This window comes from Brachyspira murdochii DSM 12563, from assembly GCF_000092845.1.
In the GTDB taxonomy this organism is placed as follows: domain Bacteria; phylum Spirochaetota; class Brachyspiria; order Brachyspirales; family Brachyspiraceae; genus Brachyspira; species Brachyspira murdochii.
In genome coordinates, this window is sequence record NC_014150.1 from 1 (window position 1) to 115,343 (window position 115,343).

Annotated in this window: 95 protein-coding genes, 3 tRNA genes and 1 riboswitch (1 of these 99 running past the window's edge); of the genes, 53 read left to right on the plus strand and 45 right to left on the minus strand. The window is 28.1% G+C overall.

The features are described from left to right. Positions 1-131: 131 nt before the first annotated feature. From dnaA to BMUR_RS00055, 10 genes are all read left to right on the plus strand, one after another. Positions 132-1,511 (plus strand): chromosomal replication initiator protein DnaA, encoded by a 1,380-nt coding sequence (gene dnaA / locus BMUR_RS00010; protein WP_013112543.1) that lies wholly within the window; start codon positions 132-134, stop codon positions 1,509-1,511. A 539-nt stretch (positions 1,512-2,050) separates the two neighbouring features. Then, positions 2,051-2,671, plus strand: coding sequence for a nucleotide exchange factor GrpE (locus BMUR_RS00015; RefSeq protein ID WP_013112544.1), 621 nt, complete (start codon positions 2,051-2,053; stop codon positions 2,669-2,671). A 21-nt stretch (positions 2,672-2,692) separates the two neighbouring features. Continuing rightward, positions 2,693-2,902 (plus strand): hypothetical protein, encoded by a 210-nt coding sequence (locus BMUR_RS00020; protein ID WP_013112545.1) that lies wholly within the window; start codon positions 2,693-2,695, stop codon positions 2,900-2,902. An 89-nt stretch (positions 2,903-2,991) separates the two neighbouring features. After that, positions 2,992-4,908, plus strand: a complete 1,917-nt coding sequence (dnaK, locus tag BMUR_RS00025; RefSeq protein WP_013112546.1) for a molecular chaperone DnaK — start codon at positions 2,992-2,994, stop codon at positions 4,906-4,908. A 190-nt stretch (positions 4,909-5,098) separates the two neighbouring features. Beyond that, the gene (locus BMUR_RS00030; protein WP_407636426.1) at positions 5,099-5,455 is read left to right on the plus strand and encodes an ankyrin repeat domain-containing protein; all 357 of its coding nucleotides are present in this window, start codon (positions 5,099-5,101) and stop codon (positions 5,453-5,455) included. 9 nt (positions 5,456-5,464) lie between these two features. Beyond that, positions 5,465-6,406, plus strand: coding sequence for an Rpn family recombination-promoting nuclease/putative transposase (locus tag BMUR_RS00035; protein WP_013112548.1), 942 nt, complete (start codon positions 5,465-5,467; stop codon positions 6,404-6,406). 149 nt (positions 6,407-6,555) lie between these two features. Continuing rightward, entirely contained in the window at positions 6,556-7,248 is a 693-nt protein-coding gene (locus tag BMUR_RS00040) for a YoaK family protein (protein WP_013112549.1), read from the plus strand. Between the two features lie 25 nt (positions 7,249-7,273). Further along, positions 7,274-7,564 (plus strand): DnaJ domain-containing protein, encoded by a 291-nt coding sequence (locus BMUR_RS00045; RefSeq protein ID WP_013112550.1) that lies wholly within the window; start codon positions 7,274-7,276, stop codon positions 7,562-7,564. Positions 7,565-7,603: 39 nt separating this feature from the next. Then, on the plus strand, positions 7,604-8,734 hold the full coding sequence (gene dnaJ, locus BMUR_RS00050) for a molecular chaperone DnaJ (RefSeq protein ID WP_013112551.1): 1,131 nt from the start codon (positions 7,604-7,606) through the stop codon (positions 8,732-8,734). Positions 8,735-8,858: 124 nt separating this feature from the next. Next, positions 8,859-9,899 (plus strand): alcohol dehydrogenase, encoded by a 1,041-nt coding sequence (locus BMUR_RS00055; protein WP_013112552.1) that lies wholly within the window; start codon positions 8,859-8,861, stop codon positions 9,897-9,899. 388 nt (positions 9,900-10,287) lie between these two features. On the opposite strand, the gene uvrB is transcribed toward BMUR_RS00055, so the two are convergent. The 6 genes from uvrB to BMUR_RS00085 all read right to left on the minus strand — a co-directional run bounded on the left by uvrB (position 10,288) and on the right by BMUR_RS00085 (position 17,521). Then, positions 10,288-12,336: an excinuclease ABC subunit UvrB gene (gene uvrB, locus BMUR_RS00060; protein WP_041749957.1), complete on the minus strand. Its 2,049-nt coding sequence runs from the start codon at positions 12,334-12,336 to the stop codon at positions 10,288-10,290. Between the two features lie 36 nt (positions 12,337-12,372). Further along, a complete protein-coding gene (locus tag BMUR_RS00065) occupies positions 12,373-13,278 on the minus strand; it encodes a hypothetical protein (protein WP_013112554.1) in 906 nt (301 codons plus the stop codon). Positions 13,279-13,509: 231 nt separating this feature from the next. Beyond that, on the minus strand, positions 13,510-14,364 hold the full coding sequence (locus BMUR_RS00070; protein ID WP_013112555.1) for a M23 family metallopeptidase: 855 nt from the start codon (positions 14,362-14,364) through the stop codon (positions 13,510-13,512). Then, positions 14,361-15,536: a hypothetical protein gene (locus BMUR_RS00075; protein WP_013112556.1), complete on the minus strand. Its 1,176-nt coding sequence runs from the start codon at positions 15,534-15,536 to the stop codon at positions 14,361-14,363. Before BMUR_RS00075 ends, BMUR_RS00070 begins: the two co-directional genes overlap by 4 nt. A 56-nt stretch (positions 15,537-15,592) precedes the next feature. Continuing rightward, positions 15,593-16,780, minus strand: coding sequence for a M23 family metallopeptidase (locus tag BMUR_RS00080; protein ID WP_013112557.1), 1,188 nt, complete (start codon positions 16,778-16,780; stop codon positions 15,593-15,595). Positions 16,781-16,831: 51 nt separating this feature from the next. After that, a complete protein-coding gene (locus BMUR_RS00085; protein WP_013112558.1) occupies positions 16,832-17,521 on the minus strand; it encodes a tetratricopeptide repeat protein in 690 nt (229 codons plus the stop codon). A 270-nt stretch (positions 17,522-17,791) separates the two neighbouring features. Between BMUR_RS00085 and BMUR_RS00090 the strand changes: the two genes are divergently transcribed. From BMUR_RS00090 to BMUR_RS00100, 3 genes are all read left to right on the plus strand, one after another. Then, a tRNA-Cys gene (locus BMUR_RS00090) sits at positions 17,792-17,862 on the plus strand. A 12-nt stretch (positions 17,863-17,874) separates the two neighbouring features. Further along, on the plus strand, positions 17,875-19,782 hold the full coding sequence (locus tag BMUR_RS00095; RefSeq protein WP_013112559.1) for a penicillin-binding protein: 1,908 nt from the start codon (positions 17,875-17,877) through the stop codon (positions 19,780-19,782). Positions 19,783-19,803: 21 nt separating this feature from the next. Next, positions 19,804-20,706: a carbohydrate kinase family protein gene (locus BMUR_RS00100; RefSeq protein WP_013112560.1), complete on the plus strand. Its 903-nt coding sequence runs from the start codon at positions 19,804-19,806 to the stop codon at positions 20,704-20,706. A gap of 4 nt (positions 20,707-20,710) precedes the next feature. Here BMUR_RS00100 and BMUR_RS00105 read toward each other — a convergent pair whose 3' ends face one another. Genes BMUR_RS00105 through BMUR_RS00115 form a run of 3 tightly spaced genes read right to left on the minus strand, consistent with a single transcriptional unit; the run spans position 20,711 to position 23,142 of the window. Further along, a complete protein-coding gene (locus tag BMUR_RS00105) occupies positions 20,711-21,265 on the minus strand; it encodes a hypothetical protein (RefSeq protein ID WP_013112561.1) in 555 nt (184 codons plus the stop codon). A 27-nt stretch (positions 21,266-21,292) separates the two neighbouring features. Further along, positions 21,293-22,465 (minus strand): tetratricopeptide repeat protein, encoded by a 1,173-nt coding sequence (locus BMUR_RS00110; protein WP_013112562.1) that lies wholly within the window; start codon positions 22,463-22,465, stop codon positions 21,293-21,295. Between the two features lie 26 nt (positions 22,466-22,491). Further along, positions 22,492-23,142: a bifunctional nuclease family protein gene (locus BMUR_RS00115; protein WP_013112563.1), complete on the minus strand. Its 651-nt coding sequence runs from the start codon at positions 23,140-23,142 to the stop codon at positions 22,492-22,494. 205 nt (positions 23,143-23,347) lie between these two features. On the opposite strand from BMUR_RS00115, the gene BMUR_RS00120 reads away from it, so the two are divergent. Next, positions 23,348-25,096: a SpoIVB peptidase S55 domain-containing protein gene (locus BMUR_RS00120; RefSeq protein WP_407636416.1), complete on the plus strand. Its 1,749-nt coding sequence runs from the start codon at positions 23,348-23,350 to the stop codon at positions 25,094-25,096. Beyond that, complete coding sequence (locus BMUR_RS00125) at positions 25,083-27,134, plus strand: ligand-binding sensor domain-containing protein (RefSeq protein WP_013112565.1); 2,052 nt, start codon at positions 25,083-25,085, stop codon at positions 27,132-27,134. The genes BMUR_RS00120 and BMUR_RS00125 overlap by 14 nt, the downstream gene beginning before the upstream one ends. A 179-nt stretch (positions 27,135-27,313) precedes the next feature. Here BMUR_RS00125 and BMUR_RS00130 read toward each other — a convergent pair whose 3' ends face one another. Then, positions 27,314-29,854, minus strand: coding sequence for a helicase C-terminal domain-containing protein (locus tag BMUR_RS00130; RefSeq protein ID WP_013112566.1), 2,541 nt, complete (start codon positions 29,852-29,854; stop codon positions 27,314-27,316). 428 nt (positions 29,855-30,282) lie between these two features. On the opposite strand from BMUR_RS00130, the gene BMUR_RS14280 reads away from it, so the two are divergent. Genes BMUR_RS14280 through BMUR_RS00165 form a run of 7 tightly spaced genes read left to right on the plus strand, consistent with a single transcriptional unit; the run spans position 30,283 to position 34,120 of the window. Next, a complete protein-coding gene (locus BMUR_RS14280; RefSeq protein WP_013112567.1) occupies positions 30,283-31,614 on the plus strand; it encodes an ATP-binding protein in 1,332 nt (443 codons plus the stop codon). A gap of 42 nt (positions 31,615-31,656) precedes the next feature. After that, positions 31,657-32,154 carry a hypothetical protein gene (locus BMUR_RS00140; RefSeq protein ID WP_013112568.1) on the plus strand — a complete coding sequence of 166 codons (498 nt, stop codon included), beginning with the start codon at positions 31,657-31,659 and terminating at the stop codon, positions 32,152-32,154. Positions 32,155-32,170: 16 nt separating this feature from the next. Beyond that, positions 32,171-32,500, plus strand: coding sequence for a hypothetical protein (locus BMUR_RS00145; RefSeq protein WP_013112569.1), 330 nt, complete (start codon positions 32,171-32,173; stop codon positions 32,498-32,500). A 12-nt stretch (positions 32,501-32,512) separates the two neighbouring features. Continuing rightward, positions 32,513-32,899: a hypothetical protein gene (locus tag BMUR_RS00150; protein WP_013112570.1), complete on the plus strand. Its 387-nt coding sequence runs from the start codon at positions 32,513-32,515 to the stop codon at positions 32,897-32,899. Between the two features lie 2 nt (positions 32,900-32,901). After that, complete coding sequence (locus BMUR_RS00155) at positions 32,902-33,447, plus strand: hypothetical protein (RefSeq protein WP_013112571.1); 546 nt, start codon at positions 32,902-32,904, stop codon at positions 33,445-33,447. A 9-nt stretch (positions 33,448-33,456) separates the two neighbouring features. Continuing rightward, entirely contained in the window at positions 33,457-33,870 is a 414-nt protein-coding gene (locus BMUR_RS00160; protein ID WP_013112572.1) for a hypothetical protein, read from the plus strand. A gap of 19 nt (positions 33,871-33,889) precedes the next feature. Then, positions 33,890-34,120, plus strand: coding sequence for a hypothetical protein (locus tag BMUR_RS00165; protein ID WP_013112573.1), 231 nt, complete (start codon positions 33,890-33,892; stop codon positions 34,118-34,120). Between the two features lie 35 nt (positions 34,121-34,155). Here BMUR_RS00165 and BMUR_RS00170 read toward each other — a convergent pair whose 3' ends face one another. The 4 genes from BMUR_RS00170 to BMUR_RS00185 are packed head-to-tail and all read right to left on the minus strand — an operon-like array spanning position 34,156 to position 38,014. Continuing rightward, positions 34,156-35,343, minus strand: a complete 1,188-nt coding sequence (locus BMUR_RS00170; RefSeq protein ID WP_013112574.1) for a CapA family protein — start codon at positions 35,341-35,343, stop codon at positions 34,156-34,158. 50 nt (positions 35,344-35,393) lie between these two features. Then, entirely contained in the window at positions 35,394-36,797 is a 1,404-nt protein-coding gene (locus BMUR_RS00175; protein WP_013112575.1) for a hemolysin family protein, read from the minus strand. Positions 36,798-36,815: 18 nt separating this feature from the next. Further along, positions 36,816-37,502 (minus strand): peptidoglycan recognition protein family protein, encoded by a 687-nt coding sequence (locus BMUR_RS00180; protein ID WP_013112576.1) that lies wholly within the window; start codon positions 37,500-37,502, stop codon positions 36,816-36,818. 11 nt (positions 37,503-37,513) lie between these two features. Next, positions 37,514-38,014 carry a chemotaxis protein CheX gene (locus BMUR_RS00185; protein ID WP_008726787.1) on the minus strand — a complete coding sequence of 167 codons (501 nt, stop codon included), beginning with the start codon at positions 38,012-38,014 and terminating at the stop codon, positions 37,514-37,516. 379 nt (positions 38,015-38,393) lie between these two features. Here BMUR_RS00185 and dnaE point away from each other — a divergent pair, with 379 nt between their 5' ends. After that, positions 38,394-42,116, plus strand: a complete 3,723-nt coding sequence (gene dnaE / locus BMUR_RS00190) for a DNA polymerase III subunit alpha (RefSeq protein ID WP_013112578.1) — start codon at positions 38,394-38,396, stop codon at positions 42,114-42,116. A 368-nt stretch (positions 42,117-42,484) separates the two neighbouring features. Here the strand turns inward: dnaE and trpS are convergent, their stop codons facing one another. Continuing rightward, entirely contained in the window at positions 42,485-43,477 is a 993-nt protein-coding gene (trpS, locus tag BMUR_RS00195; protein ID WP_013112579.1) for a tryptophan--tRNA ligase, read from the minus strand. A gap of 76 nt (positions 43,478-43,553) precedes the next feature. Next, positions 43,554-44,540, minus strand: coding sequence for a PSP1 domain-containing protein (locus BMUR_RS00200; protein WP_013112580.1), 987 nt, complete (start codon positions 44,538-44,540; stop codon positions 43,554-43,556). A 168-nt stretch (positions 44,541-44,708) separates the two neighbouring features. Between BMUR_RS00200 and BMUR_RS00205 the strand changes: the two genes are divergently transcribed. After that, entirely contained in the window at positions 44,709-45,326 is a 618-nt protein-coding gene (locus BMUR_RS00205) for a hypothetical protein (protein WP_013112581.1), read from the plus strand. Here BMUR_RS00205 and BMUR_RS00210 read toward each other — a convergent pair. Together BMUR_RS00210 and BMUR_RS00215 are read right to left on the minus strand one after the other, a co-directional pair. Beyond that, entirely contained in the window at positions 45,323-48,019 is a 2,697-nt protein-coding gene (locus tag BMUR_RS00210) for a BspA family leucine-rich repeat surface protein (RefSeq protein WP_013112582.1), read from the minus strand. The two genes, BMUR_RS00205 and BMUR_RS00210, sit on opposite strands and share 4 nt — an antisense overlap. A gap of 162 nt (positions 48,020-48,181) precedes the next feature. Continuing rightward, a complete protein-coding gene (locus tag BMUR_RS00215) occupies positions 48,182-49,216 on the minus strand; it encodes a DUF3089 domain-containing protein (protein ID WP_013112583.1) in 1,035 nt (344 codons plus the stop codon). A gap of 520 nt (positions 49,217-49,736) precedes the next feature. On the opposite strand from BMUR_RS00215, the gene trhA reads away from it, so the two are divergent. The 3 genes from trhA to uvrC all read left to right on the plus strand — a co-directional run bounded on the left by trhA (position 49,737) and on the right by uvrC (position 53,417). Further along, positions 49,737-50,429, plus strand: coding sequence for a PAQR family membrane homeostasis protein TrhA (trhA, locus tag BMUR_RS00220; protein ID WP_013112584.1), 693 nt, complete (start codon positions 49,737-49,739; stop codon positions 50,427-50,429). A gap of 81 nt (positions 50,430-50,510) precedes the next feature. Next, positions 50,511-51,551 (plus strand): tRNA 2-selenouridine(34) synthase MnmH, encoded by a 1,041-nt coding sequence (gene mnmH, locus BMUR_RS00225; RefSeq protein WP_013112585.1) that lies wholly within the window; start codon positions 50,511-50,513, stop codon positions 51,549-51,551. A gap of 24 nt (positions 51,552-51,575) precedes the next feature. Next, positions 51,576-53,417, plus strand: a complete 1,842-nt coding sequence (uvrC, locus tag BMUR_RS00230) for an excinuclease ABC subunit UvrC (RefSeq protein WP_013112586.1) — start codon at positions 51,576-51,578, stop codon at positions 53,415-53,417. A gap of 15 nt (positions 53,418-53,432) precedes the next feature. Here uvrC and BMUR_RS00235 read toward each other — a convergent pair whose 3' ends face one another. Beyond that, complete coding sequence (locus tag BMUR_RS00235) at positions 53,433-54,557, minus strand: radical SAM/SPASM domain-containing protein (protein WP_013112587.1); 1,125 nt, start codon at positions 54,555-54,557, stop codon at positions 53,433-53,435. A gap of 177 nt (positions 54,558-54,734) precedes the next feature. On the opposite strand from BMUR_RS00235, the gene BMUR_RS00240 reads away from it, so the two are divergent. From BMUR_RS00240 to thiM, 4 genes are all read left to right on the plus strand, one after another. Beyond that, on the plus strand, positions 54,735-55,670 hold the full coding sequence (locus tag BMUR_RS00240; protein WP_013112588.1) for a helix-turn-helix domain-containing protein: 936 nt from the start codon (positions 54,735-54,737) through the stop codon (positions 55,668-55,670). Between the two features lie 67 nt (positions 55,671-55,737). Beyond that, positions 55,738-55,860, plus strand: a riboswitch (TPP riboswitch). Between the two features lie 94 nt (positions 55,861-55,954). After that, positions 55,955-57,307, plus strand: coding sequence for a YjiH family protein (locus BMUR_RS00245; protein WP_013112589.1), 1,353 nt, complete (start codon positions 55,955-55,957; stop codon positions 57,305-57,307). 24 nt (positions 57,308-57,331) lie between these two features. Further along, entirely contained in the window at positions 57,332-58,126 is a 795-nt protein-coding gene (locus tag BMUR_RS00250) for a PhzF family phenazine biosynthesis protein (RefSeq protein WP_013112590.1), read from the plus strand. Between the two features lie 73 nt (positions 58,127-58,199). Then, the gene (gene thiM, locus BMUR_RS00255) at positions 58,200-58,994 is read left to right on the plus strand and encodes a hydroxyethylthiazole kinase (protein WP_013112591.1); all 795 of its coding nucleotides are present in this window, start codon (positions 58,200-58,202) and stop codon (positions 58,992-58,994) included. Positions 58,995-59,122: 128 nt separating this feature from the next. On the opposite strand, the gene BMUR_RS00260 is transcribed toward thiM, so the two are convergent. The 3 genes from BMUR_RS00260 to ilvD form a co-directional block, all read right to left on the minus strand. Further along, complete coding sequence (locus tag BMUR_RS00260) at positions 59,123-60,061, minus strand: bile acid:sodium symporter family protein (RefSeq protein WP_013112592.1); 939 nt, start codon at positions 60,059-60,061, stop codon at positions 59,123-59,125. Between the two features lie 29 nt (positions 60,062-60,090). Continuing rightward, positions 60,091-61,176, minus strand: coding sequence for an iron-containing alcohol dehydrogenase family protein (locus BMUR_RS00265; RefSeq protein ID WP_013112593.1), 1,086 nt, complete (start codon positions 61,174-61,176; stop codon positions 60,091-60,093). A gap of 322 nt (positions 61,177-61,498) precedes the next feature. Beyond that, the gene (gene ilvD, locus BMUR_RS00270; RefSeq protein WP_013112594.1) at positions 61,499-63,181 is read right to left on the minus strand and encodes a dihydroxy-acid dehydratase; all 1,683 of its coding nucleotides are present in this window, start codon (positions 63,179-63,181) and stop codon (positions 61,499-61,501) included. 301 nt (positions 63,182-63,482) lie between these two features. On the opposite strand from ilvD, the gene BMUR_RS00275 reads away from it, so the two are divergent. After that, positions 63,483-65,420, plus strand: coding sequence for a methyl-accepting chemotaxis protein (locus tag BMUR_RS00275; RefSeq protein WP_013112595.1), 1,938 nt, complete (start codon positions 63,483-63,485; stop codon positions 65,418-65,420). Between the two features lie 66 nt (positions 65,421-65,486). On the opposite strand, the gene BMUR_RS00280 is transcribed toward BMUR_RS00275, so the two are convergent. Together BMUR_RS00280 and BMUR_RS00285 are read right to left on the minus strand one after the other, a co-directional pair. Further along, positions 65,487-67,364: an AMP-dependent synthetase/ligase gene (locus BMUR_RS00280; protein WP_013112596.1), complete on the minus strand. Its 1,878-nt coding sequence runs from the start codon at positions 67,362-67,364 to the stop codon at positions 65,487-65,489. 74 nt (positions 67,365-67,438) lie between these two features. Beyond that, positions 67,439-68,569 carry a glycosyltransferase family 4 protein gene (locus tag BMUR_RS00285; protein WP_013112597.1) on the minus strand — a complete coding sequence of 377 codons (1,131 nt, stop codon included), beginning with the start codon at positions 68,567-68,569 and terminating at the stop codon, positions 67,439-67,441. A 118-nt stretch (positions 68,570-68,687) separates the two neighbouring features. On the opposite strand from BMUR_RS00285, the gene BMUR_RS00290 reads away from it, so the two are divergent. Together BMUR_RS00290 and BMUR_RS00295 are read left to right on the plus strand one after the other, a co-directional pair. Beyond that, on the plus strand, positions 68,688-69,641 hold the full coding sequence (locus BMUR_RS00290) for an alpha/beta hydrolase (protein WP_013112598.1): 954 nt from the start codon (positions 68,688-68,690) through the stop codon (positions 69,639-69,641). A 473-nt stretch (positions 69,642-70,114) separates the two neighbouring features. Then, positions 70,115-71,041, plus strand: coding sequence for a hypothetical protein (locus BMUR_RS00295; RefSeq protein ID WP_013112599.1), 927 nt, complete (start codon positions 70,115-70,117; stop codon positions 71,039-71,041). A 4-nt stretch (positions 71,042-71,045) separates the two neighbouring features. Here the strand turns inward: BMUR_RS00295 and BMUR_RS00300 are convergent, their stop codons facing one another. Beyond that, positions 71,046-71,657: an HAD family hydrolase gene (locus BMUR_RS00300; protein WP_013112600.1), complete on the minus strand. Its 612-nt coding sequence runs from the start codon at positions 71,655-71,657 to the stop codon at positions 71,046-71,048. 469 nt (positions 71,658-72,126) lie between these two features. Between BMUR_RS00300 and BMUR_RS00305 the strand changes: the two genes are divergently transcribed. Then, positions 72,127-73,713, plus strand: coding sequence for an AAA family ATPase (locus BMUR_RS00305; protein ID WP_013112601.1), 1,587 nt, complete (start codon positions 72,127-72,129; stop codon positions 73,711-73,713). After that, positions 73,700-75,136: a VWA domain-containing protein gene (locus tag BMUR_RS00310; RefSeq protein ID WP_013112602.1), complete on the plus strand. Its 1,437-nt coding sequence runs from the start codon at positions 73,700-73,702 to the stop codon at positions 75,134-75,136. The genes BMUR_RS00305 and BMUR_RS00310 overlap by 14 nt, the downstream gene beginning before the upstream one ends. Before the next feature lie 4 nt (positions 75,137-75,140). On the opposite strand, the gene murI is transcribed toward BMUR_RS00310, so the two are convergent. Further along, on the minus strand, positions 75,141-75,968 hold the full coding sequence (murI, locus tag BMUR_RS00315) for a glutamate racemase (protein ID WP_013112603.1): 828 nt from the start codon (positions 75,966-75,968) through the stop codon (positions 75,141-75,143). A 176-nt stretch (positions 75,969-76,144) separates the two neighbouring features. On the opposite strand from murI, the gene BMUR_RS00320 reads away from it, so the two are divergent. The 5 genes from BMUR_RS00320 (at position 76,145) to BMUR_RS00340 (ending at position 82,399) form a co-directional block, all read left to right on the plus strand. Beyond that, positions 76,145-76,393 carry an OadG family protein gene (locus tag BMUR_RS00320; RefSeq protein WP_013112604.1) on the plus strand — a complete coding sequence of 83 codons (249 nt, stop codon included), beginning with the start codon at positions 76,145-76,147 and terminating at the stop codon, positions 76,391-76,393. 27 nt (positions 76,394-76,420) lie between these two features. Next, the gene (locus tag BMUR_RS00325) at positions 76,421-78,232 is read left to right on the plus strand and encodes a biotin/lipoyl-containing protein (protein WP_013112605.1); all 1,812 of its coding nucleotides are present in this window, start codon (positions 76,421-76,423) and stop codon (positions 78,230-78,232) included. A gap of 31 nt (positions 78,233-78,263) precedes the next feature. Next, complete coding sequence (locus BMUR_RS00330) at positions 78,264-79,640, plus strand: sodium ion-translocating decarboxylase subunit beta (protein WP_013112606.1); 1,377 nt, start codon at positions 78,264-78,266, stop codon at positions 79,638-79,640. Between the two features lie 292 nt (positions 79,641-79,932). Next, complete coding sequence (locus BMUR_RS00335; protein ID WP_013112607.1) at positions 79,933-80,871, plus strand: glycosyltransferase family 2 protein; 939 nt, start codon at positions 79,933-79,935, stop codon at positions 80,869-80,871. Continuing rightward, on the plus strand, positions 80,861-82,399 hold the full coding sequence (locus BMUR_RS00340) for a glycosyltransferase family 39 protein (protein ID WP_013112608.1): 1,539 nt from the start codon (positions 80,861-80,863) through the stop codon (positions 82,397-82,399). The genes BMUR_RS00335 and BMUR_RS00340 overlap by 11 nt, the downstream gene beginning before the upstream one ends. A 52-nt stretch (positions 82,400-82,451) precedes the next feature. Here the strand turns inward: BMUR_RS00340 and BMUR_RS00345 are convergent, their stop codons facing one another. The 3 genes from BMUR_RS00345 to BMUR_RS14850 all read right to left on the minus strand — a co-directional run bounded on the left by BMUR_RS00345 (position 82,452) and on the right by BMUR_RS14850 (position 84,028). Beyond that, positions 82,452-83,408 carry a DUF2156 domain-containing protein gene (locus BMUR_RS00345; protein ID WP_013112609.1) on the minus strand — a complete coding sequence of 319 codons (957 nt, stop codon included), beginning with the start codon at positions 83,406-83,408 and terminating at the stop codon, positions 82,452-82,454. A 68-nt stretch (positions 83,409-83,476) separates the two neighbouring features. Then, positions 83,477-83,659, minus strand: a complete 183-nt coding sequence (locus BMUR_RS14845; protein WP_244833470.1) for a hypothetical protein — start codon at positions 83,657-83,659, stop codon at positions 83,477-83,479. 39 nt (positions 83,660-83,698) lie between these two features. After that, the gene (locus BMUR_RS14850; protein WP_244833472.1) at positions 83,699-84,028 is read right to left on the minus strand and encodes a flavodoxin family protein; all 330 of its coding nucleotides are present in this window, start codon (positions 84,026-84,028) and stop codon (positions 83,699-83,701) included. Between the two features lie 120 nt (positions 84,029-84,148). On the opposite strand from BMUR_RS14850, the gene BMUR_RS00355 reads away from it, so the two are divergent. Beyond that, positions 84,149-84,481: a winged helix-turn-helix transcriptional regulator gene (locus tag BMUR_RS00355; protein ID WP_013112610.1), complete on the plus strand. Its 333-nt coding sequence runs from the start codon at positions 84,149-84,151 to the stop codon at positions 84,479-84,481. Here the strand turns inward: BMUR_RS00355 and BMUR_RS00360 are convergent, their stop codons facing one another. Next, entirely contained in the window at positions 84,482-85,015 is a 534-nt protein-coding gene (locus BMUR_RS00360) for an SRPBCC family protein (protein WP_013112611.1), read from the minus strand. Beyond that, the gene (locus tag BMUR_RS00365; RefSeq protein WP_013112612.1) at positions 85,015-86,322 is read right to left on the minus strand and encodes an AI-2E family transporter; all 1,308 of its coding nucleotides are present in this window, start codon (positions 86,320-86,322) and stop codon (positions 85,015-85,017) included. The genes BMUR_RS00360 and BMUR_RS00365 overlap by 1 nt, the downstream gene beginning before the upstream one ends. Before the next feature lie 153 nt (positions 86,323-86,475). Here BMUR_RS00365 and BMUR_RS00370 point away from each other — a divergent pair. The 3 genes from BMUR_RS00370 (at position 86,476) to BMUR_RS00380 (ending at position 87,104) form a co-directional block, all read left to right on the plus strand. After that, positions 86,476-86,549, plus strand: a tRNA-Ile gene (locus tag BMUR_RS00370). A gap of 29 nt (positions 86,550-86,578) precedes the next feature. Beyond that, positions 86,579-86,652 (plus strand) — tRNA-Ala (locus BMUR_RS00375). Between the two features lie 98 nt (positions 86,653-86,750). Continuing rightward, positions 86,751-87,104, plus strand: coding sequence for an ankyrin repeat domain-containing protein (locus BMUR_RS00380; protein ID WP_013112613.1), 354 nt, complete (start codon positions 86,751-86,753; stop codon positions 87,102-87,104). 2 nt (positions 87,105-87,106) lie between these two features. On the opposite strand, the gene BMUR_RS00385 is transcribed toward BMUR_RS00380, so the two are convergent. The 3 genes from BMUR_RS00385 to BMUR_RS00395 all read right to left on the minus strand — a co-directional run bounded on the left by BMUR_RS00385 (position 87,107) and on the right by BMUR_RS00395 (position 94,036). Then, entirely contained in the window at positions 87,107-88,867 is a 1,761-nt protein-coding gene (locus BMUR_RS00385; protein WP_013112614.1) for a CASTOR/POLLUX-related putative ion channel, read from the minus strand. 419 nt (positions 88,868-89,286) lie between these two features. After that, a complete protein-coding gene (locus tag BMUR_RS00390; protein ID WP_013112615.1) occupies positions 89,287-92,457 on the minus strand; it encodes an efflux RND transporter permease subunit in 3,171 nt (1,056 codons plus the stop codon). 73 nt (positions 92,458-92,530) lie between these two features. Continuing rightward, on the minus strand, positions 92,531-94,036 hold the full coding sequence (locus tag BMUR_RS00395; RefSeq protein WP_013112616.1) for a TolC family protein: 1,506 nt from the start codon (positions 94,034-94,036) through the stop codon (positions 92,531-92,533). A gap of 222 nt (positions 94,037-94,258) precedes the next feature. Between BMUR_RS00395 and treR the strand changes: the two genes are divergently transcribed. The 5 genes from treR (at position 94,259) to BMUR_RS00420 (ending at position 100,723) form a co-directional block, all read left to right on the plus strand. Then, positions 94,259-94,966: a trehalose operon repressor gene (treR, locus tag BMUR_RS00400; RefSeq protein ID WP_013112617.1), complete on the plus strand. Its 708-nt coding sequence runs from the start codon at positions 94,259-94,261 to the stop codon at positions 94,964-94,966. 193 nt (positions 94,967-95,159) lie between these two features. Next, entirely contained in the window at positions 95,160-97,091 is a 1,932-nt protein-coding gene (gene treP / locus BMUR_RS00405; RefSeq protein ID WP_013112618.1) for a PTS system trehalose-specific EIIBC component, read from the plus strand. 116 nt (positions 97,092-97,207) lie between these two features. After that, positions 97,208-98,878, plus strand: coding sequence for an alpha,alpha-phosphotrehalase (gene treC, locus BMUR_RS00410; RefSeq protein ID WP_013112619.1), 1,671 nt, complete (start codon positions 97,208-97,210; stop codon positions 98,876-98,878). Between the two features lie 173 nt (positions 98,879-99,051). Then, complete coding sequence (locus BMUR_RS00415; protein ID WP_013112620.1) at positions 99,052-99,618, plus strand: TetR/AcrR family transcriptional regulator; 567 nt, start codon at positions 99,052-99,054, stop codon at positions 99,616-99,618. A 103-nt stretch (positions 99,619-99,721) separates the two neighbouring features. Beyond that, positions 99,722-100,723, plus strand: a complete 1,002-nt coding sequence (locus BMUR_RS00420; RefSeq protein WP_013112621.1) for an NAD(P)H-dependent glycerol-3-phosphate dehydrogenase — start codon at positions 99,722-99,724, stop codon at positions 100,721-100,723. On the opposite strand, the gene BMUR_RS00425 is transcribed toward BMUR_RS00420, so the two are convergent. Continuing rightward, positions 100,724-101,131: a hypothetical protein gene (locus tag BMUR_RS00425; RefSeq protein ID WP_013112622.1), complete on the minus strand. Its 408-nt coding sequence runs from the start codon at positions 101,129-101,131 to the stop codon at positions 100,724-100,726. 118 nt (positions 101,132-101,249) lie between these two features. Here BMUR_RS00425 and BMUR_RS00430 point away from each other — a divergent pair, with 118 nt between their 5' ends. Genes BMUR_RS00430 through BMUR_RS00440 form a run of 3 tightly spaced genes read left to right on the plus strand, consistent with a single transcriptional unit; the run spans position 101,250 to position 104,454 of the window. After that, on the plus strand, positions 101,250-102,308 hold the full coding sequence (locus BMUR_RS00430; RefSeq protein ID WP_013112623.1) for a DUF1385 domain-containing protein: 1,059 nt from the start codon (positions 101,250-101,252) through the stop codon (positions 102,306-102,308). After that, positions 102,299-103,426 carry a hypothetical protein gene (locus BMUR_RS00435; RefSeq protein ID WP_013112624.1) on the plus strand — a complete coding sequence of 376 codons (1,128 nt, stop codon included), beginning with the start codon at positions 102,299-102,301 and terminating at the stop codon, positions 103,424-103,426. The genes BMUR_RS00430 and BMUR_RS00435 overlap by 10 nt, the downstream gene beginning before the upstream one ends. A gap of 11 nt (positions 103,427-103,437) precedes the next feature. After that, positions 103,438-104,454, plus strand: coding sequence for a WYL domain-containing protein (locus BMUR_RS00440; protein ID WP_041749959.1), 1,017 nt, complete (start codon positions 103,438-103,440; stop codon positions 104,452-104,454). 77 nt (positions 104,455-104,531) lie between these two features. Here BMUR_RS00440 and BMUR_RS00445 read toward each other — a convergent pair whose 3' ends face one another. From BMUR_RS00445 to BMUR_RS00490, 10 genes are all read right to left on the minus strand, one after another. Continuing rightward, the gene (locus tag BMUR_RS00445; RefSeq protein ID WP_013112626.1) at positions 104,532-106,619 is read right to left on the minus strand and encodes a glutamine synthetase III family protein; all 2,088 of its coding nucleotides are present in this window, start codon (positions 106,617-106,619) and stop codon (positions 104,532-104,534) included. A 133-nt stretch (positions 106,620-106,752) separates the two neighbouring features. After that, positions 106,753-107,571, minus strand: a complete 819-nt coding sequence (locus tag BMUR_RS00450) for a hypothetical protein (protein ID WP_013112627.1) — start codon at positions 107,569-107,571, stop codon at positions 106,753-106,755. Between the two features lie 4 nt (positions 107,572-107,575). Further along, entirely contained in the window at positions 107,576-108,709 is a 1,134-nt protein-coding gene (locus BMUR_RS00455) for a protein-glutamate methylesterase/protein-glutamine glutaminase (protein ID WP_013112628.1), read from the minus strand. Positions 108,710-108,736: 27 nt separating this feature from the next. Further along, positions 108,737-109,330, minus strand: a complete 594-nt coding sequence (locus BMUR_RS00460) for a chemotaxis protein CheD (RefSeq protein WP_013112629.1) — start codon at positions 109,328-109,330, stop codon at positions 108,737-108,739. Between the two features lie 15 nt (positions 109,331-109,345). Further along, the gene (locus BMUR_RS00465; protein ID WP_013112630.1) at positions 109,346-110,197 is read right to left on the minus strand and encodes a CheR family methyltransferase; all 852 of its coding nucleotides are present in this window, start codon (positions 110,195-110,197) and stop codon (positions 109,346-109,348) included. A gap of 22 nt (positions 110,198-110,219) precedes the next feature. Next, positions 110,220-110,750, minus strand: coding sequence for a chemotaxis protein CheW (locus BMUR_RS00470; protein ID WP_013112631.1), 531 nt, complete (start codon positions 110,748-110,750; stop codon positions 110,220-110,222). An 11-nt stretch (positions 110,751-110,761) separates the two neighbouring features. After that, positions 110,762-112,870 (minus strand): chemotaxis protein CheA, encoded by a 2,109-nt coding sequence (locus tag BMUR_RS00475; RefSeq protein WP_013112632.1) that lies wholly within the window; start codon positions 112,868-112,870, stop codon positions 110,762-110,764. A gap of 59 nt (positions 112,871-112,929) precedes the next feature. Continuing rightward, positions 112,930-113,298 carry a response regulator gene (locus BMUR_RS00480; protein ID WP_013112633.1) on the minus strand — a complete coding sequence of 123 codons (369 nt, stop codon included), beginning with the start codon at positions 113,296-113,298 and terminating at the stop codon, positions 112,930-112,932. A 19-nt stretch (positions 113,299-113,317) separates the two neighbouring features. Next, entirely contained in the window at positions 113,318-113,581 is a 264-nt protein-coding gene (locus BMUR_RS00485; RefSeq protein ID WP_013112634.1) for a hypothetical protein, read from the minus strand. Between the two features lie 24 nt (positions 113,582-113,605). Then, positions 113,606-115,343: the 3' portion of a methyl-accepting chemotaxis protein gene (locus tag BMUR_RS00490; RefSeq protein ID WP_013112635.1), read on the minus strand. Its footprint extends 194 nt past the window's final position; only the last 1,738 of its 1,932 coding nucleotides appear in the window; its start codon lies off the right edge, out of view; it ends in the stop codon at positions 113,606-113,608.

Consider the following 115,343-nt stretch of genomic DNA (forward strand, 5'->3'; position numbering starts at 1 on the left):
AAATAATTTTACTGTATAAAATAATATTAGGTATAATATGTAAAATTATAATAAAAATGAAACTTCTATACTTTCGCTGATAAATACCGATGATAAAATTGTTAGAATATAGTTATAAAGATAGTTGAATTATGGAAGATATTAAACAGTATTGGAATGAATTTTTAAACATTATTAGCGAAGATGATGAGTTTACAGCTGTAGCTTTACTTAAAGGCAGTGTATTTGTTGCTGAAGAGGATAATAAGGCTGCTATTGTATGCTCAGGAGATTTTGCTGCTACTCATATAAAAAAAGACTTTTTGGGTAGAATAAAAAAATTTTTTAATGATAAATGCTCAAATAATATAGATATAGATGTAAGAGTTGATGCCGACTTTGTCAATGAACATTTAATGCCTGAAGAAGAATATCATGAAAAATCAGAAAAAACTGATAATAATGCAGAAGTATCTAACACTGTAAAAAAAGAAGTTTCTAATAATAAATCGAATTTAAATGATTATTTCAGATTTGATAACTTTATACAAGGCAATAATAACAGATATGTATTTGAAGCAGCTAAGTATGTATCATCTAATCCGGGAAAGGAGTACAATCCTTTTTATGTATACGGAAGTGTAGGCATAGGAAAAACACATTTACTTCAGGCTATAGGAAACAGCTATCTTGAAGCTAATCCTAATGCTAAAGTGCTCTATATAGACGGAAGCGGATTCAGAGATGAATATGTATCATGCCTTCAGAATAAAAAACCAGAAGTTTTTAAAAGAAAATATAAATCATTGGACATGCTTTTATTAGATGATTTACAGCTTCTTGAAAGTGCTCAGGAAACATCTAAGGAATTATTTGAAATTTTTCAGGCATTGGATAGTGCAGCAAAACAGATGGTATTTGTAAGTGATAAACCTCCTAAAGAATTGAGAAATATAGAATCAAGATTAAAAAACAGGTTTGAAAAAAGCCTTATTCTTTCAATAGAGCCTCCTCAATATGAAACAAGACTTGCTATTATAGAAAGGAAATTATTTGATTTGCATACTTCTATAGATGAGGAAGTAATGAAATATATGGCTGAAAATATTACTACAGATGTAAGAAAGATAGAGGGTGCTATAAGGGCGTATTTATCCGTTAGAGATTTGATGAAGATTACTCCAGACGTAGAGCAGTGCGAGAAAATGGGTATATTTAAAGATTATTTTACCAATAAGCCTAAATTAAAAAATGCCACTGTTAAAGAAATTAAAAAAATGGTTGCAGATTATTACGGTATAGAAATGTCTTCTTTTGAGAGCAAAGACAGAACCAAATTTATAGCGAAAGCAAGACATGTTGCTATATATTTATCATGCGAATACTCAAAAAAATCAGTTACAGAGATAGGTTTGGAGTTTAATAGAGATCATGCTTCCATAATACATGGAAGAGATAAAGTAAAAGATGAATTAAGAAGCGGTTCTCATTTATTTTCAGAAATTAATGAAATTATATCGAATATTTCATAATTTTATAGCATATTTTTAGAAAAAAATCGAAAAAATAGATTGACATTTGTCATATATTGTATATAATAAAGGAGTATTGTTAAATTAATACAATTTTTCATAAACCTCCTTATCACCCTGCTCTTTTTTATCAGGGTGATACTTTTTTAACCCTTTTTCTTTTATTCTTATAATCTATATACACAATTACATATAATATTTATACATTCTTTTTTTATAATAGTGTTAAAATAATACAGTATTTATTATATAAAATGTATTAAAACTATACATCATTTTACATAAATGTATAATATTTTAATATCTAGTTTTTTATATATAATATTTCGCTTTTAATAAGCATAACTTTTCAATAATATTATAAAAATATATAGTTTTATAATACATATTATACATTTGTTTGAGTTATTTGATGTTTTTTACAATCTTTTTATTTATAAAAAAATAACTAATATTGGCACATTTTTTGCATATATATTGACGTATGCCTGATTAAAGATTTTAGGCAGTAATAATAAATATCCATTAAAGGAGATTAAATGGAAGAAGAAATAAAAGAAACGAATGAAAGCGGTGATAAAGAGGATATTAATAAAGAGAATAATGAAGAATTGGAAAATAATAATGAAGAGAATAAAGAAAGTAGCAATGAAGAAGCTGCTAATGATGAAGTATCAGAATTAAAGAAAAAAGTAGAGGAGCTGCAGCAGGAAGCTTCTGATATGAAAAATAAATATATGTACGCTATGGCAGAAGCAGAGAATATCAGAAAGAGAACAGCTAAAGAAAAAACAGATGCAATAAAAAGAGCAAATAAAGGATTATTATTATCGCTTTTAACTTTCATGGATAATTTTGAAAGAGCTTTAAAAGCTGGTGAAAAAGATGAGAATATACAAGGCACTGAATACTATAAAGGTATAGAGTTGATACATAAACAGTTTATAGACTTTATGCATGACAATGGAGTTTCTGAAATAGAGTCTTTAGGAGAAGAGTTTGACCCTAATATACATGAAGCATTAACTATGATAGAAGTTCCAGATCTTGATAAAGAAAAAGTTGTTGAAGTTTATGCTAAAGGATATAAATTGAATGATGAACTTTTGAGAACAGCTAAGGTAGTAGTGGGAAAACCTCCTGCGGCACCTAAAGAGTAAATAAATTAATTAGGAGATTTTATGGCACATATTCAACTTTTTAGAGCTTATTACGAGCCGAAAGCAGACAAAAAAGAAAGTATACAGCATATAAACAGAGTTCTTCAGGATTTGACTGATGCGATTAACAATCACATCAAAGATAAAGAAGTAATCAATGTAGACCTTACTACTTCGCATTTGGGTAATGGTCATACTGAATATGTTGTTAGTGTTCTGACGAAAGACTGACAATAAAATATATAACAAACAATCTTTATACTAATATTAATTTACAATATTAAAAAATATTAATTAAATAATTAAAAGGAGAAATTTATATGAGTAAAATAATTGGAATAGATTTAGGAACAACAAATTCATGTGTATCAGTAATGGAAGGCGGAAAACCTGTAGTAATAACAAACAGTGAAGGAAATAGAACAACACCTTCTATAGTAGCATTCACAAATAAAGGTGAAGTATTAGTAGGTCAGCCTGCTAAAAACCAAATGGTAACTAACCCAGAAAATACAATATTTTCTATTAAACGTTTTATGGGAAACACTTATGCTGAAGTATCAGAAGAACGTTCAAGAATGCCTTATACAGTTATAGAAGATGGCGGAAAAGTAAAAATCAAAACTTTGGAAGGAAATTTCACTCCTCAAGAGATAAGTGCTAGAATACTTCAAAAGATGAAACAAACAGCAGAAGAGTATTTAGGCGAAACAGTAACTGACGCTATTATTACAGTACCTGCATACTTTAATGACAGTCAAAGACAATCTACTAAAGATGCTGGACGTATTGCTGGACTTAATGTATTAAGAATAATAAACGAACCTACAGCAGCAGCATTAGCTTATGGTATGGAGAAAAAGAAAGATGAAAAAATCGCAGTTTATGACTTGGGCGGTGGTACTTTCGATATATCTATACTTGAATTGGCTGACGGAGTATTTGAAGTAAAAAGTACAAATGGTGATACTCACTTGGGCGGTGATGACTTTGACCAAGCTATAATTAATTGGCTTATAGATGAGTTCAAAAAAGATACAGGCGTTGATTTGAATAATGATAAAATGGCTTTACAAAGATTAAAAGAAGCAGGCGAGAAAGCTAAAAAAGAACTTTCAAGCTCATTACAAACAGATATTAACTTGCCTTATCTTACAGCAGATGCATCAGGTCCTAAACACTTGAATGTATCTTTGACAAGAGCTAAATTTGAAGATTTAATCAGAGATTTGGTAGAAAAAACACGCATCCCATGTGAAAAAGCATTGAAAGATGCAGGACTTTCTATAGGCGATATAGATGAGGTAATACTTGTAGGAGGTTCTACAAGAATACCTATGGTTCAGGAAACTGTTAAAAACATATTTAATAAAGAACCAAACAAAAGCGTAAACCCAGATGAAGCAGTAGCAATGGGAGCAGCTGTACAAGGCGGTATTATTAAAGGTGATGTTAAAGATGTACTTCTTCTTGACGTTACTCCGCTTTCACTTGGTATTGAAACAGAAGGTTCAGTAATGACTGTTTTAATCAACAGAAACACTACTATACCTACAAACAAAAAACAAGTATTCTCTACAGCAGCAGACAATCAATCATCTGTAACTATCAGAGTATTACAAGGTGAAAGAAAAATGGCTAATGACAACAGAGAGCTTGGAAGATTTGACTTGGTAGGCATACCGCCTGCTCCAAGAGGAGTTCCTCAAATAGAAGTATCATTTGATATAGACGCAAACGGTATAGTACATGTTACAGCTAAAGATTTGGGTACTGGTAAAGAACAAAAAATAAGAATAGAATCTTCAAGCGGATTAAGCGAAGATGAAATAAACAGAATGGTTCAGGATGCTGAAAAACATGCTGAAGAAGATAAAAAGAAAAAAGAAGAAGTAGAAGCTAAAAACAATGCTGACCATATGATTTATCAGACAGAAAAATTATTAAAAGAAAACGGCGACAAATTACCTGCTTCTGACAAATCAGAAATTGAGTCAAAAATGAATGCTTTGAAATCAGCAGTAGAATCTAATAATACAGATAATATTAAAAGAGCTACAGACGATTTACAAGCAGCATGGAGCAAAGCTTCAGAAGCACTTTATAAACAAGCAGGTGCACAGCAAGGTCAGGCAGATGGAGGACAACAAGCACAGCAAAATAACAGCCAAGATTCAGGCAGAAAAGATGACGGCGTAGTTGATGCTGATTATGAGATAGTTGATGATAATAAATAATAAAATAGATAAAAAGTAAAAGTTGAATATATAAAGTCTAATGGGCGATTGGAAGTTAATTTTTTGAAAGTGTTGATTTTCAATCGCCTATATTTTTATGGAGTATATAAAATGATTGAATTATTAGAAGCCTCTAAAAATAATGATTTATAAACATTAAAAGCCTTAATAGAAAAAGGAGCTGATGTAAATTAATTATAATGTTACAGCTTTGATGTTGGCTTTAGAGAATGGGCATTTAGAAGTAGTAAAATATTTATTAGAAAACGGAGCCAATGTTAATTTAAAAAATATAACAGACGTTAGTGCTTTAATATTAGCTTCAATGGATAATCATTTAGAAATAGTAAAATATTTGCTAGATAAAGGAGCTGATATAAATGCCAAAGATAATTATGGTAAAACAGCTTTGATGTATGCTTCAGAAAAAGGTCATTCAGAAGTAGCTAAATTTTTAAAATCAAAAGGGGCTAAAAAATATATTTACAATTTTTGTTCTTTGACAATTTACCATAATACTAGTATAATAAACATACAATCATTTTAAAAGGCTAGTATGGAATATTCAGAGTATCTTGAAAAACTTAAAAAAGAAATTATCACTGTTGATAATATGAACAGAATAAATGACTGCTATATAAGGTATTTATTTTCAGAGAAAGGTAATGAGAGAATAATACTTAGTTTTATAAATTCTGTTATGAAAAATATGCATTTTAGAACTTTTGTAAAAGCTGAGATTCTTAATCCCTTTAACCTAAGCAAATATTTAGAATCTAAAGAGTCTGTGATGGATATAAGGTGTACCACTGACAGCGGAGAAGTTGTTATTATAGAGATACAGTCTCAGGGCAATATTGAGTTTATTTACAGAAGTTTATTTTATTGGGCTAATGGTTATGCTGTGATGTTAAATAAGGGCGATAATTATAATAATTTATGTCCAGTAATAAGCATTAATATTTTGAATTTTAATTTGATGTATGATATAAAGGATATTCATACATGTTATGTTTTGAAAGAGATTAAACATAATAGAATACTTACTAATCATTGTCAGCTTCATTATATAGAGCTTCCTAAATTTAATTTTAATTCAAGTTATGATGAAGCGGAGAAGAAATTTTTATCTTGGTTAAAATTTTTTAAGGGGGATAAAATGGAAAATTTATTGAAAGAAGATACTATATTTGAAGAGGTAAAATTAAAATCCGAATCATTTGTGCATACTAATCCTTTAATAGACAGCTATAGAAGAAAAGAGGCTGATGAATATTTTAATAAAAGAATGCTTGATTATGAATTAGCAGAGGCTGAGAGAAAAGGTATATCAAAGGGTATAGAGAAAGGTATAGAGAAAGGTATTGAAAAAGGTATTGAAAAAGGTATTGAAAAAGAAAAATATGTGTTAGCTAAAAATATGAAGAATGAAAATCTTGATATAAATTTAATAAGCAAAATAACTGGTTTAAGTACTGAAGAAATTTTAAAATTGTGATTTAATAATTATATATTTTTTATATGAACGAAATATTTGTAGAAGTATTTTGCAATAATGAGGAATCTTTTGATTATAGATATTATAAAAATGTTTCTAAAAATATTTTTTTGTGATATAATATTTGACAATAAAATTGAGGCGGTAAAGTGAAAAATAGTTTTATAGCTTTTATAAAAAGAAAAAATGAATCAATACACACAACAGAAACTATATATATAGCTTCTATACTTACTTTGGTAGGCGGATTTGTAGATGCTTATACATATATCACCAGAGACGGAGTATTTGCTTATGCTCAGACTGGTAATATGATATTTTTTGCTATGCATTTGGCTAAAAAAGAGTTTGCTATTACCATGCATTATTTGATACCTATTTTGGTTTTTATTATTGGAATCTGGACTGCTTTATATATAAAAAAAGTTTTAAATAAAAAAAAGTTAATGGAATTGGAGTACGTTATTATATTAATGGCGGCTGTTATACTTTTTATAGTTGGTTTTCTGCATAAAGGTATTTCAAACATTATAGTTGTAAGTGTTATATCATTTATGTCGGCTGCTTTAATGATAACTTTTAATAAGGTTGAAGGGCTTGCTTATGTTACTAATATGTGTACTGGTAATTTAAAATCAGCTTCAGATAATTTATTTAGATTTTTATTTAATAGAGATAGAGTAGGATTAAAGAACGGACTTATATATTTAACTATTCTTTTTTCATTTACTTTGGGAGCTTTTTTGGGAAGTTTTTTTACTAATATGTTTGGTATTAAATCTATATGGATTGCTTCAGGTTTATTATTTATTGTTGAGAGTTTAATGTTTTTTGATAATTAGACAATAATATAAGGATATATTTATTATGGATAAAGATTATTATGCAATACTTAATGTTAATATGTTTTCCAGTAATGAAAAAATAAAGAAATCTTATAGAGAATTAGCTATGAAATATCACCCAGACAGAAATGCTGGAGATGAAAAAGCTAATCGTATGTTTATAGATATAACAGAGGCCTATGAGGTTTTATCAGATAAAGAGAAGCGTATGCAGTATAATATTTTATATGTGGGTTCTAATAAATATGTTGTTGGGGCTTTAGCTGCAGCAGGGTTTGGACTAGGTCTGATATTAAGCAGAAGAAAAAAATGATTTTTATATTAATGATAATTTTAATAGAGGATATAATAAATGGCAGAAAAAAGAGATTATTATGAAGTATTAGGAGTGGCAAAGACTGCTACTAATGATGAAATAAAAAAAGCATACAGAAAATTGGCTATGCAGTATCACCCGGATAGAAATCCGGGAAATAAAGAGGCTGAAGATAAGTTTAAAGAAGCTACTGAAGCCTATGAAATATTATCTGATGAGAAAAAGCGTGCTCAATATGATCAGTTTGGTTTTCAGGGTGTCCATAGTGATTTTGCTGATGCTTATGGCAGAGGTGGTTTTGATTTCTCTCAGATGTTTGGAGGTTCCGGCGGATTCGGAGATTTAGATGATATATTTAGTTCATTTTTTGGAGGAGGATTTTCTGGAAGATCTTCAAGGTCTCAGAGAAGAGGAAATGATTTAAGGCATGATATTACCCTTTCTTTGGAGGATGCAGTTTTCGGTAAGAAAATGGAAATAAAACTTGACAAAAATGATATATGTGATGTTTGTCATGGTACAGGAGCAGAACCCGGAACTAAAACTCAGACTTGTCCTACCTGCGGAGGAAGCGGGGAAGTAAGAATGGCTCAGGGATTTTTTAGCGTAAGAAGAACCTGCAGTAAATGTAATGGCAGCGGTTCTATAGTAACTACTCCTTGTAAGAAATGCCGAGGAACTGGAACAGTTAAGAAAAATAAAACTATATCAGTTAATATACCAAAAGGAATAGAAGATAATACTCAGCTTAGAGTAAGCGGAGAGGGTGAAGCAATAGGAGGAGGAGTGGCAGGAGATTTATATTTATATATACATGTAGCTCCTCATCAATATTTTGTTAGAGACGGTATAGATTTAATAACTGAAGTAGGAATTAATATAGTACAGGCTGCACTTGGAGCGGATATTTATATACAGACTTTGGATAAAAAGAAAGTTAAAATTAAAATACCAGCAGGTACTAACAGCGGTCAGGTATTCAAATTAAAAGGAAGCGGTGCTGCTCATATAAATAGATCTGGAAGAGGAGATTTATTTGTAATAGTAAATATAGATGTTTCTTCAAAATTATCTTCAGAAGAAAAAAGATTATTTAATGAGCTTAAAAAAGTTATGCCGAATAATGATGAACCTGTTTTAAGAAAACCTAGCAGAAATAATTGGTAAAAATATTATATTTAGGGGCTTTAAAAAGTCCCTTTTTTATTTGCATATTTTTAATGAATTAAATATTTTAAATATATTAATTTTAATGTTATAATTAATATATTTAAAATAGGAAGTAACTATTATGAAAGGTTTGGTTTATTTAGGTAATAAAAAAATAGATTTAAAAAAAATAGAAAATCCTAAAATATTAGATTCAAAAGATGCAGTAGTAAAAGTAACATTATCAAGCATATGCACAAGTGATTTGCATATAATTAATGGTGCTGTTCCTAGAGCAAAAGAGAATATTGTTCTTGGGCATGAATTTGTAGGGGAGGTTATAGAAGTAGGCAAGGATGTAAAAAAAATAGAAATAGGTGATAGAGTATCATGTAATTGCATTACTTTCTGCGGAGAATGCTATTACTGCAAAAATGGTTTTATAAATAATTGTGAAATAGGCGGCTGGGAAATAGGATGCCGTATTGATGGCTGTCAGGCTCAATATGTGAGAGTACCTTTTGCTGATACTGCATTAAATACCATTCCAGAAAATGTAACTTATGATAGGGCTTTGTTTGTAGGAGATATTTTAGCAAGCGGATATTTTGGAGCAGAGCTTTCAGAAGTAAAAAATAATGATACTGCTGCTGTAATCGGAGCTGGACCTGTAGGGCTTTGTTCTATGATATGTGCTAGAATATTTGGGGCAAAAAATATAATAGCTATAGATATAGATGAAAATAGATTAAATATTGCAAAAGAAAAAGGATTAGCAGACTTCTTTATAAATCCAAATAAAACAGAAAATATTGAAGAGTTTATAAAGGATATAAATAAAGGCAGACTTGCTGATAATGTTATAGAGGCTGCCGGAGGAGATAATACATTTGAATTAGCTTGGAAAATAGCACGTCCTAATTCATCAGTTGCTTTAGTTGCTATGTATGAGAAGCCTCAGATACTTCCGCTTAATATAATGTATGGAAAAAATTTAATATTTAAAACTGGCGGGGTTGATGCTGTTCATAGTGATGAAATATTAAACCTTATATCCGAAGATAAAATAAATACTGATTTTATTATAACTCATAGAATAAAATTAGATAATATTATAAAAGGCTATGATATATTTAAAAGTAAAAAAGATAACTGCATGAAAATAGCTGTAGAATATGATTGATTTATATTGAAACAATTTTTTGTCAAATTTTTGATATATAGAAATTTTTATCCTCGTATATACTTCTCAAGAACTCAACCACTGATGCTTTATATGTTGGTAATATGATAATGCATATATTTTAGTTAAAAATGCAGTCTTTTTTCCTCAGTGGTATTTCGTATGAGTTGCTGCCAAAGGCACGCTTCGCGAAAGTGCAAATTATAAAAATAATCATACATTGTACTAAATATGTTTTATATGTAAGATAAATTTAGTCAGAAATATAGTCTTTTTGCTTCTTTGTGGCACAGCGTCCAAAAGAAGTGAGGTGCGGGGCAAAGCCCTGCAATATTTTAAATATGACAAATTTATTTTTGACAAACTATATTTGTTTAGCTATATACAATCATCTTTTAGTTTTTCCATTAGGATTTTTTGAAGTTACATTTTTATGTGCTGTTTTTTTAGAAGGTTTTAATTGTTTTAGCTGATTAATTTTCTCTCTTATTTCAATAGCTTTTTCAAACTCTAAACTGTCTGAAGCCCTTTTCATTTCTTTTTCAAGTTCTTTTATATATTCATCACTTTGCTGTTTAGGATCAATTTTTACTCTTTCATTAAAGCGTCTAAAATCAAAATGAAGCTCATAAGAAGTTTCAACTTTTTCTTCTCTTTCTATTATATCCTGTATTTTTTTGATAATCGTTTTTGGAGTAATATTATGCTCTTTGTTATACTCCATTTGTATTTTTCTTCTCCTTTCTGTTTCATCAATTGCTACTTTCATAGCATCGCTTATACTGTCTGCAAACATTATAACTCTGCCGTTAGCATTTCTAGCAGCACGTCCTATAGTCTGTATGAGAGTAGTGGTATTTCTTAAAAAGCCTGTTTTGTCAGCATCAAGTATTAATATCAAAGATACTTCAGGTACATCAAGCCCCTCTCTCAAAAGGTTTATCCCTACAAGTACATCAAAAGCTCCAAGTCTTAAATCTCTTATTATCTCTACGCGTTCAACTGTCTGAATATCCGAATGCAGATAACGTGTTCTAACTCCGTTTTCATTTAGATATTTTGTGAGGTCTTCAGCCATTTTTTTTGTAAGAGTTGTTATAAATATTCTTTCATTGTTTGATATAGTTTTTTTTATTTCTTCAAGTATTCTGTCAATTTGTCCGTCAATAGGATATACCTCTATAATAGGGTCAAGCAGTCCAGTAGGTCTGATTATCTGCTCTACAACCTTACTGCTTTTTTTAAGTTCATATTCTGCAGGAGTGGCACTTATATATATTGTATCATTAGTAAGTTTTTCAAACTCTTCAAAAAATAAAGGTCTGTTATCAAGTGCTGAAGGAAGTCTGAAACCGTACTTTACTAGAGTCTCTTTTCTGCTCCTGTCTCCAAAAAACATACCTCTAATCTGAGGCACACTTACATGCGACTCGTCTATGATAGTTAAAAAATCTTTTGGGAAGTAGTCTATTAAACAAGCAGGTCTGTCTCCTTCTTTACGCCCTGATAATGGTCGCGAATAATTTTCTATTCCAGCACAGTATCCAACCTCTCTAAGCATTTCCAAGTCGTATTTAGTTCTTCCGTATATGCGTTCTGCTTCTACTAATTTTCCTTCAGATTTGAACTTATTATACTGCTCTTCAAGTTCCTCTTCTATTAATTTTATGCCGGCAGCTAGTTTATCTCCTCCTGTAACGAAGTGTTTGGCCGGATATATTACAACTCTGTCTTGTTCTGATAATTTTTTTCTTGTTACAGGATTAATTTTTATTATTCTTTCAACTGTGTCTCCGAAAAACTCTATTCTTATCACCTCATCAGAATATGCACTCATTATTTCTAATGTATCTCCTATTACCCTAAATCTGGCACGTTCAAGTACATCTTTAACACGTTCATACTGAATAGAAACTAATTTTTCAATAATTTCATCTCTATCATATTCACCGTCTTTTTCTATTGAAATGTAGAGTTTTCTGTAATCTTCGGGTGAACCCAAACCGTATATGCATGAAACAGAAGCTACTATTATAACGTCACGCCTTTCAAGAAGTGAAGTAGTTGCTTTAAGTCTTAATCTGTCAATTTCATCATTAACAGAAGCATCTTTGTCAATGTACAAATCTTTAGCAGGAACATATGCTTCAGGCTGATAGTAGTCATAATATGAAACAAAGTATTCTACGGCATTATTAGGAAAAAAATCTTTAAGCTCCCTGTAAAGCTGAGCTGCAAGAGTTTTGTTGTGCGACATTACAAGTGTTGGTCTGTTTGCCTTTTCTATAACATTAGCTATAGTAAAAGTTTTTCCGCTTGCTGTAACTCCCAAAAGAGTTTGATATTTATTCTTATTTTCAAGCCCTTTTACAAGAGATTCTATTGCTGTTACTTGATCCCCAGAGGGTTTGAAGTTGGATTCTAATTTAAAATTCATGCAAAACATTATACTATATTTTTAATAATTAGTAAATTACCTAAATATTTTTTTGATTTTATTTTTGAAAACGTTAAATTCTCTGTATATGTTTATATAATATGGATTAAAGTTTAAATCTTTATTTTGATATAGTTTTTTTATATATAATTTTGACCAAACTACAAAATGGAGTGTATGAAATCTTATTTTACTGTTTACTGTTCCGTCATTATAATTGCAGAAAGGTATATTATTTTCAAAAAATATTTTTTTCATTTCATATTTGTCTTTTTTAAGCATTTCAAAATTAGGAGCTCCATAAACAATAGCAAAATCAAAAATAGAATTATTTTTTATTTCTGACAAATTTCCTACTGGCAAATGAAAATCAGAAAAAAATTCTCTTGAAATATCCATATCAGATATACTTCCAGCAACTCCATTATTTACTCGGTAGGTATTATAATACATATCTTTTAATTTATTTATTTCTTTTTCATCAGTGTATTTAAACAATAAATATTTTGAAAACTCTTCGAGTATTTTTATATCTCTAATGTACATAGTTAAAGCTAAATTATTTGCTAATGATATTGAATATTGATTAAATGGATTTAATGCATCTTCCATATTAGAAAATAATAATACATCACTGTCAATATGCAGGCATTCATTAATATTATATATTTTCATAAAATCTTTTAATATAATCCACCTTTGCATACAAAACATTTCATAATTAGGATTGCTTTTACCAAGATGTATATATTTATTTTTAAAAAGTATTGCTTCATCTTTAGTAACTTTATTTATATCTACAAATATAGAGTATTTAGAATATTCTTTATATTTTCTGTCAGATATTAAAAATATATTTGAGTTTTTATTTGTTTCTTTAATTTTTTTTAATGCATAAACTAAGTATTTAGCAAATCCGGTATGTATTATAACTATATTCATTATAATACATGCCTTTTATTAATTAACAATAAATTTTTTTTGTATGATGCAAAAAAGTAGCTATTATAATTATTTAACTGTAGACTGTAGACTGTAGACTGTAGACTGTAGACTGTAGACTGTAGACTGTAGACTGTAGACTGTAGACTGTAGACTGTAGACTGTAGACTTAATTAAATTCATTAATATATTATATATTATTATTATAATTAGTCAATATAAATTTATTTTTTAATAAAAATTAACAGTTCTAGTCAGCACTACTGTTTTATTGTCAAAATCAGTAACTTCAGCTTTAAATGTATATTTTCCTCTTTTCGGAGTAAATACGCCGCCTCTATAAAAATGGGAGTCCACTCCGTATACTTCTTCAAATCTATAATTTGGAGATATATAATATACATTATCTCTTTTTATAAAATATGTAAAGTCATAATCTCTTACAAGTTCATCATTCATATATATTTTTACTCTTTTAAGCCCCATAGGAATGCTTCCAAGCAAATCATAAGCCTTTACAAATAATTTGATTTCTCCTTTATAACTCATAGGCATTTTATCTTTTATTTGTATAAGTCTGTTTTCAGTTCTTAAATAAATACCATGAATTAAAGGAGGCTGAGAAGAACCTTTATCTATATTAAGATATTCTAAAGGGTCTACAACCAAACCTTCTTTCATATTTTCTATAGTAAGATGCAGATGTGCTCCTCCAGACCTTCCGCTGTTGCCAGTAAGAGCTATAACATCTTTTTCTGTTACTTTGGCATAAGATTTTTCTATAGTACCGGGTTCTATATGATAATAATAACTTCTTAAATTATCAGGGTGCTCTATCATAACTACATTTCCAACTCCGTAAAGCGGTCTTGTAGGGTCTTCATCTTCATCAAGATAATAAACTATCTCTCCGTCTTTAACTGGATATATTTCCATTCTGTTTCCGCCGAAGTCTACACCGTTATGGAAATGGTCAGTTCTAAACTCTCCGAATGTGCTTGTTATTCTTATTCTGTTATCATCAATAGGCACTCTTGCAAATAGTAAAGATGATATTATAAATAATATTAATATATATTTTTTCATAGTTTAACTCTCTTATATGTATAAATCATTTTGTCGCTTACTATCATATATTCATTTTCTAAACTGGATATATCAAGATTATATACCCAGCCGTCTAAATATTTTTCAAAAACTATTTCTTTGGCATTATTATCATATATTAAAACTACACTTTTAGCATCTTTGGATACGCTCATAATTGTAGAATTAGTTTCGCTGTTAAGTTTCATATTAACGGCATTCATCATATTATACTTTTCTAAATTGATTCTGTCAATTTCTTTTCCTTTGTTTAGTGTATATAGTACAATGTCTCTGTCAGCTAGCATAAAAGCAGTCATTGATTTTTCACTTACATAACTTGATACATGGCGTCTTCTGTTTAAACCTGTTTCTAAATACCACATAGTGCTTCCGTTTGCATCATAAAGTGTTATATATTCTGGTCTTATACCGCTAACCGACATAGCAAAACTTCCATACTCACTTATAGCAACTGATTTAACTATATTTATCTCACTTAATATTGTAGATATAGCAAATGATAGATTTCCGTTTCTGTTAATATATGCTATATCTCCGCTTGAAAAACCAGCTATATAATCTCCAGTATTAAGAGCAAAAGCCCCGTCAGTAATAATTTCTCCGTATTGTACATGCCTACTTAAAGGGTTATTATTAAAATCAAACATCTGTATCTTTGAATTATCGCTTGAATGATATATTATTCTCTCAGCATAAGGAGCTATTTCTGGATAAATAGATGTATTTGTACGCCATATAATAATTCCCATGTTATTATATGCATCTATGTAATTACCGTATCTTTTATATATTATAAAGTTTTGATTATTTGCTGTAGCTAATTCGCCTCGGGATAAATTAGTAGAGTATATTGTATCTCCGTTAAAATCAAAGTAGTGTACTATGCCTTCTGGTTTTGTGAAAAAATTTTGTTTGAATATGCCGTCTATATTAAAATTATCATCATGTGAAGGCGGTTCTATAGATTGAGTTTCTTTATTCCAAACATTTACCGTATTATATTCTTCATTAAGTCTATTAGTTCCAAAGAAAAATATAAATGAAATTATTAAAACAACAGAACTTATTATAGTTAAATACCTAATAAAGAAAGGCTCTATTTTGTGTATATTTTCTAATTCTATTATTGATTTTTCTTTAATCTGCATTACTTATAATATCTCTCTTAAATAAAAGTTTATAATAATTATTATTTTATCTTAATTTACTTTATCTGTGTTAATACTTTTGTGTTGAAAGAAACAGGTTTTTCTAATATGCTTAAAGGATCAAAAGTCATATTTCCAGCCCTCATTTCCCAATGGCAGTGAGGACCAGTTGACATTCCAGTAGAACCTATTAAACCTATAACTTCACCTTTTTTTACATACTGTCCTTCTTTTGCTATTAATTTAGACATATGAAAGTATGAACTATATACTCCTTCACCATGATCTATAACAACGCAGTTACCTCTTACAAACAACTCTCTTGATACTCTTACAACACCGTTATTGGCTGCTATTATAGGAGTGCCGTTTGTATTTGCTATATCAAAACCTTGATGATATCTTGCATAGTCTTTTGTGTATCCTCTAAAAGCTCCAAAACCTGAGGAGTATCTTCCTTGAGATGGCATTATATATACCTTATCTGCATAATTAGTAGGGGTGTAGCTTATATAAATATTTCCATTTAATAGTTCTCTTTCTTCTCTTGATTTTTGAGGATTGCTTATAATATTTTTCATAGTAGAAGTAACGCCCGGTATTTGTTTTGGTTTTGGTGGGGGAGGAGTGAAATCAAGTTTTATATCTATAGCTACACTAAGAGTAGTTTTATCTTTTAATTCTATATTTGATACGAACTGATACTTTTCATCTTGGGCACCAACATATATTCCAAATATGCTTTTATATACTTTTAAGTTTCTATCAGCATCTTTAACTTCAAAAAATTTAACTATAGGTCTTGCACTTCCAAGAAGTTTTGAATTTTCTATTTTTATTTCATCTTTAGAGGTTATGAATATAGTTGATACTTTACCTGCATAAAAAGGAAAAGGGTCTGCATATATTTTTATGTCTTTATCATAATCTTTAAAATCATCTAAAGAATCAAAGTTTTTATCTCTTGTATATAAAGCCCCATTAATAATTTTGGCATTAGAAGAAGTTATTTGTACTTTACTATTTGGAGCTATATAATAATATTTACCATTTATATTTATTTGAGCAAAAGAGTCTTTCTTTGTTTCTAATATATCATTATCTTTAAGTTCTGGCATTTTGTTTATAGTTTGACCGTCTCTTACTATCGATATATTATTTCCCAAATATTCGGCCTTGTACTGCGAATATAAGCTAAAAGAAAAAATATAAAATGATAATATGATTGTTATTATATACTTCATAACTCCCCCTAATAATATTTTTTATAATTTTATAATATATTTATTTTGATATTATTTTTTATATGATAATTGGTCTAGTTTTAATAAATGTTCTTTTATATCTCTGTTTGTAGGAGCTAGTTCAAATGCTTTTGTTAAATATTCTTTTGCATGAGGCAAATCATTTTTCTTTAGGAAAGCCCAACCCAAAGAATCTAAATAAGCTGGATTACTAGGATCTATTGATACGGCTTTTTTTATTTCTTCTATTCCTTCATCAATGTTAGTTTCAGTATCCGCTAATATAAACCCCAAAGAGTTTCTTGCATTTGCACTTTTAGGGTCAAGATTTACTGCCTTTTTTAAATGTTCTATAGCCTTTCTAATATTTCCCTTTTTGTAGTATACATATCCTAAAGCAGCATGTATTTGAGTATTTTCTACTCCAGAAGATAAAGCGTCCATAAGTTCAAATTCAGCTAGGTCATACATTTCTTTTACAGCGTATATATATCCTACGATAATATGAGCCTGCATAAGTCTTAATGGATTATCCAAACGCCTCATTATTTTATCAAATACCTGAAGAGTATTATCATAATCCTGAATTTGAGCATAGGCTAATGCTAAATGATATCCGGATTCTACATCATTTTTTTCTGAAAATATTTTTTCTAATGAGTCAATAGCTTCTTTATAGTTTTCATTTCTAAAGAATTTTATACCGTCTTCTAATTTGCTTCTGCTAGAGCCTATACTCATATATACTCCTAATATATATTTGATTTTAGCTATATTGTATATTTATAATTTAAAAATCTCAATATATTTTCTATAAAACTTTAATAAAAAAATTATGTAAAGTTTTTATAGAAAATTACATTTATTTTACTTTGATTTTGATTTAGATTAATATAAAAGTATGATTTTGTAAAAATTATATTAATTTTATAGTATAATAAAAACTATATTTTTTTTGTAATGTATTGACTTTTTATTTGTTTTGATATATTATTAATAAATCTAAAATACGGCGGCGTCGCCAAGTGGTAAGGCAGGAGTCTGCAAAACTCTTATCATCGGTTCAAATCCGTTCGCCGCCTCATTTTCTAATTATGAATGAAGCTCGTATAAAAAAACTATATTTATTTCTTGTATGTTTCGCAATAGTAACTATTGCTATATTTTTCAGATTATTTAATCTTACAATAAAAAACAGAAAATCTATAACTTCTTTAGACGGTCTTGATAAGCCTAGAGGAACTATATATGACTCAAAAATGCGTCCTCTTACAATTAATATTCCAGCTTATACAATATACCTTGATACAGAATCCGTTTCATTAGACGGAAATGAAAATACTGATATTAATGAAGCATACAGCCAAATTTTTAGTATTATTGGTATTACTAAAGAAAAATTTTCTGATTTAATATCTGCAAAAAGAAGAACTATAAGATTAGCTCAAAATATTAATTTGGACTCTTATAAAAAGATAAAAGAAATAAAAGATAAATATACAGTAAAAAGTATTTATGGTATAGAAAGCTACAAAAGATTTTATCCGTATGAAGATGTTTTTGCACATGTAATAGGATATATGAACAAAACTGAAACAGAAGGATATGCAGGACTTGAGGCTACCTATGAATCAATTTTATCATCGGAAAATGATAATCCAAAAGATATAGTATTAACTTTAGATATAGATGTTCAGACTATAGTGAGAAATGAAGTATTAAAAACTGTTGCTGAAATATCTCCTCAGTCAGCTACAGTCATAGTCTCAGATGTTAATACTGGTGCTGTAATAGCAAATTATTCTTATCCTTCTTTTGATCCTAATAATCCGTTTATCTATGTTAATAACGAGAGAATGGATAGAAGTATAATGAGTACAATATACCCCGGAAGTACAATGAAAATATTTGCGGAGCTTGCTGCTATAGAACAGGGCGTTGTAAATAGTGATGAGATTTTTCATTGTAAGGGATATTATGATTACAGCAGACAGACACGCATACATTGTGATTATCCGCATGGTGATGTAGCTTTTAATGATATATTAAAATACAGCTGCAATTATGCTATCGTTACTATAGCTGAGAGAATAGATAAGCAGTTTTTTTATGATTATCTAAAAAGATTTGGTTTCGGAGAGCCTACAGGTGTTGGACCTTATAAAAATGAATGGAGCGGTATATATCACCCTTTAAATAAATGGCATAGATTTTCACGCGGATATTTGGCTATAGGATACGACTTGAGTGTTACCCCTATGCAGATAGCTGCCTCTTATCTTCCGCTTCTTAATGGAGGCTGGAAAGTACCTATGCATGTAGTTGATGCTATTTATGACGGTATAGAGAAAATAAGTGTTACAAACAGGCTTAAAAAGACTAGAATTATAGATGAACAGTATTCTCAAATAGCTAGGGTTCTTTTAAGAAAAGGTGTTGAATCTGGTTCTACAGGATACAGAGCTAATTTGCTTAATATTGATGTTGTAGGTAAAACTGGTACTGCTATAACTGAAGTTTACAGAGATAATGAATCAGAAAAACCAGAAAAATATTATCAGTCCATATTTATCGGAGGTTTTCCTCTTGAAGATCCAAAAATATCAATACTCGTTCTTCTTGATGACCCTCAGGGAAAAGGTACGCAGTCAGCTGGAAGGGTAGCTGCACCTCTATTTGCTAAAATTGCAAATCAGATAATACCTTATTTAGGGCTTGTTGATGGGGATATTTATACCATAAATACAAATGACTTTTTATCATTAGTTCCTCCTTCTAATAGCTATTACAGTGCTACTAATAATATTATGCCTAATATAATGGGGCTTTCTTTAAGAGATGCTTTGAATAATATATCATATATAGTATCAAATAATAATGCTAAAATAGCTATACAGGGTGAGGGATATGTTTATGATTATTCTCCTCAGGCAGGCTCCGAAATAACAAATAATTCTATAGTAAGATTATTATTAAAAGCACCTATTGATAATAAAGAGTAGAGATTATTTAGGAGTTTATTTATGAATAATATACTTAGTTTCGGAGAGCTTTTATACGATGTATATGATAATGTTTCTGTAATAGGAGGTGCTCCATTTAATTATTCTATACAGCTTTCTAGGCTTATGGGACATGACGACAGGCTTAGATTTATAACTGCATTGGGTGATGATGATTATTCTAAAGATGCATTATCATTTATAAATAATGAAAATATAGATAAGTCATTGATACAGATATTAGATAATTATGAAACTGGTAAAGCTACAGTATTTCTTAATGAAAAAAAAGTTCCAGACTATATTATACATGAAAATGCAGCTTGGGATAATATAGAATATAATAAAGATATAGAAAATGCTTTAAATGAAAATTATGATTTATTTTATTTTAATATACTCTCTCAAAGAAATGATAAATCATATACTACATTAAAAAAAATATTTAAAAATATTAAATCTAAATACAAAGTATGCGATGTTACTTTTAGAAAAAATTATTACACAAAAGAAAAAATAAAAGAATCTTTAGAGTTTGTCAATATATTAAAAATCAATGATGATGAGCTTGCTGTAATAAAAGGGCTTTTTTATCCTTCATTAGAAAATGATAATAAAACTTTACTCAAAGCCATTAATAAAGATTTTAATATCGATTATATATTTCTTACACTTGGATCTAAAGGGGCAAGCGTATTTTATAATAATGAGTATATATTCAAGCCTTCAAATAAAGTTAATGTTATTGATACAGTAGGAGCAGGCGACAGTTTTTGTGCGGCTTTAAGTTATGCTATATTAAGAAATTTGGATATTAAAAATGTATTAGAGTTTGCTTCTGATGTTTCTGAGGAGATGATTCAGGTAAAAGGCGGAACAGCAAAATATGATATTAAAAAAGTAAAATCTAAATTTAATTTATAGAATTTTATGTTCTTCCAGTATAATATTTAAATTTCTCTTTTGTAATAAATAGAAGCGAAGTAAAGCGTCCTGTGTACTTTTCATTTAATATAATATTATTTCTTATATCATCATAAAACTGCTGTAAATTATTCTGCATCATATTATCTATATAGCTTGACGGATATTTAGCAATGTATTCATATATTTGTCTGTTTATTAATAGAGTTATAAATTTTTTGGGAGGAGTATTATAAGCTAAAAGACCTTCATATATTCTAATATTTTGATTTAACTGCATTTTTTCTTCTTGAGTTTTGGCTTTATCAAGTTTTTTTTCTAAATCGTTTAAAGTTGTTTGAATATTATATATATTATTGCTGTATATGGATTTTCCTTCTTCAGTAAAAATATAATTGGCATCTATATAAAAAACATATTCTTTATTGTCAGATGAGAGTAATTTATCGAATTTTTCTATTACCCTAAATTTCACATTCAAATTATAATCAAATGAATTTTGCGGGTATAAAAAACTGAAATATGCCGTTATTATTAATAATGTAAAATAAATTTTCATATACTATTATTCGGCATTATTTTTTTATTATTTTGGTATTGAAGACAATAATCTAATAAAATCCCTATCATTTGGAAATAATTTTAAAGCTTCTTCGGATATTGTATTGGCATTATTATATCTTCTTTCATTATATTCTGTAACAGCATAATTATAATATGAAACTTTCAAATTTCTTTTTAATACACTTGCATCATCGCCTATATCAGATATTCCTATTTTGTATATTTGTATAGCATTAGGATAGTCTTTTTGGCTTAAATAAGAAGTACCTATTGTATTATAATAATGTATTCTATTATTTTTAGTCATAGAACTTGAAGGATCAAAAACATATGCTTCTTCCAAAGTTTTATATGCTGCTTCATAATCATTTTTTTTAAGATAATCTAATGCCAATCTATTATAGGCATTAATTAGGTTCTTATTATATATTTCAGTGTTAGGAGACAGATAATATGCTTTTTTTGCCATAACAAGCTGTTTTTCTAAATCTTTTTCTATTTTTTTTAATGATATAGAGTTAGGATAAAGTGTTGCTATCAATGTAAATATATCTACTTCATTTCTGTCTCTATAATTACCCTGAGGAACAAAAGTAACTATTGTTGAATTTCCTGTATTTCTTATTTCTTTCTGACCAGGGTTAAATCCTCTTGATATGGTTGTTTCTACATCTATTTTTCCCTGTTCAGTGTATACTGTGCAGAAAGCATGACTTGATGTTAATACGCCTGTAACTTTAAAGCCAAACTCACTGTATAGCAAAGAATATAGTATGCTTGAACTTAAGCAATTATATTCTCCTTTATATATTAGATCCTGAAATAGTGTAGAGGTTTCAAAATATTTTTTTAATACACCGCTTGAATAAAGCCAGTTTAATAATCTTTTTCCAAATGCATAGGCTCCTTCTTCGGTATACTGAGAAAGATCTTTTTTAGCAAGATTTCTTATTTCATCTAATTTTCCTCTGTAAAATTTAAACTCTTCTTCATCAGTTATTCCAGAAGCTATTATAAATCCATCATAATGAAGCTCTAAATCATTAGTCTCTCCGTTATCAATTTTGGTAAAGAAATCATATTCTAATTCTGTAAGCTCATCAGAATCAAACCTTATTTTATCAGAAGGTTTTGCATATATAACAGAATATGTAAGAATAAGAAAAAGTAAAATAGTTTTTATATAGTATTTCATTATAACCTCTATAAATATAAAAGTTATTATTCGCTCAAATTATCAAGTTCATCTCTATATTTTGCAGCATCTTCATATCTTTCTTCTTTTACTGCCTGATCTAGTAATCTCTGCAGTTCTTCTTTATTTTTTTTATAGTCTTTAGTATTTGTATTGTTATTATATTCTTCAGGTTCTTTTTTGGTAAATATATTTTCGCTGCTTGTTTCTTTAAGGTCTTCTCTGTCAAATCTTTGATATGTAAAAGGTATGCTGTCTTTTACTTTCATAAGGCTGTCATTATCTTCAAGTACAATACCTGCTTTATCTACGACATGCTCTTCTATAAATATAGGTGCTTTAGATTTTAGAGACAGTGCTATCGCATCAGAAGGTCTGGAATCTATAAATATATTTTTGCCGTTATGTTCTATTACTAATTTAGAAAAGAATGTGTCTATATGTACATTGTCAATTATTATATTAATTAATCGTATGCCGCAGTTTTGAAATATACTGCTTACAATGTCATGAGTGAGCGGTCTTTCAATTTTGTATCCTATAAGGCTTGCCATTATAGACTGAGCTTCTAAATATGCTATCGATATAGGAACAACTTTATCAGACTTTTCCGGTTTTAATATTACAACAAAACCTTTATCAGTTATTGCTAAATTAAGTATCTTTGCTTCAACCACTTTTAAAACCTCTTTAATTTTATATACTACCTATTTATTATAATATTAATATATATATATTATTTGTCAAGGTAAATTTTTTTTATTAATTTACTTGTAGATAATGAAAAATAGTATATTATAATTTTTACTATTTGTATTGAAATATAGTTTATTTATAGTTATAATTATTTGAAAAAATCTATAAATTTATAATATGGAAGCTATGGAAAAAAGAATATTTTTTATTTTTGCATTACTATTTGTTTTTGCATTCAATTTATTTACGCAGACAGAAGATTTGCCTAAAACCCCTCCAGAAAACCCGGAAGTTATCCCCATAAGTGAGATTTATGAAGGTATGGAAGGTGTTGGCTATACGGTTATACATGGTACAAATGTAGAGCCTTTTAAGGTAAAGGTATTATCTATATTAAAAAAGAGATGGCATAACAGTGATGCTATACTTATACAGTGTGAAGGTCTTAATTTGGATCATTCAGGCACAGTAGCAGGTATGAGCGGTTCGCCTATATATTTTAATGGTAAAATAGCTGGTGCTTTGGCTTTCGGCTGGAATTATGCTAAAGACCCTATAGCTGGTGTTACTCCTATAGAGGAAATGTATAAATTATATGAAGATACTAATGCTAAATCTCCTCTTTTAGGTTTTGCTGATAATAATTCTCTTCAAACTCCATTAATATTTTCTGGTATAAGCAGTAAGGCATTTGATGAATACTCTTCTTCATTTAAAAAAAGCGGATTTTATCCTATGCAGACTGGAGGCTCTATTTCCGACACAAATCAGGCAACTAAATTTTTGTTTGGGGACTCTGTTGCTATAGTATTGGCAGACGGAGATGTTTCTATGGCTGGTATTGGAACAGTTTCTCATACTGATAATGAAAAGTTTTTGCTTTTTGGGCATTCAATGTGGTCTAAAGGAAGATTAAGAGCTCCTGTTTCTAGGGCTTATATTAATCATATAGTAGCTTCAGTAGATTCTTCTTTCAAACTTGGTGCTGCTTATTCTAATTATTTAGGATATACTGTTTATGACGGTGTATTCGGAGTATCTGGAGTGTATGGTGAAGTTCCAGAAAATACTATGGTGCCTGTAAAATTGGAAATAGAAGATCAAACTTTCCTTACAAGAGATTATAATTTTAGAGTATTAAATGATCCTACATATTTCTCTGATATACTTTCTATGGCTATATATAGTGCTATAAGTTCTACTGCAGGCGGTGAAGAAGAGGGTGTATTCAGCATAAGCTACGAAATAGAAACTGATTATTTTGAAGAGCCTTATAAAGTAAATGATAGAATATTAGCATATTCTTCTACAGATGCTTTTAAATCTGCTATAGAACAGCTTATATCTCCTATAGATTTCTTTATATACAATAATTTTAATAGAGTAGGTATAAAGTCTGTTAAATTATCAATTAAGAGAAATAATCTTGAATATGCTTTCTTAAATGATATAACTTTGGTAGAGCCTAGAGCTGTAGCAGGAGAAACTATACATTTGAGAGTAGGACTTACACCTTATGGTAAAGAGAAACAGTACATAGATATACCCGTAAAACTTCCTGTTAATTTGAAGACAGATGTTTATAGTATTTATGCTGCTAATGAATATATTTATAATTATGCAGAACAGTTGTTTATGCCTAATAAATATGAGATAAGAAGTTTAGACGATGTTATGCGTATTTATGGAAAGAGCTATGATGACAGTTCTCTTAGGGTATGGCTTTATTCATCATCAAGGGGCGTACAGATAGGTAAGGATCTATATCCTACACTTCCGCCTTCCAAATATGGTATAATGGCAAAAAATGCTACTTCTGATAAGGCGGCTGTTATTACTGCTGTTGACGGAAAATATGAAATGCCATGTTCTACACTTGGATTAATTAAATTAGATATAATAATTGAAGGGGCTAGAAAATATGAAAATCGCTAAGATTATTTTTATACTGCAGTTTATACTAATACTTACTTCTGCTAATGTTTTTGCAGTTGTTACTAGGACATTGTCTAGTACAAAAAGAGGTTTTTTTGACAATGGAGTATATGACGGAGTTATGCTTACAGAACAGGGCAGTTTAACATTAGCCCCTGTTATAGAACAAGACGGAGCTATTTCCGGAAAGGATATTTGGAAAATTTATCCTGTAAGTGACGGCGGTATGTTTGCTGCTATAAGCGGAAGCGGTGCTGAACTATATAAAAGAGATGCAGAATCTACAAATTTTACTTCTTTTGCTTCAGAAAGTAATGAAAGTGCTTTTACTGCTGTTATAAGCGACAGTCAGGGCAATGTATACGCTGCTGTAGGACCTTATGCTAAAATAATAAAGTATGATAGCAGCGGCAAGGAACTTTGGAGAAAAACTTTAGATGATACTTATATATGGGATATGAAGTTTGACAATAACGGAAACCTTTTTGCTGCAGCAGGCGGAAATAATGCAAGAGTAATAAAAATATCATCAGATGGTGAAATTAAAGAGATATTAAAAACTGAAGAACAGCATGCCATGTCATTATATTTTGACAGCAAAAATAATAAAATGTATGTGGGTACTGCTGGAAGAGGTTTGGTATTATGTATAGATTTATCTACAAATTTAGAAAATCCTTCATACAGTGTAGTCTATGATACTGCCGAAAATGAAGTTTATGCTATTACTATGGATAATATAGGTAATTTATACTTTGGTACAGCTACAAGACAGCCTGCTTATTTAATACTGCCTTCAATTATAGACGGAGATAAAAGACCTGATGAAGCTGATAAAGAGTTTAGAAACTCTCTTTATAGAGCTGATACTAATGGAACTGTTCAAAGATTATTTTTCTTAAATCAGACATTAGTTTTAGCATTGAGCAGCGATAAAAACAATAATATATATTTTGTTACTGGAGATACTGCTGATATATATAAAATTAACGGAGATGACGGACTTTTATCATATATAGGCGGATTAAAAAATAAAATACTTTCTACATTTGCAGTTTCTGAAGACGGGCTTTATTTTGCTATATCAAAAACTGGTGAGATATACAGAATAAAACATGGATATCCTAATTACGGAAGTTTTACAAGCGACACATTAGATTTAAAACTTTTAAGTAAATTAGGAAGTTTTAATGCTATGAGTACAGTTCCTCAAGGCGGCAATATATCTGTTGAAGTTAGAACTGGTAATGCTGCAAGAGTTGATAAAAGCTGGAGTGATTTTATGCCTATTGATGCCAATGGTAAAGTAAATGTTCCAGAAGGCAGATTTATGCAGTTTAAGGTTACAATGGAGACTTCTGATACTGAAATAACTCCAGTATTAAATTCTATGGATTTTACATATGTTGAAAACAATTTAGCTCCTGAAGTATTAAATGGAGGACTTACTACAAGATACCGTCAGCAGAATGATTCTTCTGAAACAGCTAAAAGCCCTCAATTAGAAGAAAACGAAGCTATGGTATATTGGAAAGGCTCTGATCCTAACGGTGATAAATTATCATATGATTTGGAATACAGATTAAAAGGTGAAAAAAATTATAGAAAATTAGCTTCCAATTTGGAGACATCATACTATAAATTTAATTCCTATTTAATGCCTTCTGGTATATACGACTTTAGAATAACAGCAAGCGATAAATATGATAATCCCGTAGGTGAGATAAAAACAAAAACTTTAGAAGTATTTAATGTTAAATATGATAATGATCCTCCTGAACTTTTTGATTTTAATGTTACTGGAGAAGGATCAGGAAGGGTAGTCACATTCAGAGTAGAGGATAAATTATCATTCATTAAAACTGTGAGATATTCTACTATAACAGGAGAATGGAGATATATAGTTCCAAATGACGGATTATTGGATTCTATGAATGAAGCATTTACTATTAATATAGATGATGCTGAAGCTGGTTCCGTTACTATAGAGGTTATGGATACTGAAGGAAATACTAAATATTATTCATTTATTATATGATTTTAATTAATTATTAATGATGTTTAATTGTAATAGGAGTAAATTTAATTATTTGCTCCTATTTTTTATTGCTATAATAATTTATTTACTTTTTTATATGATAATTAATTATAGTATGCTATGTTTCATAGAAATTTAAAAAAATTCATTTTTGACAAACTATATTTTTTAGGTATATATTAATACTCAAAAAAATTATTCATATCGTTAAATATTTCTTTCATACTTGCCTTTATCACTTTAGCATTAGGAAGAGATTGAATGAATTGAACGCCGTAATTTTTGGTATAGAGCCTTTTATCGAGTACAAATACAACCCCTCTGTCATCTTTACTTCTTATAAGGCGTCCAAAACCCTGCTTGAACTTTATAACGGCAAATGGAAGGGCGTAGTCTAAAAATGCATTTCCTCCATTTTCTTCAATATATCTGTATCTTCCTTCACTTATAGGGTCTGTTGGTACAGCAAACGGCAGTTTTGGTATAATAACTACTTCCAAATTTTTGCCTGCTACATCAACACCTTCCCAGAAAGAATCTACTCCGTAAAGTACATTGTTTGAAGATGATTTGAACATATCAAGCAGAGTATGTCTGTGTACTGATGCTGTTTGAGCTAAAGCATTTATATTTTTACTCTTTAATTTTTTAACAGTATTTTCATATACACTCATAAGTGATGAGAAAGATGTGAATAATATAAAAGCTCTTCCTCCTGTAATATCGCATACATCCAATAGTACTTTTGATGTAAAGTCATTAAATGTATCAGAGGCAACATCGGGCATATCAGCTGCTATATAAAGCCTTGCATTATCCTCATAATTAAAAGGCGATTCCAAATATATTTCTATTTTTTTATTTTTTTCTATATAATCAAAACCCAGTCTGTTTGAGAAAAAATTAAAACTTTTTGATACAGTTAAAGTAGCAGAGTACATTGCAACTGTATCAAATCTTGAATATAGAAAATCATTTAAATTTTTTGCTACTGTTACAGGTGTCAAATGCCAATTTAGTATAAGACTTCCTTTTTTTGTGAGTCTTGTCTCTATCCATCTTATATATTCATCTTTTTTATAATCTATTACAGCATTTAATGATACTAATTGTCTTTTTAGTCTCTCTAAATATGCATTTGCCATTTGTGCTATTTCTTCATAATCAAAATCTTTTTCAATGGCTATATCAAAAAACTTTTTGTATAATTTATCGCAAATATTTACAAGAGAAGTCATTGAAAGCACCATCTCTCTAAGAGGTTTTAATCCGTCATTTTTCCAATGATTAGTATTTACAAGTTCTGGGCTTATTCTAAATTTATAGCCTAATCCTTCTTTTGTTTGTATGTTTTTATGGCAGTAATTCATAAACTCTTTTGTTTTATCTTCAGTAACATTTCTTACCCTTGAAGTTAAATCATGAGCTTTATTTATTAAGTCTAGTATTTCATCATATTCATGCTTTTCGATTAATGATTTCTTATCATTAAGCATATTGTTAATACTTTCTATAATTCCAAGTCTCTTATTTTTCTTCATTCTTGAAATATAAAAAAGTGCCTTTGATATTCCGTTTTTACTTCCTTCATCTCCAAAATAGCTTGAAGCAGAGTTTTCAAAATTATGTGCCTCATCGATTAAAACTTTTGTATATCTAGGAAGTAGGCTGTATCGTCCTGCTGTTTCTGCATATAAAGATAAATCTGCACATAGTATATGATGATTAACTATTAATAACTGAGCTGCATTTAACTGCTTACGCATTTTATAAAAATAGCAGTCTTCCAAGTATTCGCATTTTCTATGAGTACAGGTATCGGTATCGCAGGCAACCATTTCCCATAATTCTCCCTGCGGTCTGTATCCCAAATCTGTTATAGAACCGTCTTTAGTTATACTAAGCCAATTATTAATATCTTCAAAAAATCTTATCTGTTCTTCAAAGTCAAGTCTGTCAGTATCATTTAAAGCATCTTTAACCTTTTTTATGCATACATAATTGTTTCTGCCCTTAACCAAAGCATATTTTACATTAGGGGCAATTCCTCCTATAATAGAAGGTATATCCTTTGATATAATTTGTTCCTGTAAGTTTATAGTGTTGGTAGAAATTACTATTCTAGTTTTATTTTCTTTAAGCCATAATAGGGCAGGTACTAAATATGCAAAAGATTTTCCTATTCCAGTGCCTGCTTCTGATATTAAATGTTTATTATTATTAAATGATTCAATGGTAGCTTCAACAAGTTCTGTTTGTTCTTGTCTGTATTCGTACTTTTTTAATAATTTGCTCAATGTACCGTTTTCTGTGAACATATATAAAGCGTCTGGAACATCTATAGTTTTTATATTTTCTGCTTTTATCGGCTTTACTACTTCATAATAATCATCAACATCATTATTAACTATATAAAAACCTACACCAGCATTATTTCCAAGTTCGCTTGCTATTGCTAAATCAGGTCTTGAAGGTGTAAGCTGTCCAGATGGGTGATTATGAATTACAGCGTCAAACTCTAATGATAATGATATTATAGCAGGTACAGAGTCTTTGTTTCCTCTAGCCATAACTTCTATATAATCAAGTATACCGTAGGCATTAAAATTTATTCCAAAGTATACTTCATTGCCGTAAGCATCTGCTATTGCTTTTCTCATGTAGCTTATTGCGTTTGTAGAAAATACGCTGTCTATTTCTCTGTCATAATTATTACTCATATAGGTATAATAATATAGTATATATTGAAATCTTTGTCAATGATTTTTTAATTATAAAAGTTAAATAATATAGTTGTATTATGATTTAAAAGTATATTATTTTTTTAATGAAACTATCTTTACAGAGCATATATCTCTTTTTATATTAATACTGCTTTATAATCAAAATATTAAAAAATTATAACTAATTTTTATAAATCTATTAAATAATAATTGTTTTATTGTGTTTCTATTTTATGTAATATATTAGAAATATATTTTATTAATTATTTTTTATATTAAAAATAAATTTATTTTCATTAATAAATATTATATTAAATTTTAATAGCATGTTTATTTATATTTTTATATTTTAAAAAATAAATAAAAAATTATATATTGACTTTTTTATAAAATAATGTATTATATTGTCAGTAAGGAATAAAATAATGAAAAAAATAGTAGAATTAGATAAGCCCAAATTTGATGATAAATTAAAAGCAGAATATTCTGAATTTTTTGATTTTTTAAATAAAAAAATAGATGCTTTTGATATGGTTAATACTAATATAAAAAGTTTGTTTGTATATTTAGTATTTGATAGTGTTTTGTACAATATTACTAGACCTGAAAGTGTTATTTGCAGATTTTCAAAGCAAGTAGAAATATCAAAAGAAGGAGATATAAAAATCTCTCTTTTGAGATTTCAGTTGGATACTTTGATTAACGATTATAAATATAATAATTTAAAAATTATATTATTTTTTAATATACCAGAAGATGAAATTTTATCAAAATATTTAATACCTAAAAACTCAAAAAATAATACTGTATCAAATACAGATGACCCTGTTTTAAATGTTGTACCTATAAAACCAATATATAGCTTAAAACAAATGGTATTAAATCCGGCAACATATGATGAAATTAATAAAATTATTATTATGATAAAAAATATTGATAAAATATATAATGAATGGGGGTTTTCAGAAATAGATTCTGTACCAAAATGTATTGTTAATTTTTTTGGTCCTCCGGGTACTGGAAAAACTATGGCAGCACATGCTATAGCAAATGAATTGGGGGTTAATATACTAGCATTGAATTATGCTGATATAGAATCTAAATTTGTGGGAGATGCACCTAAAAATTTAGTATCGGCATTTAAAATAGCTGAAAAAGAAAAATCTATGATGTTTTTTGATGAAGCAGATTCTTTTTTGGGTAAAAGAATTACAAATGTTAGTTCTAGTTCTGATCAGGCTGTTAATTCTTTAAGAAGCCAGATGTTAATTTTATTGGAATCATTTAACGGCACAGTAATATTTGCAACGAATTTACATAAAAATTATGATAGTGCATTTGAAAGCAGAATATTGAAACATATAAAATTTGAACTGCCGGATTTGGATATGAGAGCCAAAATAATAAGAAAAATGATACCTAGTAAAGCTCCTATAGATTGCAGTTTATTTACAGATGAGTATTTGTTAGAACTATCCAATATATTAGATGGATTTTCTCCAAGAGAAATAAAAAATACTATATTGGATTTATTTATATCATTTTTGTATAGCGGTAATACTGAAATAGATAAAGAATTTATTAATAATGTATTCAAAAATGCCAAAGAAAAATTTGATGAAGTAAAAAATAAGACTAATTTGTCTTCTGAGGCAAAAAAGAAATTAGAATCTTCTATCAAAGATAACTTGGAAAATAATAATTATGTTGTAGAAAAAATAAAGGAGAATACTGAAGAAGAGAATAATATTAATTAAAAATTATTATAATATATAAATTTTAAATAAGGAGAATAGAATATGAATTATAACAAAGATGATATATTGAGAGTTGCAAGAGATTATATGAAAAAAATAGAAATATCTAATAAAGACACTATAGATAGTATATTAGATAAACTAAAAAAACTTCCTGAAGATGGTGTGGCAAAAATAACTGATTATTTAAAAAATTTAAATCAGGCAGTATCTAATCATGAAGAGGGAGTATTAGGTATTATCAAAGAAGCTTGGAACTTGCATGAAGAAAAAAGAGAAGTATTGTCATTAGAAGATTGTATTTCTATGATTAAAGGGAATATTAATCCTAAAGAACATTCTGCTGCATGCATATTTTTGAAAAGTACTGGTAAAAATTCTAAACATTATGCTAATTATGAAATTCATGTTTTTTATATGGATCATAATAATAATCCTATGATAAATGGAAATAGTCCGCATTGGATAATATATACTAATGAATTGTCAAAGGATTTGAGCGAAGAATTTGGTAATGGTGATATGATAGTATTAAAATAATTATTAGGAGTGTAAAATGAATTTCTGGAAAGATTTATTAAAAAAGTTATGGGGAAAAATAAAAAAGATTTTTGCTAAAGTACTGAACTTTATGAAAAATATCTTAGATTTTTTCAAAGATCCAAGCAGACTTGCAAAATTAAAAGCTAATAACGATTTATTGGCTATATCCATTAAAGAAAAATTAGAAAGCGGAAATTATAGAACTGTTAATTGTTTATTTAATAATTCTACTAAGGAAGTAGAGGATTATAGTGAAGAAAATGCACTAGGTATAGAGTCAGAATCAATAGATGCTCAAACATCAAATACCTTTAGTGATAAAGATATGATTGTTTTAAAATAAATGGAGAATCAAATGGAGGGTAAGGATATGTTATATGCTTTAATCGGAGCTATTGTAGTTGTTGGAGGCGGATTTATTATATATAAATTATCAAAAGTAGCAGCTAATAATTTAGTTAATAAGGCTGTATATAAAGATATTGTAACTATGGAAGAGCTTATTAGATTTTATAAAAATGATGATGTTATACAGCATTTAAAAGAAAATAAAGATTTATTAGCAGTTGCCATAAAGAAACAACTAGATGATGGTAATATACATATATTAGCAACAATTTTCAATAATAATACTAAAGAAGCAGAATATATTGAAAAATATATGTTAAATTATAAAACTGCCAAATTAGACGAAGATTTGAAAAATGCTTTTAAAGATAAAGATATGATAGTGTTAAAATAATTATGGGTGCTTTAATATTTATAATATTTTATTTCATACTAACTAGGATAGCATTAAAAATAAAAAGTAATATCAGTAATAGAATTATTTATTATATTACTGATATTATATTTTTTATATTAATAATGTTTTTATTGTATGATTATTTTTTATTTGAGAATGGATTTATTAATAATAGAATTGTTAATATAATACCATTTCATATAGGTTTCTTATCTATTTTAGATAAATTCTTTATATATTCTTATAATATAATAAATAGTTTAATTGGATTTTTGATAAATTTGAATGAAAATAAACAATTAATACTGATGAATGATGAATATAAAAAGATGCTTATTGTAGAATTGGCAGTGATAGTATTTTCTATTCTTATTTTGTTTAGAGCTAGGATGATAAGAAAAAAGATAAAAAATTATTATTCAGATACTAGCCCTGCTCTTAGTATTATAGAAAGTGAAATAAGGAAAAATCTTATATTGAATAATATGTTAAAAATATCTAAGTTTGTTATTTTTATAATAACTATATGTTGTATAAAATTATAAGGAAATGTTATGGGAGAAATAATAGATGCTATCATAGATATAATACGTACTTTTATTAATATAATAAGAAGAATAATAGTTAAAATAATTAATTTTGCTAAACATATTGCCAGATTTTTTAAAGATAAAATAAAGCAGTTTAAAAAAGATATATCAAAAATTTTTATAAGCTTGAAGCTTGATAAAGATGAATTTTCTAAAAAGATTGCTGAGAATATGGAGAGCGGAAATTATAATGAAGTAAGTATGCTTGATCTTAGTCCGGAAACTGAAAAGACTGTTATTAATGTTGTTTATGATAGAGATACTAATTCTATAACAGATTATGAGGAGAATGCTGAGCTAATAGAGGCAGAAAGCGGCATAGATCAGGTAACCCTTAAAAAATTCAAAGGCAAAAATATGATTGTTCATAAAAGCTAATTATATTATTGGAGATAATATGGAAAAGATATATTATGACTTTATGCTCTTATCATCTATAATAATATTTTTTATTATTAGAAAAACATATAAATCATTAAAAGCTGCAGCTTTTGTTTCAAAACAATATGGTGAATATACAATTGAAATAAAATTATATAAGTTATTATATTTATTATTATTTTTGTCATCTTTTGCTTTTCTAATATATTCATTTTTAGAATTTATCAGTTTTATAGTAAAAGATTAATAATAAGTTTATTCATTATTATACCAATAATTTATTTAATTATAATAAGCCAAACTTTCATTAGAAACTGCATCATTATAATTAGTTACATCGAATGTGAACATAGTCTTTACTTTTTCATTTGTCAAAGGAGAGTAGAAATTATGTATAAGTTCATATCCTTTTTTAATGGCATTAGTATCATAAGCACTATAAACATAATTGCTTGAGAGAGTAGGCATACTAATATTAGGGTCTTCTTTTATGGGCTTCATTACTACTTCGAAGCCGTTTTGTCTAAAGAAAGCATAATAAGTTGGAACATATGAAAAACTAATTTCTCTGTTTTCATTTATATTTAATGAAACCACTGTACCTATATCGAGATAAGGGTATCTTCCCTTGTGATTTGCAATAAAGTTTCCAAGCGAATATATTATTATACCGCTATGATTAGTACCTTCATATATTTCTGCAGGTCTTGGTACATGCGGGTGATGACCTACTATTATATCAACGCCGTTTTCTATCAAAGCTCTGGCAGTTTTTATTGTAGCTTCTTCTGGAGCTGTTGTATATTCTAAACCAAAGTGCAGAGATATTATTTTTATTTCATTGTTTGTAGCAAGGGCTAAATCGGACTTTACTTTTTCTATCAAATCTTCCTGTTTAGGATAAAAGTTCATAAAGTAGAAATAATCGTTTTTATTAGTTTTATGGCTAAGTCCATTATCAAGCATGGTATAGGCAGATATAAAAAGAGGTATATTATTAATATTTGTTATAATAGGTGCTATGTTAGGAGAGTTAGTAGATCCTCCTAAAGTTAATTTATTATTTCTATGAAGTTCTGCTACAGTTTCGGCTTCAGCCTGAGCTCCTTGATCATAGGCATGATTATTAGCAATAGAAAATGTATTAAAATAGTTAAAGAAATATTTTAAATAATCTAAAGAGCCATTAAACTCTGGATAAGGCATAGGAGGTTTATTTGTATTAACAACAAACTCTAAATTTGCAAAAACAATATCACCTTGAAAATACTCTTTTAAATCTATTAAAACATCATTACTTTGAAATGCATTCACTATAGTAGGGTGCGTCATTATATCGCCAGTAAATACCAGCTGAATGCTTTTAGGAGGTTCTGGTATTTTTTGTTCTTTTTCTGTGCTATCCTTTTTGTCAGAGCATGATAACAGAGAAAATATTAATAGTATAGTGATGATTATTGTTTTTATCATAGTTTAGCCTAATTTTGATTTGTTTATTTTTATTTATATTATTAATTATCTTATTCATTTACAATTTCTAAATCATTTTTTTCTATATCATGTACATCTTGTATTTCATTATTTTCATTGTTATCATTAGCATCACTGTTCCTTGCTGTGTATTTTAGAGGAGTAAACTCTATTTCTACTATTCTTCTGTCTTCAACCTTCATTATTCTTCCTCTATATCCTTTTAATATAAAACGTTCATTAGTTTCAGGTATATGATCCAGCATATCAAGTACATATCCGGCTATGGTTTGATACTCTTCATGTTCTAATTCTAATTTTAAAGTTTTATTTACATCTTCTATAGAGGCATTACCATTTATAATAATTCTTTTTCCCTTAAATCTTATAACATCCGCTTCTTTTTTATCGCTTTCATCTTCTATATCACCCATAATTTCTTCGATGATGTCTTCCATAGTAACAAGTCCGGCAGTTCCGCCATATTCATCGATTGTAATAACCATTTGAAGTTTTTTCTTTTGCATATCAGTAAATAAACTGCTTATAGTTTTAGTTTCAGGTACAAAGTATGGAAGCATTATATAGTCAATAGCTTTCTTTTTTAATTTGCTTTTTTTAGAAGAGCCTTTTACATATTCTTTAAATAAAGCTCTTGTATGAAATATTCCTATTATATGATCAACAGTTTCTTCATACACTGGAAATCTTGAAAGTCCTGTTTCTACAGTAAGTCTTATAATTTCATCAACATCAGTTTCAGCCTCTATACATACCATATCTACACGAGGAGTCATAATTTCTTCTACGGTTTTATTCCTAAAGTCTATTACTCCAGTTAAAAGTTCATGAGTGTATTCTTTTATTATACCTTCTTTATGTCCTAAATGAATTATGGTCGTAATGTCGTCCATACTTGATAATGCACTTCTTTTCTCTGTATTTCTTAATTTTTTTGGAACGAAGTAATTCATTATAAAAGTAGTTATTTTATCCATTAAAAAAGTTATAGGCTTAAATATAAAATGGCAGAATTTCATAAAATAGAGAAGATAAGGCATCATCTTTTCAGCATTAACTCTCATAAGAACTTTAGGCAGTATCTCACCAAATATAATAATAAGTACAGTTATTGTAGCAGTTGATATAGTAACCATAAGATTTGTGGATATATGAGGCAATGCTTCAGCAAGCCTTATTGCAAATACAGTTATAATAGAGCTTGCTGTAATATTTACAATATTATTTCCTACAAGTAGTGTTGGTATCATAGAACTAGATTTTTCCCAGTATTTTTTATCTTCTTCTTTAATTTTTTTCTCTCTTACCAAACGCATTAATGTAACATCATCAATAGAAGTATATGCAGTTTCACTTCCTGAAAATAACGCTGAAAGCATTATAAGTATAATAATTGTCAATATTTCAAATAAATAAACTAATAGCATTTCCATAATTTTAACCTTGTATATTTATATTCTTTTTCTTAATTCCTGCATAAAGTTTGTACCAGGATCTATTTTGTTTGGATTAATATATTTTGTATTAAGTTCCTTGTATAGAGAGTAATGCGGTAAAGTTTTATCTTTATATTCATAATGAGCTATAACATATTTAATACTTTTGTATTTGTTTTGCAGATATTTTATTAATTTAACATTTGCCTCTAACTGCTCTTTTGTGAGTTTATCTGCATATCCTATATTTTCAATACTAATTGCTGTATAGTTAAATCCTACAGTATGTCTGGCTATATATTCGGTAGGAGTATTAGCATATATAGTACCATCAAAATCTACCATAAAATGAGTACCGACATTTACTTCTCCTCCTGCCTCTATATCTGGTCTTCCATGAAGCACATCTCTTTGAAAAATATTTGCTGTAACTTTCAGATTAGGAGTTTCTGCAGAATGAACAACAATTATCTGTGGATTTTCCAAATATATTAAAGGCTGTCCATAATGTACTTTCGTATATTCGGATAATAATTTGAGCCTTAGTGAATTAGGTGTTATTTTGTAATCATTATTGATAATTAATTCTTGAGTATTCGTTTGTACATTATAATCATTAGTATATTTTACACTGCTCTTTATAGTATTATTGCATGATAATATACATATTATGATAAATATACCGATTATATTTTTTAGCATTTAATTATCAATCATGCGTCCATAGCAATATTAACACTTACAAATCCTAATGAAGATTGGAATGGTATAATGATAGTTTGTAAGTTTTTAGGTATTATTTGTATTTCTTTACCAAAATAAAGTATAGGAGGAGTTATATCGCAGCTTATACCTTCTTCTGCCAATTTAGTTATAGCAAGCCCGCTTATAGTGTTTCCCATCTCATTAATGACACTTCTCATCATATCCTCAAAATCATCTTCAGAGTCATACTCTCCGCGTTTTTTATCAGTGAGATTCTCAGTGAGAAGCTGTGAAAAGTTTTCTGGGAATTCATATAAAACCTGTCCATTAACATCACCCACAATTCCTATAGCAACACCGTATCCAGAGAAAAGTTTACGTCCCTGACCTTTAACAAGTGTTCCTTTTTCCATAGTAAGACCTGCCATTTCTTTGAATATTGATACTAATGATACTATGAATGGATTAATAAATCTTACATCCATAAATTTAATAGGAGTTGTAGCCATATTTGTTTCCTTAAATTTTTATTTATTCGCTAATTATAACATAGTTAATTTTTATTTCAATAATAATTAGCTTTAATTTAAATTATATTATTTAAAACAAAATTGTCAAATTTAAGGACTAAAAAATATTGTTTATTTATTTGCACTATATGTAATGATATTGTGTAAAATTAAAAATATTATTTTTGAAGATATGGATTAAGAGGTTATTAATATTTATACATAAACTATTTTATTATTAAACAATAATAAATTTTATAATAAATATACCGTAAATATTTATAGTAAAAATATAAAAACTATTTATATATTTTTTATGAATTTAACTTGATATTTAACTTAAATGATATAGAATATGACGAGTAAATAGGGGTTTAATATGTCATTTGTTCACTTGCATGTACATACACAATATTCAATACTTGACGGAGCTTCACGCATAAAATCTCTTTATTCTAAAAAAGATAAGAAGAAGAGACTTATACCGGGATTAATAGACAGAGCCGTAGAGCTTGAAATGCCCGCTATAGCAATTACAGATCATGGTAATATGTTCGGTGTTATGGAGTTTTTCTCTGAGGCTAAAGATAAAGGCATTATACCCGTAATAGGCTGTGAGCTTTATGTAGCCCCTAAAACTAGATTTGATAAAAAGATAGAAAACTCAGAAGAAAAAAGTGCTATGCATCTTATTCTTCTTGCCAAAGATAAAGAAGGATATGATAATTTATGTAAGCTTGTAACTTTCGGATATACTGAAGGTTTTTATTATCGTCCTAGAGTAGATCATGAACTTATAGAAAAATATAATAAGGGATTAATTTGTTTATCTGCTTGTATGGGCGGAGAAATACCTATTGCTATAAGAAAAAAAGATTATAAACAGGCATCAAAACTAGCTGAATATTATAAATCTATTTTCGGAAATGATTTTTATATAGAACTTCAGGATCATAATATCCCTGAAGAAAAATCATTAAACAGTGCATTATATAAATTGGCCAATCATCATAGTATAGAAATGGTTGTAACTAATGATGTTCATTATGTATTAAAAGAAGATGCCAAAGCTCATGAGATACTTCTTGCCATACAGACAAAAGCTACTTTAGATTCTCCAAGAAGATATAAGTTTCCAAGTAATGAGTTTCATTTAAAAAGCAAAGAAGAGATGATGAAGTCATTTGCAAAACTCCCTAAGGCATTTGAAAATACTGTGAAAATAGCAGAGCAATGCAGAGACTTGAATATAATGACTAAAACTTATTATATGCCTAATTATGAACTTCCAAACGGAGAAACAGAAACTACAGCACTTAGAAATATGTGTATGGAAGGGCTTAATAAACATTATAACAATAATATTCCCAAAGAGGCTATGGAAAGGCTTGAAATGGAATTGGGTGTTATAAGTAAAATGGGTTTTGAAGGATATTTTCTTGTAGTTCAGGATTTCATCAACTATGCAAGAAATCATGATGTTGCTGTGGGACCTGGCAGGGGAAGTGCAGCCGGATCAATAGTGGCATTTGCTACTGGAATTACTAAGGTTAATCCTCTTGATTATAATTTGCTTTTTGAAAGATTTTTAAATCCGGAAAGAAAAAGCATGCCGGATATAGACGTTGACTTCCAAGATGATAAAAGAGAAGTAATAATAGATTATGTAAAAGAAAAATACGGTAAAGATAATGTTGCTCAGATTGCTACATTCGGTGCTTTGGGAGGACGTTCTGTTATAAGAGATGTTTGCCGTGTTATGGGTATAGACTTAGCTACTGCCGACAGACTTGCTAAGGGTATACCTAATGATGTAAGCAGAGTAGTTGATATATATGATCACCCAGATTGTGCCGAGTTTAGAAAGGAAGTAGAAAGCAGCAGAGAATTAAAAAATATGTATGAGATATCTACAAGACTTGACGGTTTGGTTAGGAATGTAGGCTTACATGCAGCTGGAGTTATTATATCTTCGCACCCTATAATGGATTTAGCTCCGGTTTATCAGGATTCTAAAACAGGCACTAGGGCTTGTCAGTATGAGATGACTTATGTTGAAAGTGCTGGGCTTATAAAGATGGACTTTTTAGGTATCAAAAACTTAAGACTTATAAAAGATGCTGTAAAAGATATAAAAGAAAGATATGGTACTGAAATAGATATTGATAAAATTCCTTTAGATGATGAAGCTGTTTATGATATATTTAGAAAAGCTGATACTGGAGGAGTATTTCAGTTTGAAAGTCCCGGTATGCGTCAGATGCTTATTAATATACAGCCCACAGGTTTTGATGATTTGGTTTCAAGCGTTGCATTATACCGCCCTGGTCCTTTAAACTCTGGTATGGATAAAGATTATGCCGATAGAAAAAATAAAAGAAAAGAAATAGTATATAAGCACCCAGATTTAGAGCCTATACTTAAAGAAAGTCAGGGAGTATTAATATATCAAGAGCAGATTATGGCAATAAGCCGGGTTATAGGAGGGTTTACTGCTGCTGAAGCTGATGATTTGAGAAAGGCTATGGGTAAAAAAATCGTAGAGAAAATGAACTCTATGGAAGAGAAATTCATTAACGGCGGTCTTGAAAGAGGTTATGATAAAGAGTTATTAACTTATTTATTTGATACAATGAAAGGTTTTGCTGAATATGGTTTCAATAAATCGCACTCTGTCTGCTATGCCTTAATTGCCTATCAGGAAGCATATATTAAAGCACATTATCCTATGGAATATTATGTGGCACTTCTTAATACTGTTATAGCAGATACTGATAAAATATCTTTATATCTTAATGAAGTTAAACAAAAAAATATAGATATAGTTACAGCAAGCGTTTTTGAAAGCAATGCATTATTCTCTCAGAAAAACGGAAAGATAGTTTATGCCTTGCATGCTGTTAAAGGTGTAGGTCTTCATGCTGCTTTGGCGATTGAAGAAGAGAGAGAGAAAAACGGACAGTTCAAAAACTTAGAAGATTTTGTTAAACGTGTTGATGTTCATTTGGTTAATAGAAAAGTTTATGAAACATTAATTAAATGCGGTGCTTTCTCAGAGTTCGGACATACTGAAAGTGCTTTGCTTGCATCTCTTGATGCGATACTTGCTCATGCTTCTAATTATCAAAAAGAAACTTTATCTGGTCAGACTATGCTTTTTGACTCTATGTCTGAAGATGACAGCGGAAGTGCTTCTTTGGTTATAGAAAAACAAGTGGAATATGCTTCTAATATTTTAATGGAAAATGAAAAGGAAGTTTTAGGCTTTTCTTTAAGATATCATCCTTTTGCTAGATATATTAGTAAAATTGATTATAAATATTTTAATAATACTTTGGATATTGATAATTTAAAAGATAAAGATGAGTTTTCTCTTCCTTGCGTAGTTATGTCTGTAACAGAATCAACTACAAAGAAAAATACTCCTATGCTAACATTAAAAGTAATAGATTTATTTACTGAGTATGTATTTTATATTACAGCAAAAAATCAGATAGATAAATATAAAGATATGATCTCTGAACAGGCTGGAATATTAATAAAAGGACGCAGAGAAAAAAATAGATTCTCTGATAAAATATACAATAATATTTCAGACATAAAATTATTGGATAGTTATTTAAATGATAAAAATCTCAAACTTAAAGAAGTTAAAAGGGATAATATAAAAAGAGACAGTGTATCTGAAGTAATTTCTGATAGTAGAAATGATAACAAAGCAGTTCAGATAAATAAAAATGATTCACCATTTAAAAATACTTCTAATAAAGAGAATGATATTAAACGCTCTGATAATGTTGTTTCTAATGCAGCATTTACAAGCAGACCTAATAACAGTATAGCAGTTAAGCATACTAACAGCGGTAAAAAGCAATTGGCTCTTTATGTTAATAAAAATATATTTGATGATATGGATTTGTTATGTCTTCAAAATGCTATATCTTCAAATCCGGGGGATTATACTATATTCTTAAAGTTAAAATCTGAAAGCGGTACTGAAGTATTCAAGATAGGCGAAAATTACAAAGTCGATCCTAATCAGAGATTTTTAAATGAAGCTAAAAGTGCATTAAGATCATTAATAGAAATTGAATATGCTTAAAAAATATTAGACTTGTTTCAAAAGTAATTGACAAACAATTTTATGAGTTTATGATTTTATGCTAAATTAAATAATATTAATTATGATTTAATTAGATATTTTACATGTTGTATAAATTGTATGTTTAAGCTAAAAAATGCAGTTCTTTTGGTTCTTTTATACCAATAAAAGAACTGGGGTTTTGCGAAGCACACAGCGTGGTGGGCAAAGCCCCAACTATAATTTAAAAATATTAAATAAAAATTATAAATATTAATAAATTTAGTTTTGAAACAAGTCTATTTATAATTTTTACATATTTTATGAATACAAAAAAGACTGCTAATTTTATCAATTAACAGTCTTTTCTTATTTGGAATACTTAAATATTATTTTCTTTTGTCGTCTACTAAGCCCATTAATTTTCTTACATCATATAAAGTTTTTTCTGCCACCTCTGAAGCTTTTTTAGCTCCTTCTTTTAATACATCATAAACATAGTCTTTATCATTAGAGTATTTATTAATATTTTCTCTGATAGGTGCTAATTCTTTATTGATATTTTTAGCAAGCATTTTTTTACATTGTACGCAGCCTATAGAAGCATTCTTACAGCCTTCGCATACTTCTTTTTGCTCTTCTTCAGTTGAAAATATTTTATGATAGCTGTAAACATTACATATATCAGGATTACCAGCATCAGTTTTGAGTTTTCTATTTGTATCAGTCATAGCTTTCTGCATTATTAATTTTTCAGTTTCTTCCTCAGTTAAAGACAATGCTATATGATTATTCAAAGATTTGCTCATTTTATTCTGACCGTCCAAACCTAATATTCTTAAAACCTTTCCATGGTAAGTATCTGGTTCTTTAAAATATTCTCCATATCTGTTATTAAACTTTCTTACTATCATTCTAGTAAGTTCAACATGCTGTTCTTGGTCTTCTCCCACAGGTACAATATCAGGGTGATAAAGCAAAATATCAGCAGCCATCAAAGAAGGGTAGGTAAGAAGTGCCGCATTAATATTTTCTGCATTTTTTCTGGATTTATCTTTATACTGCGTCATTCTTTCTAGTTCTGCAACTGGTATAATAGAGTTAAATATCCAAGCAAGTTCGGTATGAGCTCTTACATCAGATTGTACAAATATAGAACATTTTTTAGGGTCAAGTCCGCATGCCAAATATTGTACTGCAGCATCCATTATTCTTTTTTGCATTTGAGCAACATCATATTCTATAGTAATAGCATGATAATCAACTATACAAAAAAATCCGTAATACTCATCAAGTATATTAACCCAATTCTTCAAAGCACCAAGATAATTACCTATATGAAGTGAACCAGTAGGCTGTATTCCGCTTAACATAACTTTCATAGTATAACTCCATTTAATTTATTTCTAATAAAAACTGCAAATTATTAAAGGCGTGCAATTTTTATTATTATACATTTTATTCAGCCTTAATATTTGCAATTAAAAAACCTTCTTCATTAGTTTTTAAATCGCTTACATTAATATATAAAAGTCTCTTATCCTCTGTTTCTATCAGTAATTTTTTATTTAAAGGATTAAGATCTTTTATTACAGCAGGTACGCTGTTAAATACTAATTTAGTTCCAACTTTAGGCAGATCTTTTTTTAATGAACAATAAGCCTGATATTCATGTCCCAAACAGCACATTAATCTTCCGCACTGACCGGATATTTTCATTGTATTTAAAAGCATTCCCTGTTCTTTAGCCATTTTTATTGTTATAGTTTCAAATTTTCCTCTTATTACTTTGCAGCATAATTCTCTTCCGCATATTCCGCATCCGCCTATAGATCTGGCCTCATCTCTTACACCTATTTGTCTTAATTCTATTCTTGTCTTAAAATGTGCTGCTAAATCTTTTACTAATTCTCTAAAATCTATTCGCTCCTCAGCAATAAACTCAAATAAGAGCTTTGCTCTGTCTAAAAAATAATAAGAGCTTATTAATTTTAAATCCAAATTATGGTTATTAACTTTTTCCCTGCATATTTTAAATGCCTCTGCGGCATCTTCTGTATTTATTTTATGCTGCTCTAAATCTTTTTCATCAGCTATTCTGAGTATATTAAATATTTTATTTTTATTATTTTTAGGTTTTACGTTATGGTTTTCTTCTGCAGCTACAATATCCTTGAGCTCATCTGATAATTCCTCATCGGTAGATATGTTATCATCATGTGAAGATTCATCATCATGTGTTTCATTATTTACTGTGTTTTCATTATTATCATTTTCTAGTGAATCAACATCAATATCTTCAAAGTTTAATACATGACCTATTTCTATACCTTCATCTGTTTCTATAACACAGGTATCTTTTACTTTAATATTTTCTATATGTAAATGTTCAAATTTTCCTATATTAGACCCCCTAAATTTTATATGGGCTATATTTTTTATCATTAATACTCACTCCTAAAAATATTAAATTTATAGATACTATATTCTATTTTTAAGTTGATATAATTGCAAGTATTATTTTTTGATATACTATAAAAAAATATAAAAATCATTGATAAATATTTTATATAGTATATCATATATGTTTTAAGAGTATTTAAGCAGTTTGTTATGAGGTTATTTTTATCGTTTACATTATTATTTTTAATGATTTCTTGTGCAAGTACGCCAGAAATTTATTTAAAAACTAATAATGCATACTATTGGAAAGAACTTATAAAAAATAAAGTAGCCTCTGATGATTATCAAAATATATACCGATTTGATGAAAAAGCAAATATGACTCTTACTGTATATGGATATAAATCAAAAATCAAATACACATTATTTTTGATGAAAGAACATAATCAGGCATTTTATTATAAAAACTTTACTCTTAAAAATTATATTGTAGAGAGTCTTCCATCATTTAATCTGTATGAAGACGCTGTTACAAAGAATGATTATTCAATATTGTATCTTGATTATTCATATTACTTTTCTAAAAATTTCCCAGACAGAAGTATTTATCTTCCTATAGGTTTGATGATAGAAGATAATAATTTATATATAACAAAATCATATGATGATGGTTATATGGACAGACTATCACATTGGCTTAGGAAAAACGGATACGGCAGAGGCAAAGAGTGGATACCTGCTGTAAATGCCGATTGGGAAAGTTATCCAGTACCTACAGAACATGAAATTGATTGGGAAAAAATAGAACTTGTAGGAGTATTGTTTTAATCAAATAATTCTGTAAGCCTAAAATCACAAATCATTAAAATAAGTAAAGTATAAATAAATCTTTCTGAAACTTTAGTATTATTTTCATTAGAGAATTGTATATTTATTTTAATCTTATCTTTATAATCAATATCATTATTTGCATTTATTTTTATTTCAAAATAATCGTTATTATCTAGTTTTAAATTATAACTTTCAACTGCACCGTATTCTAAATAACTAGGAGTCATTGAATATCTAGCACCGAATGCCTTAAAAGTACCGTAAGATATTTCTATGTTTTGTAATTTGTTTATTTCATTTTCCAAATTATTTTTATCTAATTTTATTATACTTAATTGCTGTATAGGCTGTATTAATTCATAATCTTCTAATTGTTTTCTCCATTTATTTATAGTCTCTTCATTCATTTCTATAGGGCTTGCCAAACTTATGAAACTATTTTCATCAATATTTATTTCTTCATCTTCGCAGTTTGAATAGCTTCCGTCATTAGAGTATCTAAAGTTTGTTAAAAATAAATTATCTTTATCATACAAATTCCATATTAGTGAAGAGGAAAATTTATTCATTAAAGGATTATCAATAAACACTTCTTTGAAAAAACTGTAATTATATTTTTTCTCATACATCAATGATTTAGTCAATTTTAGAGAAAGTTTTTTTATCACTTTTGGAATTTCATTTTTTATATATTTTATTTCTTCTTTTGTGTTATCATCAAAATTTTTAGGTGCTGCCTTTAATACATTATTATTTTTTATATCAAATACATTCACAGAATAATCACTATTCAAAATCAATTTATAATCATCATTAATAACTTTTTCGCCTTTTGAGTCAAAGCCAAAATTTGAACTAAATTTCAATTCTAAATCATCAATATCAAGGCCTATTTCTTTTGATATTTTATTTATTAAATTAAAAGCATTTTCTCTCAATTCTGATTTTTTAGTTTTTGAATAGATATCATATAATAATTTAATACTATATTCTGTTCTTTTTACTGATGATAAAATTATTAAAAAGAAATTAGAGTCTTTCTCTTTTTTGTATATTTCTCTTAAAGCTTCATCTCCGCCATACAAACTATAAACAACAGCAGCAGCTTCTTTATGTGTTTCTATATAAATATTTTTAGCAAAAGTTAAAAAACTTTCTCTGTCAAGTAAATTAATAATAGAATCAATTTCAAGTAAATAATAAATATCTCTTTTAAGTTCCAAATATTTTAAGTATATATATTTTATAACTTTTATATCAACATCTCTTGATTTATCTTTTATTAATACATTACAATTTTCTATATAAGAAACTTTCTTTTCATCTTTTTTACTTAATTTAATATTTTCTTCATATTGTTCAATAGTATCAAATAATTGATAATTAAGAAATTCTTTTAAATCATTAAAATAAAAATTTTCTAATTTTCTTTTAGCTGATTGAACTTTTTTATTTTTTATTTCTGAAGCTATTTTATGAATCTCTTTTATATTATCCTCTATTTTTTTAATTATAATTTTATTTTCATTATCAAAAGCATACAAATATAAAATCCATTTCAAACTTAATTTATCTATATTTTTAGAAATAACATCAGACCAATCGCCTAAATACTCAAGAGATTCAATATTCCAATTCTCTAAAGAATCATAATACTGAAAGCCGCTTCTAAATAACATTCCAATCATATTTTCTACTTTATTAACTTTCCAAGTACCCAAAGTCTGATTAAAACTTTCTGCATCATAAAATAAACATTGCATAGATACTACATTAGAAGTGTCCCATTTATACAAAGGCTGATTAAACTTTTTAGCTTTATCAAAAACATAATCCATTTCTATAATTTGAGATGTATTCCAAGTATTTAATGGCTGATTAAATTCATAGCAAAATTTAAACATATTTGATATATATTTCAAATTAGATGTATCCCATTTATCTAAAGGCTGATTAAAACTATAACAATCTTCAAACATACTATTTGCATATTCTAATTTAGAAACATTCCAATTATTAATATTTTGATTGAAGTTTATACAATGCTTAAACATACTAGCAGTACTTATTACATTAGAAGTATCCCATTTATCTAAAGGCTGGTTGAAATTCCAGCATTCTTCAAACATATTATTTGCATATTCTAATTTAGAAACATTCCAATTATTAATATTTTGATTGAAATTTCTACAATTCATAAACATACCAGCAGCACTTATTACATTAGAAGTATCCCAATTATCTAAAGGCTGATTAAAATCTACACAGCCTCTAAACATAAGTGACATATCCTTCACTTTACTTGTATCCCATTTATTAAGAGGATGATTAAAATTAGTACAGCCTTTAAACATTCCTCGCATATCTGTAACATTTGATACATTCCACTCAGAAATATTTTGATTAAAATTTATGCAGTTATAAAATAAATGTCCCATATCTTTAACATTAGAAATATTCCATTTTTCTATATCTTCATTAAAACTATAGCAATTATAAAACATTCCTCTCATATTTGTAACATTAGAAGTGTTCCAATTTTCTATGCCTGAAAAATCTTTTCTTCCTTCAAATGAGAATAGTCCGCTCATGTCGGTAATTAAACTTGTATCAATATCGCCCAAGTAAATATTTTCATCTTGTACTAACTTTTGTAGTTCATCTTTTGTTTCTGGTTTGTATTTAGACATAAATATAATCCACATAATAAGTTTTTTAATTAAAACCTATTATGTGAAAAAATGATAAATTATTATTGTTGCTAGTTTATCGCTTAAAAACTTATAACATAACTAATATTTAATTTTTATATTAATATCAGCAATAAATAATAATTGTTATTATTTTAATATTTAATAATTTTGTTTCATAAATGCTTCAACTCTTTTTTTAGCATTTGCTTTCAAATCAAAATAGTAAAGTTCTATATCCCAAGCATGAAAAATACCTTTGCTAAAAACTCCTGCTCTGTCTGTAAAAAATATGTTAGTATCTGCCGTAGAACATTTAATTACTCCTCTAACTTTATCAACCTTAGCATCAGAGAAATTAGTAATTTGATTGATTAATGTATTTTCATTAGTAATATTTGCCCCTAAACTCAATTCTTTGGCTGCTAAAGTTTCTTCTAAAGTCCAAGTAATAGGGTTAATTGTTATAGAGTTTTCAAGAAGTGTAGGATTATAGCCATTAAAATCTGGGCTTTCTGTATTATAAGAAATTATAACTCCTGTATCATATTCTCCGCTTGCAAATTTTAAATGCGGATTTTCTTCTATATCTTCTTTAGTTACAGAATATCCTATTATATAAGCAGCTATTAGTCTTTTCTGCAAATATTCATTATCTTTAAAATAATCCTTCAATATCTCTTTTATCATCATAGCACCTTGAGAATGTCCCATTAATATAATAGGTCTATTATTATTATAGTTTTTAATAAAATAATCGAATGCGGCTATAGCATCATCTTTAGGAGTAGAGAATAAATAGCTGTTTAGTTCTTCTTTGCTTATATTATTAGTTTGATTTAGTAAATACAATGCATTAGCTTGTCTATAAAAAGGTGCATATACATTTCCATATTCTTCAAACATACTAGTATGCATAATTACTTTATTTGTTACCGTGGCACGCATAGGAGTATAATCTATAGGACATATCATAAAGTTGCTGTCATCACTTGCCCAAGTAGTAGGATACAGATAAAATATGTCTATATTTCCATTGTTATTATTAGGAAGATTAAGCCAGTTATTTGAATCAGAATAATCAATATTTTCTAAGTAATAGTTATTATTAGCTTTAACATTTTCATTGTTATTTTGAGAACATGCTAGTATTAAAATAGTTATTAAAGATATTATTGATAATTTTATTTTTATCATAATTTTCTCCTTAGTATATTAGTATCATTTTTGTGTATTCTAATATATAAAAAAATAATCATCAAATACTTATGTTTTATAACTAGATATAATTTTTTTAATAAATATTGTTTTATATCTGCACTCTTAAGTAAATTATTATATGTTAATTTTTTATTTGTAAACTGACGCACTTTACATAGTATTATCAACTTTTTTTACGCACATGCTATAAGTTTATGACTTCTCAAATGCAGTTCTTTCAGCGAAAGTGGGGCTGTGCCTTATACCAATAAAAGAACTTGTGGTTTGCTTATAGTTGTTTAGGGATATACCAAGAAGAAATATTATTTTCTACAGGAAAACCTAAAAAAGTATAGTAAATTATATTTCTGAATAATTCGCTTATATTGTGAATGTATATTATTTTTAACCATATTTTAATAAAATAGTAATAATTAGCTAATGATATAGTTATTTTAACTGATTTATTTTTTTTTTAATATTATTTAGAATATCAAAAATAAAGGAGGATAAATATATGGCTAATACTTCAGCATTTCAGTTAATTAATAGATTAAATAGTGATAAATTGAAAATAGATAAAAAAAATAAAAAAATAGGTGAGCTTTACTCAGCAGTATCCCATGGAGTAGGTGCCTTGCTTGCTATAGCAGGACTTGTACTTATGCTTATAAAGGTGCATGGTAATCCTATGCCTGTTATAATTTATGGTGCGGGTATAATATTTTTATATACATTTAGTTCGCTGTATCACTTTTTCCCAGACGGAAAGGTAAAAAAATTATTTAGAAAATTCGACCATATAGGAATATATATTTTTATAGCAGCAACTTATACTCCGCTTTGTATATTCTCTCTTCCAAAAAATATTGGTATATTGATTTTATCTGTTATATGGGGCTGTGCTTTGATAGGAGTATTGTCAAACACAGTTTTTAAGTACAAAAATATATATTTAAGACTTATTTTATATATACTAATGGGCTGGATAATAATATTCGCTTTTAAACCTTTATTAAATTCTTTTGATGTGCTTCATTTGAATTGGCTTATATTCGGAGGTATATTCTATACTATAGGTGCTTTCTTATATGCCTTGGGTAAAAAATTTAATGATAAATCAAAACAGTTTACGCATGACATATTTCATATATTTGTATTAGCAGGTTCTTTTGCTCACTACTGGTTTTTATATAGTTATGTTATATAGTTTATTTTTTGTTAAAAACCCTTTACATTTTTTATTTTATCTATATTATTATAAAGTTATCTTTTCAGCAGTGGGGCATAAATGGTTAAGCGTATTAATATAGATGATTTTTTGAGAATGCAGAGAGAAGAAAATTTACCAATAATAGATGTACGTTCTCCTATAGAATATTCACATGCTCATATACCAAATGCATATAATGTTTATTTGTTTAATGATGAAGAGCGTAAGAATGTAGGAACTATTTATAAGCAGGTAGGAAGAAAGGAGGCTGTATTAAAAGGATTAGAATACGTATCTGTAAGAATTACGGATATATTAAAAAGCATAGATAATATAGCAAAAAATTATAATAATACTAATAAAATACTTATGCATTGCTTTAGAGGCGGTATGCGAAGTGAGTCTGTTGCTTGGCTTTGTTCTAGCTATGGATATGATGTTTATGTACTTGAAGGCGGATATAAAAAATATAGAAATTATGTATTATCTTCATTTGAAAAAAAATATAGAATATATCTTCTTACTGGAAGAACTGGAAGCGGAAAAACTCTTATATTAAAAATATTAAAAGATAAAGGTTTTAATGTAATAGATTTAGAGAAAATAGCAAAACATAAAGGATCAGCATTCGGCTGGATAGATGAGGGTGAACAGCCTAGTCAGGAACAATTTGAGAATCTTTTATCTTATGAACTTTCTAAATATGATATTAATTCTATTTTATGGTTTGAAGATGAGAGTCTGCTTATAGGAAGACGTGCTGTACCAAAATCATTATTTAATAATATGAGAGATGCTGAGAAGATAATTTATTTAGATATACCTCTGGAATGCAGAGCTATGTATATAGTTAATACTTATGGAAAATACAGTATTGATGATTTAAGAGAATCTATATTAAAAATAGAAAAACGTTTAGGCGGTGAAAGATTAAAGGAATCATTAGAACTGCTTGATAATGGAAAAATGTATGAATGCGTACTAAATATGCTTTATTATTATGATAAGGCTTATAAACTCAGCATTACTGATGATGAAAAGAGACTTGTATCTATAGAGTGTAAAAATCAGAACTTTGATGAGATAGTAGATTTAATATTAGCAAGAGTGAAATGTTAATTTGGGCAGTAGTAATAAAAAATTATGAATCAGGAAATTAAAAGTTATATACATGAAAAGTTAAAACGTATTCCAGATAAGTCTGGAGTATATTTTATGAAAGACAACAAAGAGACTATAATATATATAGGTAAAGCAAAGTCTCTAAAAAAAAGAGTATCATCATATTTTAATAATTCAAATAAAGATGCTAAAACTACAGCATTGGTAGAGCATATAAGAGATATTGATTATATACTTACAGAAAATGAGGTTGAAGCTTTGATATTAGAAGCAGAGATGATAAGAAAGCATAAGCCTCATTATAATATACTTCTTAAAGATCAGAAATCATTTCCATTTATAGCTGTAACAAATGAACATTTTCCAAGAGTTATAAAGGCTAGAAATGTTATAGATAAAGAAAATGCTAAAAAATATAAAAAGTACTACGGACCTTATGTTGCTGCTGAGAAAGCTGATAATATAGTAAAGTTTGTTGTAGAAAATTTTAAGTTAAGAAGATGCAAATATGATTTCCCATTAAAAAAGCCTATAAGACCTTGCCTTTATTATCATATAGGAAAATGTACTGCTCCATGTGCTGATTTGATAAATGAAGAAGATTATGATAAAACTATTGATGATGCCATTATGGTGCTTGAAGGAAATGTTGATGAGCTTTCTGTAAGACTAAGACAGGAGATGTTTCAGCATGCAGAAAAGTTAGAATTTGAGGCTGCAAAAGATTTGAGAGATAAAATTGATTTGCTTAAATATATAACAGTAGAGCAGAGCATATATATTCCAGAGAGCGATGATATTGATATAATAGGAGCCTATGGAGAGAATGGAAATTATATAATAGTTATTTTATCAGTTAAAGGAGGTAAACTTGCAGACAGAAAAACTTTTAGTATGCAGTCTCCTAATAATGACGAATATTATGCAGAAAAAGGCGTATCAAAATATTCTGAAATACTTTCTGCTTTCTTTACTCAGTATTACACCCATGCTAATTTGATACCTGCATCCATATCTGTAGATTTTCCTATTATAGATATTGATATTATAAAAGATTATTTAAAACAAATATCAGGAAGAGAAGTTGATATAAGACTTGATAAAAGCAGGAAAGGTTTAATGGCTATAGCAAATGAAAATGCCAAACATATATTTAAAGAAAAAGCACTTATCAGAGAAGTTCCTTTAGGTATAACAAGACTTCAGGAAATATTTAAACTTAAAAAAGCTCCTAGCATAATAGAATCTTTCGATATAGCCCATATTCAGGGAAGCTATACTATGGCCGGAATGGTGCGTTTTGTTAATGGGGTATCGGATAATAAAAATTACAGAATATTCAATATGAAAACAGTTACTGGAATAGATGATTTTGCTTCAATAAAAGAGGCAGTATATAGAAGATATAAAAGGCTTAGAGATGAGAATCTTACTTTTCCAGATTTGATACTTATAGACGGAGGAAAGGGACAGCTTAATTCGGCAATAGAGGCATTGAAAGAACTCGATATAAAAGGGCAGCCTATAATGGCATTAGCTAAAAAATTTGAAGAGATATATTTGCCAAATAGAAATGAACCGGTAAGACTTAATGATAATGAACCTGCAAGACTTTTTTTACAGAAGGTAAGAGATGAAACGCATAGATGGGTTAATACCAGTCATGGTAAGAAAAGAAGCAGAGAGATGGTTAAAAGCGAGCTTGAAGGTATAAATGGATTAGGTAAAAAAGGAATAGAAAAACTCTATGCTCATTTTATAAATATAGATAATATCAAAAATGCATCTTTTGAAAGCATAAGAAATATACCGGGCATTAGTTATAAAGTAGCTAATAATATTTACGATCATTTTCATAAATAGCAGCTATTATAATTTTTATCTTGATACAATTTTCCATATTTTTATTATGTCATTTATACTATAATCAAGAAAATCCTTATATCCGCAGAAAGTTTTATCTTTATTGTCTATATACATATTTTCTAACATTCTTTTGCAGCCTAATTTGCATATTTTAAAATATCTGCATGAACGGCATAATTTATAATCATCATTATTTATGATATCAGTCTTTTCATTAATAAAATCTTTGGCTTTTTGATTGTAAAAAATATTATCAAAATCTTCATCTGCTATATTGCCTAATTTATAATTATCCAAGCAGTAAAAATCACAAGGAAAAACATCGCCGTTACTTTCTATTATCATCTGGTTTGTGCATATTCCGTTTATACCGCAGGTCATAGGAGCATATCCGCCTCCAAATAATGGTATTATATTATCAAAAAACTGAATGCTGTAATAAATATTATTAAAAAAATCTTCTTTCCATAATGAAAATATTTCTTTATAGAAGTTTGAAAATTCTTTTGGAGTTATTGAATAAGTATTATTATCATTTGAGTTTATATCAGATAGACAGGGTATAAACTGAGTATATTTTAGATTGAGTTTTTTTATTTTCTTATATACATCTTTAGGGTATTTAGAGAGTTTAGATGTTAATACTGTGAGTATGTTGTATTCTATATTAAAGGCATCAAATAACTTTTTAGTTTCCAATACTTTGTTGTATGTTGCATTTCCTATTTTGTCTGTTCTGTATTTATCATGAATATCTTTTATCATATCAAAAGAAAGTCCAACTAAAAAATTATTTTTTTTGAATAACTCACCCCATTTATCATCTATTAATATGCCATTAGTTTGTATGCTGTATTTTACATTAATGTTTTTTTTATTTCTATTATTAACATAATCTATAAACGAATTAAAATATTCTATTCCTGCAGTAGTTGGCTCTCCGCCTTGAAATGAAAACAATACATTTTTATCAGCATTTTGAAGAACTTTATCTATTATAGCCGTCATAACTTTTTCAGTCATAATACCGTTATTTTCTATTTTTCTATTTTTTGCTTCATCTATATAAAAGCAGTATTTGCATTTTATATTGCACAAAGATGATGAGGGTTTAATTAATACTGATACATTATTCATAATTTTATCATAATATATAATTTTATAAATTTCAATGTTTACTATATATAATATAAAAAATATAAGATATTATAAGTATATTTTATAAATAAAAAATTAAAAAAAAATATTAATATAAACTTATAATCTATTATATTTTTTGTATATAGTATAAAGTTTTTTTTTTAGAGGCTTAAAATGAATAATAAAAACTATTATACTATAATACTTTCAAGTGTAAGATATGATAAGAGATTAAAATCATTATCAAAACTTATTTACGGAGAAATACTAGCACTTACCAATGATAAAGGCTACTGCTGGGCTAATAATAATTACTTTGCAGATATTTATTCTGTGAGTAAAGATACTATTTCAAGGTCTATAAAACAGCTTGAAAAATATAATTATATAAAATGCGTATATGACAAAACTAAACAAAATAATGAGAAGAGAAAAATATATATAAAAAAATTTAATCTTGTACCAGCAAAAAACACTATACAGTATAGTGAAAATTGTGATGACGGTATAGACAAAAAAGCAGAAGATAATAATAAATATAATAACTTAAATAATAAAGATAGTGAACTAAAAAATACAAATCAATTAAATAAAACAGATACAAATAAAATAGATAATAAACAATATTCTCCCTCTCCTGATTTTGATTTATTTATTAATGAGCTTATCGATACTTTTAATTTTCTTACTGGAAATAAAGCAAGTAAATTATATCATCTTCATTCTTTTAAGACTAAAGGCAAGCAGGAAGAGATTAAATCAATTTTTGAAGATAGGAAGTATGATTGGAAAGGCTGTATTAATTTAGCAAAGGAGAAAGTGAAAGATAAAGATAATTTATCAGGTATATGGCTTGATTTTTTAAGTTATTTAAAAATATATTTAATAAAAGGAGACAGAGAAAACAGTATTAAAAGACATTACAGCAAAGAGGAGTTGATAAAAAGAGAAAAAATCTTAAAAGAAAGAGAGTTAATTAAAATACAAAGAGAGAAGGAAGAACAATTAAAAATGCTTGAAGAAGAAAAAAGACTTGGATTTAATAATATGACAGAAGATGAAATAATTGAGTTTACAAAGAAGAGCTTGATGCATTTAAAAAGGGCTTGATTATTTTGATACGATAAAAAATAATAATATTTCTATTTGAAATAATTATCATTTTATTATATAATATAATAAAAATTAGGGGAGCTTTAAAAGGCTGAGAGTAAGTTTTATTTATTAAGTTTGATAGATGAACTTAGACCCTTATAACCTGTTGGATAATGCCAGTGTAGGGAAATGTTTTTTAAGTTTTCTAATATAATATTATTTTCATTTTTTATTTTTATACACTCATTATTTTCATTAAGGTTTCTCTAAATTATTAATTTATATTTAAGGAAATTTTTATGAATAATATTTCAAATTCAGAAAATGTTTTAAGTAATAATGAATTAGTTAGAAGCAAATATAGTAAATCATCTTATTTGAAGTTTATTGTATTTAGTTTTATAGGAGTATTTGTATTATTTGTACCTATTCAAATAGGAAATGTTAAATCTATACCAATGGATCATTTGGTTAATCTTATAAGAAAGATTCCTTTTGCTGATCCTTATTATGGTATTTTGATAACTATGTTTGGAAGTATATATCCTTTTATAAGTAAGTCTTGGAATAAGAATAAAACAGAAATATTTTTTTCATTTGTCAAATTATTTTCTATTCCTTTTATTATAATGGCTTATTTCGGATTAGGACCTGCTGATTTTCATAAACCTAATATGCTTCTTTTTTCTTATAATCTTCTTACTCAGATAGCATTAATTAATAGTATAGGTTTTATATTTTTATCATTTTTGGTAGATTACGGACTTATGTCATTTGCCGGTATATTTATGCGTTGTATAATGAAGCCTATATGGAAAACTTCGGGTAGGTCTTCTTTAGATGCTATAGCTTCATTTGTAGGCAGTTATTCTATTGCTCTTTTGATGACAAGCAAAGTTTATAAAAAAGGCTATTATTCAAAGAAAGAAGCATGTATAATAGCTACAGGATTTTCTACTGTATCTACAACTTTTATGATAGTAGTTGCTAAAATGTTTGGAGTTATGGATAAATGGAATATATATTTTTTTGGCACTATGATTATTACATTTTTGGTAACTGCTATAACTGTAAGACTTTATCCATTAAGAAGCAAGCCTAATAATGGATATATGGATAAAGAAGTTAAAGAAGAACCTGTATATAAAGGCGGAAATATTTTTAAGCTTGCTTTAAACGAGGCTGCCGATACTGCTAGTCATGCTGATAATTTTTTTAGCAGTGTTATTAAAAACTTAAAAGAGGGACTTATGGTTTCTATTTCTGTTATGCCTAATTTTATGTCTATAACTTTTATCGGGCTTTTAATAGTTAATTATACGCCTATATTTGATGTTATAAGTTATATATTTCTTCCTGTTACAAAATTATTAGGCTTAGGTGATGAGGCTTATATAGTGGCAAAGGCTTGTTCTGTTACATTAGTAGAGATGTCATGCTCTTCTAGTATTGTGATGTATGCTAGTCAATTTGCTAAGTCTGTTGTCGCTGTAGTTTGTGTTGCTGAGATTTTATATTTTGCTGCTCCTATACCTGTAATGCTTGCTGTTGGAATACCAATAAGTATAAAGGATATGATGATAATATGGGTTGAAAGAATAGTGCTTGCTTTGTTATTTGCTGTGCCTTTTGCTTATTTCTTTTTAAGTTAAAAAAATAATAGGAGTTTTTTATTTATGAAATGTTATATTATAGATGCTTTTGCTGATAGAGTTTTTATGGGTAATCCTACTGCTGTATGTATATTGGATAAAGAAATACCGCATGAACTAATGCAAAATATTGCTTCTGAGAATAATATTTCAGAGACAGTATTTACTATAAAAAATAAAGATAATAATTATGATGTTTATTGGTTTACTCCGGAATGTGAAATAGATTTCTGCGGACATGCTGTACTTGCTGTAGGATATGCTATATTAAATTTTAATGAGAGATATTCTAATTTTGTTAATTTAGATACTAAAGAGGGTATATTAACTATTAAAAAAAATGGTGATCTATATGAAATGGATACCCCAAAATATAATTTGAAGCCTATAGATATTACAAACGATATAATAGAAGCCATAGGAGGCATTAAACCTACTGAAGCATATATTGGACGTGATATAGTATGCGTATTAGAAGATGAAAATCAGGTTATAAATGCAAAAGTAAATTTAGAAAAAATAAAGCAGTTAGACGGATTATTATTTCATATTACTTCTATTGTCAAAGATAAATCTAATATTAATTATGATTGTGTAACTAGAACTTTCGGACCTAAACTAGATGTTGATGAGGTTGATGTATGCGGTTCTGGGCATTGTCATATTATACCTTTACTATCTTCTAAATTAAATAAATATTATTTTGAGGCATTTCAATATTCTAAAAGAACTGGAGTATTATACTGCAATATAAAAGATAATAAACTTACTATATCAGGCAAAGCATGTTTATACTGCATTTCAGAGTTATTTGTTTAGTAAAATAATTAGTAAAAATAAAATAATAAAAAGAATAAAAATAATTAAGAATAAAATTATAAGGAGTAAATATATGAGTACATTAAAAGAAGAAATATTTAAAGCAATTACAGATATGAAAGCTAAAAGCCCATTGGTTCATAATATAACAAATTATGTGGTTATGCAAATTACAGCTAATGCCTTGCTTGCCGTGGGAGCTTCACCTGTTATGACATTTGAAAAGGAAGAGTTTGAGGATATGCTTTCTATAGCTTCATCGCTTGTTATTAATATAGGTACTTTGACTAAAAGTTCTATAGAGGCTATGCATAGTGCTTGTTCTATAGCAAATAAAAAAAATGTTCCATTTGTACTTGATCCTGTGGGAGCAGGTGCTACAAAATTAAGAACCCAGACTGCTATAGATATAATAAAAAATTATAATCCTAAAGTAATAAGAGGAAATGCCTCTGAGATAATGGTACTTGCAGGAGAGAGCATAAAAACCAAAGGGGTAGACAGTACTGCTAATGTTAATATGGCTTTGGAGGCTGGCAGACATTTAGCCAAAGAGTATAATACTGTTGTAAGCATAAGCGGAGAAACTGATATTATAACAGATGGAAATAGAGTATTATATGTAAGCGGAGGTTCTCCTTTAATGCCTTTAAATACTGGTATGGGCTGTACTTCTACTGCAATAACTGCTGCTATGCTTGCGGTGTCAAATCCTTTAATTGCTGCTTCTTCTGCTATGTGCATAATGGCTGAGGCAGGTGAAGAGGCTTCTAAAAGAACAGATGCTCCTGCTAGCTTTGCTGTTTCATTCATTGATGAGCTTTATAAACTTAATATAAGTAACGCTTCTAATAGGGTAAAAGAATAATATTTTAATTGATATAATAAATAAATGTAAGCAATATCTAAATTAATTGACTTTTTATTATTGGGAGTTAGTAATAAACAATGGGCTTTAATATTAAAGTCCATTGTTTAAGTATTTTTTTATTATAACTAATCTTTTATTTTTGACGCCATTATATTTGCTGCTATTGAGCCTGATATATTATGCCATACGCTGAATATTGCTCCCGGTACTGTTGCTAATGCCATAGAGGCAAAATGTGTTGCGGCTAAAGAAGTAGCAAGTCCAGAGTTCTGCATTCCTACTTCTATAGATACTGCCTTGCATTTTGAATTACTTAATCTAAATAATTTACCTAATAAATAACCAAGTAAGTATCCCAAACAGTTATGAAGAATAACTACTATTATAACTAAATATCCAACCTGCATTAATCTTTGAGAATTGGCAGATACCACAGCAGCTACTATTGCAACAATGGCAAGTACTGATATTAAAGGAAGTATTTCTTTTATACTGCTTGTAAACTTGTAAAAGAATTTATTTATTAAAAAACCTAAAGCTATAGGCAGTATAACAACCTGAACTATTGATATAAACATGCTAACAGCATTAACATCAACCTTTTGTCCTGCATATAAAAGAGTAAGTAAAGGAGTAGCTATTGGAGCAAGTATTGTTGATACAGAAGTCATACCAACAGATAATGCAACATCTCCATTTGCTAAATATGTCATAACATTTGAAGAAGTACCACCCGGACAAGTACCTACAAGTATAACTCCTACAGCAAGTTCCGGAGGGAGTTTAAACACAATAGAAAGTAAATATGCAAGTAAAGGCATTATTGTAAACTGTGCTATAGCTCCTATGATAATGTCTTTTGGTCTTGTAAATACCACTTTGAAATCTTCAAGTTTTAATGTAAGCCCCATACCAAACATTACTATCATTAAGAGATAGTTAACATAACTTGTCTTTATGAAACTTACTGTTTTTGGAAAAAATAATGATACAGCAGCTACTATTAATACAATTACTGCCATATACTTTCCAAAGAAATTGCTTATTTGTTTTAATGTTTTCATTTTTTTATCCTTAATTGTATTTTTATATTTTATTTTATGTACTGACTATTATTGTAGTGTTCTAAATCTATAATAGCTTTTAATATCGTTTCTTTATCAGCTTTATATGAACTTATATTTAACTCATCAAGAGCAAGTGTACCATCTAATGCTGTATTAAAATCTTCATCTTCTAAACTTAAATTATTTATGCCTATATCTTTTAAGCATGTTGGAAGAGACATAAATTTATTAAACTTAAAAATATCATCTCTGGCATCGTATTGTTTATCCATAGTAAGAAGCAGTAATATAGCATATGATACTAATTCGCCATGCAGTAATTTTTCTCCTACTGCTTTTAATTTTTTTAATCCATTATGTAAAGACATATGATAATTATCTTTTATCATTATAGATGTTAATCCTACTGTGTATATTATATGAAGTATAACTCTGTTTAGAGCATCTGTTACCTTTTTATTTCTAAAATCATCTACAGCTTCTAAATAATATTTTAATATATCATTAGAGCAGTTTTTTATAACTTCTATGCCTAAAAAATTTTTATAATTTAAGTTTTCATCTCTTGTGCATAATAATGCTTCATACTGTTTGGAAAGTGCATCTGATATACCAGCTATAAAATAATTTTCAGGAGATTTTAATATAACATCAGTATTTATAAATGTGTGTAAAGGCGGTCTTTTCAAATTAAACATTTCTCTAAAACTTCCGTCATTATAATATATAACAGATGAACAAGTTACAGCAGCACAGTTTGAAGCTAATGTTGGAAATGTAAATATAGGCTTATTCATCATATTGGCTAAAACCTTTGATGTGTCTAATGCTCTTCCGCCTCCTACAGCAAATATCATATCTGCTTCCATAACTGCTTTTTTCTCTTTAAGTAAATCGATATTTTCAAATGTAGAATTTCCTCCGTAATGAAGCATTCCGGTTATATTTATGTCCTTTATATTATGTAGTATAAGCTCTATTGATGCCTGAAGAGATTTTTTGCCGGATATTATAACAGCTTTGTTTCCATAATTTGAACATATATCATATATATATTTATAAGCGTCTTTTCCTATACTGAAATTAGGTAAAAATAAATTTTCTGTGGTCATTTTTTCAATCCTTTTAATTAATATTATTATTTAAAATTTTAAGTAAGTTATTTTTTAATTCATTAAATTATTTTTATTGTATATATTAAAATTAATAATTAATAATCATATTTTTCTCCTTATAAAAAATTTTTTGTTTAAAACAAATTTAGTCTATGCTTATATAAGCTATAAACTAAACAATTTTTATCCTGGCTTAAAAGATAGGTACCAAGCAGTCTGTAATGTTAATTTTGTATAATGACTTTTAGATTATTAGTGCTTTTATTTGATGTTATAGTTAAGATAATAAACTATAACATCAATTTATTTTCATTAAAAATTATTTTAATATAGCACCAGTATTAGCAGACTGAACAAGTTTTCTGTATCTTCCAAGCCAGCCTCTAATTTCTTCTAAAGGTTTAATAGGAATCTCTTTTCTTCTTTTTTCCATTTCTTCATCAGAGATTTCTAAATTGATTTTATGATTAGGAATATCTATACTTATGATGTCATTTTCTTTTATAAAAGCTATTTCTCCGCCGCTTGCAGCCTCTGGGGAAACGTGCCCTATAGAAGCACCTCTTGAAGCTCCGGAGAATCTTCCGTCAGTGATTAAAGCAACATCTTTATCTAGTTTCATACCAGCAAGAGCAGAAGTAGGGTTAAGCATTTCACGCATACCCGGTCCGCCTTTAGGTCCTTCATATCTTATAACTACAACATCGCCTTTATTTATTTTTCCAGCATATATAGCAGATATTGCCTCTTCTTCACTGTCAAATACTCTTGCAGGTCCTTTATGTACAAGCATCTCATCAGCAACAGCAGAACGTTTAACAACGCAGCCGTCTTTAGCTATATTACCCCAAAGTATAGCAATTCCGCCTGTTTTACTGTAAGGGTTTTCTATATTTCTTAAAACATTATTATTTTTATTAACAGCATCTTTTATATTTTCAGCTATTGTTTTACCAGTAGCAGTAAGAAGCGAAGTATTTATAAATCCGCCCTTATCAAGCTCTTTCATAACAGCAGGTATTCCGCCGGCTTTGTATAAATCTTCTATATAGTTATGACCTGCAGGTGCTAAATGACATAAATTAGGAGTACGGTCACTTACTTCATTGATAGTTTTTAAATCTATTGGTATTCCAGCCTCATTAGCTATAGCAAGCAAGTGAAGTACACTGTTTGTAGAGCAGCCCAATGCCATATCTACAGCAAGAGCATTCTTGAATGATTCTGGAGTTATTATATCCAATGGTTTTATATTGTTTTTTAATAATTCCATAACCTGCATACCAGCTTTTTTAGCAAGTAATGTTCTGGCAGAATATACTGCAGGTATAGTTCCATTTCCGGGAAGTGCTATACCTAAAGCCTCAGAAAGACAGTTCATACTATTAGCAGTGTACATTCCCGCACAAGAACCGCAGCTTGGACAAGTATTTTGTGCATATTCTTCTAATTCTTTATCATTTATAAGATTAGCCTTTTTTGCTCCTACCGCCTCAAATATATTTGATAAACTTATTTTTTCATCTCCATGATCACCCGGAAGCATAGCTCCTCCGCTTATGACAATGCCCGGTATATTCATTCTTAAAAGTCCCATTATCATACCCGGAACTATTTTATCGCAGTTAGGTACTAGTACAACTCCGTCTAAACCGTGTGCTATAACCATACTTTCTACAGAATCAGCTATTAACTCTCTTGAAGGAAGAGAATATTTCATTCCCAAATGTCCCATAGCTATACCATCACATACACCTATTGAAGGTATAAGTATAGGAGTACCTCCTCCTATTAAAACTCCGGCTTTAACAGCCTGAGAGAGTTTATCAAGATGTATATGTCCGGGTACAATTTCACTGTATGCAGAAATAATTCCAATCAGAGGTCTTTTTAATTCTTCATCTGTATAACCCATAGAATAGAATAATGATCTGTTTGGTGCTCTTTCATCACCTTTTAATACTCTGTCGCTTCTTAAAGAACTATTTTCTCTGAAACTCATAATTATTTCTCCATTTAATAAAATTGTTATTTATAGTAAAATTGTAATGCATACATTCTATTAGCAGAATGATAAAAAATCAAGAGTTTTTTTGTATTTTTTCTTATTATAAAATAAATATGATTTTTTCTTAAATAAATATTATTTTTTATTAAATAAATTTGATTTATTATAAATTTTTATTGACTTTTTTATTTCTAAGTGATAACATCTTTCTACTAATTTACATTGTTATGTTATATTAGTAAAATTCTTTTTTAATAAATTAAATTTGTAATTAAGCAGTACAGGCAGGATAATCATGTTTAAAAAAGTTGGTCTACAATTTCAAATTACTATTTCAATATTAATTCCAATTATACTAATTATAATTTTAGCAAACGGATTTATAACAATATACAGCGGGAATATAAGTAAAAGTCTGTCATATAGAATATTAGAAGAGACTTCTTTAAAAGAGGCAAATATTATAAAAAATACCATTAATAATAACCTATATAATGTAATGGGACTTAAAATTAATATAGAAAATATATACAATAGAGGAATAAGAGACAGAGAAACCTATAAACAATTAACTTCTGTATTTTTTAATAGCCTTCCTGATGATATAAATGGTCTTTCAATAGCTTTTGAACCTAATGCTTTAGATAATGATGCAGACTATACAAATTCAGAATATAGAAATGCTAACGGCAGATTTAATTATTACATATCAAGAAATGGAGAGGCATATTTATCTATAGATACTTTTAATGTGGATTATTACACAGAACCTAAAAGAACTGGAGATATATATGTATCTGGAGTTTATAATTCTACAGTTAATGTTGGAACAGTACTTTTTACATTATGCATACCTATAAAACCAAACAATAAATTTATAGGTGTTATCTATGTTGATATATTCGCGGATTCTGTTACTTCTTTGCTTAAAGATATTGCCCCTTTTGAAGGTACTTTAATAATGCTTTATGACCAGAATGGGGCTTTAGTATATGATACGCTTAGTAAAAATGATATTTCAAAAAACATTTATGAAGTATATCCTCATTACAAAAAATATAATATATTTGAAAATATACAGTCTGGAAAGTTCTCCATAATAGAAGCATATGGTGAAAGTGCTAAAAAACATTTTACTTATGCTTTTACTCCTATAGAAATATCCAAAGGGGTATATTGGGGATTGGAATTAGCTGCCCCTAGGGACATAATATTGAAAGACAGCATCATTATGAGAAATTCTCTTATTGTTATATTAGCAGTAGTTATTATTATATTTGCTGTACTTATACCATTTATTATAAAGAAAAAAGTATCTGATATTATTAATTCTTTTGCTAGAAATATTTTAGATATGTCCAATGGTGATTTAACTGTGTCTATGCCTAAAGACTTTAATAAAAGAAAAGATGAATGGGGAGATATTGCAAGAGGCTGGGATAAAGCTATGAATAATTTTAACAAAGTTATCAATACTGTAAAAAACTCAGCGGAGCAGGTTTCTACTGCTGCTAATGAAGTTTTGGCTGGAAATAATGATTTATCAGAAAGAACAGAATCTCAGGCTTCAAGTTTGGAAGAGACTGCAGCATCAATGAATCAAATGGCTAGTGCTATTAAAGAATCGGCTGAAAATGTTGCATCAAGCACTTCTATGGTATCAGAGGCTAAAGATCATTTGAATAAAGCAGGTGAAATAGTAGAAGAGAGTGTTAGTAAAATGGACGATGTTTATGAAGCAAGCAACAAGATTATGGATATTACAAAACTTATAGAAAATATTGCTTTTCAGACAAATATATTAGCTTTAAATGCTTCGGTTGAGGCGGCACGTGCAGGAGAGCAGGGCAGAGGTTTTGCTGTTGTAGCAAGCGAAGTAAGAAATCTAGCACAGAATACTCAGGAATCAGTAAAAAACATTACTTCATTAATAACAGACAGTAATGAAAAAATTCATTTGGCTGCAGAGAGTGTTAAAGAATCAAAAGATATATTTATGGAAATATCAGAAAAGATGGATAATGCCTCTTCTTTAATGGATAGAATCAATACAGCGGCTCAGGAACAGGAAAAAGGCATAGAACAAATAAATATAGCTATTAATAATATGGACGCTGCATTACAGAAAAATGCTTCTTTAGTTACTGAAGCTGCTTCCGCATCAGAATCATTATTAAATGAAGCTAATGAACTTATTAAATCAATAGAATATTTTAGATTAAAAAATAATTAATAAGTATATATGGATTAATTTAGCATGATAATAGTATCATACTAAATTAAAAATATCTTAATATTATTATAGTTTTTTCTCGTATAGAGCCTCTATTTTATCTTTGTATGCTTCTGTAACATTGGCTCTTTTTATTTTTAGAGACTGAGTAAGAAGTCCGTTTTCAATAGTAAACTCTTCATCAGTTATAATAATTTTTGCTATAGCTTCATAAGGTCTGAAACCATTTTTATAATTTATAAGTCTGTCTAGTTCTTCTCTTATAAGTTTATAAACTTCTTTTGAAGATGCAAGATTTTTTTCATCGTAAGCAATCTTCTCTTTATCAAAATAATATTTAATATTTTCTTTATTAATAACTACTATTGCTCCAGTAGATGCTTTATCCTGACCCACAAGCATTATCTGCGATATATAGCTTGATTCCATAGCTTTATTTTCTATAGGCTGTGGCTCTACATTTTCACCAGTAAGAAGAACAATAGTTTCTTTAGCCCTTCCTGTTAAAACGATTTCTCCTTCCTGAGTATATGTTCCCAAATCCCCTGAATTAAAGAAACCATCTATTTTTGCCTGTGCAGTTAATTCTGGGTCTTTATAATATTCTTTAAATATATTTGGTCCTTTAATCCAGCAAACTCCCATAACTCCGTCTTTGCATGAATTACCATCTTTATCTCTAATTTCAATTTTTACTTCTGGAATAGGAGCCCCGCATGTTCCTCTGTAATTTTTGTACGGAGATCTTAATGTAACTACTGGAGAAGTTTCTGTTATTCCCCAGCCGACTACTAGATTTATACCCACTGCCTCAACAAAATCTTCAATATACATAGGCAATGCACCGCCTCCTGATATCGTAAGACGTATCTTTCCTCCTGTTAATTCCATTATTTTGCTGTATACCATTTTTTTAGCCATTTTATGAAATAAAGGATCAAACATTCCTATGCTATATTCTGCTTTTTTATCCTCTCTTTTTTCATCTCCAATAAGATAAACTAAATCATTTTGATATCTTACACTTCTTATATAGCTTATAGATCTTTTTATTATAAACTTAATGAACTTCTTTAGAAATGCATTTTTTCTGTCTATATTTTTCATCACAGTATTATATATATTAACCCATATAGCTGGTACTGAAATAAATATGTCTGGTTTTTCTTCTGTAAAATCATTTTTTAAATATCTTTTATTTGTTATAGCGGTAAAACAGCCTATTATAGCAGTTACATATGATATTGTTCTTTCATATATATGCCATATAGGAAGAATAGTTAAAAGTTTTTCACCTGCTTTTAATTTTATTATATCTGGGAGAACTCTCACATTATGAAGTATATTTCCATGAGTGAGTATTACACCTTTAGGTTTTCCAGTTGTTCCGGAAGTATATATTATAGTTGCTATGCTTTCATTGGTTAATTTGGCTGCTTTTTTTACAGCGAACTCTTCATCGCCTTTTAAATGTTCTTCTCCAAGTTCTTCAAATTTATCAAAAGCATATATATTATTTTCTGGGTCATGCATAGAACTGTCAAGCAAAACTATTAATGATAAATCTTTATGATGTTTTTTTATTTTTTCAAATACATATTTATTTTCTACAAGTACGGCTTGAGCTTCACTGTGTTCTATTATATAGTTTAACTCATCAGAAGTGGAATCTATACCTCTAGGTACATCAGCAGAACCTAATGCCAAAAGTGCCATATCAGATACAAACCACTCTATTCTGTTTTCAGAAAATATAGCAACATGTTTCTGAGCTAATCCTTTTACTTCAAATGCTTTGGCTATTGCATTTACTTTATCATAAAGTTTTTTATATGTAATTGTAACTTTTTCATCATTATTATTTCTATATCTATATGCAGGACTTTGCGGCATGTTTTGTACTGTTTCAAAAAAGGCACTAGGTATAGATGTATAATTTCTCATAGAATCTCCTAATTAATTATAACTATTTTTTTATAATGAGTAGTGAATTATAACTATAATACATATTGAAAATATTACAAGTACTTTACAATGTATTTTATTATATTTTCACTGTATGAAGATACTGTAAAATTATGTATTGATGACTTTGATAATTGTAGAAATTTTTCTTTTATGTCTTTATCTTTATATGAAAGTAACATAGCTTTATAAATTTCTTCTATATTTCTTGTATTGCAGCTTATAGAATAGTCCTTAACGGCTTCATAAACTCCAGACTTATTCGATATTATTGATATGCAGGAACAGTATAATGCTTCTATAACTGTAAGTCCGAATGGTTCATTTATAGCCGGCATTACAAGAGCATAGCTTTTGTTTAATAATTCTTTTTTTTCTTCCTCTGACACGAAACCTTTAAATATTATATTCTTTTCTAAATTATTTTTTTTTACAAAGTTTTTTAAATATTTTTCATACCTTCCTTTTCCAGCTATAATAAATTTTAATTCTTTATTATCAATATTTTCTAATAATATTTTGAAAGCTGATAATGCATTTTCTATATTTTTTGGCTTTTCTATTCTTCCTATATACAAAAAATGTTCGCTTTCTTTTATAGGAAGAAAATCAATATTTGATGTAATGCATGGATATATAACTTCTGCTTCTCTATTATAAACTCTTTTAATACCTTCTTTTGTTCTGATACTGTTTGATATTATATAATCTATTTTGCTTACCCCAAGTCTGTCTAAATGCATAGTGTATCTTGCTATTATATCCAAAGTTTTCTGAAGTTTTTTATAGCTTTTATCATCATATCCGTAAAGCCTTACACTTGGCTCATGGCAGTACCAAAAACTTTTAGGTAATTTTATATTATTTTTTTTAGCATAATCGTATGCGAGTCCAAAAAATATTGTAGCTGGGAAATTATGTATCAAAACCGCATCATAGTTTTTTAATTCACTAGCTAAAAATTTAGATGTTTTATTAAATATAAAAGGGTTTAATGTAATATCTGTTTTTATTTGCTTTATATAATCTGGTGCATTATCTCTTAATCTATAAGTATAAATTACTGTCTCTATACCGATGCTATGCCAATACTCAGTGCTTGATAATATTACATTTTCAGCTCCGCCATTATATCCGAATGTAGGGTGTAGTACAGCTATTTTTTTTATATTGTAATTGTTCATACTTTAATAATAATTTATTTTTTATAATCTTACAAGCAGAATTTATTATTGATTTTTTTTATAATAATTATATTATGTATTGATATACACGTATAATATTATATATTAAGGAGTGAAAATGAAAAATATATTTATTTTAATGATTATTGTTTTCTCTATTATTTCATGTAATAATGCTAACTCAAACAAGGAAAATGATATGAATAATTTTACAATGTATACGAATGAAGATAAAAGCATAACAGTTGAACAAAAAAATATTACATATAATATTGATTATAAACCTAATGTTGTTTATGCGAGTAAAGACAATACAGATTTAACACTTCAGATATTAGTTCCAAGACTTCTTGAAACTGACACTAATGCAAGATATCCATTGATAGTTTATATACAAGGCTCTGCATGGAGAAAGCAGAATGTATATAGAAATTTAATTGCACTTGGAGATTTTGCTAGAAGAGGTTATGTTATATCAATAGTAGAGTACAGACCAAGTGATGATGCAGTTTTCCCAGCACAAATTGAAGACACTAGAGATGCTATTAGTTTTATGATAAATAATGCTGATAAATATAATGCGGATACTAATAATATATTTGTTTGGGGGGATTCTTCAGGCGGACACACTGCCTTATTTTCATCAATACCTTTAAGTGAAAATGACAATACAATACCTAACATTAATGCAATAATAGCTTATTATCCTCCTACCGATTTGCTTGATATGAGAAATGATCCTTTAGGCTCAACTACTGGAGATGCAGATAGTCCGGAGGGTATTTTGATTGGCAGAAAAAATGTTTATGATTTTCCAGAAGAGGCTAAAAGAATAAGTCCTTATTATGAGATTTCAAAGGTTACTAATATGCCTCCTATATTCTTGGCACATGGAATGTCTGATTCTCTAGTACCTTTTAATCAGAGTAAGATTTTAGCTGATAAACTAAAAGAAGAAAACAGAGTATATGAGTTTTATGCACTTAAAGATGCAGACCATGGGGATTGGCAATTTTGGGCTAAAGATATGTTTGATTTAGTTGAGAAGTTTATAAACAAATACAAAAAATAATTTTTTATTAATTTTTAACTATACTGTAATTATAAAAATATTTTTGCAGTATAGATTTTATTATATATTATTGACAAAAAATATAAATAATATATAATGACTTCATTATGAAAACTCAGAACTCAGAACTCAGAACTCAGAACTCAGAACTCAGAACTCAGAACTCAGAACTCAGAACTCAGAACTCAGAACTCAGAACTCTCATTAATATACTATAAAATATATTCTATTTTTTATAGTACAAAACCTCTATTGTCATTGCAAGATTTAGTTTTAATAAAGATTTTATTAGACAATCAATTTCTGCTTTCAATTAATTATTTGATTATAAAAAATAAATTAATATTTTTTTTAGTTTACTTTAAAAATAAAAAAATAATAACTCTTTTAAGCAAATATATAATTTGATGAATATTCCTTTAATACAAATAATACAAATATTTTTTCATAATTATAAAATTAAAGGAGTTTTTATGTACTTAGCACCTGTAGGTTTAGTAGTTTATAATAGAATTGAACATACAAAAAGAGTTATTGAAGCTTTAAAGAAAAACACTTTGGCTTCAGATACTGATTTATATATATTTTCAGATGCACCTAGTAAAAAAGAAGATGAAGAAGCTGTTTATGAGCTTAGAGAATATTTAAAAACTATAAAAGATGGTTTTAAAAATGTTTATATATATGAAGCTCAAAAAAATTTAGGTATAAAATATTCCACTGTTAATGCAGTAAACACAATATTTGAGCATCATGAATATTTTATAGGTTTGGAAGATGATATTGAGACAAATAAACATTTTCTTGAGTTTATGAATAATGCTTTGAATTATTATAAAGATGATGAAGATGTAATTGCTATAACAGCATTTTCGCATAAACATGCTACTAAAAATCATAAACATGATGTTATATTTACATACGCTTTTCATAGCTGGGGCTGGGGTACTTGGAAGAGTAAATGGAATAATATAAATTGGGATACTTGCGATACTTCTTGGTATAATAAAAGTATTAAGCATAAAATATTAGGAGGCGTTTTTTCTTGGTTTCATTTACTTGCTATAAAAAAGTCTGTTAAGGATAATCTTTATGTTCAAAATAATTTATGGGATATTTATTATTCATTTACAATGTATAAAAATAAAAAATTATGTGTTTGGCCTTCAAAAAAATCTTTTACAAATAATTTTGGTTTTGATGGTACAGGCTATCATAAATTCGATTTTCATCATGGCTACTTTGAAAAAAATTTAGATGATGATAATATGAATATAGAGTTTTCATCTGATAAAAAAATGAATTTCTTTGAGTATCTAATTATATCAATAAAGATTGGTATATTCAGTTGGGCTAATGGATTTATAAGTATGTTTTTTAGTAAATTTCTTAAAAGATAAAAAATTAAATCTTTGCCCACTTTTCTACTTTTATAACCCAAGTATTAGTTTGATTGGCAGCTTCAAGTCCTACTTCGCTGTCTTCAAATATAATGCTTTCTTCTTCTTTTACATTAAAATGATTTATACATTTTAAAAATATTTCAGGGTGAGGCTTTTTATTTTGTATATCATTTCCTGTTAATACTAAATCAAATAATCTTTCAAGATTGAATTCTTTTAATATAGCATAAACTCCTTTTGGAGAGGAAGTTGTTGCTAATGCTGTATATTTAGATTTTTTTTTACTTTCAATTAATATTTCTAACATCAGAGGGTGGATATTAACCATATTCAAATTTTGTAAATATATATTTTCTTTTCTATTATGTATTTTTTCTATAAGTTCATTATTTTTATTTTCATCATTTGTAAGTTTATTATTTAATTTTAAAATATTATTTGTGAATGTTCTATAATGAAGACCGAAACATTTATTGTAATAATAATCTTTGTCTAATTCTATGCCGTATTCTTTAAAAACATTGCTGTATGAGTAGTAATGCAAATTAGCACTGTCTATTAAAGTACCGTCCATATCGAATATTAATAATTTTATATTATCAGAGCTTATCATTTTTTATTCCTAATTTATACTATTTAAATTAATTATACCATATAAACTTATAAAATAAAGAATTCCAATTTATAATAAAAATGATATATACTGGAACGATTTCATTTTGTCAACTGATATACATTATATAGAATTATCAACTTTTTTGCCGCACACGCTCTGCGGGCTTCGCCAAAGTTTTTGCCAAAGGCACGCTTCGCGAAAAACGCAATTGCTAGAACTTTATATTTTATATATACGTATTAAATGTAGTGTATATCCGTAATTTAGGACAAAAATTCAGTTCTTTTGGTTCTTTTATACAAATACCGAAAGGTACCTACTCGGTAAAAGAAATGGGGTGCGGGGCAAAGCCCTGCAAATATTTTAAATTAAAAAAATTAATTTTGACAAAATAAAATTGTTTAGGTATAATAAGTTTTATACGTTTACTGTAAAAAGTATTGAGTATTAAGAGAGAAATACATATATGAAAAATACTAAATTAAGAATTGAAAAAATTATTAGTCTGCTTTCAGAAGGACTTTATGAAAGAGAAGAAATAGTTGCATTAACATTTTTAAGTGCCGTAGCAGGAAAGCCAATATTTTTATACGGTCCTCCCGGTACAGCTAAAAGTTTCATTGCAAAGAGAGTATCATCAGCTTTTAAAGAATCTAAATACTTTGGATATTTAATGCAAAGATTCAGCACACCTGAGGATATATTCGGACCTATTAGTTTGGAAGAGTTAAAAAATGACAGATATATTAGAAAGATAGAAGGATATCTTCCAGACTGTGATTTTGCATTTTTAGATGAAATCTGGAAAAGCACTCCTGCCATACTTAATACACTTTTAACCATAATAAATGAAAGAGTTTTTAAAAATGGATACAAAGAAATCAAAGTTCCATTAAAGGCATTGATTTCTGCAAGCAATGAAACACCTCCGGAAGGTCAGGGGCTTGAAGCATTGTATGATAGATTTATCATGCGTTTGATGGTAAGACCTATGAAAAATAAGGATAATTTTGAAAAGATACTTCAAAATACTCAAATTAATTCATATGCAGAAATTGATGAAGAGATTAAAATATCATCAGATGAATGGGTAAAAATAAGAGAAGAAGTTAATGATATAAAACTTTCAAAAATTGTTATTGATATAATTCATAGAGTGAAACTCTCTATAGAAAAGTTTAATGAAGATAACAGAAATATTGCTATATATGTATCCGACAGAAGATGGCAGCATATATCATACTTATTAAAAACAGCGGCGTACTTAAATGATAAAGATGAGGCAGATATTTATGAGGCTTTTTTAATAGAGAATTGTTTATGGAGTTTGGAGGAGCATATTGAGGCTGTAGACAGTATTGTTGAAAATGCTGTAAGAGAGTCATATAGTTTTAATAATGAACATATTAATGAATGGAGAGAGAGTTTTAAGAGTGTTCAGGAAAATATAGATAATGAGTTTTATGAATTAGAAAAAACTTATGACACAGAAAATATTGATGATAAGCCGTATATTGCAAAGATATTAAATATAAATATAGATGAATACGGAAATAAGGGAGAGACTATAATATATATACCAATAAAACAGTTAGGCAAAAAAGGTTATTTTTATCCTTTGGATTTATCAAGAAATCAGACGAAAAAATTCAGATGCAGTTTTAATGGTACTGATAAATGCACTGTAGAAATAAATTCTGCCACTTCTGTGAATGGTTTTGTATCAAATAAATTATCAAAAAATTATGAGTTTTTAGAAGAGTTTGAACCAGACTTCTATATGAAAAAAATCGGATATAAAAAACAGGAAAAAGAAAAAAAATCTTCATATATAAAACTTCTTAATTCATTAATATCAAGTATTGAAAATATAATTATAAACTTAAAAAATGATTATAATGCAAATAGAGAAAATACTAAAAGTATATTTATCTCGGAGGAAAAATTTAATATTTTTGATGATATATTTAATTCTTATATAGATAGTCTTGAAAGCGAAAAATTAGATGCTCAAAGAATAAAAAGCGAAATAGAAAATCATGAAACAATTTGATAATAATTCATACAGAAACGAAATAAAAAAAACTGAAAGTATGGCAAGAGGAGTTTTTTACGGCTCTTTTGAAAACATAAATGAAAAAAGACTTGAGGAAGAGCTTGAAGTAAAAATAACAAAATGGAAAAAAGATTTAAATACTTTTACCAACGAAAATAATCCTTATGATGAAAATAAAACAGAATTAGAAATATCATTAAAAAAATTAAAAGTCTTAAAAAATAAAAATATAAAAACTACAAAAGAAGATATCATAAATGATTTAAATAGTTTTAGTATTTTATCAGATGATAGCAGTGTAGAGTTTTGGAAAGATAAGCTGCATAATTCCGATAGTTTGAATATTAATTTAAACATCATAAAAAATAATATTTTATCTTCATGGCAGAAAACTTATAATAAAAAAAATAATGAATGGCTTGTTTCTACTGTAAAAGAAAGAAGAGATAAATTTATTTCAGATATAGAATCTTGGATTAGTTTGATTAAAAAATTAAGATACATGTCAAATATATTAAGGATTAAAACAGGAGTATTATGGGATTTTAGAGTAGGGGAGCTTGAAGAAAATGATATATCTTTATTAAACAGATGGGTTGAGTTTATAAATAAATATAAAAAAGAAATAGAAACTATATGCGATAGTATTGGAAAGAGAGTTGATATTGAAAAGGCTTTAAAAAATATAGAGTTTAAAAATACTTATAGTTATACAAATAAAAAGATAAGCTCTAAAGAAGAGATAGTTGGTATATATTTTGCTAAAGATATAGAAAATGTAGTTCCGGAAGAGCTTTCACTTTTATGCGATGAAGATAGTGAAAAATTGTTCAAATTAAAATATATAGAAAATAGGCTTATGTGTTTTGATAAGAGTGCCTATGTATTTAATGAAAATGATTTTGACATTGTTAAAGCTGGGTATAAAGAAGGCAAAGGCGATATGATTATATGCATAGATACAAGCGGCTCTATGAAAGGAACTAGCGAGTACATTGCTAAAGCTATAATGTTTAAAATGGTAATGCAGGCTTTATCGGAAAATAGAAATGCTTATCTTATAAACTTTAGCACTGAAATATATACTTGCAGATTTACTAAAAATAATGGTATTGAAGATTTAATAAAGTTTTTAAAATTAAGCTATCATGGAGGCTCTGATATATATAAAGCTCTTTATGAGGCAAACAGAGTTATGAATACATCTTCTTTCAAAAATGCTGATGTATTAGTATTATCCGATTTTATTATGGAAGATATGCCGGACAATTTAGTAAAAATATGCTCAAATCAAAGAAATAATGGAAACAAATTTTTTGCTGTATCTATTGGTAAGTTTCCGTTTGGTTATTCCTATAAAAAAGTATTTAATAGGCACTGGATATTTGATATAGACAGCGGCATAAAAGAGATTTGTTAATTTATTATAATTTTATTTGTTCTAACTTGTATTTTCTATCTTTAGGCATGAATATATTTATAATCTTTTCTTCTTTCTCTACTGATGCTGTTGTATATATTGTTATATCATTAGTTTTATCTGTATTTATTAAATTGTTTTTTTCCAAATATTCTTTTACTGACATAGAAGTATGATATGCAGGGTCTATAATATTTTTTATGGAGTTTTTTACATTATATTCCAAAGTTTTTTTTATGTCGTCAATTATATGCGGATAATGAGTGCAGGCAAGTATCAAAGTATCAGATTTGTCATCTATATTTTTTAAATAGTTTTTAAGTACATCTAATCTGTTATCATAGCTGTACCAATCATTTTCTATCATAGGGCATAATTCTTTGCAAGATATTTGAGTAATTTTGCTTTCTTTATTATGTTTATTTATTTTATTCTTATACACATTAGAATGAACTGTAAACTCTGTCGCCATTACAGATATATTGTTATTTTTTGTTTTATTTAATGCATCAGCTACACCATTTGATATTACTTCTATAATTGGAATATCATATTTTTGTTTTAATATGTTATATGCACAAGCTGATATAGTATTGCATGCTATTATAATTATCTTGCATTTTTTGCTTATTAAGAATTCTACCATCTTTGATGTAAGATTAATAATTTCTTCTTCTGACTTATCTCCGTATGGTATATTAATATTATCTCCCAAATATATATAATTTTCATTAGGCAGCAATTGTAATAATTGTTTTAATACAGTTAATCCTCCGAATCCCGAATCAAAAACAGCTATAGGCATACTCGAGATAGATGAATTGATGTTCATAATTTTACCCTATTAAGTTAACTAAATAAATATCAGTTATTATATAAAGTATTTTTATAAAGTCAATGATGATATTGTGAAATAAAAGCTATATTTTGTAATAAATACACTTGTATATAAGTAAAATATAGTGTATAATGAATTATTAAAAATTTACAGTAATAGGAGTATTTTTGATGAACAGTAGTATCATGGAAGCTCTACAAATAATGGTCATAGGTATGGGCGTTGTTGTATTGTTTTTGATTATATTAGTTTTCGTTATGAAATTTGTTAGTGCTGTAGTAGCTCAGGTGGATAAGTTAATGCCTCCGCCTCAAGAGGATTCTTCATCTTCTCCGGCACCAGTTCAAACAGTAAATAATGATAAAATGGTTGCTATAGCTATAGCTTTGGCACATGTTCACAGCAATAAATCTAAGTAATAGTGAGTTTTTTAAGGAGATATAAGAATGGCTAAAAAAGAAGTAAAATTTATGCTAACAGCATTCAGAGATGGTTTTCAGTCCGTTTATGGTGCTAGGGTATTATCTAAGGATTTTATGCCTGCAGTAGAGGCTTTTGTTAAAGCAGGCGTTACATATTTTGAATCAGGCGGCGGGGCAACTTTCCAAAGTGCTTTTTTCTACAATCAGGAAAATGCTTTTGATGTAATGGACACTTTCAGAAAAACAGTAGGTCCTGATGTAAACTTACAAACATTGGCAAGAGGCGTAAATGTAGTTGGTTTGGAATCTCAGCCTAGAGAAATGATAAAAATGCATGCACAGTTATTCAAAAAACATGGTGTTACAACTATTAGAAACTTTGACGCTTTAAACGATGTTAATAACCTTATTTTCAGCGGTAAATGTATTAAAGAAGCAGGACTTAAACACCAAGTATGCGTTAGTATGATGGCTTTGCCTCCGGGATGCGAAGGTGCACATGATGCTGCTTTTTATGCAAAAGTATTAAAACAAATTAAAGACAATGTTGAATTTGATTCAGTATGTTTTAAAGATGCTTCAGGTACTACTACTCCTCAAGTTGTTTATGATACAGTTAAAGAGGCTAGAAAACTTTTAGGTTCTGATATGCATATACAAGTTCACAGCCATGAAACTGCTGGTATAGGTGCTGTTCAGTACAGAGCTGCTTTAGATGCAGGTTGTGATTGTATAGACCTTTCAGCTGCTCCAGTATCAGGCGGTACTTGTCAGACAGACTTAATAGTTATGTGGCATGCTTTAAGAGGAACTGAATATGAATTAAATATCGATATAGATAAAATTAGAGAAGCTGAAGAAGTATTTAAAGACTGCATGAAAGATTACTTCTTACCTCCGGAAAGCAGAACAGTAGAGCCTATGATTCCATTTGCTCCAATGCCGGGCGGTGCTTTAACTGCTAATACTCAGATGATGAGAGATATTAATGTAATGAACAGATTCCCAGAAGTTATAAAAGCTATGACTGAAGTGGTAAAAAAAGGCGGTTTTGGTACTTCTGTAACTCCAGTATCTCAATTCTATTTCCAACAGGCATTTAATAATGTAATGCAGGGCAATTGGAAAAAAATAGCTGACGGATACGGTAAAATGGTATTAGGCTATTTTGGTAAAACCCCTTCTACTCCAGACCCGGAAATAGTAAAAATAGCAAGCGAACAATTAGGTTTACAGCCTACAACTGAACTTGCTATGGATATAGATGATAAAAACCCTAAAAAAGGAAGAAAAGCTGCTGAACAGGCTTTGAAAGATGCCGGTATAACAGATCTTTCAGATGAAAATGTATTTATAGCTGCTGCTTGTAAAGAAAAAGGTATACAGTTCCTTAAAGGCGAAGCTAAACTCGGTATTAGAAAAAATGCTCCTAATGCTTCTTCTTCTGCTGGTGCTTCTCAAGCTGCAAGCAATGAAGTTACAGTTACTGTAGGCGGTTCAAGCTATGGAATAAAAATAGAAAATGGAAAAGCTATAGTTGACGGAGTAAGCTATGACTATACTATCAAAGATGGTATAGTTGCTGGTGCTTCTCAGGCTGCTGCTTCTGCTTCTTCAGGTTCTGCTACTCCAGTTACAGCTGGTTTACCTGGTACAGTTGTAAAAATAGTAGCTCCAGTAGGAACACAAGTTCAGGACGGTTCTACAGTATTAATAGTAGAAGCTATGAAAATGGAAGTAGAAATAAAATCTTCTGCTAATGGTGTTGTTAAAGAAGTTAAAGTTAAACCAGGAGACGCTGTAGTTGCTGGTCAGGAATTGGCTATTGTAGGCTAATGATGATGCTTGTTGTAAGGAGATAAAAATAATGAGAAAAATATTTTTAGTATTTGCACTTGTCTTTATGACTGCATCAATGGTGCTTGCTCAGGAAAGTACTCAGAAACCTCTTAATATAAAAGATTCGCTTATTTCTTTGGCTAGAAATACTGCTTTCGGAGGTCTTTTCCCTAGAAGCGAACAGGAAATAGCAGAAGCTCAGGCTAAAGCTGAAAGCAGCAAACAAGAAAAATATCAGACTAAATTAAATGATATTAAAGTTAAATCTGTTCCTCTATGGCAGAATCTTATAATGATTTGTGTAGGACTAGTTTTAGTTTATCTTGCTATAGCTAAAGGATTTGAACCATTACTTCTTATTCCTATAGGTATGGGCGGTATTTTGGCTAATATTCCTATTGCTAATATTGCGGCACTTCCTGTAGTTGAAGTTATGAACGGCATACCAGTAACTTTAAGCAGCGGAGGTTTTTTGGGTCAGATATACACTTTTGGTATTGAATCTGGATTGTTCCCATTATTCATATTTATAGGTGTTGGTGCTATGACAGATTTCGGACCTCTTATTGCTAACCCTAAAACTGCATTATTAGGTGCTGCTGCTCAGATAGGTATATTCGGAACTTTGCTTGGTGCTATGATATTATCAGCTTATGTTCCAGTAATTTCTTTCACTTTGAAAGATGCTGCTTCTATAGGTATTATAGGCGGTGCTGACGGTCCTACTGCTATATTTACAGCTTCAAGACTTTCACCTTCTTTATTGGGTGCTATTGCTGTTGCTGCTTATTCATATATGGCTTTGGTTCCTATTATTCAGCCTCCTATTATGAAATGGCTTACTACTGAAAAAGAAAGAAAAATTGAAATGAAACAGTTACGTCCTGTAAGCAAAAGAGAAAAAATTATTTTCCCTCTTAGCGTTATAATACTTGTAGCTTTACTTTTACCTGATGCTGCTCCTCTTATTGGTGCTGTTATGTTTGGTAATTTGCTTAAAGAATCTGGTGTTACTGACAGACTTTCAAAAACTGCTCAGAATGAATTAATAAACATTGTTACAATTATGTTAGGTTTATCAGTTGGAAGTAAATTAGCTGCTGATAAGTTCTTACGTTTTGAGACACTTGGTATATTGGTATTAGGTTTAGTAGCATTCTCTATGGGTACTGCAGGCGGTGTTCTTCTTGCTAAATTAATGAATTTATTCAGCAAAGATAAAATCAATCCGCTTATTGGTGCTGCCGGAGTATCTGCTGTTCCTATGGCTGCAAGAGTTGCTAACAAAGTAGGACAAGAGGCTAACCCTCATAACTTCTTACTTATGCATGCTATGGGACCAAACGTTTCTGGTGTAATTGGTTCTGCAGTTGCTGCTGGAGTGCTTTTGGCTATACTTGGTTAATGATTAAATTATTTATAAAAAATTAAAAGGTGTGAATCTTCAAAATGATTTGCACCTTTTTTATTTATTCTATATTGATTTTTTTTTGATATATATTATACTATAGATATACTATTCAAGGAATGATTTGATGTCAGCAAACAGCAAACAGCAAACAGCAAACAGCAAACAGCAAACAGCAAAATTCTAAATTAATCAGTCAAAACTTTTTCTTTTTTATTTTAATCAAAAGTAATTTTATCTCTTCATTGCAAATTTTTTTATATAATATTTGTTTTATAGGTGCTTCATTATGAAAATAAGTGTAATAGTACCTTGTTATAATGAAGAGCTTGTTATAGAAATATTGTATAATAGATTGATTAATGTACTTTCTAATTATAATGATTATGAAATAATTTTTATAAATGATGGAAGTTATGATAATACAGAATATATAATCAATAAATACAGAAAAGAAAATAATAATATAAAGCTTTTTTCTTTTTCAAGAAACTTCGGTCATCAGGCTGCCGTAAGCTGCGGTATTCTTAATTCTTCAGGTGATATAGCTATAATAATAGATGCTGATTTACAAGATCCTCCAGAGCTTATACCTTCTATGATAGAAGAGCATATTAATTCAAAAGCTAATGTTATATATGCATGCAGAACTTCAAGAGAAGGGGAGAGTTTTATTAAAAAAATTACTGCTAATTTATTTTATAGATTAGTTAATTTATTATCGGATGTGAAATTTCCTCTTGATACAGGAGATTTTAGATTAATAGATAGAAATGTAATTAATGCATATAAACAATTTAAAGAAAAGCCCAAATATATACGCGGATTAATTAGCTGGATGGGATTCAAACAAAAACCATTTTTATATAATAGAAAACCTAGAGAAGCTGGTAAAACTAAGTATACATACAAAAAAATGTTTAATCTTGCTTTAACTGCTGTAATATCATTTTCTACAAAGCCTTTAAGAATATCTTTAATTTTAGGTATTTTATCTATGGTTTTGGGTATTATATTGTCTTTATATGTATTTATAAAATATTTCTTTTTTAATTCTGATATTATAAAAGGCTGGTCTTCTATAATGATAACTGTTATTTTTATGGGTGGGGTTCAGCTTTTAAGTTTATCTGTAATTTCTGAATATTTAGCAAAAATATATGAACAAATAAAAAACAGACCTGAGTTTATTATAAAAAATAATGAGGATGAAAATTATGAAAAATAGTATTAAAAGATTTATAAATATAATAATAAAAAATAAAATTTTTCTCATTTCATTTATATTCATCATATTGTCTTATATATTAAGAACAATACTATTAACATTTACAACTTTAATAGATGATGAAGCTCATTATGCATTATGGACAAAGCATTTACCGTTCGGATTTTTTGACCATGGCGGGGGTATAGCATTTTTTATGAAACTAAGCATGATCATATTTGGAAATACTGGATTTGGTGTTAGGTTTGGAAGTATTTTATTTAGTATATTAGTATCTGTTTTTATTTATATATTTGTAAGTAAAGAAAAAGATGAAAACGCTGCTGTAATATCTGTTATACTCTTTAATACAATACCTTTTTTTGCCGGTCTTTCGCTTATTGTAACAATAGATACACCTATGTTTTATTTTTTACTTTTTTCTATAATGGCATATTATAAGGCTATATATTCAAATAAAAATTATTTTTATTTGGCCGGATTTTTATTTGGATTTAGTTTGCTTTCTAAAGAGGGTGCTATTTTTGTAGGTTCTTCAATATGTTTTTTTATATTAATTTCAAATAGAAGAAAAGAGATTTTTTTATACAAAGAGTTTTATTTATCATTTATAGCTGCCACTTTAGTTTATTTGCCTTTTATAATATATAATTTTCAAACGGATTTCACATTCATAAAATATGCATTAGACAGACAGCTGCAAAAGCCGGGAAGTATTAATAGAACTTTGGACTTTTGGGGGGCACAAATAGGTTTATACAGTCCTTTATTTTTTATATTATTTTGTTATTTGATTATAAAAACAACTTTGCAATTTTTTAATAAAAAAGAAACAGAAAATAATTTTTATTTTGCTTTTATATCTTTAATACCTTTTATTTATATAGTTCAAAAATCTTTCAAAAATAAATTGGAAGCTAATTGGGCTTTATTTATGTATGCGGGAGGTTTATTTTTAGTATCGTACTATATATCTAAAAACTGGAATAAAAAATATATAAGAAATCTTTTTCTTTCAAACATTTTACTTTGTAATATAGCTATTTTTATAATAATACTTCAATATTTTGTGCCTATTATACCAATAAAAGGAGACCCTACTGATAGATATTATAAATATAATGCTATAAGGTATGATTTAAAAGAATATTATAATTTAAATATGGATAAGAATATTAGAATGTTTGCATTAAATTATCAAATTCCTTCAATGATTAATTTTTATATAAATCCGGAAAATGAAGCAGTATGTTTAAATTGGAATACATATCACCCTACAGTATTTGATTTTTGGTATGATGATAATAACTTTATAGGAGATGATTTATATTATATAACTACTTCTCCTGATACAAATTTAGCTTCTAAGTATTTTGATAGTATTGAATATATAACAAACTTTCAATCATATAGAAAACAAATTAATGGAGATAAAAGGTATTTAGATAATTATTATATATATTTATGCAGAAATTATAATGGTAAAAAAACAGATTATATTTATAAAAGTGAAAAAATAAAGTTTTAGAAACAATTATATGCTCATTAATAAAATGAGCATATAATTGTTTAATTTTTTATTAAAACTCTGCACAAAATCCCTTATATTTTTCAACATAACATACTGGATTGTATGATAATTTTGCTTTTCTAAGTCCCAAATCTCCTACGTCCTGCTCTCTATTAACAAATTTAAATCTTTCATAATCGATTACATAATTTTTTAAATTTTCTAAGAACATCCTGTTTATAGCCTGATAAGTACCTTTATAATTTCTATCCCCTCTTTCAGAATGAACTACTATTGTATCTCTCATGCTCAAATCAGCTATTGTATATGCTACTACTTTTTTATCAATATATATTGCACCGCCTGCTATATTGCTTATAATATCCCAATTATCAAGTAAAGTTCTTATCATTATTGTATCAGCTTCTGCTCTTACTTCATGTGATAATAATTTATTACTGTCGAAAGCTTCGCATTCTTCAGCATTGTGTTGAGATGCATCATTATTCTTCTTTTCTTCTTCTTCCCATTTGGCTTCAAAATCGAGTATATCTTTTACAATAGTTTTATCTATAGGCTTGTACTCAAAATCATTTTTTATAAATTGATTATAAAGATTCTTTTTATTATGGAATTTTTTTCCGGGGAGTGTAATAAGTTCATTAAAATCGTATAAATATTCCCATTCATCTCTACTTTCTTTTACTTTTATTTTAGTAGTTTTATCCCAAAATAAAGCAAGTTCCTTTGGTATTCTTATAACAGCTTCTCCTGATATTTCGCAAGGTCCCATATCATTGCAGAAATCAGTATTAAACCAATCTCCTACAGGTGCCCAATAAGTAATATAAGGTGATTTCTGTCTTATCCAAACTAGCTTTTCTGTAAATGCCCACTCAAGCATATATATATCTTTAAGTCCTAGTAGATTCATAAATGTATAATCTGCTGACTGCTCTGGTGTTATAGAAAAATATTTATGATAAAGTTCTTGTTTATCTAAACTAATAGGCTCAAAATTAAGCATATATTTTTATCCTTTTTTCATTTTATTGACTATATATTATATATTAAAATTGATTAATGTAAATGCTGTCATATCAATTTACCAATTTCAAATGCTTTATTTAATTCTTCCTTTCCTTTGATATCGCCTATATTAAATACTCCTCCTGCTATTAAATATCCTAAATCTTTCCAGCCTAGATAATTTAAAAGATATTTATAGTATTCTATTACAGGTGCTGAATTATTTTCATCATTTCCTTCTGCTGCCATAAGCATAATGCATTCTTTATATGGCGTTTTATAATTAGGCTATATTTCTGTAACTGCAAATAATCTGTCTATTGCTGTTTTTAGCTGGGCACTAAAAGCCCAATAATACATAGGTGAAGCTAGTACTAATATATCAGCTTCTTTATAGTGAGGATATATTTTTAGCATGTCATCTTTTTGTGTGCAAGGACTTTCTTTATCTTTTCCGCCTTTTAAACAGCCTTTACAGCCATGTATATTCATTTTATCTAAATCAAATTTTATTATATCATTTCCATTAAGTTTAGCTCCTTTAATAAACTCTTCTATTAATGCTGCTGTATTACCGTTTATTCTAGGACTTCCGTTTAATATTAATATTTTTTTCATTTTTTACTCCTATTACTATAAATTGTTATTGATATTATTATTATAGTATTATATATTAGTATAATCAAGTACTAACAAAAATGTTATATACTAACTATAAGTAAAGTAAAAGGATAATTTATGAAAAAAGAAAGTTTAAAAGAAAAATATATGGAAGATACAGGTTTTGCCTATACTATGTCATTGATATCTGGTAAGTATAAGATGATAATATTATATATATTGTCAGAATTAAAAGTTGTAAGGTATAATGAGTTAAAGAGAATAATATCAGCAATATCACATAAAACATTGAGTTTAACTTTAAAAGAGTTAGAAAAAGATGATTTAGTAATCAGAAAAGAATATCCCCAAATACCTCCTAAGGTAGAGTATAGTCTTTCAAAAAGAGGAAAATCTTTAATACCAATACTAGATGCTATATGTGTATGGGGGGAAAAAAATAGAAAGTAATTAACTGTTTTTATTTTTATTGATAAAGTTTCTTACTCTTCTAAAAAAGTCATTTTTACCATTCTCATCTATAAGAACATATTTTAACATAAATCTTAAATATGGGTGGTATACATACAATGTTTCTTTTATAGTCATTCTAGTTCCGCCATTTTCAGCATCTTCCAGTATATAAGTCCATAAAGCTGTAAATTCATTTTCAGTTTTTACTATAGATATTTCGCTGTTTTCTATTCTTCTTACTTCTATTAATTCCTGATATGTTCTTCTATTAGAATAAGTCTGCATTATTTTTAGTTTATTTCCTTCTAATTTTTCAACACGTACTATGGATATATATTTAAGCCAAGCAGGATAATTTTCATAGTCTATAAGAAGATGATATAATTCATTTCTTGGTATATCAAATACCTGAGTTTTTTCTTTTGAGAAAGAAGGCGGTATTCTTTTTCCTATAACAGTTGGAAGAAATATCATAATTGCCATTAATATAAGCGGCAGTATTATAAAGATTGGGATTAAATATAATAACATTATTTTCCTCTTTTAGTTAAAGTATAAAATTTTGAATGATAGTATTTATTAAAAAAGTTCTGAACCACTAATAAAACAATTCCGCAGAATGGTACTGAGAATAATATTCCTAAAAATCCGAATAATACACCTCCTATAATTGTACTGAACATCACAGCTATAGGGTGTATTTTTACAGATTTTCCAAGTATTTTTGGAGCCATTAACCCAGAATCTAATATCTGTACAAAACCAAATATTATACATATTTTTAATGCCCCATGCCACCATATATTTTCTGTAATAATTCCTACTAATAGGGCCGTTACAAATGCAGCAAATGGTCCTATAAAAGGTATATAATTAAGAATACCTCTTAACAAAGCTAATATAAAAGCATATCTTGTATTGGTTACAGATAAAAGTATATAGCTTATTATAAAAAATGACAGAGCAAGTATAGTCATTCCTCTTACATAACCATTAATAATAGAATTTGATTTTTTTACTATTTCACTTATAGAAGTCTGCCATCTCATAGGTATTATTTTTATAATTTTTGATTTAATATTTTGAAAATCAAGCATCAAATAAAAGGTTACAAAAGGAAGTATTACAAAATATGAAAATATTACACTAAATATTGTAGTTAAACTTGAAATATTCTGAAATCTAAAATCTATCATTTTTTTATATATTAGTGTAAATATTCCATCGCTTCCAAATAAAAAATCTTTTATAGAAGCAGCATCTATTGCCATATCAATATCAAAACTTTTTCCTATAGATCCATTTAATTTATCTGATACCGAAATCAATAACAATGAAATAGAATTGTATATTTTATCTACATACTCAGGAAGACTTTTTGATATTACTTCCATTTCTTCTATAGTTCTAGGCAGAATAAATACAAAAAATATTACAGCAATTATAATAAGAGGAATAAAAATAAAAAGTACAGCAGCTATTCTAGGAATTTTTGTCTGCATTTTTGTTATAAGAGGATCAAACATATATGCAATAAATATACCCCATATAAAAGGAGCGACTAAATAACCAGCTTCTTTAATTACCCATAATGTAAATAGTGCTAATATTAATACTATTGAAGTTTTAGCCCATATATATCTCCAAAATGGGATTAATGCCGCTATTAGAATAATAAATAATATAATAGGATTTATAATTTCTCTAATTAAATAGCAAAAGTAAAAAAAAGCACTGGATATTATTAAAACTAATAATATCTCTCCTCCTTTTACAAGTATTTTATTATGAGTTAGTGAATTATTATTTTTATCTTTATCAAAAAAGTCGTTATTCATAAAATTATTTCTGTATTTTTTATTTTCTATATATTATAGTAGAATAATTTTTTTTACAACATTTTTAAAAAAAATATTATTATTTTTTTTAAAAAAGACTTGCTATTTTTTTTAATTATGGTATAATCTAATCCATATCGTTGATGATTAAAAGGGCCTGTAGCTCAGATGGCTAGAGCGTTCGACTGATAATCGAAAGGTCGGTGGTTCAATTCCTCCCAGGCCCACACGCTCAGGTTCTTTATAATACATATACGGGGGTTTAGCTCAGTTTGGGAGAGCGACTGCCTTGCACGCAGTAGGTCGTGGGTTCGATCCCCATAACCTCCACATCTTTATAAAACTATTCTTAAATGTCTTTTCTATTTAAGAATAGTTTTTATTTTATTAACTATTTTTTATCATCTAAATTACAGGAGGTATTTATAATGAAAAATATTATACTAATACCATTAATTATAATCTCTATTTTATTAATACCATATAATAAACTTTATTCTCTAACTCAAGATGAAGAAACTTTTTTAGATGCTGCTATATTCGGCGATGAAGATGTCATAGAAAAAATTATTGCTAAAAATATTAATGTTAATATACAAGATGATGTAGGAAATACAGCTCTTATATTGGCATGTATGGAAGGGCATGTAAAAGTTGTAGAGTTATTAATTAAAGCAAATGCTGATAAGTCTATAGTAAATAAACATGGTAATGATGCTTTATTCTATGCCAAGCAAAAAAATTATACTGATATAATTAAGTTAATGGGGCAAAATATTTAGTTCTAAAAAATTAACTCTTCATTTTCTTCTTCAAGTACATAATTTGTAATAATGATTATTTCATCTTTATTATCCAACATACAGTCATTATTAGGATTGATAATAACATCATTGTATCTTTTTACTCCAATGATAATAACTTTTTTTCTAAGTAAGTATAAATAAACATCCTTAAAACTTTTGGATTCATTAAAATAATCAGAGTAGGGCGACATTATTATATCTTTTCCATTCTTACTCAAAAGCCCGTAAAAAATATACAATATATTTGAACTTATAGAAGCCTGAGCCATAAGCATACCTATTAATTTACCGCTTACTATAAAATCTCTCACATCATCAGAATATATTAAATTTCTTTTCTGTATAGAGTTTAATAAAGAAAGTATTGCTATATTTAAGTTTTCTTTTCTTATAATCTGTCTTATGATTAAAAGTATATTAATGCTTTTAACATCAGTAACATTATCTTCTGATATTAAAACTATTTTTGTAGTATTTTCTTCTTTTAGTTTTTCACGCATAAACTTATATTTATTTTTTTGAGATTTTATAGAGTTGTAACTAATCATACTCGTATTATGATTTTCCATATATTCAGAAATCTCTTTTATTATTTCATCGTATCTGTTTTCTTCGCATATTAATAATATATTATTTTTATATTTTACAATGCTTGGTTTTATATCAGGATATTCTTTTATATTATCATCATTATTGTTTCTTGAAAGTATTACAAGTCTGTTTTCTTTTTTTAGTAAATAATCATAATTAGGTATTAATAATTGACTTCTATCTTCTTTTGTTATACCAAGAAGTATCATACCTCTTTCAAGATATTTTAATGCCGCATCTTCAAATTTGCAGTCATTAAAATCATGATCAGTTTCTATATAAAATACATTGCCGTCATTTGAAAATAAGTCTTCATAAACATTGCTAAGTCCTGTATAAATGATGCTTTGAGCTATTAATTTGTATAATATCTCATATTTATAAATTACATGTATAACAAAGTTTTTCTCTTCAATAGATTTTATTATTTCAATAGTATCTTCTTCATGAACTAATACGCATATATTTATTTTTTTATCAAGTTCCTCTTCTTCAACTATCTTTTTTAAAGCTAGAAGTATATTTAATGACTCTGTATCATCATTATTTATTATTGATATGCTTGATGATTTTGCTATGTTAAGAAGTTTAATATTTTCTATTCTACTTGCTGATCCTTCTCTTATTATTATATTGGTTTGTTTACTTCCTTTTATAAAGGATATTCTTTTTCTTATTATATCGACATTATGTTCGGATAGTATGATAATAGTTTTCACTTTAGCCATAATAAACTCTTCTACTATAGTTAAAGCCTCTTCACCGTATCCCAATATAATAGCATGATTTTTTTCCATAATAAAAGCATTGCCTTTGCTCAAATTATTAATTCTATCCTGAAGAGCTTTATTAATCATAGCTATAAGAGAACCCCATCCACATACCCCTATAAAAGTTACCATAAGAAAAGTTAATACAATACCTATACTTCCATCTACAGATGATATATTTCCTGTATCTATAAACTGCATCAAACTATCCCAAAATGCATCTTTAGGAGGATAATTAAAAAATACTATTATAAATATAGATACTATTAAAAGCAGTATTATTATCGCAAATACCAAAAGAAGTAATTGATAAAATAGCCCCTTATTAAGCATTCTGTCTATTCTGTATTTTATATATTTAGGTATATCTTTTAACATAAAGCAACTCATGATTTTATTTATATAAAGATTATACTAGAGTAAATTAAAATTGCAAAATATTTTTTATTAAAAAATAAATACCTAAACAGATATAATTTGTAAAAAATTAATTTTTTTTAATTTTGATATTTGCGGGGCTTTGCCCACCGCTCTGCGTACTGCGTAACACCCCAGTTCTTTTGCGACCGTAGGAAGTCCTGTGGGTTGGCACAGGCACAGCCCGCTTTCGGCGAGAAGCAAAAATGCTACATTTTATGCTGAATTTTTAATTTATCTTACATATAAAACATAATTAGTACGATTTAATAATAATTTTAATACTTGCACTTTTTGGTTCTTTTTGAGGCGGGAAAAAGAACAACAAAAAATTTATAAACTTAAAAATTTTTAGTATATATAAAAGATAATATATAAAACTATTTCTCATAATTTATTTTTATAAGCTTCAAATCTGCAGATATCATAAATAAAGATGGAAGCAGTATCAATGTCAAAAGTGCAGCAAATAAAAGCCCATAAGCCATAGACATAACCATAGGTACTATCAAGTCAGCACGTCCGCCTATACCATAAACAGTTGGAAGAAGTCCGAATATTGTAGTTACAGTTGTGAGAAATATTGCTCTAAATCTGTCTCCTGTACCTTCTACAATAGCGTTTAATACATCTTGTTTATTACGTATATTTCCTTTTTCAAGTATTCTGTTTATCAACTCAACCATTATAATACCATTGTTTACAACAACACCAGCAAGTCCCACTATACCAACAGCACCTACAAATGACATAGGCATTCTATGAGCTGCAAATCCTAGTATAACGCCGATTATTCCAAAAGGTATTATACCAAGTATCATAAAAGGCTGAACAAATTTATTAAACTGAAGTAGAAGTATTACATATATAGCTATTATGGCAATTAAGTATCCCCAAGCTATACCTATTATGGATCCTCTTGTTTCTTTTACCTCTCCTGCAAACTCTACACTTATATTAGGGTAATCTTTAGCTATAGAATTAAAATAATCCTGCATTTCATAAGTTACTTGTATGGCAGTATTTTTTCCCTGTTCTATATCAGCAGTCATAGTTATAGATTTTTTACCGTTATAGTGTCTTATGCTTGACTGATTGTTTGTAATGTATATATCTGCTATATCTTTTAATTGTATAAGTCTGTAATAGGTATTTGGTATTAAAAGATTATTAAGTACATTAGTGTCATAAGTATATTTTTTATCTAAACGTACTCTAAAGTCCAATTTATTTTCAAACTCCTGTATTGAAGTTGCTACTATTCCAGAATAAGCCGCTCTTAATTCTCTTGCTGCATAAGCTACATTAACTCCAAGTTCAGACATTCTGTCATAATCAAATATTACTCTCAATTCTTCCTGTCCTATTTTATCATCATCATCATAATTAACTACACCGTCCAAACTCAAAAGATGTTCTTTCATTTTATCCTTTACTTCTTTAACCATAGCAGTATCATTACCTATTATTTTTATATCAACTGCTTTTCCGGGGTTTATTGGAAGTTTAGTATTAACTGTGATAAGCTCCAATTCATCTTTTATTGAGCTTTTTTCTATAGCCGCATTTAAATCATCTGCTATATCATAAGCTATTTTTTCTCTGTTATTGGCTGGAACTAAATATATCATAGTGCCTGCAATATTATCCATCTCTTCCGATATTTCTACAGTATTTTTATCTAATTGCTTTCCAAGTAAGCTATAAACTGCCACTATATCATTGGTATTTATTGTTTCATAAATAATATTTTCTACTTTTTGAAGATATTTTTCTGTTTTGTATATAGAACTTCCCACACCTGTATCTATATTAACGACTATAACATCCGCACTTGTATCATAAATTAAAGTAAACTTTGAAAATATTGATTTTGCTATTAAAAGAGTGATAAGAAGTGTAACTATAAAAAATATAAGAACAATATATCTAAACTTTAATGTAAATCTTAAAAACTTAATAAATGGAATTTTTAATTTATCAAATAATTTATCCTTATCAAAATCAAGCGGATTTTTAAAATTAAATCTTTTTCTTTTATGTTCTCCAGTAAGTTCTTCTTTAGTGATTAAGTTATTAGGAAGAAGCAAAACAGCCTGAAAAATACTCACCACTAATGCCACAATAACAACTCTAGGATACTGATTAATTAATCTTCCCATAGTACCAGTAACAAATATTATAGGAGCAAATGATGCAACTGTTGTAAGAGTAGAAACAAGCATAGGCATAAATACTTCTCCTACAGCATTTTTTGTAGCTTCAAGACCTCTTATTCCTTTTTGATGATAATTAAAAATATTTTCTGAAACTACTATTGAATTGTCAACTATCATACCAAGTACAGTTATGATTCCGCCTAGAGATATTATATTAAAAGTAATTCCAGAGTATGTCATATAAATAAGAGAAACAGATATAACTATAAGCATACCAAGCGAAGTAAATATTGCACTCTTAAAATCTAGAAATATAATAAGTATTATAAATATGATGATAAAACCAGTTATAATATTTGAAGACACTGCATTAAGCAAGTCTGTAATAGTTCTAGAATTATCAGCCATAGGAACTATTTCTATATTGCTTGGAATAGTAGATTTATTTTTTTCAAAATATTGATTAACATTATCAATAGTTTTTAATATATCAGCATCTTCTTTTTTTATTATGTTTATAGAGTATCCATGCTTGCTATTAACTCTCATATACACACTTTTATCAACGAATAATTCTTCAACTCTTGCAATATCTCCTATTCTTACAGGCTGTCCGTTAAATATAGAACGCACTATAACATTTGTAATAGATAAAGGGTCTTGAAATTGTCCTGTAGTAACAAGAAGTTTATTTTTATCTTCTAAGTTATCACTTTCTGAAGGCTTCATACTTCCGCTTGTAGAGCGTATATTTCTTAAAGATAATGCCTGTATGATTTCTGTTAATGAAGTGTAGTATTCTCTTAATTTATAAGGGTCTGCTAATATTTGTATTTCTGGGTCTGTTCTTCCATATACTTCAATATTTGCAACCCCGTCTACATATTTTAATTCTTTTTCAAATCTTTTAGATATATCATAAAGCTCTTTTTCACTTCCTTCCTGTCCTTCTTTGAATCTTATACCTAAATTGTATATAGGCATTCTGTTGGCATTAGCCTCAAAAATTTTGATTTCTGAAACATCTTTTGATACATTAGGAGCATTCTGAAGTCTTCTAAATATTTCATCTTTTACTGGTCTTGAGTCTTTAAGATTCATATCTATTCTTATAGTAAGTATTCCTGCATTTTCTATTATTATAGAATAAAACTCATCAATACCTGCTATAGTCTGAAGCTCATCTTCTATTGGTATCATAGCATATTGTTCAACATCTTCTGGAGAAGCTCCCGGATATATAACCTGCACTATCATAACATCAAAGTTTGTAGAGGGGAATGCCTCTTTTTTTATATTAAGATAAGAGTATATTCCAACTGCTAAAGTTATTAAAATGATTACATTAACTAATAATCTGTTTTTTGCAAATAGTTCTATAATTCTATTCATATATTATTTTCCAATACAAAATTAATTTATTAAATTTATATTTAAGTAAAAACTTTATTTAAATAATAATTTACTAATTACTAATAAGCACCAGCGAATTATAGTCCATAACAGTGCTTATTATCATATATTCAAGATTTAAAAGTTCCGCTCTTGCCTGTGCTAAATCAAGCCTAGCATTTATTATCTCATCTATAGGAAGACGTCCCTGTCTGAATTTAGTATTTTGAGTATTTATTCTTGATACTATAGCATTAACTTCTAACTTTTTATTTTCAAGCATTTTTTTATAAGCCTCAAACTCATCATAATAAGTACCTATCTGTACATCAAAATCCCTATTAACTCTGTCAAAGTCAGCAGTAACAGCATTCAAAGCAGCATAAGCATCTTCCATTTTTGCTTTTGCATCTCGTCCGCCTATAGGATAAGAAAACATAAGCCCTACAAAATAATCAACATTTGTCATAGTAGAAAAAGATTTAAAATATCCGCTGTCGTTCAAACTAGATAATGATACGCTTCCTACTATGGACAAGTCTGGCAATGCATTATTTTTCATTATAGAGAGTGCATATTCGCTTCTTAGTTTTAATTGATATGCCATTTGTCCCTGAGCACTTTCTAAAAAAGGTACTATATCCACTTTGGCATTAATAGAAGTTTCAAGTGTCTGAGTCCAGTCATCTTCGTTTGGTATAATATTTTCTTCTGGTATGAAAAACTTTATATTTCTTATAATTTTTTTTAGCATCAACTCTGATTTATCTTTTGCTTCTATATATTTTAGAGTTTGTCTTCTTGCATTTTGATAAGAGTCATTATCTATAACTCCGCTTGAATATCTTTTATAAACCTGATTTTCAAAACTTCTAGCCTCTCTAATCATAGCATCATACAAAGCTATCAATTTTCTAGCCATTATCCATTGATAATATATTTTCTGATAAGATGTTAATACGCTGTTGTCATCTATTATTCTTTTTAATTTGGCTATTGTAAGCTGATATTCAGCATCTTTTATAGGGTATCTGTCTAGCTTACCAAAAAAGTCTCTTAATATTGGCTGAGCTATTTGTATTTTAATGCTTGGGTAATAATATTTAAAATCATTAGTACCCATATTTGGTAATTTTCCGTTAACAGTTCCGAATGGAGTATCTACAGGCAGTGTAATATCTCCAGTTTTGAAATCACCAAAAAAACTATCATGTTTAATTTCTACAGACCATCTAGTTCCAGAGTAGGGTATAAGTCCGCTGAAACCTGCACCTATTCTAAAGCCGTTATAATAAAAGTCTGATGTCGGTATAAAGCTGTATTCATCAAAATGAGCCTGCTTTCCTATAGCCCCAGCCTGCAAATCAAACTTTACATCTCCTGAGCTTTTTGCTTTTGTCAAATTATTATATGCATTGCTCTCCTGTGAAGCTGTTAATTTCATTTCTGGTATTAAGATTTTTATTCTTTCCATATATTGTGCATATGGAAGTACTATATTGTTATTAGTTTGGGCAAAAATAAAAAAATTAAAAAAAACTGAGTTAAAAATAATAATATATATCAATTTCCTTAACACTTTCTAACACCTATTAAAAATATTGTATACATTTTATTATTTTTGATTTTTTTATCAAGTACAATAAAATTACTATTGTATTATAAACTACATTTATTTATTTTCGTAAATTATATTTGTTCTTTTATATATGTAAAATACAACACTTATGAATATTAATAGTTATATTTACAAACAATCATTTTTATATTATAATTTTTTTAATTAATTGCAGAGGTTGTTATGGCAGCAAAATATGAATATATTTATAACAGTTTGCTTGATAAAATAAAATTTGGACATTTTAAAGAAGGCGATATACTTCCAAGCGAATATGATTTAATGAATGAATACAAAGCCTCAAGAGATACAATAAGAAAATCATTGCAGTTATTATCAAATAATGGATGCATTCAGAAACATAAGGGGAAAGGTTCGATAGTAATAAATTCTAATATATATAATTTTGAATTTGGAGGAATATTTAGTTTTAAAGAAGTATCATCAAAAATGTATGGTAAAACAAAAACTATTGTTAATAAATGTGAATGTATAAAACCTAATTTATTAATAAAAAATGCATTAAGACTAAATGATAATGATAGAGTATGGTCTATAGAAAGAATCAGAAATATAGATGGAGAAAATATTATACTTGATATAGATTTTATAAATGCTTCTATTATACCATTCATAGATGAAAATATTTTAAAAGATTCTCTATACGAATATATAGAAAATAATCTTAAACTAAAGATATCGTATGCAGAAAGAGAAATATCATGTGAAAAAGTAAATGGTTATGATAAAAAATTTTTAGATTTGAAAGACTATGATATGATAATAAATGTAGAATCAAAAACTTTTTTATCAGACACAAGAGTTTTCCAGCTCACTTCAGCCAGACATAGACCAGATAAATTTAAATTCAGAGATTTTGCTAGAAGATAAATATATTTAATCATTTTAATTATATAAATTTTATAATTATTTTATATACATAAACTTTATATTCTGTATTATCATTACTATTTTTTTATGAAAAAATAGTAAAAAGAGTTTATATATAATTGACAAACTTGTACGTATATATTAATATGTACGTACAAGTTAATGATAATTAAAGCTTTCGGAGGTATATTTTATGGGAAAGTTTACTGAAGATGCCGCCTTACTATTAAAATATGTAGGCGGAAAAGAAAATATTAAAGCAATAACGCATTGTGTTACAAGAATGCGTTTTGTTTTAATAGATACAAAAAAAGCAGATGTAAAAGCAATAGAAAATTTAAAATCTACAAAAGGTACTTTTACTCAGTCTGGACAATTTCAGGTGATAATAGGAAATGAAGTTTCTGAATATTATAATGAATTTGTAAAGATTTCTGGTATAGAAGGCGTAAGCAAGGATGCAGTAAAAGAATCAGCAAAAGGAAATCAAACATTTCTTCAGCGTTTAATGTCTAATATAGCAGAAATATTTTCACCTCTTATTCCAGCTATTATATGCGGAGGTTTTATATTAGGTTTCAGGAGTATAATATCAGATATAAAATTTTTTGAAGAGGGTACAAAGAGTTTAACTCAAATATCTCAGTTTTGGTCTGGCACTAATGATTTTTTATGGCTAATAGGAGAGGCAATATTTCATTTTCTTCCTGTAGGTATTACTTGGTCTATTACTAAAAAGATGGGCACTACTCAGATATTAGGTATAGTTTTAGGTATTACATTAGTTTCTCCTCAGCTTGTTAATGCATATTTAGTAGGTACTGTTGACCCTAAATTTTACGATTTTGGATTTTTTAAAATGCCTATGGTTGGATATCAAGCTCAGGTTATACCAGCTATAATGGCAGGATTTGTATTGGTTTATTTGGAAAAGTTCTGGAGAAAGGTTGTTCCAGAATATATATCTATGGTTATTATACCTTTTGCATCGCTTATACCTACAGTTATTATAGCACATGCTGTTGTAGGTCCTATAGGCTGGAAAATAGGGGAGTCTGTTTCTTATGTAGTTTATACTGGATTAACATCAAAATTTGGAGTTTTATTTGCTGGAGTATTCGGATTTTTCTATGCTCCTTTAGTTATAACAGGACTTCATCATATGTCAAACGCTATTGATTTGCAGCTTATGAGTCAGTTTGGCGGTACTATGTTATGGCCTATGATAGCATTATCAAATATAGCACAAGGTTCTGCAGTAGTTGCTATGGCTATACTTCAGAAAAAAAATAATAAAGCTAAACAGATAAATATACCGGCATTTATATCATGTTATTTAGGAGTAACAGAACCTGCATTATTTGGAGTAAACTTAAAATATGGTTTTCCTTTTATATGTGCCTTAATAGGTTCTTGTATAGCAGCTGTTATATCAGTAGGTTCTAAAGTTATGGCTACTTCTATAGGTATAGGAGGAATTCCTGGTATACTTTCAATTCAGCCTAAGCATATGTTAATGTTTGCTGTTGCTATGATTTTTGCTATAGCTGTACCATTAATATTAACTTTGATAGTAGGAAAGAAAAAATTAAAAGCAGAGGATTTAATTGATAATATTGATAATAATATAGAAACTAATAAAAATCTAAATACTTTGGATAATTTAACAACTTTAGATGATGATAATTTTGTTTCACCTATGAGCGGTAAAGTTTACAAATTATCAAATATATCGGATGAAGCTTTTTCAAGCGGAGCTATGGGAGAGGGATTTGCTGTAGAATTGTATGATGGAAAAGTTACTTCTCCTTGTGATGGGGAAATAACAGCAGCATTTACTACTAAACATGCTTATGGAATAGAAACTGCAGATGGAAGAGAAATACTTATTCATATTGGCATGGATACAGTAGAACTTAAAGGTGAAGGATTTGAATCATTTGTTAAAGCAGGTGATAAAGTAAAAAAAGGAGATATTATAGCAAAAGTTGATTTGGAATATGTAAAAAATCATGGTAAGTCTTTAGTATCACCTGTTGTATTCACTGATGGAAGTAAAATTAATTTATTAAAAGAAAATGCCATTATTAAAAATGGTGAAGGTAGAATAATAGAAATAAAATAATAAAAAATCTGGATAAATATTTATAGGTTCATATAGTCGGCAGTTAAATATAAAATTATTTAGCTGCCAATACAAAAATCTATAATATATAATTATAAATTTAATAGGAACTATTTATGAATTTTAAAAATAAAGTTGTTTATCAAATATATCCAAAATCATTTATGGACAGCAATAATGACGGACTTGGAGATATAAGAGGTATAATATCAAAATTGGATTATTTGTCTGATTTAGGAATAGATATAATATGGACAACACCTTTTTTTGTTTCTCCTCAGAAAGATAATGGGTATGATGTTGCTGATTATTATAATGTTGATCCTTCTTATGGAACTATGGAAGATGCAGAGGAACTTATAAGAGAAGCAAAGAAAAGAAATATAGATATAATGTTTGATATGGTATTTAATCATACTTCTACTGAGCATGAGTGGTTTAAAAAGGCTATAAATGGAATAGAAAAATATAAAAACTATTATATATTTAAAAAAGGCAGAATAATTAATGGGAAAAAAGAACCTCCTACTAACTGGATATCCAAATTTGGAGGCAGTGCTTGGCAGTATATAGAAAAATTTGATGAGTATTATTTGCATTTATTTGATGTTAGTCAGGCTGATTTAAATTGGGATAATGAAGAGGTTAGAAAAGAAATATTTGACATAGTAAATTTTTGGATAAGTAAAGGTGTTTATGGATTTAGATTTGATGTTATCAATTTAATATCTAAACCTAAAGTTTTTGAGGATGATTTTGAAAGTGACGGAAGACGCTTTTACACAGACGGAATAAATATACATAAATATCTAAAAGAATTAAATAAAAATACATTTGGTAAATATGATAATGCTGTAACAGTTGGAGAAATGTCATCAACAACCATAGAAAACTGCATTAAATATTCAGGTGAAAAAGAAAATGAACTTAGCATGGTATTTAGCTTTCATCATCTTAAAGTTGATTATAAAAATAAAGATAAATGGCAGTTAATGGATTTTGATTTTCAGGAGTTAAAGAATATTTTATTTTCTTGGCAGGAAGGAATGCAAAGTAATAATGCCTGGTCTGCTTTATTTTGGTGCAATCATGATCAGCCAAGAATAGTATCAAGATTCGGCGATGACCGAAAATATTATAAAGAATCAGCCAAAATGCTTGCCTCTGTTATGCATTGTTTAAGAGGTACTCCTTATATTTATCAAGGTGAAGAAATAGGTATGACTAATGCTTATTTTGATAATATTAATCAATACAAAGATGTAGAGTCATTGAACTATTTTAATATACTTAAAAATAATGGAGTAGAAGAGAAAGAAATATATAAAATACTTCAAAGCAGATCAAGAGATAATGCTAGAACTCCTATGCAGTGGAATGATAAAAAGAATGCAGGATTTTCAAATGCGGATACTTGGATAGAAATTATATATAATTATAAAGAAATAAATGCTGAAAATAATCTTAAAGATGAAGACTCTATTCTTAATTATTATAAAAAATTAATAAGATTAAGAAAAGATTATAAAGTTATTTCAGAAGGCAAAACTATACCAATATTAAAAGAAGATAAAAATGTACTCTCTTTTATAAGAGAATATAACAATGAGAAAATTTTGGTTATCAATAATTTTTACGGAAATGAATGCACGGCAGATTTAAACGGCATTAATTTTAATATAAAAACTTCAAAGATTCTTATTTCAAATTATAATGATGACTTAATACTTGATAATATTTTAAAGTTGAAGCCTTATGAATCAGTTTTATTATACAGTAAAAATTAGACTGTTAGATTTGTCCCTTCATATGAATTTTTAATTATCATTATAGGCCTTGAGTATATAAATCATATTCAAGGCTAATTTTTTATTTTATTTAATTTAAATAATAAAAAATTTTGACAAACTTTATTTTTATTGTAATATTATTTTTAAATGACTTATATTGTTTATGAAATATGAAAAATGATAAAAAAGATTTAAGAATAATAAAAACTCAAAAACTTTTAAAAGAATCCTTACTTGAACTTTTAAAAAGCAATTCGTTAAAAGATATAAGCGTAACAGAAATATGTGAACATGCACTAGTGAATAGAGTTACATTTTATGATCATTTTAATAACAAAGAAGAACTTTTAAACTCAATTATAAATGATATAAAAGAGGATATTATAAAAGAATTAAGAAAAGATAACTCTATATACGATTTTAGAAAGAACTATAGAAAAATATTAGAAAAAGTTATTAATTATTTTGATTATAATAGGCAGTATTTTAATGTATCATTAATAGATTCTAATAATACATTATTATTTGTTTCATCGCTTTATCGAATATTTTCAGAATATTTAGATGAAACTATGAAAAGTGAAAATGCTGAAAATACAAAAATTATGTCTCAGTTTTTTTCGGGTGCTTTGGTTTCTGTGATACTTTGCTGGGTAAAAGATGACGATAATAAAAAGATAAAAAAAGAAGATTTGCTTAACAATATATGCATTCTGCTTGAAAAATCTTTTAAATAAAATATAATAAGTTTACATAATATTTTTACAATTATATATTGATAATAGTTATTTTTTATATATACTAATAGATACTATATTATAAAATGAAGTAGGGCAGATTATGGCAAATGTAGGTATTATAGGTGCAGGCGGTTGGGGACTTGCTCTTGCAAATATTTTTTCTGAAAAACATAATATTAAAGTATGGGTTCATAGTGAAGAAAGCTATAAACTACTAAGTACAACTCATAGAAATGATAATTATCTTGAAAATATAGAATTAAATAAAAAAATAAACTTCACAATGGATATGGGAGAAGCTGTTAATAATAATGAAATAATTATAATAGTAACTCCTTCATTTGCTTTTGCTGAAGCGTGCACAAATATAAAGCCTTATATAAGCAGTGATCAAATACTCGTATCAGCAACTAAAGGACTTGATAGAAAAACAGGAAAAACCATGAGCGAAGTAGCTAGAAGTATTATATCAGGTGATTTATCAATACTGACACTTTCAGGACCTTCACATGCAGAAGAGGCTGCTAAAGGAGTGCCTACTGCAGTAGTTGTAGGAGGGGAGAAAGGAGTTTCTGAATATGTTAGAGATACTTTAACTGTTCCGCCCAAATTTAGAATATATAATTCCACAGATCAAAAGGGTGTTGAAATAGGAGGAGCTTTAAAAAACATCATAGCTATTGCAGGCGGTATAGTAGACGGACTTAACCTTGGAGATAATACAAAGGCCGCACTTATAACAAGAGGTCTTCATGAAATAGTAAGATTTGCTTTGAGCAAAGGTGCAAGAATAGATACTATGTATGGGCTTTCTGGTATAGGCGATTTAATAGTTACTTGTTCAAGTGCTTTAAGCAGAAACAATAGGCTTGGACGTGAACTTGCAAAAGGTAAGAAATATGAAGATGTAATATCTGAAAATCATGGTCAGGTGGCAGAAGGGGTATATGCTGCAACTGCTGCTTATGAGTATGCTAAAAAAAATAATATTTATATGCCTATAACAGAAGCTATATACAATATACTTTTTAATAACGCAGATATACAAACTACTTTAACAGAACTTATGAGTAAAGATGCTAAAAGCGAGGGATTTTTTTAATTAAATTTTAATCATATCGAGAGACTGCTGAACTACGCCTTTTAGTATTACAGAGGCCTCTGCATTATTTAAATCTTTGAACTCAACTATAACATGGGTAATATTGTCTATATCTAATCTGAATTTTTTAGCATCAGAATTAGGGTCTCCGACTTTTACAATACCTCTGTAAACCATCCAGCCTTTTAATACTACATTAGCATATCCGTTCTCTTTTAAATCAATATTAAATGTAAAGTAAGGACTTTTGCTTTTGTAGTATCCTGCTCTGTCTTTTAATGTAATAGCTTTAGGAATAGAAGTATTTTCTTTATTATGTACTTCTTCTGATACAGCTGCCATTTGAGTATTAGTGCTTTTACAGGATATAAGAGTTAATATAATAAAAATAATCAATATATATTTCATACTATACAATATATAAATTATTTCTATAAATTCAAGATTTTTTTATACTTGAAAGAATATAATATTTAATATATGATATATCTACTTTAATATTAAAATGAATAAGGATATGCATTTGATGAAAAAACAATTAGATGAAAATAGAATTAAGGAAGGGGTAGGCGGACAGGCTGTAATAGAAGGCATAATGCTTAGAAATAAAAGCCATTATGTAGTTGCAGTAAGAAAGCCAGACAAACAGATAGATTTTATAAAAGCATCTATTTCTGAAAATAGAAATAGCCTAACCAAAATGCCTTTCATAAGAGGTGTTGTAAACTTTGTAGATATGATGAAATTAGGATATAAGACTTTAGTATTCTCAGCAAATACAGCCGGACTTGAAGAAGATAATAATAAAAAAGATGCAAACAAATCAAATAACCAAAAAAATGATGGTTTGGCTATGACTTTAAGTATGCTTGTTTCTTTAGCCTTTGCTGTAGGACTTTTTATAGCTTTGCCTTATTTTATAACTACACTTATAGGAATAAATGAGAAAGAACATTTTGTTATTTTTAATTTGGCAAGAGGTGCTATAAAATTAGCTATATTTGTATTATATTTGCTTGTAATATCATTTTTTAAAGATATAAAAAGAGTATTTGAATATCATGGTGCAGAACATATGGTTGTTAATGCCTATGAACATGGACTTGACCCTGATACTGGAAATATAAGAGATTATACTACCATACACCCTAGATGCGGTACTACTTTTATGTTTTTGGTATTAACAGTTTCAATTCTGCTTTATATGTTTACAAGCTATTTTGTATACACATATATATATGCTTCTTATACTCCGCCTAAAATAATAGGAAATTTAACTGTTTTAGCTATTAATATATTACTTCTTCCCATTGTTTCTGGTATATCTTATGAAATATTAAAACTTGGTTTTAGATTTTATAATTTCCCTCTTATGAGACTTGCCATATTACCAGGTCTTTTACTTCAGAAAATCACAACTAGAAGACCTCAGGACGATGAAATAGAAGTAGCTTTATTTGCATTGAGTAAATTATTGGATACATCTGTAGGAAACAGAACAGAAGAAGAAGTGCAGGCTGATATGAAAGCTAGTTTGGAAAATAATAATACAAATAATACAACAGAAGAAAAACTATGCATATAAAAAAACGTCTTATAGCAAAAGATGATTATTATGAATATTCTTCAAGCTATATAAGAAAATATATTGTTATAATCGCTATAGCTTTATTTTGTGTACTTTTTACAGTTATATTTATACAGGTAAATTATAGAAGTGTACCAGAAAAATCATATATGAGAAATGATACTCCAGTATTAGATGTTAATAACCCTATAATAACAAATAATAATGGAATATATTATACAGGTGATTTTGATAGTATTCCTAAATCTATCCAAATTAATGAAGATATGGCTGAAAATCTGTATTTATATTTATTCCATGATAATCATATAATATTTTGGAAACTTTATAAATATAATTTAAAAAGATATTTTTCATACTATGCCTTTAATATATTGGACGGAGATTCTCAGTCATTTGTTATTAAAGAAGATGAAAAAGATTATTTAGATTTTTACGATAATTTTATACGTGCTCAGTTTAGAAAGAGCGTTGGAGAATTGTCTTTAGAAATACCAAATTTTTATAATACAAAACTAAATTTAAAAACTTCTATAAATAATTTAATAGAAAGTGAGTTTTCTTTTAAGTTTACTAACTTTAGTGCTTCTATGGTGAATTGGGCTGCAAACAGAGCTTTATATGTATCTTTTTATTACGGACTTCCATCTGGATATTTAGTTGTACCCGGAAGTGAAAATGCTATAACTGATACTAGTTCTGTTTTGGCAATTAATACGGTAGGGAGAAATCCTTCAAGATATACTCATAATATAATAGCAGCATTGGCATATATATCATACAATACTGAACCTATACCTATATTTATTTATGATAGTAAACCTCAGTCTCAGAATTCAAGAATGGTTAAATTTTTATTTAAAAATAAATGGCATATATATAAAAATTTTGATTCTCATGAATATAAAGATGTTATAGATTATTACTCGAAAGAAGAGGGCTTTAGTTTTGTATTTACTGTTACAAGCGATTATCTATATAATGGTTTAGGAGGATTCCAAAAAATAGATTTTGAAACTACAAAGGGAGTAATAGACGGATATTTTACTGTAGAAAATGAACAGTTTAAAATTAACGGAAATGCTGTAAAAGAGTTTGTTCATAGTGTATTTTAATGCGGGGTAATATGACAGAAAATAAAAAATTTGTAAGATTATTTGAAATATATACTTCTTTAATACTGGACGGTTTTATATTAAAAAATAAATTTGTAGATGACAATAATATGTCAAAGAGAACTCTTTTGAGGGATATAAAAGAAATAGAAAAATATCTTAGAATAGAATTGAAATCGGAAAAAGATAAATATGTTATAAGTTCTTCAGATTTGAAAAAAATAAAAAAAGGCTTTAACTTTGATGATAATATCAAAAAAAACGTAGATATATTATTTTCTATATTTATTAAAAAAGTAAGTTCTAATTTATCTCTTATACCTCGCTCTACTGTATCAAAATTACTGCCTCAAAATATAGATGATGAATATTATGATGTTATATTAATAGCAAGAAATGACATTAATCATATATCAGGAGATAGTGAAAATATAGATAAGCTGCTTTCATTTGTTAAAGATTTAAATGATATAAGTTTTGACTATTATATGGAAAGTGCTAAAAGCAGTTTTAGGGTAGAGGCTGCTGCTTATCTTATTTATTATTTTCAGGGCATATGGTATTTGGTTGCTAATGATAATAAAAAGAATAGAATAAAAACATATATTATTAATAATATATCAAATATTAATATAATAAAAAAAATTAAGTTTACTGATAAAAAAGATAAAGAAGAATATGATAATCAATACAAAATAAGATCTGAAAAGAGGGATAAATTGATTAAACATTTAGAGAGTAAGAGAAGTATATATTGGAATGAAGATAAGATTGTAAAAACTTTAGTTAAATTTAATTCCAATGTTGCTCATTATTTTAAGAATAGAAATTACGGATTTAATCAAAAAATAAAAATGGAGTTAGAAGATGGTTCTGTATTAATTAATTTTGATTTTTCATCTTTTACAGAATTAAGAATATTTTTAAGTCCTTGGTTAGGGGCTTTTAAAATAATATCTCCGGAGAAATTTAATAAAGAGTTTATAGAACATTTGAATAATGCTTTATCTGTAATGCAAAGTGAATGAAACTTTTGCATTATCAATTTAAAATATAAAAAAGCAGGTAAATAATTTATACCTGCTTTTATTATTTACACTTCTATTTATGATAAACTATAAAGCATATCTCCATAAGTCGGAAGTTTCCAATATTTTTTAGAAACAGTTCTTTCTAATTCATCTATTGTAACTCTCATATCTTCTAAACATGCAAATATTTTATCTCTTGAAAAATTAGCAGCTTTTGATACATCAGTAATTTTTTTACCTTCTGCAATATATTCTTCTAATTTTCCCAATTTACTGTATAAATCTGAAATTAGTTTATTAAGTTTATTAATTAAATCACTTTCAACATCAAAGTTTACTTTTAAATTATTTTTCTTATCAGCAATATTCGCAAGTTCTCCAGTGTACTCTATAGAAGAAGGAAGTATATGCTTATATACCATATCTGTTAATGTAAGAGCTTCAATATTAATTTCTTTTACATACTCTTCCATTCCTATTTCATATCTTGAACGTATTTCAGCTTCTGTGAGTACTTTATGTTTTGTTAATACATCTATATTTTTCTGAGATATAAAATGAGGCAATGCTTCCGGAGTAGTTTTTAGATTAAATAATCCTCTTTTTTCGGCTTCTTTTACCCATTCATCAGAATAGTTATTTCCATTATAAATTATTCTTTTATGTTTTTTTATAGTATCTTTTATAAGTTCATCTAAATCTTTTTCAAAATTTGAAGATTTTTCTAATATATCAGCAAACTGTGATAAAGCCTCAGCGACTATAGTATTTAATATTATATTAGGTCCTGATACTGAAAGACTTGAACCAACCATTCTAAACTCAAATTTGTTTCCAGTAAATGCTAAAGGAGAAGTTCTGTTTCTGTCAGTAGAATCTTTAGTAAGTCTTGCCAAAGAATTAACTCCCATTTCCATTTCAACTTTTGCTTTTCCTTCATAGTCTTTAGAATGTTCCATAGACTCAAGTACTTCGGTTAATTCATCTCCAAGAAACATTGATATAATAGCAGGAGGAGCTTCAGAAGCACCAAGTCTATGATCATTACTTGCACTTGCAGTTGTAACTCTAAGCAAATCCTGATACTCATCAACAGCTTTGATAATAGCCACTAAAAATAATAAAAACTGTTTATTTTTAGCAGGATTATCTGTAGGGTCTAATAGATTCATTCCGGTATCGGTTGCTATAGACCAGTTATTATGCTTACCGCTTCCATTAACACCTGAAAAAGGTTTTTCATGAAGTATGCATGCAAGGTTATGCTTTTCAGCTATTACCTTCATAAGCTCCATAGTAATTTGGTTTTGGTCGGTTGCCATATTTGTAATAGTAAACTCTGGTGCTAATTCATACTGACCAGGTGCTACCTCATTATGTTCTGTTTTAGCAACTATGCCAAGTTTCCAAAGTTCTATATCAAGTTCTTTCATAAACTCTAATACTCTAGGTTTAATAGCACCAAAATAATGATCTTCTAATTCCTGACCTTTAGGAGGGCAAGCACCGAATAATGTTCTTTTACAGTATCTCAAATCAGGTCTTTGTAAATATAATTCTCTGTCTATTAAAAAATATTCCTGTTCTGCTCCTACAGTCGTAAATACTCTATTAATATTATTATGTCCAAAGAGTTTTAATATTCTTTTTGCTTCTTTTTCTATAACCTGCATTGAGCGAAGCAGCGGAGTTTTTTTATCCAAGGATTCACCGCTGTATGAACAAAAGGCACTAGGTATACATAAAGTGTCATCTTTAATAAAAGCATAAGAAGTAGGGTCCCAAGCAGTATATCCTCTAGCTTCAAATGTAGCTCTTAAACCGCCTGAAGGAAAACTAGAAGCATCTGGTTCGCTTTGAACTAATTCTTTACCAGTAAACTCCATACGTGTAGCACCATCATCTGTTTGAGCTATGAAACTTGTATGTTTTTCTGCTGTTACACCAGTCATAGGCTGAAACCAATGTGTAAAATGTGTAGCACCTTTTTCTATAGCCCATTCTTTCATAGCATGAGCTACAACATTGGCAACTTCTAAGTTTAAACGTTCTCCATTTTTTATAGTTTTTATAAGTTTTTTATAAATGTCTTTAGGTAATTTATCCTTCATAACATTATCATTAAAAACCATACTGCCAAAAATTTCTGGTATTTTTTTCATTCTATTTCTCCTAGAAAATTTTTTTATAAAATAAAAAAAATTATAATATAAGTTAATTATTATATCATTAGTAAAAATTAATTCAATATTACTATTAGCAGTTATTAAAGAAAAATAAGGAAAAAATCATTTTTTACATGCTTTCATGTATAATTTGTTTTATTTTATACAAAGCCTTAAGAATTTCTTTTCTGTGCAGATTATTTCTAATAGAAAATAAAACCTTAATATCATTAATCTCAGAAAGAGACATGTAATCATCACTTGCTATTTTTTCATAAATATAATCTATAGCTTTTAATATAGCTTCATCATAATCATTAAATTTAAAATACTCATTAGGAAGATTCCAAATAAGAGCTTCTATGATATTTAGAGATAGCTCATTCATAGATTTAATTTCATTAGAAAAAGTTAAAAATATATATTTAAATATTTTTATCAAATTAATAAAATTAGCTCCGCATTCCTGTTCTTTCTTATCAAAATTTTTATTATCAAGTTTAGGATAAAATATTTCATTTGTACCATTAGAGTTAGTGATCATAGTTCCTTCAATATTATTTTCATCTACATTTTTAAAAGAGGGCAGAAGCATTATTTTTTCATTTTCATATTCTAATATTAAATAGTATGATATTTCATTAATTTTAGTTTGATATGTATCATTTTTTTTAATTAAATCCAATATTGAAAGTTTGAATTTTCTAGTATCTGTAATATTATCTGTTTCATTTAATATTAGATATACATTAAGATATTCCATATAGTTTATATCTGTACGGTTTCTCTTTGCCCCAGAAGCTAAGATGGATATATTATTAAAGGATTTGTGAGGAGATATTAGTTTTGATATTAAATCTAACTTCAAATCTATTTTATAATAGGGGTAGGCAGTTGAATTACCTACCCATTTATTTATATATTCATATAAATCTATATTTTGTTTCATTAGATTATACTCTTTTTAGAGCAGCTGCAAGTATTTTATCTAAAGGTAAAACTTCATCTACACCGCCTCTTGCTATAGCCTCTCTAGGCATACCAAATACGGTACAAGTTTCTTCATTTTGTGCTATATTGTATGCACCTGCATCTTTCATTTCTTTCATACCATTAGCACCATCATCACCCATACCAGTAAGTATTATACCAATAGCTTTATTTTTAGCATAAACAGCACCGCTTCTGAAAAGTACATCTACAGAAGGTTTATGTCTTGTAACCGGCTCTCCGTCTCTAACTTCTATAAAATATTTACCGCCTTTTACTTTAATCATAGTATGCTTACCGCCGCGTGCTAGAACAGCCTGACCTCTTCCTATACTCATACAATCTTCTGATTCAGCTACATCAATTTTTAATATACTGTTCAATCTTTTGGCGAACGAAGTAGTAAAATGTTCAGGCATATGCTGAGTTATAACTATAGGCGGAGCTGAAGGAGTAACATTTTTAAGACATTCTATTAATGCCTCAGTACCTCCAGTAGAAGAGCCTATAAGTATAATTTTATCCATAGGAGTTTCTCTTGAAGGAGTAAGAGGAAGTATAATATCAGCAGTATTTTTTTGATAAACTTTAAATCCTGCAGTTTTAGGAGCTTCCAAACTAATAGGTGTTCTTTCTACTGGGGAAGCTGTTTCAGTAGGAATATTAACACCATGTTTTCTGTAGAATTTAGCTCTGTTAGCATAAGCATTTTTAATTTTTTCAACTAGGTCAGTAGCTAATTCTTCAACTCCATCTCTAACATTAGCAGATGGTTTTATAACATAATCAAAAGCACCTATATTTAATGCATCTAAAGCCAATTCTCTATGTTTATCTAACAAAGAACTAAACATTATAACGGGAATAGGGTTATTAAGCATTAATTTTTTAAGATAAGTAATACCGTCCATTTCAGGCATTTCAATATCTAAAGTAATAATATCTGGTTTAAGATTTTTGACCTTATTTTCAGCTAGAATTGGATTTGCAGCAGTACCCACCATTTCTAAAGCAGGATCTGAGTTAACAATTTTTGTTAGTAATTGCCTAATTAATGCGCTATCATCAATAGCTAATACTTTAATTTTTGTAGCCATAAAAAATCCTTAATAATTATTAATATATTAAAACAATGTGATGTCTGATTTCTCTTCAAGTTTATGCTGTAAGTTTTTAGAGTATTTAATTTCTTGCTCTGCTGAGAACTCTTTAGTTTTACCTTCTAGTTTTTTCATAAGCACTCTGTTTTCTGTATTGAAAAAGAATACTTTTCTAGGCCAAGAACCGCCAACATCTTCACTAACTATAGGTATTTTTTCATCAGCCAAAAACTTTTTAGCAAATTGTATATTTTTATCAGGCACTTGGAGAATATTGCTGGTCATACCAGAGAGTACATGTCCTCCTCCAAATATTTTAGCTGTAAGATTTTCTTTCTTACCGCCTAATTTAATAATTTCATTTATTAGAACCTCCATAGCAAAAACGCCGTATCTAGTATTGTTATAATCTTCTGCTGGGTTTTCCCATTCTCTCATTTCTGGAAGCATAAAGTGATTCATACCTCCGAATTTTAATTTATTTTCAAAGAGACAAACAGATATACAACTTCCTAAAACTGTTTTAATTACAGCGGGTTCTTTTGAAGCATAATATCCACCTATATATATAGTTATTCTTTTAAAATTACTATTGGCCGCTGCTGGAAAATCAATCATTATTAATACCCCTAATTAAATCTTTTTATAAATATTACTTGAAACATATTTAAATTTATCAGATACACCAAAAAGTGTTTCTGAATGTCCTATAAATACTAAACCGTCTTCTTTCAAATATCTATGGAATTTATTAAATAATTCCTTTTGAAATTCTTTATCAAAATAAATAATAACGTTTCTGCAAAAAATCAAATCGAATTGAGTATGTATATCAAAATCTTCATCTTTAAAATTTAACTGTCTAAAAAATAGATTCTTTTTTAAGATGTCTTTTACTTTATATAGCCCATCTTTATCACCAGTACCTCTGAGGAAATACTTTCTCAAAATATTAGGCTGTATTGGTTCAACAGATTCTTCTTTATAAATACCAGCACGTCCATGAGCTAGAACATTGGTATCTATATCGCTTGCCAATACTTTTATATCATATTTGTCATAATTAGCACCGAAATATTCATGCAGTGTCATTTGTATAGTATAAGGTTCTTCTCCAGTAGAACAAGCAGCCGACCATATTCTAAGATTTTTCACTTTTCCTTCTTTAAAATTTTTCTCCCACTCTGGAAGGAAATTAGTTTTCATATATTCAAAATGTTTATTTTCTCTAAAGAAATCTGTTTTATTAGTAGTAACTGCGTTTACAAAATTTGTCAATTCTTCATCTTTTGCATTTTTTACAAAGTCTATGTATTCTCTAAAAGAATCCATATGTAAAGCTCTGAGTCTTTTACTTAACCTAGAAGTAACTAAAGCCCTTTTATGATTAGTCATTTGAATACGAGTTTTATCATAAATAATTTTAACTAATTCATTAAACTCTGAATCAGTTAAAGCGGGCATATTAGCATTCATATCATCCATATTTTATACCTCAATGACTAATTTATACTGTTTTATTTTCGCTGTCATTCGACTTAATAATTTCGTCTATTGGAAGAACCATAATAATTTTATTTTCTAATCTAATAACATTAGAAATTTGAAGTCCTCTCATATTGTCAATAGGAGTTTCTGTCATTTGGCTTTCATAAACAGTAATAACATCGCTAACCATATCTGCTAATATTCCAAATTTTCTATTAGTTGTATATATTACAATTATAACATCGTCCTCAATAGAATGATCATCTCTTCTTGCTAAACCAAACCTTATTCTTATATCAACAATATGAAGGATATTACCTCTTAAGTTCATTAAACCTCTCATATATTTAGGGCTACCAGGTACAGGAGTAATATTAGTAACACCAACAATACCATCAATACTCAAAACATCAAGAGCATATTCTTCATTGTCTATTTTAAATACTAAGAATTGCTGACTTGGTTCAGTAGAAAGATTTTCCTCATGATCCAAAGCTGTACCTCCAACCTGAGGTATATTAGCAGCATTTATTTTTTGATTATCTAACATATTACAATCCTTTATTTTACACCATTATTTATTTTGCCTTGTAAAGACATATTAACTAAGCCCTGTATATCTATAATAAGAGCTATTTTACCGTCTCCAAGAATAGTACCTCCAGCTATACCTGCATGTTTATCAAATGCCGAATCTAAAGACTTAATAACTACCTGCTGCTGATCCAAAAGTTCATCAACAAATATAGCACATTTTCTATAGCCAGCTTCTACAACAACAACTATACCATCCTCTATATTTTCAACCTGAGTATCTATTTCAAATACTTTATGAAGTCTTATTAAAGGCAAATATTCTTCTCTGATTTTTATCATCTCGCCTTTACCTTCAAAAGGTTTTACCTGTTCATTTTTTACTTTTATTTGTTCAATAATAGAAATAAGAGGCATAATATATATTTGTTTACCTAAAGCAAATGTTATACCTTCAATAATGGCCAATGTTAGAGGAAGTTTTACTATAAAAGTACTGCCTTTTCCTTCTGTAGATTTTATTTCTATTTTACCTTTCATCTTTTCAACATTAGCTCTAACAACGTCCATACCAACACCTCTTCCAGATATGTCAGTAATTTTGTCTGCAGTTGAAACACCGGGAGCAAATATAGTTCTAAATATTTCTATATCAGAATATTTTCCATCTTTAGAAAGAAGACCTTTTTCTACAGCTTTTTTAAATATTTTTTCTTTATTTAATCCATTTCCGTCATCAGCTACTTCTATAACAACATGTCCTTCTTGGTGAGCAGCAGACATTGTTATAGTACCATATTCAGGTTTACCTCTTGCTATTCTCTCTTCTTTTGTTTTTTCTATACCATGGTCCATAGAATTTCTAATCATATGTTTAAGAGGGTCCGATAACTGTTCAAGCATATTTTTATCTATTTCAGTGCTTTCACCCTTCAATACTAGCTTTACTTCTTTATGTAATTCTAAGTTTAAGTCTCTAACATATCTATGGAACTGATTGAATATAGGACCTATAGGCATCATCCTAATATTCATAACTTCTTCCTGAATTTGCCTAGAGGTTCTATCCATAGAGCTAACAGCTTCTTTTAATCCGTTATCGATATCCAAACTTTGAGTGAGCTGCATTATTCTTGACTGAGCTATAACAAGCTCTCCAATAAGGTTCATTAAACTATCAAGTTTTCTTGTATCAACTCTAACTGTTGAAGGAGCTTGAACTTTTGCTGCTTTATGCGGCTGAGCAGTGTTAGCGGCAGCAGCATTATTAGTAGGTTCTGCAGGTTTAGGAGCTTCTTCTGCTTTAGGAGTTTCCTCTTCTTTAACAGGAGCAGTTTCTGCAGGTTTATCTTCATCATCATCTTTGATATCTGCTTTTGTATTTACGATATTAATATCATTATCATCTATTACAAATAGGAAAATATTCTGCACCTGTTCATCTGGAGCATTAGTATCAAAATCTAAAGAAAATTGGGTATAACATACATAAGGATCTTCAAGATTTAAAATAGTAGGTAAATTATTACATTCTATTTTTAAATTACTAATAGTACCTATAGCTCTAAGATCATTTAAAAACATAAGAGGGTCTATACCATTATCAAAAATAGTAGCTTTAAATCCCATATCAATATGAAAAGAATTAGAACCACTGCTGCTTGAAGAAGTATCTTCTTTTTCAGCTTTAGGAGCTTCTTCTTTTTTTTCTTCAGGCTTTGGAGTTGCAACAGCAGCAGGATCATTTCCATCAGCTATAGCCTTGATCTTAGCTTTTAATGAATCTATATTCGTAACACCATCTGTTTCACTTTTGCCGTCTACAATATTTTGAAGCATAAGTTTTACAGTATCTAAAAACTCAAGAAGTACTGTTATCATTTGCGGTGTTACATCCAATTTACCGCTTCTTACTTTTTCTAATAAATTTTCAGCTACATGGTTTAACTCACTCATAGTAGTGAAGCCAACTGTACCAGCTGAAGATTTTAGAGTATGGGCACTTCTGAATATTTTATTCAAAAGATCTTCATCGCTTTTATTATCCTCTAATAAAACTAAATCATTTTCTAAACCTTCTACGATTTCTTTAGCTTCACTTAAGAATATGGAAATAAATTCATCACTATCAAACATGTATTACACCTCTATCTTTAATAAAATCCTTATTATATCATAATAAGATGGTTGGAAAATTAATTCAAAAAACGTTTAACAACGTCCAAAAGCTGAGTTGGGTTAAATGGCTTTACTAGCCAACCGCTAGCTCCTGCAGCCTTCCCCTCCATTTTTTTCTCATCTTGAGATTCTGTTGTAAGCATAAGAATAGGGGTATATTTATGTTGATCTACCTGTCTTACATGCTTAATAAACTCTATACCGTCCATTTTAGGCATATTAAGGTCAGTTATTATCATATCAACATTTGGGGTTTTACCTAGTACCTCTAGACCTGTAGTACCGTCATCTGCAGACACTACAGTATAACTGCCCTTTTTCAAGGTATATTCAACAGATGCTCTAGCTGTATTTGAATCGTCTACAATTAGTATTGTTTTAGCCATACTTTAACCTCTTATATCATTAATTATTTTTATCGTTAATTATATTTAAATACTCTACAAATAAATTATCCATTCCTTCTACTATAAGGTTTTTTTGATTTTTCGCAAGCTCTTTTTTCATAGCATACAATATTTGCAGACCTGCCAAATCCACATGAGCAGGACCTTCGCAATTAAACTTTACAGTAATATCTTCATTGTAATTTGCACTTTTGATGACATTCTTAAAATATTTACTCATAGTCCTTATATTAAGATTGTCGCTTATTTCTATAACTGCCATAAAAAAACACCTCCATTACTTTTATTAAAACATAGTAAAATCACCGCTATCTGCACCAACATCTATATTTATATCGACATTTGGAGCTTCTTCTCCAGACAAAATGCTGTTTGCTATAGCTCTTTCTTTCTTAATTGTATATGAATTTACTATATCCAAATATTTATCACTTTCTATTTTCCAGTTTTCTATACCCAATAATTTATAATATTCATTTTTCTTATTTCTTATAACATTTCTCATGCTATTAAAAATTTCTATTATTTCATTAATTTTTGTAAGCAAAGTACTCAAAGAACTTAAATCTATTAAAGTTTTATCTATAAGACCAAATAATTCATCAGCATAACTATCAAGTCTTTTTATGTTATTATTAATAATATATTTAGACTCATCTAAACGTTTACTTACACTTTCTGTCATAGATTCTATAAATGTGTGTTCAGTAGACTGCTGATTAATATTAGACTTAAATTTATTAATAGAACTGAATATTGCCGCCTTAATATTATGAAACTGCTCCAAACATGCATCTACTGTATCGGTTATATTAGTAGCTATAGATTCAACACTCTCTATAGAAAATGTCTGAGAATTATTAAATATATCGCTATTTTTTTCCAACTCTATTTTAGCCAAAAAGTTAATTGAGTTAAAGGTTTTTGCTATATTTTTAGTTTCTAAGAACATACTTTCTAATTCTTCTATGGAATCAATAATAGCTATATTACTGTCAGATATTCTGTATTTATTAGTTAAAAATAACTTAAAATTTTCCAAATAAAGTTTTATAAATCCCATATACTCATTAAATAATGATTCTGAAACCGTAAATGGAAATTCTGATTTTCCTGTTTCTCCGCCTATCATATATTCAACTATTGTTGTTCTATCTGAAGTTATATCAAGCAATGCATCTTTTAAACCTTTAAGGCTTTTGTATATATCAGAGTTTGTTAAACTTATTTCTTCATGAATAGACTTAAAGTTTTCTATAATCAAAGTTAAAACAACATCATCAAAAGTAAGCAAATCTAATAATTTATGTTCTAAAGTTTGATTCTCTGTTTTCTCTAAATCTTCAGCATCCATACTTTCTACTTGAGAACCGTAATAATCTATAAAGTTCCTATTTTCATAAACTATAGAATTTATTGATTCTACTATGTGTTCTGTCTGTTGCCTTACAATATCCTCTCTTGGAAGCACCATCATTACTTCAAATATAAAATCATAAGTATTATCAACTCTTGAAATAATATTTGATATTATATTAGAAAATACAGCAAAAGAGTTAACCATATTATTATGCTCTTTATCAAGCTGTTCACGCATAATAGTAAAGTTTTGTCTTTGTAATTCATTAGTTTTTAATATCTCTGTTTTAAACGACTCAAATCTTACGAACAATTCCTTACCGATTCTATTCATTTGATCTGCTTGTTCATTTGAAGTTTCCGACATTTTTATGATGTTTTTAGATATCTCTCCGAAAGCCTTACCGCCTGCACCATATTTGGAAGATATTATTATCGCATTTAATGAATAAACTTTAATCTGGTCAGCAAGCATTCTTATCTGCTCTATAGAGTCCATTATGTTGCTGGTTTTACCTACATCTTCAACCAAAGAATCTGAAAGCTCATTATCCTGAGATATAAAATTCTGCATCCTGTCAAATGACAAAAAGAAATCATCTTGGTTTTCTTCCAAATCATTTGAAAAGTTTTTTTCACCTTTCTCTTTATTAGTAAAATAAGAA

Excerpts from the sequence above, each read along its gene's own strand:
- dnaA (WP_013112543.1), top strand. The coding sequence starts at position 132 with ATGGAAGATATTAAACAGTATTGGAATGAATTTTTAAACATTATTAGC.
- BMUR_RS00015 (WP_013112544.1), top strand. The coding sequence starts at position 2,051 with ATGGAAGAAGAAATAAAAGAAACGAATGAAAGCGGTGATAAAGAGGAT.
- BMUR_RS00020 (WP_013112545.1), top strand. The coding sequence starts at position 2,693 with ATGGCACATATTCAACTTTTTAGAGCTTATTACGAGCCGAAAGCAGAC.
- dnaK (WP_013112546.1), top strand. The coding sequence starts at position 2,992 with ATGAGTAAAATAATTGGAATAGATTTAGGAACAACAAATTCATGTGTA.
- BMUR_RS00035 (WP_013112548.1), top strand. The coding sequence starts at position 5,465 with ATGGAATATTCAGAGTATCTTGAAAAACTTAAAAAAGAAATTATCACT.
- BMUR_RS00045 (WP_013112550.1), top strand. The coding sequence starts at position 7,274 with ATGGATAAAGATTATTATGCAATACTTAATGTTAATATGTTTTCCAGT.
- dnaJ (WP_013112551.1), top strand. The coding sequence starts at position 7,604 with ATGGCAGAAAAAAGAGATTATTATGAAGTATTAGGAGTGGCAAAGACT.
- BMUR_RS00055 (WP_013112552.1), top strand. The coding sequence starts at position 8,859 with ATGAAAGGTTTGGTTTATTTAGGTAATAAAAAAATAGATTTAAAAAAA.
- uvrB (WP_041749957.1), bottom strand. The coding sequence starts at position 12,336 with ATGAATTTTAAATTAGAATCCAACTTCAAACCCTCTGGGGATCAAGTA.
- BMUR_RS00065 (WP_013112554.1), bottom strand. The coding sequence starts at position 13,278 with ATGAATATAGTTATAATACATACCGGATTTGCTAAATACTTAGTTTAT.
- BMUR_RS00070 (WP_013112555.1), bottom strand. The coding sequence starts at position 14,364 with ATGAAAAAATATATATTAATATTATTTATAATATCATCTTTACTATTT.
- BMUR_RS00075 (WP_013112556.1), bottom strand. The coding sequence starts at position 15,536 with ATGCAGATTAAAGAAAAATCAATAATAGAATTAGAAAATATACACAAA.
- BMUR_RS00080 (WP_013112557.1), bottom strand. The coding sequence starts at position 16,780 with ATGAAGTATATAATAACAATCATATTATCATTTTATATTTTTTCTTTT.
- BMUR_RS00085 (WP_013112558.1), bottom strand. The coding sequence starts at position 17,521 with ATGAGTATAGGCTCTAGCAGAAGCAAATTAGAAGACGGTATAAAATTC.
- BMUR_RS00095 (WP_013112559.1), top strand. The coding sequence starts at position 17,875 with ATGAATGAAGCTCGTATAAAAAAACTATATTTATTTCTTGTATGTTTC.
- BMUR_RS00100 (WP_013112560.1), top strand. The coding sequence starts at position 19,804 with ATGAATAATATACTTAGTTTCGGAGAGCTTTTATACGATGTATATGAT.
- BMUR_RS00105 (WP_013112561.1), bottom strand. The coding sequence starts at position 21,265 with ATGAAAATTTATTTTACATTATTAATAATAACGGCATATTTCAGTTTT.
- BMUR_RS00110 (WP_013112562.1), bottom strand. The coding sequence starts at position 22,465 with ATGAAATACTATATAAAAACTATTTTACTTTTTCTTATTCTTACATAT.
- BMUR_RS00120 (WP_407636416.1), top strand. The coding sequence starts at position 23,348 with ATGGAAAAAAGAATATTTTTTATTTTTGCATTACTATTTGTTTTTGCA.
- BMUR_RS00125 (WP_013112565.1), top strand. The coding sequence starts at position 25,083 with ATGAAAATCGCTAAGATTATTTTTATACTGCAGTTTATACTAATACTT.
- BMUR_RS00130 (WP_013112566.1), bottom strand. The coding sequence starts at position 29,854 with ATGAGTAATAATTATGACAGAGAAATAGACAGCGTATTTTCTACAAAC.
- BMUR_RS14280 (WP_013112567.1), top strand. The coding sequence starts at position 30,283 with ATGAAAAAAATAGTAGAATTAGATAAGCCCAAATTTGATGATAAATTA.
- BMUR_RS00140 (WP_013112568.1), top strand. The coding sequence starts at position 31,657 with ATGAATTATAACAAAGATGATATATTGAGAGTTGCAAGAGATTATATG.
- BMUR_RS00145 (WP_013112569.1), top strand. The coding sequence starts at position 32,171 with ATGAATTTCTGGAAAGATTTATTAAAAAAGTTATGGGGAAAAATAAAA.
- BMUR_RS00150 (WP_013112570.1), top strand. The coding sequence starts at position 32,513 with ATGGAGGGTAAGGATATGTTATATGCTTTAATCGGAGCTATTGTAGTT.
- BMUR_RS00155 (WP_013112571.1), top strand. The coding sequence starts at position 32,902 with ATGGGTGCTTTAATATTTATAATATTTTATTTCATACTAACTAGGATA.
- BMUR_RS00160 (WP_013112572.1), top strand. The coding sequence starts at position 33,457 with ATGGGAGAAATAATAGATGCTATCATAGATATAATACGTACTTTTATT.
- BMUR_RS00165 (WP_013112573.1), top strand. The coding sequence starts at position 33,890 with ATGGAAAAGATATATTATGACTTTATGCTCTTATCATCTATAATAATA.
- BMUR_RS00170 (WP_013112574.1), bottom strand. The coding sequence starts at position 35,343 with ATGATAAAAACAATAATCATCACTATACTATTAATATTTTCTCTGTTA.
- BMUR_RS00175 (WP_013112575.1), bottom strand. The coding sequence starts at position 36,797 with ATGGAAATGCTATTAGTTTATTTATTTGAAATATTGACAATTATTATA.
- BMUR_RS00180 (WP_013112576.1), bottom strand. The coding sequence starts at position 37,502 with ATGCTAAAAAATATAATCGGTATATTTATCATAATATGTATATTATCA.
- BMUR_RS00185 (WP_008726787.1), bottom strand. The coding sequence starts at position 38,014 with ATGGCTACAACTCCTATTAAATTTATGGATGTAAGATTTATTAATCCA.
- dnaE (WP_013112578.1), top strand. The coding sequence starts at position 38,394 with ATGTCATTTGTTCACTTGCATGTACATACACAATATTCAATACTTGAC.
- trpS (WP_013112579.1), bottom strand. The coding sequence starts at position 43,477 with ATGAAAGTTATGTTAAGCGGAATACAGCCTACTGGTTCACTTCATATA.
- BMUR_RS00200 (WP_013112580.1), bottom strand. The coding sequence starts at position 44,540 with ATGATAAAAAATATAGCCCATATAAAATTTAGGGGGTCTAATATAGGA.
- BMUR_RS00205 (WP_013112581.1), top strand. The coding sequence starts at position 44,709 with ATGAGGTTATTTTTATCGTTTACATTATTATTTTTAATGATTTCTTGT.
- BMUR_RS00210 (WP_013112582.1), bottom strand. The coding sequence starts at position 48,019 with ATGTCTAAATACAAACCAGAAACAAAAGATGAACTACAAAAGTTAGTA.
- BMUR_RS00215 (WP_013112583.1), bottom strand. The coding sequence starts at position 49,216 with ATGATAAAAATAAAATTATCAATAATATCTTTAATAACTATTTTAATA.
- trhA (WP_013112584.1), top strand. The coding sequence starts at position 49,737 with ATGGCTAATACTTCAGCATTTCAGTTAATTAATAGATTAAATAGTGAT.
- mnmH (WP_013112585.1), top strand. The coding sequence starts at position 50,511 with ATGGTTAAGCGTATTAATATAGATGATTTTTTGAGAATGCAGAGAGAA.
- uvrC (WP_013112586.1), top strand. The coding sequence starts at position 51,576 with ATGAATCAGGAAATTAAAAGTTATATACATGAAAAGTTAAAACGTATT.
- BMUR_RS00235 (WP_013112587.1), bottom strand. The coding sequence starts at position 54,557 with ATGAATAATGTATCAGTATTAATTAAACCCTCATCATCTTTGTGCAAT.
- BMUR_RS00240 (WP_013112588.1), top strand. The coding sequence starts at position 54,735 with ATGAATAATAAAAACTATTATACTATAATACTTTCAAGTGTAAGATAT.
- BMUR_RS00245 (WP_013112589.1), top strand. The coding sequence starts at position 55,955 with ATGAATAATATTTCAAATTCAGAAAATGTTTTAAGTAATAATGAATTA.
- BMUR_RS00250 (WP_013112590.1), top strand. The coding sequence starts at position 57,332 with ATGAAATGTTATATTATAGATGCTTTTGCTGATAGAGTTTTTATGGGT.
- thiM (WP_013112591.1), top strand. The coding sequence starts at position 58,200 with ATGAGTACATTAAAAGAAGAAATATTTAAAGCAATTACAGATATGAAA.
- BMUR_RS00260 (WP_013112592.1), bottom strand. The coding sequence starts at position 60,061 with ATGAAAACATTAAAACAAATAAGCAATTTCTTTGGAAAGTATATGGCA.
- BMUR_RS00265 (WP_013112593.1), bottom strand. The coding sequence starts at position 61,176 with ATGACCACAGAAAATTTATTTTTACCTAATTTCAGTATAGGAAAAGAC.
- ilvD (WP_013112594.1), bottom strand. The coding sequence starts at position 63,181 with ATGAGTTTCAGAGAAAATAGTTCTTTAAGAAGCGACAGAGTATTAAAA.
- BMUR_RS00275 (WP_013112595.1), top strand. The coding sequence starts at position 63,483 with ATGTTTAAAAAAGTTGGTCTACAATTTCAAATTACTATTTCAATATTA.
- BMUR_RS00280 (WP_013112596.1), bottom strand. The coding sequence starts at position 67,364 with ATGAGAAATTATACATCTATACCTAGTGCCTTTTTTGAAACAGTACAA.
- BMUR_RS00285 (WP_013112597.1), bottom strand. The coding sequence starts at position 68,569 with ATGAACAATTACAATATAAAAAAAATAGCTGTACTACACCCTACATTC.
- BMUR_RS00290 (WP_013112598.1), top strand. The coding sequence starts at position 68,688 with ATGAAAAATATATTTATTTTAATGATTATTGTTTTCTCTATTATTTCA.
- BMUR_RS00295 (WP_013112599.1), top strand. The coding sequence starts at position 70,115 with ATGTACTTAGCACCTGTAGGTTTAGTAGTTTATAATAGAATTGAACAT.
- BMUR_RS00300 (WP_013112600.1), bottom strand. The coding sequence starts at position 71,657 with ATGATAAGCTCTGATAATATAAAATTATTAATATTCGATATGGACGGT.
- BMUR_RS00305 (WP_013112601.1), top strand. The coding sequence starts at position 72,127 with ATGAAAAATACTAAATTAAGAATTGAAAAAATTATTAGTCTGCTTTCA.
- BMUR_RS00310 (WP_013112602.1), top strand. The coding sequence starts at position 73,700 with ATGAAACAATTTGATAATAATTCATACAGAAACGAAATAAAAAAAACT.
- murI (WP_013112603.1), bottom strand. The coding sequence starts at position 75,968 with ATGAACATCAATTCATCTATCTCGAGTATGCCTATAGCTGTTTTTGAT.
- BMUR_RS00320 (WP_013112604.1), top strand. The coding sequence starts at position 76,145 with ATGAACAGTAGTATCATGGAAGCTCTACAAATAATGGTCATAGGTATG.
- BMUR_RS00325 (WP_013112605.1), top strand. The coding sequence starts at position 76,421 with ATGGCTAAAAAAGAAGTAAAATTTATGCTAACAGCATTCAGAGATGGT.
- BMUR_RS00330 (WP_013112606.1), top strand. The coding sequence starts at position 78,264 with ATGAGAAAAATATTTTTAGTATTTGCACTTGTCTTTATGACTGCATCA.
- BMUR_RS00335 (WP_013112607.1), top strand. The coding sequence starts at position 79,933 with ATGAAAATAAGTGTAATAGTACCTTGTTATAATGAAGAGCTTGTTATA.
- BMUR_RS00340 (WP_013112608.1), top strand. The coding sequence starts at position 80,861 with ATGAAAAATAGTATTAAAAGATTTATAAATATAATAATAAAAAATAAA.
- BMUR_RS00345 (WP_013112609.1), bottom strand. The coding sequence starts at position 83,408 with ATGCTTAATTTTGAGCCTATTAGTTTAGATAAACAAGAACTTTATCAT.
- BMUR_RS14845 (WP_244833470.1), bottom strand. The coding sequence starts at position 83,659 with ATGGCAGCAGAAGGAAATGATGAAAATAATTCAGCACCTGTAATAGAA.
- BMUR_RS14850 (WP_244833472.1), bottom strand. The coding sequence starts at position 84,028 with ATGAAAAAAATATTAATATTAAACGGAAGTCCTAGAATAAACGGTAAT.
- BMUR_RS00355 (WP_013112610.1), top strand. The coding sequence starts at position 84,149 with ATGAAAAAAGAAAGTTTAAAAGAAAAATATATGGAAGATACAGGTTTT.
- BMUR_RS00360 (WP_013112611.1), bottom strand. The coding sequence starts at position 85,015 with ATGTTATTATATTTAATCCCAATCTTTATAATACTGCCGCTTATATTA.
- BMUR_RS00365 (WP_013112612.1), bottom strand. The coding sequence starts at position 86,322 with ATGAATAACGACTTTTTTGATAAAGATAAAAATAATAATTCACTAACT.
- BMUR_RS00380 (WP_013112613.1), top strand. The coding sequence starts at position 86,751 with ATGAAAAATATTATACTAATACCATTAATTATAATCTCTATTTTATTA.
- BMUR_RS00385 (WP_013112614.1), bottom strand. The coding sequence starts at position 88,867 with ATGTTAAAAGATATACCTAAATATATAAAATACAGAATAGACAGAATG.
- BMUR_RS00390 (WP_013112615.1), bottom strand. The coding sequence starts at position 92,457 with ATGAATAGAATTATAGAACTATTTGCAAAAAACAGATTATTAGTTAAT.
- treR (WP_013112617.1), top strand. The coding sequence starts at position 94,259 with ATGGCAGCAAAATATGAATATATTTATAACAGTTTGCTTGATAAAATA.
- treP (WP_013112618.1), top strand. The coding sequence starts at position 95,160 with ATGGGAAAGTTTACTGAAGATGCCGCCTTACTATTAAAATATGTAGGC.
- treC (WP_013112619.1), top strand. The coding sequence starts at position 97,208 with ATGAATTTTAAAAATAAAGTTGTTTATCAAATATATCCAAAATCATTT.
- BMUR_RS00415 (WP_013112620.1), top strand. The coding sequence starts at position 99,052 with ATGAAAAATGATAAAAAAGATTTAAGAATAATAAAAACTCAAAAACTT.
- BMUR_RS00420 (WP_013112621.1), top strand. The coding sequence starts at position 99,722 with ATGGCAAATGTAGGTATTATAGGTGCAGGCGGTTGGGGACTTGCTCTT.
- BMUR_RS00425 (WP_013112622.1), bottom strand. The coding sequence starts at position 101,131 with ATGAAATATATATTGATTATTTTTATTATATTAACTCTTATATCCTGT.
- BMUR_RS00430 (WP_013112623.1), top strand. The coding sequence starts at position 101,250 with ATGAAAAAACAATTAGATGAAAATAGAATTAAGGAAGGGGTAGGCGGA.
- BMUR_RS00435 (WP_013112624.1), top strand. The coding sequence starts at position 102,299 with ATGCATATAAAAAAACGTCTTATAGCAAAAGATGATTATTATGAATAT.
- BMUR_RS00440 (WP_041749959.1), top strand. The coding sequence starts at position 103,438 with ATGACAGAAAATAAAAAATTTGTAAGATTATTTGAAATATATACTTCT.
- BMUR_RS00445 (WP_013112626.1), bottom strand. The coding sequence starts at position 106,619 with ATGAAAAAAATACCAGAAATTTTTGGCAGTATGGTTTTTAATGATAAT.
- BMUR_RS00450 (WP_013112627.1), bottom strand. The coding sequence starts at position 107,571 with ATGAAACAAAATATAGATTTATATGAATATATAAATAAATGGGTAGGT.
- BMUR_RS00455 (WP_013112628.1), bottom strand. The coding sequence starts at position 108,709 with ATGGCTACAAAAATTAAAGTATTAGCTATTGATGATAGCGCATTAATT.
- BMUR_RS00460 (WP_013112629.1), bottom strand. The coding sequence starts at position 109,330 with ATGATTGATTTTCCAGCAGCGGCCAATAGTAATTTTAAAAGAATAACT.
- BMUR_RS00465 (WP_013112630.1), bottom strand. The coding sequence starts at position 110,197 with ATGGATGATATGAATGCTAATATGCCCGCTTTAACTGATTCAGAGTTT.
- BMUR_RS00470 (WP_013112631.1), bottom strand. The coding sequence starts at position 110,750 with ATGTTAGATAATCAAAAAATAAATGCTGCTAATATACCTCAGGTTGGA.
- BMUR_RS00475 (WP_013112632.1), bottom strand. The coding sequence starts at position 112,870 with ATGTTTGATAGTGATGAATTTATTTCCATATTCTTAAGTGAAGCTAAA.
- BMUR_RS00480 (WP_013112633.1), bottom strand. The coding sequence starts at position 113,298 with ATGGCTAAAACAATACTAATTGTAGACGATTCAAATACAGCTAGAGCA.
- BMUR_RS00485 (WP_013112634.1), bottom strand. The coding sequence starts at position 113,581 with ATGGCAGTTATAGAAATAAGCGACAATCTTAATATAAGGACTATGAGT.